At 32.5% G+C, this 101538-nt stretch carries 85 protein-coding genes (1 of these 85 running past the window's edge); 58 read left to right on the top strand and 27 right to left on the bottom strand.

Annotated features, from left to right (window positions below):
* Positions 1 to 231 precede the first annotated feature (231 nt).
* Positions 232 to 651: a DUF2141 domain-containing protein gene (locus Q0975_RS20195; RefSeq protein WP_299440013.1), complete on the top strand. Its 420-nt coding sequence runs from the start codon at positions 232 to 234 to the stop codon at positions 649 to 651.
* An 80-nt stretch (positions 652 to 731) separates the two neighbouring features.
* Here the strand turns inward: Q0975_RS20195 and Q0975_RS20190 are convergent, their stop codons facing one another.
* Positions 732 to 1034 (bottom strand): hypothetical protein, encoded by a 303-nt coding sequence (locus Q0975_RS20190; protein ID WP_299440012.1) that lies wholly within the window; start codon positions 1032 to 1034, stop codon positions 732 to 734.
* Positions 1035 to 1196: 162 nt separating this feature from the next.
* Between Q0975_RS20190 and Q0975_RS20185 the strand changes: the two genes are divergently transcribed.
* Positions 1197 to 2147 carry a LysR substrate-binding domain-containing protein gene (locus Q0975_RS20185; RefSeq protein WP_299440010.1) on the top strand — a complete coding sequence of 317 codons (951 nt, stop codon included), beginning with the start codon at positions 1197 to 1199 and terminating at the stop codon, positions 2145 to 2147.
* A gap of 17 nt (positions 2148 to 2164) precedes the next feature.
* Here Q0975_RS20185 and Q0975_RS20180 read toward each other — a convergent pair whose 3' ends face one another.
* The 3 genes from Q0975_RS20180 to Q0975_RS20170 form a co-directional block, all read right to left on the bottom strand.
* Positions 2165 to 2362, bottom strand: coding sequence for a hypothetical protein (locus tag Q0975_RS20180; RefSeq protein ID WP_027392192.1), 198 nt, complete (start codon positions 2360 to 2362; stop codon positions 2165 to 2167).
* A gap of 134 nt (positions 2363 to 2496) precedes the next feature.
* A complete protein-coding gene (locus Q0975_RS20175) occupies positions 2497 to 3297 on the bottom strand; it encodes a TIGR00266 family protein (RefSeq protein ID WP_299440008.1) in 801 nt (266 codons plus the stop codon).
* A 125-nt stretch (positions 3298 to 3422) separates the two neighbouring features.
* Entirely contained in the window at positions 3423 to 3878 is a 456-nt protein-coding gene (locus Q0975_RS20170; protein WP_299440006.1) for a DUF4442 domain-containing protein, read from the bottom strand.
* Between the two features lie 154 nt (positions 3879 to 4032).
* Here Q0975_RS20170 and Q0975_RS20165 point away from each other — a divergent pair, with 154 nt between their 5' ends.
* From Q0975_RS20165 to Q0975_RS20130, 8 genes are all read left to right on the top strand, one after another.
* The gene (locus Q0975_RS20165) at positions 4033 to 4485 is read left to right on the top strand and encodes a DUF4870 domain-containing protein (protein WP_299440004.1); all 453 of its coding nucleotides are present in this window, start codon (positions 4033 to 4035) and stop codon (positions 4483 to 4485) included.
* A 6-nt stretch (positions 4486 to 4491) separates the two neighbouring features.
* The gene (locus Q0975_RS20160) at positions 4492 to 5025 is read left to right on the top strand and encodes a hypothetical protein (RefSeq protein WP_299440002.1); all 534 of its coding nucleotides are present in this window, start codon (positions 4492 to 4494) and stop codon (positions 5023 to 5025) included.
* Positions 5026 to 5089: 64 nt separating this feature from the next.
* Entirely contained in the window at positions 5090 to 5431 is a 342-nt protein-coding gene (locus tag Q0975_RS20155) for a PadR family transcriptional regulator (protein WP_118457539.1), read from the top strand.
* The gene (locus Q0975_RS20150; RefSeq protein ID WP_299440000.1) at positions 5428 to 7248 is read left to right on the top strand and encodes a PspC domain-containing protein; all 1821 of its coding nucleotides are present in this window, start codon (positions 5428 to 5430) and stop codon (positions 7246 to 7248) included. The genes Q0975_RS20155 and Q0975_RS20150 overlap by 4 nt, the downstream gene beginning before the upstream one ends.
* Positions 7249 to 7293: 45 nt before the next feature.
* Positions 7294 to 8013, top strand: coding sequence for a head GIN domain-containing protein (locus tag Q0975_RS20145; protein ID WP_299439998.1), 720 nt, complete (start codon positions 7294 to 7296; stop codon positions 8011 to 8013).
* 231 nt (positions 8014 to 8244) lie between these two features.
* On the top strand, positions 8245 to 9030 hold the full coding sequence (locus Q0975_RS20140) for a DUF4440 domain-containing protein (RefSeq protein ID WP_299439997.1): 786 nt from the start codon (positions 8245 to 8247) through the stop codon (positions 9028 to 9030).
* 126 nt (positions 9031 to 9156) lie between these two features.
* Positions 9157 to 10383 (top strand): serine hydrolase domain-containing protein, encoded by a 1227-nt coding sequence (locus tag Q0975_RS20135; RefSeq protein ID WP_299439995.1) that lies wholly within the window; start codon positions 9157 to 9159, stop codon positions 10381 to 10383.
* Between the two features lie 254 nt (positions 10384 to 10637).
* On the top strand, positions 10638 to 11498 hold the full coding sequence (locus Q0975_RS20130; protein WP_299439993.1) for a DUF2807 domain-containing protein: 861 nt from the start codon (positions 10638 to 10640) through the stop codon (positions 11496 to 11498).
* Positions 11499 to 11583: 85 nt separating this feature from the next.
* Here Q0975_RS20130 and trxB read toward each other — a convergent pair whose 3' ends face one another.
* Positions 11584 to 12552, bottom strand: coding sequence for a thioredoxin-disulfide reductase (gene trxB / locus Q0975_RS20125; RefSeq protein ID WP_299439991.1), 969 nt, complete (start codon positions 12550 to 12552; stop codon positions 11584 to 11586).
* Positions 12553 to 12789: 237 nt separating this feature from the next.
* On the opposite strand from trxB, the gene Q0975_RS20120 reads away from it, so the two are divergent.
* The 15 genes from Q0975_RS20120 (at position 12790) to Q0975_RS20050 (ending at position 29345) form a co-directional block, all read left to right on the top strand.
* Positions 12790 to 14400: a tetratricopeptide repeat protein gene (locus Q0975_RS20120; RefSeq protein ID WP_299439989.1), complete on the top strand. Its 1611-nt coding sequence runs from the start codon at positions 12790 to 12792 to the stop codon at positions 14398 to 14400.
* 367 nt (positions 14401 to 14767) lie between these two features.
* Entirely contained in the window at positions 14768 to 15541 is a 774-nt protein-coding gene (locus tag Q0975_RS20115) for a sterol desaturase family protein (protein ID WP_299439987.1), read from the top strand.
* 216 nt (positions 15542 to 15757) lie between these two features.
* The gene (locus tag Q0975_RS20110) at positions 15758 to 16048 is read left to right on the top strand and encodes a hypothetical protein (protein WP_299439985.1); all 291 of its coding nucleotides are present in this window, start codon (positions 15758 to 15760) and stop codon (positions 16046 to 16048) included.
* Positions 16049 to 16079: 31 nt separating this feature from the next.
* Positions 16080 to 16397, top strand: a complete 318-nt coding sequence (locus Q0975_RS20105) for a YdhR family protein (RefSeq protein WP_299439983.1) — start codon at positions 16080 to 16082, stop codon at positions 16395 to 16397.
* 57 nt (positions 16398 to 16454) lie between these two features.
* A complete protein-coding gene (locus Q0975_RS20100) occupies positions 16455 to 17075 on the top strand; it encodes a trimeric intracellular cation channel family protein (protein WP_299439981.1) in 621 nt (206 codons plus the stop codon).
* A 113-nt stretch (positions 17076 to 17188) separates the two neighbouring features.
* A complete protein-coding gene (locus Q0975_RS20095) occupies positions 17189 to 17602 on the top strand; it encodes a hypothetical protein (protein ID WP_299439979.1) in 414 nt (137 codons plus the stop codon).
* Positions 17603 to 17750: 148 nt separating this feature from the next.
* On the top strand, positions 17751 to 18944 hold the full coding sequence (gene fabV / locus Q0975_RS20090; RefSeq protein WP_299439977.1) for an enoyl-ACP reductase FabV: 1194 nt from the start codon (positions 17751 to 17753) through the stop codon (positions 18942 to 18944).
* A 389-nt stretch (positions 18945 to 19333) separates the two neighbouring features.
* Positions 19334 to 20074: a LytTR family DNA-binding domain-containing protein gene (locus tag Q0975_RS20085; protein ID WP_299439975.1), complete on the top strand. Its 741-nt coding sequence runs from the start codon at positions 19334 to 19336 to the stop codon at positions 20072 to 20074.
* 144 nt (positions 20075 to 20218) lie between these two features.
* Positions 20219 to 22303, top strand: a complete 2085-nt coding sequence (locus Q0975_RS20080; protein WP_299439973.1) for a DUF2306 domain-containing protein — start codon at positions 20219 to 20221, stop codon at positions 22301 to 22303.
* A gap of 125 nt (positions 22304 to 22428) precedes the next feature.
* Positions 22429 to 23781, top strand: a complete 1353-nt coding sequence (locus tag Q0975_RS20075; RefSeq protein WP_299439971.1) for a hypothetical protein — start codon at positions 22429 to 22431, stop codon at positions 23779 to 23781.
* Between the two features lie 325 nt (positions 23782 to 24106).
* Positions 24107 to 24523 carry a DUF1801 domain-containing protein gene (locus tag Q0975_RS20070; protein ID WP_366889244.1) on the top strand — a complete coding sequence of 139 codons (417 nt, stop codon included), beginning with the start codon at positions 24107 to 24109 and terminating at the stop codon, positions 24521 to 24523.
* Between the two features lie 165 nt (positions 24524 to 24688).
* Positions 24689 to 25507: a helix-turn-helix transcriptional regulator gene (locus tag Q0975_RS20065; RefSeq protein WP_299439967.1), complete on the top strand. Its 819-nt coding sequence runs from the start codon at positions 24689 to 24691 to the stop codon at positions 25505 to 25507.
* Between the two features lie 69 nt (positions 25508 to 25576).
* A complete protein-coding gene (locus Q0975_RS20060) occupies positions 25577 to 26914 on the top strand; it encodes a DUF6624 domain-containing protein (RefSeq protein WP_299439965.1) in 1338 nt (445 codons plus the stop codon).
* Between the two features lie 205 nt (positions 26915 to 27119).
* The gene (locus Q0975_RS20055; protein WP_299439964.1) at positions 27120 to 27914 is read left to right on the top strand and encodes an AraC family transcriptional regulator; all 795 of its coding nucleotides are present in this window, start codon (positions 27120 to 27122) and stop codon (positions 27912 to 27914) included.
* A gap of 72 nt (positions 27915 to 27986) precedes the next feature.
* Complete coding sequence (locus Q0975_RS20050) at positions 27987 to 29345, top strand: S41 family peptidase (protein WP_299439962.1); 1359 nt, start codon at positions 27987 to 27989, stop codon at positions 29343 to 29345.
* 54 nt (positions 29346 to 29399) lie between these two features.
* Here Q0975_RS20050 and Q0975_RS20045 read toward each other — a convergent pair whose 3' ends face one another.
* Positions 29400 to 31706 (bottom strand): tetratricopeptide repeat protein, encoded by a 2307-nt coding sequence (locus Q0975_RS20045; protein ID WP_299439960.1) that lies wholly within the window; start codon positions 31704 to 31706, stop codon positions 29400 to 29402.
* 203 nt (positions 31707 to 31909) lie between these two features.
* On the opposite strand from Q0975_RS20045, the gene Q0975_RS20040 reads away from it, so the two are divergent.
* From Q0975_RS20040 to Q0975_RS19975, 14 genes are all read left to right on the top strand, one after another.
* A complete protein-coding gene (locus Q0975_RS20040) occupies positions 31910 to 32782 on the top strand; it encodes a transglutaminase-like domain-containing protein (protein ID WP_299439958.1) in 873 nt (290 codons plus the stop codon).
* Between the two features lie 12 nt (positions 32783 to 32794).
* Positions 32795 to 33196, top strand: a complete 402-nt coding sequence (locus Q0975_RS20035) for a VOC family protein (protein WP_299439956.1) — start codon at positions 32795 to 32797, stop codon at positions 33194 to 33196.
* The gene (locus Q0975_RS20030; RefSeq protein ID WP_299439954.1) at positions 33193 to 33723 is read left to right on the top strand and encodes a hypothetical protein; all 531 of its coding nucleotides are present in this window, start codon (positions 33193 to 33195) and stop codon (positions 33721 to 33723) included. The genes Q0975_RS20035 and Q0975_RS20030 overlap by 4 nt, the downstream gene beginning before the upstream one ends.
* Before the next feature lie 44 nt (positions 33724 to 33767).
* Positions 33768 to 34295 carry a hypothetical protein gene (locus Q0975_RS20025; RefSeq protein ID WP_299439952.1) on the top strand — a complete coding sequence of 176 codons (528 nt, stop codon included), beginning with the start codon at positions 33768 to 33770 and terminating at the stop codon, positions 34293 to 34295.
* 83 nt (positions 34296 to 34378) lie between these two features.
* Positions 34379 to 35227, top strand: a complete 849-nt coding sequence (locus Q0975_RS20020; protein WP_299439950.1) for a methylated-DNA--[protein]-cysteine S-methyltransferase — start codon at positions 34379 to 34381, stop codon at positions 35225 to 35227.
* A gap of 149 nt (positions 35228 to 35376) precedes the next feature.
* A complete protein-coding gene (locus Q0975_RS20015; protein ID WP_299439948.1) occupies positions 35377 to 37278 on the top strand; it encodes an OstA-like protein in 1902 nt (633 codons plus the stop codon).
* Between the two features lie 105 nt (positions 37279 to 37383).
* The gene (locus tag Q0975_RS20010) at positions 37384 to 38574 is read left to right on the top strand and encodes an aspartate aminotransferase family protein (RefSeq protein WP_299439946.1); all 1191 of its coding nucleotides are present in this window, start codon (positions 37384 to 37386) and stop codon (positions 38572 to 38574) included.
* Positions 38575 to 38902: 328 nt separating this feature from the next.
* The gene (locus tag Q0975_RS20005; protein ID WP_299439944.1) at positions 38903 to 40300 is read left to right on the top strand and encodes a tetratricopeptide repeat protein; all 1398 of its coding nucleotides are present in this window, start codon (positions 38903 to 38905) and stop codon (positions 40298 to 40300) included.
* 82 nt (positions 40301 to 40382) lie between these two features.
* Entirely contained in the window at positions 40383 to 41348 is a 966-nt protein-coding gene (locus Q0975_RS20000) for a DUF368 domain-containing protein (protein ID WP_299439942.1), read from the top strand.
* A 3-nt stretch (positions 41349 to 41351) separates the two neighbouring features.
* On the top strand, positions 41352 to 42380 hold the full coding sequence (locus tag Q0975_RS19995) for a DUF368 domain-containing protein (protein WP_299439940.1): 1029 nt from the start codon (positions 41352 to 41354) through the stop codon (positions 42378 to 42380).
* Complete coding sequence (locus Q0975_RS19990) at positions 42377 to 43105, top strand: shikimate dehydrogenase (RefSeq protein WP_299439938.1); 729 nt, start codon at positions 42377 to 42379, stop codon at positions 43103 to 43105. Before Q0975_RS19995 ends, Q0975_RS19990 begins: the two co-directional genes overlap by 4 nt.
* A gap of 138 nt (positions 43106 to 43243) precedes the next feature.
* The gene (locus Q0975_RS19985) at positions 43244 to 45430 is read left to right on the top strand and encodes a DUF349 domain-containing protein (protein WP_299439936.1); all 2187 of its coding nucleotides are present in this window, start codon (positions 43244 to 43246) and stop codon (positions 45428 to 45430) included.
* 16 nt (positions 45431 to 45446) lie between these two features.
* Positions 45447 to 46073: a class I SAM-dependent methyltransferase gene (locus Q0975_RS19980; protein WP_299439934.1), complete on the top strand. Its 627-nt coding sequence runs from the start codon at positions 45447 to 45449 to the stop codon at positions 46071 to 46073.
* Between the two features lie 271 nt (positions 46074 to 46344).
* The gene (locus tag Q0975_RS19975) at positions 46345 to 49794 is read left to right on the top strand and encodes a starch-binding protein (RefSeq protein WP_299439932.1); all 3450 of its coding nucleotides are present in this window, start codon (positions 46345 to 46347) and stop codon (positions 49792 to 49794) included.
* Positions 49795 to 50025: 231 nt separating this feature from the next.
* Here the strand turns inward: Q0975_RS19975 and Q0975_RS19970 are convergent, their stop codons facing one another.
* The 10 genes from Q0975_RS19970 to mazG all read right to left on the bottom strand — a co-directional run bounded on the left by Q0975_RS19970 (position 50026) and on the right by mazG (position 70569).
* Positions 50026 to 51387 carry a RagB/SusD family nutrient uptake outer membrane protein gene (locus Q0975_RS19970; protein ID WP_299439930.1) on the bottom strand — a complete coding sequence of 454 codons (1362 nt, stop codon included), beginning with the start codon at positions 51385 to 51387 and terminating at the stop codon, positions 50026 to 50028.
* A 13-nt stretch (positions 51388 to 51400) separates the two neighbouring features.
* Complete coding sequence (locus Q0975_RS19965; protein ID WP_299439928.1) at positions 51401 to 54409, bottom strand: TonB-dependent receptor; 3009 nt, start codon at positions 54407 to 54409, stop codon at positions 51401 to 51403.
* Positions 54410 to 54942: 533 nt separating this feature from the next.
* The gene (locus Q0975_RS19960) at positions 54943 to 55827 is read right to left on the bottom strand and encodes a hypothetical protein (RefSeq protein ID WP_299439926.1); all 885 of its coding nucleotides are present in this window, start codon (positions 55825 to 55827) and stop codon (positions 54943 to 54945) included.
* A gap of 77 nt (positions 55828 to 55904) precedes the next feature.
* A complete protein-coding gene (locus tag Q0975_RS19955; protein ID WP_299439924.1) occupies positions 55905 to 57605 on the bottom strand; it encodes a SusD/RagB family nutrient-binding outer membrane lipoprotein in 1701 nt (566 codons plus the stop codon).
* 11 nt (positions 57606 to 57616) lie between these two features.
* Entirely contained in the window at positions 57617 to 60763 is a 3147-nt protein-coding gene (locus Q0975_RS19950; RefSeq protein ID WP_299439922.1) for a SusC/RagA family TonB-linked outer membrane protein, read from the bottom strand.
* Between the two features lie 646 nt (positions 60764 to 61409).
* Positions 61410 to 62810 carry a RagB/SusD family nutrient uptake outer membrane protein gene (locus Q0975_RS19945; protein ID WP_299439920.1) on the bottom strand — a complete coding sequence of 467 codons (1401 nt, stop codon included), beginning with the start codon at positions 62808 to 62810 and terminating at the stop codon, positions 61410 to 61412.
* A gap of 24 nt (positions 62811 to 62834) precedes the next feature.
* A complete protein-coding gene (locus tag Q0975_RS19940; protein ID WP_299439918.1) occupies positions 62835 to 65858 on the bottom strand; it encodes a TonB-dependent receptor in 3024 nt (1007 codons plus the stop codon).
* A 262-nt stretch (positions 65859 to 66120) separates the two neighbouring features.
* Positions 66121 to 67638, bottom strand: a complete 1518-nt coding sequence (locus Q0975_RS19935) for a helix-turn-helix domain-containing protein (RefSeq protein WP_299439916.1) — start codon at positions 67636 to 67638, stop codon at positions 66121 to 66123.
* A 351-nt stretch (positions 67639 to 67989) separates the two neighbouring features.
* Positions 67990 to 69507, bottom strand: a complete 1518-nt coding sequence (locus Q0975_RS19930; protein ID WP_299439914.1) for a helix-turn-helix transcriptional regulator — start codon at positions 69505 to 69507, stop codon at positions 67990 to 67992.
* A 288-nt stretch (positions 69508 to 69795) separates the two neighbouring features.
* The gene (gene mazG / locus Q0975_RS19925; protein WP_299439912.1) at positions 69796 to 70569 is read right to left on the bottom strand and encodes a nucleoside triphosphate pyrophosphohydrolase; all 774 of its coding nucleotides are present in this window, start codon (positions 70567 to 70569) and stop codon (positions 69796 to 69798) included.
* Between the two features lie 120 nt (positions 70570 to 70689).
* Between mazG and Q0975_RS19920 the strand changes: the two genes are divergently transcribed.
* A complete protein-coding gene (locus Q0975_RS19920) occupies positions 70690 to 71985 on the top strand; it encodes a nucleotide disphospho-sugar-binding domain-containing protein (protein ID WP_299439910.1) in 1296 nt (431 codons plus the stop codon).
* On the opposite strand, the gene Q0975_RS19915 is transcribed toward Q0975_RS19920, so the two are convergent.
* From Q0975_RS19915 to Q0975_RS19900, 4 genes are all read right to left on the bottom strand, one after another.
* Complete coding sequence (locus Q0975_RS19915) at positions 71986 to 72930, bottom strand: nitronate monooxygenase (protein ID WP_299439908.1); 945 nt, start codon at positions 72928 to 72930, stop codon at positions 71986 to 71988.
* Positions 72930 to 74549, bottom strand: coding sequence for a S8 family serine peptidase (locus Q0975_RS19910; RefSeq protein WP_299439906.1), 1620 nt, complete (start codon positions 74547 to 74549; stop codon positions 72930 to 72932). The genes Q0975_RS19915 and Q0975_RS19910 overlap by 1 nt, the downstream gene beginning before the upstream one ends.
* Before the next feature lie 29 nt (positions 74550 to 74578).
* Positions 74579 to 75796, bottom strand: a complete 1218-nt coding sequence (gene mnmA, locus Q0975_RS19905) for a tRNA 2-thiouridine(34) synthase MnmA (protein ID WP_299440019.1) — start codon at positions 75794 to 75796, stop codon at positions 74579 to 74581.
* Positions 75797 to 75925: 129 nt separating this feature from the next.
* On the bottom strand, positions 75926 to 76612 hold the full coding sequence (locus tag Q0975_RS19900) for a hypothetical protein (RefSeq protein WP_299439904.1): 687 nt from the start codon (positions 76610 to 76612) through the stop codon (positions 75926 to 75928).
* 261 nt (positions 76613 to 76873) lie between these two features.
* Here Q0975_RS19900 and Q0975_RS19895 point away from each other — a divergent pair, with 261 nt between their 5' ends.
* Entirely contained in the window at positions 76874 to 77863 is a 990-nt protein-coding gene (locus Q0975_RS19895; protein ID WP_299439902.1) for a fasciclin domain-containing protein, read from the top strand.
* Positions 77864 to 77931: 68 nt separating this feature from the next.
* Here the strand turns inward: Q0975_RS19895 and yidC are convergent, their stop codons facing one another.
* From yidC to ruvX, 5 genes are all read right to left on the bottom strand, one after another.
* Positions 77932 to 79815, bottom strand: a complete 1884-nt coding sequence (yidC, locus tag Q0975_RS19890) for a membrane protein insertase YidC (RefSeq protein WP_299439900.1) — start codon at positions 79813 to 79815, stop codon at positions 77932 to 77934.
* Between the two features lie 87 nt (positions 79816 to 79902).
* The gene (locus tag Q0975_RS19885; RefSeq protein ID WP_299439898.1) at positions 79903 to 81546 is read right to left on the bottom strand and encodes a CTP synthase; all 1644 of its coding nucleotides are present in this window, start codon (positions 81544 to 81546) and stop codon (positions 79903 to 79905) included.
* Between the two features lie 207 nt (positions 81547 to 81753).
* Entirely contained in the window at positions 81754 to 82173 is a 420-nt protein-coding gene (locus Q0975_RS19880; protein ID WP_299439896.1) for a DUF5606 domain-containing protein, read from the bottom strand.
* 111 nt (positions 82174 to 82284) lie between these two features.
* Entirely contained in the window at positions 82285 to 82875 is a 591-nt protein-coding gene (def, locus tag Q0975_RS19875; RefSeq protein ID WP_299439894.1) for a peptide deformylase, read from the bottom strand.
* Between the two features lie 47 nt (positions 82876 to 82922).
* Complete coding sequence (ruvX, locus tag Q0975_RS19870; RefSeq protein ID WP_299439892.1) at positions 82923 to 83333, bottom strand: Holliday junction resolvase RuvX; 411 nt, start codon at positions 83331 to 83333, stop codon at positions 82923 to 82925.
* Between the two features lie 126 nt (positions 83334 to 83459).
* Between ruvX and Q0975_RS19865 the strand changes: the two genes are divergently transcribed.
* Complete coding sequence (locus Q0975_RS19865; protein ID WP_299211173.1) at positions 83460 to 84275, top strand: 2,3,4,5-tetrahydropyridine-2,6-dicarboxylate N-succinyltransferase; 816 nt, start codon at positions 83460 to 83462, stop codon at positions 84273 to 84275.
* Between the two features lie 72 nt (positions 84276 to 84347).
* Positions 84348 to 85412, top strand: a complete 1065-nt coding sequence (locus Q0975_RS19860) for a glycosyltransferase family 9 protein (RefSeq protein ID WP_299439890.1) — start codon at positions 84348 to 84350, stop codon at positions 85410 to 85412.
* Here the strand turns inward: Q0975_RS19860 and Q0975_RS19855 are convergent.
* Positions 85409 to 86230 (bottom strand): glycosyltransferase family 2 protein, encoded by an 822-nt coding sequence (locus Q0975_RS19855; protein WP_299439888.1) that lies wholly within the window; start codon positions 86228 to 86230, stop codon positions 85409 to 85411. The two genes, Q0975_RS19860 and Q0975_RS19855, sit on opposite strands and share 4 nt — an antisense overlap.
* A 70-nt stretch (positions 86231 to 86300) precedes the next feature.
* Here Q0975_RS19855 and Q0975_RS19850 point away from each other — a divergent pair, with 70 nt between their 5' ends.
* The 5 genes from Q0975_RS19850 (at position 86301) to Q0975_RS19830 (ending at position 92289) form a co-directional block, all read left to right on the top strand.
* Positions 86301 to 87062: a glycosyltransferase family 2 protein gene (locus Q0975_RS19850; protein ID WP_299439886.1), complete on the top strand. Its 762-nt coding sequence runs from the start codon at positions 86301 to 86303 to the stop codon at positions 87060 to 87062.
* 180 nt (positions 87063 to 87242) lie between these two features.
* The gene (locus Q0975_RS19845; protein WP_299439884.1) at positions 87243 to 89618 is read left to right on the top strand and encodes a TonB-dependent receptor; all 2376 of its coding nucleotides are present in this window, start codon (positions 87243 to 87245) and stop codon (positions 89616 to 89618) included.
* Between the two features lie 10 nt (positions 89619 to 89628).
* Positions 89629 to 90495, top strand: coding sequence for a DUF4249 domain-containing protein (locus Q0975_RS19840; protein ID WP_299439882.1), 867 nt, complete (start codon positions 89629 to 89631; stop codon positions 90493 to 90495).
* A gap of 10 nt (positions 90496 to 90505) precedes the next feature.
* On the top strand, positions 90506 to 91546 hold the full coding sequence (locus tag Q0975_RS19835) for a histidine kinase (RefSeq protein ID WP_299439880.1): 1041 nt from the start codon (positions 90506 to 90508) through the stop codon (positions 91544 to 91546).
* Positions 91543 to 92289 (top strand): LytTR family DNA-binding domain-containing protein, encoded by a 747-nt coding sequence (locus tag Q0975_RS19830; protein WP_299439878.1) that lies wholly within the window; start codon positions 91543 to 91545, stop codon positions 92287 to 92289. The genes Q0975_RS19835 and Q0975_RS19830 overlap by 4 nt, the downstream gene beginning before the upstream one ends.
* A 13-nt stretch (positions 92290 to 92302) precedes the next feature.
* Here Q0975_RS19830 and Q0975_RS19825 read toward each other — a convergent pair whose 3' ends face one another.
* Positions 92303 to 93079 (bottom strand): lipopolysaccharide kinase InaA family protein, encoded by a 777-nt coding sequence (locus Q0975_RS19825; RefSeq protein WP_299439876.1) that lies wholly within the window; start codon positions 93077 to 93079, stop codon positions 92303 to 92305.
* 246 nt (positions 93080 to 93325) lie between these two features.
* Between Q0975_RS19825 and Q0975_RS19820 the strand changes: the two genes are divergently transcribed.
* The 10 genes from Q0975_RS19820 to Q0975_RS19775 all read left to right on the top strand — a co-directional run.
* Positions 93326 to 94129, top strand: a complete 804-nt coding sequence (locus Q0975_RS19820; protein WP_299439874.1) for a glycosyltransferase family 2 protein — start codon at positions 93326 to 93328, stop codon at positions 94127 to 94129.
* A gap of 2 nt (positions 94130 to 94131) precedes the next feature.
* Entirely contained in the window at positions 94132 to 95061 is a 930-nt protein-coding gene (locus Q0975_RS19815) for a glycosyltransferase family 2 protein (RefSeq protein WP_299439872.1), read from the top strand.
* Positions 95058 to 96044: a glycosyltransferase gene (locus tag Q0975_RS19810; RefSeq protein ID WP_299439870.1), complete on the top strand. Its 987-nt coding sequence runs from the start codon at positions 95058 to 95060 to the stop codon at positions 96042 to 96044. Before Q0975_RS19815 ends, Q0975_RS19810 begins: the two co-directional genes overlap by 4 nt.
* Positions 96044 to 96613, top strand: coding sequence for an L-threonylcarbamoyladenylate synthase (locus Q0975_RS19805; protein ID WP_299439868.1), 570 nt, complete (start codon positions 96044 to 96046; stop codon positions 96611 to 96613). Before Q0975_RS19810 ends, Q0975_RS19805 begins: the two co-directional genes overlap by 1 nt.
* 8 nt (positions 96614 to 96621) lie before the next feature.
* On the top strand, positions 96622 to 98046 hold the full coding sequence (locus Q0975_RS19800) for an HD domain-containing protein (RefSeq protein ID WP_299439866.1): 1425 nt from the start codon (positions 96622 to 96624) through the stop codon (positions 98044 to 98046).
* A gap of 47 nt (positions 98047 to 98093) precedes the next feature.
* A complete protein-coding gene (locus tag Q0975_RS19795; RefSeq protein WP_299439864.1) occupies positions 98094 to 98450 on the top strand; it encodes a four helix bundle protein in 357 nt (118 codons plus the stop codon).
* A gap of 36 nt (positions 98451 to 98486) precedes the next feature.
* A complete protein-coding gene (locus tag Q0975_RS19790; protein ID WP_299439862.1) occupies positions 98487 to 99503 on the top strand; it encodes a COX15/CtaA family protein in 1017 nt (338 codons plus the stop codon).
* A 42-nt stretch (positions 99504 to 99545) separates the two neighbouring features.
* Positions 99546 to 100055, top strand: coding sequence for a hypothetical protein (locus Q0975_RS19785; RefSeq protein WP_299439860.1), 510 nt, complete (start codon positions 99546 to 99548; stop codon positions 100053 to 100055).
* 85 nt (positions 100056 to 100140) lie between these two features.
* The gene (locus tag Q0975_RS19780; protein ID WP_299439858.1) at positions 100141 to 101199 is read left to right on the top strand and encodes a nucleoid-associated protein; all 1059 of its coding nucleotides are present in this window, start codon (positions 100141 to 100143) and stop codon (positions 101197 to 101199) included.
* A 267-nt stretch (positions 101200 to 101466) separates the two neighbouring features.
* Positions 101467 to 101538, top strand: partial view of a hypothetical protein gene (locus Q0975_RS19775; RefSeq protein ID WP_299439856.1) — the 5' end (the start) only. 1668 nt of this gene lie beyond the right edge of the window; the window shows 72 of its 1740 coding nt (coding positions 1–72); the start codon lies at positions 101467 to 101469; its stop codon lies off the right edge, out of view.

Genomic DNA, 101538 nt, shown 5'->3' with positions numbered 1-101538 from the left:
TCACACACTCACACACTCACACACTCACACACTCACACACTCACACACTCACACACTCACACACTCACACACTCACACACTCACATACTCACATACTCACATACTCCCTTACTAAAACACATTTCATCCCACAAATTCTACAATTGGGTTAGATACTTTATAAAAACGCATACGTTTTTTAGATTTTTGAATCATCAAAACAGAATAATAAAAATCAAAAACTAAACTCTTATGAAAACTCTAGTATTATTTTTAGCAATGACAGCTGTAAATTTTATAACACAAGCGCAAGATACCAATGGGATTACCATCACTGTAACTGTACCAAATGTATCTAGTTCTGATGGAGCAGTTCTCTTTGGATTGTATAACGAAGCAACTTTTATGAAAGCAGCTCCTATTAAATCAGCAAAAGGTGAAATTGTAGACGGTGTGGCTAAAATTACATTTACAGATATCCCAGCTGGAGAATATGGAATCTCTTGTGTACACGATGCTAATAATAATGAAAGAATGGATTTTGAAGAAAACGGAATGCCAAAAGAAAGTTTTGGAGTATCCAATAATAATATGAGCTATGGACCACCAATGTGGAGTGATGCAAAATTCGAAGTGGGTACGGAAAATTTAAACATGGAAATACGATTATAACCAAGCAATATATTCATCAATCAAAAAAAAGGGTTTTACTTTATCAGTAAAACCCTTTTCTATATAATTATAATACCAAATTATAAATCATCACAATCAGTATCACTAGCTTCTTGTAGCGCTTGTTCCAAATCCGCATCATCAATAAAAGGACAACCATCCAACGATTCTAAATAAGAGATCGCGGCTTGCGTATAGGCTATACAATTTTCTCTACTCGGATCATTATTAAAATTTTCTAAAGCCTGACTATATGCTTCTACATCCCTAAACGAAATACAATCTCCAGTTAATTCGTCAATAACATCTTCTTCCGAACAAGAAATTAATAAAGCACTCATACTTAATCCCAATACTACAATAGACTTACTTACTATTTTCATTTTTTTGATTTTTAATTATTATAAGTTTTATTGTTTAGTGTTCTTAAAAGAAGAGGGGTTAACACTTTCTTAAAAAAAATCAATAGAAAAAATAAATTTTTAGCATATACTTAATAAGTTTTATCAATAGCTTTTCTATTTTTGGTATCCAAAAATGACAACATGACCATTACACAATTACGATATGTATTAGCGGTTGCTGAGCATCAAAACTTCACAAAAGCAGCAGAAAAAACTTTTGTTACGCAACCTACGCTGAGTATGCAAATTCAAAAGTTAGAGGAAGAGTTAGATATCCTGATTTTTGATCGTAGTAAGAAACCAATTGAACTTACTGAAGTGGGCAGAAAATTGGTACAGCAAGCTAGAAATATTGTTAATGAGAGTGAACGAATCCAAGATATAGTAGATCAGCAAAAAGGTTTTATAGGTGGTGAATTTAAACTAGGAGTTATTCCGACGGTAATGCCTACCCTACTACCTATGTTTTTAAATAATTTCATAAAGAAATATCCAAAAGTAAAACTAAAAATTGAAGAGCTTACTACCGAAGCTATTATCGAGCGTTTGCAAGATGGACATCTCGATGCCGCCATTGCTGCCACTCCTTTGCAAAATGAAAATATAAAAGAACGCGTATTATATTACGAACCCTTTGTTGGTTATATCCCTCCAAGTCATAGACTAAATCAAAAAGGTAAAATTGATATTTCAGATCTGGATATAGATGATATGCTATTACTAGAAGATGGACATTGTTTTAGAGATGGAATCGTAAACCTATGTAAAACACAAAAAAGCTATGATGATGATCATTTTCAATTAGAAAGTGGAAGTTTCGAAACTTTGGTTAAATTATCTAATGAAGGATTAGGAATGACCTTATTACCGTATTTGCATACGTTGGATATCAATGAAAAAGAGAAAAGAAATTTACATTATTTTAATGAACCCTCTCCTGCTAGAGAAGTAAGTCTTATATTTCATAAAAGTGAATTAAAAATGCAAATCATTGAAGCATTACACACTACAATTGCAGGAGTCATAAAAGGAGCGATTACTTTTCAGAACGTACAAATTATCAGCCCTTTACCAAAAATAAAAAGCGACTAAAAAGTCGCTTTTATTTTTTATGATTTTAAATAAATTAAACAAGGTTCTAACTCTGGTTTGTTTAGTGCTAAAGATTGAATCCAAAGTTTTAATTCTTCAATCTCATGAGGGAGTAATCTGTTTAGTGCTTTAATCACTTCCTTTGTAAATAGATTTACATCAAAACTAACTTTTTTTAGTACAGTTTTAGTGTAATCAAACATTGCTCTCGCCATAAATTAATAGGGGTTTAAAATGTTAGGTTTAAAACAAGTAGTTGTAGGATTATACTTACAGTTTTTTAAAGTTGTTATGTCTAATATAGTCAAATAAAACTAAAATATTACTCTTTAACCCTTATTTAACTTTATTAAAAATTATTATCGCCATCCAAAAGATCTCCCAAACCACCTAAAATACTACCTTCTCCTCTACTTTTACCTCCTGCTCTAGGAGCCAATGCTAAAACTCTATTTGCTAATCTACTAAAAGGCAAAGATTGTATATACACCACTCCTGGTCCTGTTAGATTTGCAAAAAATAATCCTTCTCCTCCAAAAATGGTATTTTTTATACCTCCTACAAACTCAATATCATAATTAACTCCCTTAGAGAAACCTATTATACACCCAGTATCTATCTTTAATTTCTCACCAAGCTTTAATTCTTTTCTTGCGGTGGTTCCACCTGCATGCACAAATGCCATTCCATCTCCCTCTAGTTTTTGCATGATAAACCCTTCTCCTCCAAACAAGCCTCTACCCAATTTTTTGGAAAACTCAATACCGATAGATACTCCCTTTGCTGCACAAAGAAAAGCATCTTTCTGACAAACAAACTTACCTCCATATTCCCTTAAATCGATAGGAATAATTTTTCCAGGATATGGAGAAGCAAAACTTACTTTCTTTTTTCCAATAACCTCGTTATAAAAAGCTGTCATAAATAAACTCTCTCCAGTAAGTAAACGTTTTCCGGCTCCAAAAACCTTTCCCATAAACCCTTGATCTTTCTGAGAGCCATCTCCAAAAATGGTATCCATCTTGATGCCATCATCCATCATCATAAAACTTCCCGCCTCAGCTATTACTCCTTCTTGAGGATCCAATTCTATTTCTACATATTGCATTTCTTCCCCATAAATGGTGTAGTCTATTTCGTGTGCTGTCATGATTTTACTATTTATTTTTATTGATTAATGAATATTTCAATATATAAGTAATAAGTTTTTTCAAAATGTTACATATTCATTTTTCGTAAACCAAATTTTTCAATGCTCCCAAAATCTAAAACTTGTTAACTTTTTAACTTAATAGTCCATTCAAAATTAAAAGTAGAAACCTCAATGCCTTCTTTATTAGTTCCTATAGATTTCATCCAGACCGTTTGCCCTTCTCCCGTTTCAATAGTTTTTTGAATGGCTTCTTTAATCAAATGTCCATCATTACATACGAACGTAATTCTACCTGTTGCTTTTTTAGTAAATGTGGCATTGTTATTTGCTACCAACATGGATATTTTCTTTCCACTTTCATGAATTTGACCGGATACCATTGCTCCTGTGCTCATTTCTGCAGCCATACCTTGCACTGCCCAAAACATAGAATTAAAAGGGTTTTGATTCATCCATCTGTGCTTAACACTTACTGTACAGCTAGATTCATTGACTTGTTTTACACGAACCCCACAAAGCCACGCAGAAGGTAACTTGAACATTGTAAAGGTGTTGATCTTTCCAGGAGTAATCTTCATAATATAATATTTAGTTGCCCTAAAGTATTGAAAAAGTATGGACATACAAAATAACATCAAATCATAAATTTATGTTAAAATATGGTACTATGTTTTGCATAATACCTTCTTTTAGCCATATATTTGTATAAGAAACTATTATATACTTTTAAAAATGTCCAATAACAACCACAAAAATATCGCAACGTTTATACACTTAGGGGTATTTACAAAATACTTTATTCCATTTGGGAATTTTATAGTTCCCATATTATTATGGACTACCAATAAGGATAAATCAGAGTTTATAGATAACCACGGTAAAGAAGCTATCAATTTTCAGTTGAGTGTACTGCTTTATACGATAATTTTAGGAATGATATCTGTTCCATTTTTTATGTTCAACATCCTTGGTGATGCATCTTTATTCGATGTTTTTAATCACAATGGGCTAGATATTAACTTTTCTACCGATGGAGGATTCAGAACATTAATAGGTGCTTCATTTGTAGGTGTACTAGCATTAATGGGGTTCTTTTTAGAAATCATTTTTATCATCACCGCAGCATTAAAAGGAAATAAAGGAGAATTATATAGATACCCGCTAACAATCAGATTCATAAAGTAATTTAGAATGAACTCATCAATCAACATAAAATACATTCTAATTACTGCCATAGCTGTGGTATCCTCCTTCTTTTTTCACGAGTTGGCTCACTTCATCACTGGGAAACTCTTAGGATACGAAATGGGAATGACACTTAATTCTGCATTCTTATTAGAAGGAGAATACCAATCAGCTTGGCACCAACAATTGGTTAGCGCTGCTGGACCACTATTTACAATGCTTCAGGCTTTTGTGATATTTTATTTCATCAAAAAAACGAATAATAAGTATTGGTATCCATTTTTATTCTTTGCATTTTACTCTAGAGTATTAGCAATGATTATATCAATTTTTAATCCTAATGATGAAGCTCGTATTAGTGCTTGGCTTGGACTTGGATATTGGATGCTACCATTATTAGTAGGTTTTACATTACTAATATTATTAATTAAAACATCAAAAGAACAGGGATACAATTTAAAATTTAACCTAATCAATTATCTTTTATCATCCGTCTTTATTGCTGGAGTTGTATTCTCGGATCAATATATATTTAAATAACATCATCAATCAATCATCAATCAATCAAAAAATGAACAGTTTAACTTTTTAAAAAACCAGTTTTATGAAGATCGAAAACACAAAAGCGCAAATGCGCAAAGGTGTTCTGGAATATTGCATACTTTCAATTCTTAGGGATGACGACGCTTATGTAGCAGAGATTTTAGGGACCCTTAAAGACGCAAAGATGCTAGTTGTAGAAGGCACAATATATCCTTTATTAACAAGGCTTAAGAATGCCGGATTGCTTAGTTATCGCTGGGAAGAATCTACATCAGGACCACCACGTAAATATTATGGACTTACGGAAACAGGAAAACTTTTTCTAAAAGAATTAAATACCACTTGGGACGAATTACAAAATGCGGTAACTATAGTTACTAAACAAAAAAAGAAACAAAAATGAACAAAACAGTCAATATAAATTTAGCAGGCATATTTTTTCACATCGATGAAGACGCTTATTTAAAGCTGCAGCGCTATATTCAGGCGATAAAACGTTCATTTACCGACTCCCAAGGTAGAGATGAAATTATCGCTGATATCGAAGCACGAATAGCAGAGCTTTTCAGTGAAAAAATAAAAGACGAAAGACAAGTAATCGGTACAAAAGAAGTAGATGAAGTAATCGAAGTTATGGGGCAACCCGAAGATTATCGATTAGATGAAGAGATTTTTGAAGACGAACCAAAATCTTCTTATCAAGGAACTCCAAAATCTAAACAATTATTTAGAGATACTTCTAATTCTTATGTAGGAGGTGTAAGTTCTGGATTAAGCCATTATCTTGGAATAGATCCTATTTGGTTAAGAATTGCATGGATTCTTTTTACGGTATTTTCTAGTGGAGCATTTATCCTTATCTATATCGCATTTTGGATTTTTGTACCGGAAGCAAAAAGTACAGCGGACTATTTAGCAATGAAAGGCGAAGCTGTAAACATTAGCAACATCGAAAAAAAAATCAAGGAAGGATTTAATGATGTTGCGGATAAGGTAAAAGATGTAGATTATCAAAAATACAGTGATAAAGTAAAAAGTGGTTCTACTAGTTTTTTCGATGCACTTGGAGATGTGTTATTAGTGGTATTGAAGATATTTGTAAAATTTATAGGAGTCTTACTTATTATTGTATCAGGAATCACTTTAATTAGCCTATTTATTAGTTTATTCACTGTCGGTACTTTCGGATTTATAGAAACTCCATTTACTGAATATATAGATGTTGTTAATCATCCTAATGTACCATTATGGCTAGTATCCTTACTTACAATGTTTGCTGTAGGTATTCCATTTTTCTTTTTATTCATTTTAGGTTTAAAAATTGTCATAAATAATCTAAAATCAATAGGTACTCCAGCTAAGCTAGCATTGCTTGCCGTTTGGATCATATCAATATTAGGACTAGCAATTGTAGGTATCCGTCAGGCTACTCAAGAAGCATATGATGCTGAAGTAATAGAAGATTCTAGAAACTTATATCTTCAATCTAGCGACACATTAAATATAAAAATGGTTGGAAATAGTAGATATGTAAGAAATCTATACCATAGAAATGATTTCAAAATAAAAAGAGATCAAAACGATAACAAGGTAATCGTAATTCAGGATATTGAAGTATTCATCAAAGAAAATAAAGAAGATTCTATTCCTAAAATCATGGTTAGAAAAAATGCTGAAGGAAGTAGTTACGATGAAGCTAAAGAAAGAGCAGCTGCTATTAAGTATGAGTATGATGTAAAAGGTAACTCCTTATTATTAAATGGATATGCAATCACCGATTACGCAAACAAATACAATGATCAGGAAATTGAAATCATAATTTCCATACCAGAAGGAATGACCATATTAGCTGATGATAATACATCCGGATATAACAACTCTTGGAAATACAATGATTATCTAACCATAGATGGTAAAGAAGAAAAATATCTAAAATTGATTGATGGTAAATTTATCTGCGAGGATTGTCCTAAAGATGAATGGCAATACAATGAATGGGAAGACAATGGAAATAATGATACAGACAGAGTAAAAATTAACATCAACTCTGATGATGATAATACAAATCTTAAAATTGATGAAGATGGAGTGCAAATCAAAATCAACTCTGATGATGAGGATGCGAATCTTAAAATCGATGAAGATGGAGTACAAATCAAGAGTGAAGAAGTAGATATAAAAATAGACGAGAACGGAATAAAAATCAAAACCGATAATTAATATCAATCAAAAAACGAACAGTTTAACAAATCAATAAACAATATTATGAGCACACTAATCAAAATTACAGCAGCATTATTCCTTACCGCTTTATCTTGTTCTTGCAATATAGCTTTTGACGGAATCCGAGGTGAAGGAGAAGTAATCCGAAAAGAAAAAACCATTAATGAAAACTTTGAAACCATTAAATCAAGTCGAGGCTTAGATGTAGTGCTAACCAATAAAAAAGATAGAAAAGTAATCATAGAAGCAAATGAAAACCTTCATCAGTATATAGAGGTATATGTAGAAGGAGAAACACTTTATATCACTGCTGATAAAAATATTTATCAGGCTGATGAAAAAACAGTCTATGTTTCATACAATAAATTAGGAAAAATATCTGCCACAAGCGGTTCCAGAGTTACCTCTCAAGGAGCAGTTGTTCAAAAGGACCTTGCAATTAGTGCTACAAGTGGTGCTAATATAAAACTTAAAGTAAAAGCAGAATCACTTACTACATCAGTAACCAGTGGTGCTATTATGAATTTATCAGGAAAAGTGAATAACCATAAAGCCAATGCAACAAGTGGAGCGAATATAAGAGCTGATGAGCTTTTAAGTCTTGTCTCAGTAGCAAAAGCAACCAGTGGATCACATATAAAAATTCATGCAAAAGATCAATTTACCGGAAAAGCAACCAGTGGAGCAGATGTAGTATACTACGGAGATCCTCAAAAAGTATCCGAAGATGATAATTCTGGAGGAAACGTAAGAAGAAACTAATCAACCATACACCTAACCAATAAATTCAACCAACCACTACCAACCAAAAATAGAACCACCTGAAAAGCTCCCATTGTTGACAGACAAATTATTTAGATATTATGCTTTTCGGGAGGTTCTTATGTATTAATTACCCTCTATTTATTGCCACCATCTTATGCTATAGATGGGTTATCAATCATATCAATATTCATCAATCTGTCTGATCAAGGCAAATCAAAAAATAAAAAAATGACATCAAAACTTCATGTTTTAATGGTATCCTTATGCATTACATTGTCTTTAGGATATAGTGCGCATGCGCAACAATCAGGAGCCCTAAAAGATCTTACAACGACCATCCTTACTTTAGATACTGAATTCTGGAAATCCTATAATAGCTGTGACATTAATAAATTCAGAACATTCTTTGTAGAAGATTTTGAGTTTTATCATGACAAAGGAGGTCTAACCGCTGGGCTTACTAAAATGATGTCTAGCGTAGAAAATGGATTGTGTAATCCAGAAAATCCAAGAGTACGCCGCGAGGTCGTAAAAGGAAGTGTAGCCGTATATCCTCTTAATAATTATGGAGCCATCATTACTGGAGAACACGTTTTTTATGTCTCCGAAAATGGTAAAAAAGAAAGGCTTGCCGAGATTGCAAAATTCACTCATGTTTGGCAACATAAAAATGAACAATGGAAAATGACCCGAGTATTAAGTTACGATCATAAGCCCGCTCCACAGAATACAGATAAAAAAGAAATTTCATTATCAGATGAAACTCTAAATCTATATATAGGTACCTATCAGGCACCACAAACAGGAACAGTTGTTGTCACCAAAAAAGACAACCATTTAGAAATAAATGCTGGCAAAATGCAGGCTTTTATTTATCCTCAAACCGAAACTTTATTTTTTCATAAACAAAGTCCGTTAACCTTCGAATTTACTAAAGGTGAAAAAGGAGTTATATCTAAAATGATCGTTCGTGAAAATGGACAAATTGCTGAAGAAGCTAAGAAAGTGAAATAAATACATTGCCAAAATGCAAATACCTAGTTAAGCCAAGAATACAAATTACTTGACACTAATATTATGGTAATAAAGAGGAAAATAAACAGAAAAATAAAAAAATATACGAAAAATACTTTTCTGACATTGATAATATTGTGTATTGGGTTTATTGTTTTCATTCTTAATGAGACAAAGGATGAAGTGAATGCTACTATGAATAATATTGATGGCAAATTACAAGCTTTCTACAATAAAAAAAAAATGGCGGGTTTTGCAGTGTCCGTCTTCAATACTGATAGTGTTATATATTCTAATGGTTTTGGTTATGCTGATATAAAGAACAATATTCCTTATACAACAAACACTATTCAATATATTGCCTCTATTTCAAAAACGACTATTGGTGTATCATTACTAAAAGCTCAGGAGTTGGGATTATTAAATATTGACGATCCAATTAACAAATATCTTCCATTCGAGGTTGTAAATCCGAAATTTCCTAATCATCCAATAACCATAAAACATTTAGCAACTCATACCTCTTCCATGGATTATAATGAAAAAGTTGTTGAATCTCTCTACATAAATGAACTAGAAAAGGATAAATCATTAGATAGGTTTATTAAAAATTATTTCGTTAATGGTAATTATGGAATGGTAAGTTTTACAAATCACAAACCTGGTGAAAATTGGAACTATTCGAATATTGGAGCTGGATTAGCAGCGTATATTATAGAATATACATCAGAAATGTCATTTTCAGATTTTACACATAAATACATCTTCGATCCTCTACATATGGAAAACACAAATTGGTTCGAAAAAGAATCAGATAGTAGTAATCTATCTAAGTACTATGTTCCTAAAAAAAACTCTACAATTGTTGAATTTAAAACCAGTGGTGTACAATTATATCCTGCTCGAGATATCATGACCAATATCAAAGATTTAACTACATACTGTCGGGCCATACTTTCAAAGGACCATAAAATATTATCTAATCATTCTTATGAAATAATGTTAAATCCAACGCTAAACTCTTCGGTAACTAATCAAGAAGTAGACAATAGTGGTTTATTTTGGATGATCGACAGAAATCAATACGGAATAACCTATCAATTAACAGGTCTAAATGGTGGTGATAATTGTATCAATACAATGATGTGGTTTGACCCAGTTAACAAACTAGGCTATATTTTTATCGGAAATACAGGTTCATCAAAATTAAATAAAGTCAATCATATTTGGATTTACAGAACATTAGTCAGCTTAGGTGATGATATTCTAATCAATAATCCAAAAAACACGTTTAGTGAAAAAGCAAAATATAAATGGCATAATTTATATAATCGAGTCAGAGGATTATTTTAAAAATAGATCAGTTACTAAAGAAGCTAAGAAAGTGAAATAACAATAATACCTCACCATTTTTTTACTTAACCGCTCTTTGCTAATGGTGAAGAAAGTAGCCTCTTTTTTTTAAGAGGCTATACTTTTTGGTATACATTTTGAAAACTAAAGGTATGTAACGATTTTTTCTAAAATCAGTCTTTTTATAAATAAATTTAACAACCAGATATACTTAAACACAAAAAACAGTGTTTAAAAAATAAAACCACATACAAATGAGAACACTTCTGTTATCACTATTTTCTATTTTCTTTTTAGGAAACATATATGCTCAGAAAGAAAAGATCAAAGGCAATAAAATTGTCATGACTGAAGAAAAAATCGTAGACGCTTTTCATACTATTGAATTATATGACAACTTCGAAGTCTCAATAGATGAAGACAGTGATCATATTATAAAGATTGAAGCAGATAGTAATCTCCAGGAGTTTATTGAAGTAGAAATACAGGATAGTATTTTAAAAATAAGAGGAACTAAATTTTTTCGGCGCGCCAAAGCCTTAAATATAAAGATCTCATGTGCTTCAGAATTAAAAAAAATAAGTACGTATGACAAGATAGATCTTAAATCATTATCTTCTATTAAATCCTCAGAATTAAGAATTGAAGCCAATGATAATTCAGAAGTATTTTTATCTATAGACACAGGTAAAGTAACAGGAATATCTAACGGAAAATCAACTCTCGAATTACATACAGACTCAGAAGAAGCTTTTTATCAGGTAAATGAAAATTCAGAATTAAAAGGAATCATAACCGCGGATAGTTTAAAAATAGATTTATATCAAAAAGGGTATGCAAAACTAGAAGGAAATGTTAAATCAATGTTGGTTAGAGCGGATGGTGATACTGATTTTTATGGAGAAAAATTAACTTCAACAAAAACATCAATCATCGCCGAAGGTTCCAGTGACTGTTATGTACTAACAAATGAAGAAATTACTATTGAAGCTAAAGATAAAACTGAAATCTATTTACTTGGAGAACCTAAAATTAATATGACGATGTTCTCCAATGAAGCTACGTTGTACAAGAAAAAGATAGATTATAGTCCTAGCAGACTTAAATTAAATTGAAAAGAAAACCTTATTTAGGAATAAAAAAGACCTGTTAGATTTAAAATCTAACAGGTCTAATAATAATTTCTATTTACTAAATGTATTAAGCAGAAACTTCTTCACTAGTTTCTACAGTAGCAAGATATCTTTCTGCGTCTAATGCTGCCATACAACCAGTACCAGCTGCAGTAACCGCTTGTCTATATTCTTTATCCTGAACATCACCTGATGCAAATACACCAGGAATATTTGTTTTGGTAGATTTACCTTCAGTAATAATGTATCCAGTATCATCCATATCAATCTGACCTTTAAAAATGTCAGTGTTAGGCTTATGTCCTATCGCAATAAATAAACCAGTAATAGAAATCTCAGATTTCTCCTTAGTCTGGTTATTTACCATACGTAAACCTTCTACTACCTGATCTCCTAGAACCTCATCTACTTCTGTATTATATAATACTTTAAGATTAGGCGTGTTATTCACACGATGTTGCATTGCTTTAGAAGCTCTCATATGATCTTTACGCACTAGCATGGTAACACTAGAACAGATATTAGATAAGTATGTAGCCTCTTCTGCTGCTGTATCTCCAGCTCCAACGATTGCTACGTCCTGACCTTTATAAAAGAATCCATCACAAACCGCACAGGCAGAAACTCCACCACCACGCAATTTCTGCTCACTTGGTAATCCTAAATATTTAGCGGTAGCACCTGTTGAAATAATCACGGATTCTGCTTCAATCTCTTTAGTATTATCTACAGTTACCTTATGGATCCCTCCTTTTTCTGTACTAAATTCTACAGAAGTGACCATCCCAATACGAACTTCCGTACCAAAACGTTCCGCTTGTTGCTGCAATTGTACCATCATTGTTGGACCATCTATTCCTTCAGGATATCCCGGAAAATTATCCACCTCTGTAGTTGTGGTTAACTGTCCTCCTGGTTCCATACCTGTATACATAATAGGTTTAAGGTCTGCTCTTGCTGCATATATTGCTGCAGTATATCCCGCAGGTCCTGAACCTATGATAAGGCATTTTATTCTTTCTATAGTATCTGACATAATCTTTTCGTTTTAACTGATGTAAAAGTAGCAATTTGAAGAGAAACCTTACATTAAAGTTATTAAGAATTGTTATACACTTATAGACATCTTAAATAAATACTAAAATGAAATACAATAAACGATAACCCCTATATATTTGTAAACAAATCAATTAAAACTGTGCGAAACCTTTTAGTTCTTATCTTAATAATCATCAGTTCAGGAATATATTCACAAAATGAAAAAGTGGATAGCTTGAAAATAGAACTAAACACACATACATCTCAAGATTCTAAAAAAGTTGATTTATTAAATGCTACAGGTTTCGAATACTGGATCATTGATCCTAATGAATCCCTAAAATATGGAAAAGAAGCATTAAAACTTTCCGAAAAACTAACATATGACACTGGTATTGCTGTTGCCAATCGAATTATAGGAGTAGCATACTGGGCACAAGGAAATCAGAATGATGCATTACTTTATCTAACTCAATCCCAAAAAAAATTTCAAAGTATAAAGGATCAAGAAGGTATTGCAAACACGATGCTAAATATAGGAATGGTGTATGCAGACCTCAAAGAATATGACAAAGCCTTGAAAAACTATACCAATGCGATCGATAATTTCACTGCATTAAATCTCTCGGGACGTATAGCTACTACTTTTACAAAAATAGGAACCATATATATTGAGAAAGGTAATCTTAACGATGCTAGAATATATATATCGGATGCTTTAAAGCTTCATACTAAGAATAATTTTCAATATGGAATTGCAGAAGCTCATAATCGATTAGGAATTCTGTATCTAAAAGAAAAGGAACTTTCACAAGCAAAATATCATATAGAAAGGTCTATTTCAGTTGGCAAAAAGATCGGTGATGAAGATGGAATGATCAGTAATCTTATTCAATATGGTAAATTACTGAGGTTAGAAAACAACTTTGACGCTGCTGAAATCCACCTTAATTTAGGGCTTAAAAGAGCCAAAAACAATAGCCTTAAAAAATATGAATTACTTGCATATGAAGAACTCAAAGAACTTCGAAAACTACAAGAAAAACCAGAAGAAGCGCTTGTTTTTTATGATCATTATTCAAAATTAAAAGATTCAATTTTTAATACAGAAAAATCTAAACAGATTGCCTATCTCGAATTTAAAAATCAACTAGAACAACAAGAAAAAGAGCTTCTGTTTCTACAAGAAAAAGAAAAAACAGATGCTTTAATTAAATGGAGTTTAACCTTAGGCATTCTGATTATATTGATAATCGGGTTTTTAATTCTTACCAACCTAAAACAACGATCCAAAAAAAATAGAGAACTATTAGAGAAAAGCAATGAACTTTTACAATCCAAAGAAGCCTTAAATCAGCAAGCCCTAGAAAATGCAAAACTCAAACAACATGAGCTACAACAACAACTAGAGTTTAAGAACAAGGAACTTACCTCCTATGCCATTAATTTTGTCCAAAAAAACGAGCTCTTACAAAATTTGCAGAGTACCGCTCAGCTAGCGAAAAAATCAACTTCAAAAGAAAAAGATAAGCTGATTGATAAATTAAGTAAAACCATTCGACAAAATTTAACTATCGACAAAGACTGGGAAGATTTTAAACGTTTTTTTGAAGAAGTACACGTGGATTTCTATTCCAAACTAAAATCCAAACACCCCGAATTGAGTGCTAATGATCTAAAAATTTGTTCACTGACGAGGCTTAATCTTAATATCAAAGAAACGGCAAGTATCCTTGGGATTTCTCCAGAAAGTGCTAAAACGGCACGTTATCGACTTCGCAAAAAGTTAGAATTACATCAAAATCAAGAGATTTTCACCTATTTATTAGCACTAGAAAGCGAATAGCATATCGTTTTTTCTCTTATTCTTAGATATTTGACAAAAATACATTCTTAAAACCTATCACGTTCAAGTTTCTGAAAATCAATAAATTAATAATTACTGTTTACTTATCGTCTACTTCTTTTTAGCAGAACGAGAACACCTGTCTACTCTTAATTCCAAATTGCTCACATACCGTATACCCTGTTTATTAGCAACAACCTATATGCTCCTATACTTTTGACTTCGGAAAACAAAACAAATTATTAATTCTTAAAACTGGGAAAATGTTGAAGAACAAAAAAAATGAAAACCTACCTACACTCAAAAGGTATTGGATACAAAGAAAAAATGAATTGAAGAATAGGTTACATCAAAACAGAATATGGTAATGAAAGAGTTATTTATGAATTTACCCAATATATTAGAAATAGTACTAGACCCAATATCACTTATAATTATAGGGATGTATATCACGCTAATGATATGGGAAGCAGTTGCTCCTGCTCGCCGATTACCAAAAGTAAAACACTGGAAACTAAAAGGAATGATCTCATTTGCTTTGTTCTTTTTACTTTCCTCCTATCTTCCTTTGATTTGGGACACCTATTTAATAGAATACCAAATTCTGGATCTTACAGGATTGGGGGTATTTGGTGGAGCCATTGTTGGATTTACACTCTATGAATTTGCGTTATACGCCTGGCATAGAACGATGCATGCGAGTGATTTCTTATGGAAAATATTCCACCAAATGCATCATAGTATAGAGCGCATGGATTCTTATAGCGCATTCTATTTTAGTCCAATGGACATGATAGGTTTCACATTCTTAGGCAGTTTTTGCTTTACCATTATTGCCGGGTTTGATCCAAAAGCAGTTGTTATTATCATTCTAATCACTAATTTCTTTGCTATCGTACAGCACTGTAATATTAAAACACCTCATTGGATTGGGTACCTAGTTCAACGACCAGAAGGCCACACGTATCATCATGGAAAAGGAGTCCACGCTTATAATTATGCTGATCTCTCTTTCATCGATATGTTATTTGGAACTTTTTACAATCCAAAACTACATCCCAAAGAATCGGGTTTTTATGCTGGAGGATCGCATAAGATTAAAGATATGTTGCTTTTCAGAGATATATCAAAAGAAAATTAAGTTGAGTTGTGATGAAATTGTTCAAGGTTTTTGCTGATTACAAAAACCTGAACAATTTCAATTAAAAATAAACCATGAACATACTAAGAAAAAATTATAGAAAATTTTGGGATCAATTTCTTAATGCAAGATCTCTATTTAGTGCGATTACGTATAGTCTACTATTATTTACCATTGTTTTTTTTTGCAGAATTAAGCACGGTAAAATGGTTATATATGGAAGTCTACAATGTAACATTGTTATATGTTATCATAAATATGATACTCTTTTCTAAAGATATTTTACATCCTAAATCAGATCTTCTTTTTTCAAATGAATTAATTGAGATTCTATTGATCCTCGCATTTGCAACCATACTTACTATTTCTTTATACCTATCCAAGGACAGTATAAATGCCTTAAAAACAAGCCATGTAATTATACAAACCAATGCAATCATTGTGATCATTATTTCACTGTTCATGTGGAAGAAAACACAATTAAACGCTCCATTAAATAAAACGTAAAACAAAATATTAAATCACCCAATAAATATTCATGTCAGAAAAAAAAGCAATAGTAAATGTTCAATTTAAATCAAATTTATCACCACAAAGATTACAGAAAATTTCTAGCAATCATCTGGATACGATGGCGAACGTAGAAGGACTAATTAAAAAATATTATTATATAAACCCAGAAACAAAAACTATCGGAGGAACATATCTTTTTGATAATATGAAGCTAGCAAGAGATTATCTTCGTTACTTTTTAATAAAAGGCATTGGCCTACGATATGGGATTATCCCAAATACTTTAAAAATGGAAACAGGAATTATACAAATTGAAATTGACGGGAGAAACGCTAAATATTAATCTAAAAAATTATAATTCGAATTAGATATCCTACATTTATCCCCAAAATAGAGAAAAATGACACTTTTCGACATATTGGATATTTTAGGAACTATTGCTTTCGCCATTTCAGGAGCATTGAGTGCTATGAATAGAAGGTTAGATCTTTTTGGAATCTTTATCATCGCTTTCGTAACTGCTATTGGTGGAGGAACTCTTAGAGATGTGCTTATTGGAGCAACACCTGTTTCATGGATGCACAATACTCTTAATATGTATTTGATTGGAGGAGTTGCAGGTCTATCCATAATCTTTAGAAATAAATTAGATTATTTAAAAAAATCCGTTTTCTTATTTGATACCATTGGATTAGGGATTTTCACGATTATAGGAGTAGAAGCTGGGATACAAACAAAGCTTGATCCTATTTTCTGTATAGCATTAGGTGCTATGACAGGATGTTTTGGAGGAGTAATTCGTGATATTTTATGTAATGAAATTCCTGTGATTTTCAGAAAAGAAATCTATGCGACAGCTTCCATAGCAGGTGGAATCTGTTTTATGATTTTATATTCATTAAAAGCACCTATCAATATCATATATATCACCACCACCTTATTGATTATTGTTATACGCTTACTAGTTGTAAAATTTCAAATTTCGTTGCCTTTATTTACAGTTAGAAATCAAAAAAACTGACAGTATTCCTTATCAATAATTAAATCATTATTATCTTACAAACGATTACTAATTCGAGAAATATCTTGGCGTTTTTGATCTAAAACTTATAACACATAGATAGGATTTAAATTATGAAAACACATCTAGATCTTAACGATTCAGAATTCGAGAAACAGTTTAGAACCGGCAACCTAGATCCTTCTTTATTTAATCATGAAGCACACCTAAGGTTAGCCTGGATTCATATTAACATATATGGATTAGAAACAGCTTGTGATACTATTTCTAATCAGATTTTGTCATATGTAAATCGGTTAGGAGCAACGGATAAATTTAATAAGACTCTTACTATTGCAGCGATTAAAATAGTTTATCACTTTTTGCAAAAGTCAAAGTCGGATACTTTTCAAGATTTTATAACTGAATTCCCAAGATTGAAATCTAATTTTAAGAAACTACTAGATGCTCATTATGGGTTCGATATATTTAATTCTGAAGAAGCCAAAACTCAATATTTAGAACCGGATTTATTACCATTTTCTTAATTAGTTCGATATGTATTTTTTGAAACTAAACTATTCGTTTTTGTGCGATGTTTATTGAATATTAAAATTTATCTAATAACCAGTTAATTTCTTTGGAAATAGATACTTTTTAGGCTATGTTCGTATACTCAGAAAAAGAAGTTGCACAATGATCATAGAACCTAGAACTCGCGGATTCATCTGCCTAACTGCACATCCTAAGGGATGCGAGCAAAATGTAATAAATCAAATCGATTATATAAAATCCAAAGGAACCATTGATGGCCCTAAAAAGGTTCTAGTTATTGGTGCATCTACTGGTTTTGGTTTAGCATCCAGAATTACCAATGCATTTGGTTCTGATGCTGCTACAATTGGCGTATTTTTAGAAAAACCTCCTAAACCCAATAGGCCGGCTTCTCCAGGATGGTATAACAGTGCCGCTTTTGAAACTCAGGCACACCAAGCTGGATTATACGCTAAAAGTATCAACGGAGATGCTTTTTCTAATGAAATTAAGCAACAAACCGTAGCACTTATTAAGAAAGACTTAGGGCAAGTAGATTTAATAATTTATAGTTTGGCTTCTCCTGTACGTGTACATCCAGAAACGGGAATAAAACACAAATCTGCTCTAAAACCAATTGGTGATTCATACACTAATAAAACAGTAGACTTTCATACAGGAAATATTTCTCAAATATCCATTGAACCAGCCACAGAAGAAGATATAGAAAATACGGTAACCGTAATGGGTGGAGAAGATTGGCAACTATGGATCGACGCATTACAAAAAGAAAATTTATTAGCTCCAGAAGTGAAGACAGTGGCCTACTCTTATATTGGTCCAAAACTAACGGAACCTGTATATAGAAAAGGAACCATTGGTCGGGCTAAAGATCATTTAGAAGCTACTGCTTTTAATATTACCGACACGCTTAAAAGCATAAACGGAAAAGCATATGTTTCTGTAAACAAAGCCTTAGTAACTCAAGCTAGTTCTGCAATCCCTGTAATCCCTTTATATATTTCTTTATTATACAAAATAATGAAAGAAAATAACGTTCATGAAGGATGTATAGAGCAAATGCAACGATTGTTTGCGGATAGATTGTACAATAACAATGAACTAGCAACTGATGATAAAGGTAGAATACGAGTGGATGATTGGGAAATGAGCGAAGATATACAGAGTAAAATAAAAGAGCTTTGGGACAACGCCACGACGGAAACGTTGTCAACCATTGGTGATTTAGAAGGCTACAGTACTGATTTTTTCAATCTATTTGGATTTAAAGTAAACGGTGTGGATTACAATCAGGATGTAAATGAAGTTGTAGCAATTCCTGGGTTGCAGGAATAAACATATTTCATAACAACGAGTTTCTTTTATCATACATTCAAGAAAAGGGATAGATTTTTTATTTTATTGGCTTACTGATACTGTTAACACAAACAACGGTCTCCTATTCAATGAAATCAAAAACTTTTGAACTGAAATAGCGTCTATATTCTTATGATCACTTTGATATTCATTTCGAAGTCAGTGGTATATCTCAATATACTCAAATGTTAAATATCGCATTACATACTATTAAATTACTATTTGTGTATTTCATACAAACCTTTAATTTTGTATCCATCATTACTAGTTATTCTGAATAAAATTAAAAGCTTACATAAAATACTGTAACATTCTCTAAAAGTATTTATCTATGTTTATAATAAAAAACAATTATTTATTTCAATAAAATGAATACCCTAAATCCATCCATCAAGCATCATACAATCATTGGAGGTCTCCTAAGTATTTGGGGATTTTTATTTGGTTTTTTCGCAAGACCATTTGAGCATGGCACCATGGATTTAGAAGTATGGATTTATGTGAGTGTCGGCTTTAGTATACTTATATTCCTGTCATATGCTGTGGTAATTTGGTATCAAAAAATCATCTATCAAAAACTATCAATATGGAACATTACCTTAGAAATCAGCACCTACATTCTGTTTTACTTAGTGTATTCTATTAGTACCTATATATACTACAAAAGTTCATTCGTTAAGGGGATTTATGACTTCTCTGAGTTTCTGATAAAAATCATCTTCAATATCTTTTTGATTATGACTCCATTGCTTTTTGCGGCCAGAAAGTATTCTCTCAAGTTAATTCCTTCAAAAAGCGATGACATTGTTATTAAAGGCGATAACAAACTTGATGTATTAAAAATTAAACAATCAGAACTTATTTGTATTTCTAATTCACAGAATTATGTCGAAATTTTCTTTCTGGAAAAAGATCAGCTTAAAACGAAGTTGATTCGTAGTTCGTTGAAAAAAATCCAATCGGATTTTGATTTTCTAATTCAGACACATCGTTCACATTTAATTAACCCTTCACATTTTAAATCCTGGAAAGATTCAAACACTGTTTCTCTTACTCAAGTAGAAATACCGGTTTCTAAAAATTATAAAAACAGCTTACTATCACTATAATTTTTGTACCTAAAACATACTCTTTCGTACCTAAACCTCTCATTTTAACCTAAAAAAACACGCTTTATACCTTAGTACTTCTGCCCTATCCAAAAAAGTGATCTTTCGTTTTATTTTGCGATATCAATCAAAAAACTAAATCAAATGAAAAAAATCGCCTGGATCCTTTTTGGAGGCTTATGCATCTTTTTTAGCTTCTACCCAGTAATGTACATTATGGCCGACGAACCTGTCGCATTATTACTATCAAAATCCGCAGAACTCTTACAAAGTAATTTCTATACAATCTCCTTTTATGCGCATATCACTTTTGGAGGAATTGCCCTTTTAATTGGATGGCTACAGTTTAGCAAAAAACTAAGAGCAAAATATTTAAACTTTCATAAAATCATTGGCAAAATCTATGTCGCATCTGTTCTTATCAGTGGACCTTTTGGATTCTATATTGCGCTGTTTGCATCTGGTGGACTATCTCCAAAACTTGGTTTCTCTATAGGTGCTGTAATTTGGACAATACTTACTTTCTTTGGATATTCAACTATTAGAGAAGGAAACGTAGAAGCTCATAAAAAATTAATGTTCTATAGTTATGCCGGCACCTTTGGAGCTGTAACCTTAAGACTTTGGTTGCCTATCCTTCTGCTAATCACAGAAAGTTTTACAACAGCATACGGTATTGTGGCATGGTTAAGCTGGTTGCCTAACTTAATGGTAGCATACCTAATAATTCATAAAAGAACCGTACTTATATCAATTTATAAAAAATATAAAGTCAAAAAAATTCTAATTGCTGTTATTACGATTGTGATTATAGCAATTCCGGTTTCTTATGCAAGTCCGCAAACTTGGTTTTATAAAAGCTCATTACAAGACGGTATATCTTTTCAAAAAACAAAATCTTTAAGTAATTCTAGTTTCACTGAAGAAAAACTAAATGAAACAGAAGCCTATATCAAAAATGAATCTCAAACAACTAGTATGGTCATTATTGAACAAGGTAAAATTGTTTATGAATATGGTGACATCTCAGAAATTAGCTATATCGCATCTTGCAGAAAAAGTGTCTTGGCAATATTGTATGGAAAATATGTTACTGATGGAACCATTAAACTAGACCAAACCATAGGTGATATAGGGATTGATGAAGATGATGGATTGTTATCCAAAGAAAAAAAGGCAACAATAAATCATATTATTACTTCTCGATCCGGAGTGTTTCATGTTCCAGCTAATGGTGGATATGATGAAAAGAATATAAAAGAACGAGGAAGTGAAAATCCTGGAGATTATTTTGTGTATAACAACTGGGATTTTAACGTAGCCGGATATATCCTTGAAAAGAAATCAGGAAACACTGTTTATGAAGAATTAGAACAACAATTAGCGATTCCGTTAGAGTTTCAGGATTGGAATATTGAAAACCAAAAGAGAACAGTTAATGAGGATAATTCTCGGTATTCTGCATATCACATGCATCTTTCTACGAGAGATATGGCAAAAATAGGGCAGTTAATGCTTCAAGAGGGGAATTGGAAAGGAAAACAACTAGTATCAAAGGATTGGATCAAAAAAATAACAACCACCATCACTTCTACTGACACCGTTTCTAAAAGATTAGAAAGAGACAAATCAAGTCCAGTTCAGGAATCATATGGATATATGTGGTGGTTGTATGAACGGTTTTATGACAACCCTGATTTCGAAGGAGCTTATACTGCTAGTGGCTATGGTGGGCAATTTATTACAGTAATTCCTAAAAGAAACATTGTTATTGCGCATAAAACTAACATGGATTTACTTACGTATGCTGGGATGTCGGAACGAAGTAAAACACCAAGCTGGCGCTATTGGTGGATGTTAAGAAACCTGATGCTTAACCGAACAAGTATTTCAGAATTAGCAGCAGAAAAATCAACGGATGAAATAATAGAATTCATTAAAACGGAGTACAATAAAGATTCTGAGTACGCCATTTCTGAACGCCTAATTAATGAATACGGACTAGAACTTACCGATAGCACTAAGTACACCGATGCCATAAAGTTCTTCGAATTAAACATGGAACTATACCCGCAAGGATATTATACACATCGAACTCTTGATTACTATGCGGATTGTTTATTGAAACTAGATCGAAAAAAAGAAGCCATTGAAGCATTAGAGGAATCAGTAAAACTAAACCCATGGAATTCAAAAACAAAAAAACTTCTTAATAAATTAAACAATTAATACTAGAATACTCGTATAATTATACGACGTAAATATATATAGTCAAACAAATAAGAATCCATACTTAAAAAAGTACAGGAAATATTACATACGTTAATCAAAAGATTAAAAACATATACTATAAAATGATCAAAAATCAAACCGCCATAAACTTAGTACACCTCACGGTTATAGTAGTACTAGTTATATGTAGTAGTTGTAAAAAACAACAAGCATCAATCAATAGTTCAGAAAAAACCAGACACGAAAAATGGGTTGAAGACATTGATTATTTTGAAGATGAATTTCTTAATAACGCAAAAACATATACAGAGGAATCAGAAGATTCTTGCAAAGCCATTCTAACCGATTTAAAAACAAAGATTGATAAATTATCTGACTTTCAAATTCATCTAGAGTTATCTAAATGTGTCGTTATGGCTAATAATGCACATACGACATTACCTCTTCCTTCAATGGATAAGATACCTGTGAGGTTTCACAGATTTTCTGATGGTATTTACATAGTTAAAACAGACAGTATATCTTCAAAATATTTAGGCTCAAAAGTTTTAAAAATAAATTCCACAGATGTTACGCAAGTTGAAAGAAGTCTTTTTCCTTATCTATCTGGTATTGATAGATGGCAAAAATTTAAAGCTCTTAACTTGATTACTGCCCCAAAAATTTTACACGAAATGGGAATCAGTAATAAAGATTCTTTAACACTAAGTCTGTTAAAAAACAATGACACTTTAGAAGTTAATTTTGGAGCACAAAAGATTAAAAACGACAGATATTGGTTTGAATCTTGGGCTAATTTATATCCTATTTCTACAAATGAGAATAGCTGGAGTTTTATTAAAAAAAATACAGAAACCTTACCCTTGTATTTAAAAAACGCTGAAGAAGGTGTTTTCTATTCCTTCAATGATGATGAAAAAACAGCTTATTTTCATATCAATAGTTTTTGGGATAAATGTCCCGATTTTAAAGGGAAAATTAATGATTTTGCCAACGTTTTAAAAACAAAAACCGATTACAACGTCGTTATTGATTTACGATTCTATACCGGTGGCAATTATGGTTTCGTGACTGATTTAGCAACAAAACCTCCTAAAATTATTAATGAAGATAAAAAGATATACCTTATCACAAGTAACAAAACATACTCCGCAGGGATAGTCACTGCTGCGCGTATAAAACATTATGCAAAAGATAAAATTGTCATTGTTGGGGAAGAAGTTGGCGATAGATTAAAATTTTGGGCAGAAAGTGTTCCTTGTACATTACCTAATTCTGGTATTACAATATATAACTCCCAAGAAGAGCATGATTGGAAAGACAATAGACGTAACATCTTTAGAACTCACTTTCCAAACTTTTTTCATGGAGTTGCTGCAAAAAATTTGAAAATAGATAAAGAAATAAAACTTAGCTTTAAAGATTATATGGATAATAAAGATCCAATAGTAGCGTGGATTATTAATCAAAACTAATAAAGTCTTAAAATCGAAACTTTACGTTAAGAAATTTGCTTCCAACTATAGCTATTCTTATGATTTTAAAGAGGAAGCTTTGGAATAAAATATGAAGTGTGAAACCTAATCTTTAATTTATGTAAACTATGTTCCTTTAACAAACAGTAGAAAAAAATGATAATCAAGTGCAAGTAATTTAAACTTGCGCTTTTTTAATATATTTATACTGTCCGAAAAGTTTGTTTCTTTATAACCAGCTACTTTTCATGCCCCTGCACTGTAATTATCAAACCACACAGCTAATAACAAAATAATTTTAAACAACATGGCCAAGAACAAAACAATGGAAACAGAAGTCGATGTCTTTGATTTTATTAAATCATATGTGGACAATGACCCAAAAAAAATGGACAGTCATAAATTAATTGAATTAATGAGTGAATGGTCTGGTTTTGCCCCTAAAATGTGGGGACCAACTATTATCGGTTTTGGAAGTTATCATTACAAATACACCAGTGGACACGAAGGAGATGCCCCTTTAATAGCTTTTTCACCGCGAAAGGCTCAGTTTTCACTTTATGTATACTCACAAACTGAAAAAAGTAAGCGTCTATTAGAGGGTTTTGGTAAATTCAAAATGGGAAAAGCGTGTATTTACATTAAAAAACTTTCTGATATAGAGATCACAATATTGGAAGAACTATGCATAGAAACAATTGCATATCTCAATGAGCACCACGAATGTGCATGTAGAAATTAAAAACGAGCTCTTAATAACATTATCATCGATTAAGTAAATAGTAAAATTTGAATTAATACATAGGGATAGATTAAGTATCAAAAAAAACGCATTATATAACAAAATATGCTTGTAATTTCGATCATCAAGGTTTGTTATCTTTAACGTTTCGCATAGCTACAAAAAATGAACAGCAATACGCATATAAATGTTTCCCTTAAAAAAGGAGATTATTTGGCTCCAAAATATCAAACCTGTGATTATGGGAACTTGTTAATAGGATTAACCGAATATAATACACCCTTAGAAACAGGAATATGGCATTTTCATGAGAACCCAATGATCAGTTTTGTTTTATATGGAAGTAATATCGAATTTAGAAAAGGAAAAGTTGTAACAAGAAATGCGGGTTCAACGAATTTTTACAACTCACATGAAATACATAAAAATATCTACAAAAGTTTTCCATCTAAACATATTAGTATAGAATTAGAACAAAAATTTCTTAAACAGTATAATTATAAAGAATCGGAAATTGAATATGCTATTCAGCAAAATCAAAACACGCCAATAACGTTTATAAATTTAATGAGTGAATTGGAACATAGTGATTCTCAATCTTCCTCTACAGTTGAAATGTTGTTTCTTGAATTCATGGAAAAATCTTTTAATCTAAAAAACATAAATAAATTTCCATATTGGATGAAAACAGTAGAAGAACTCTTAAATGATCGATGGAATGAAAACATAAGCCTTACAGAATTAGCGCATCTTTGTAATATCCACCCTACAACAATTTCTAAAAACTTCAGGAAATATTTTCAATATACATATGGAGAATATACGAGACGACTTAAAGTAATCGGCTCTCTTAATTATTTGCGTTCTTCCCAATATTCCATTACTGAAATAGCATATTTATGTGGTTTTTCAGATCATAGCCATTTTACTAGAGTCTTTAAATCAATTATAGGATATCTTCCTAAAGATTATAGTAAAGTTTAAAAACGCCAATTTCATTCTATTTTAGTTTATCGACGAATTGTTTCTTTGTATTCAAATATCTTATTCAGTATGTATCAACAAAGAACACAGCAAATATTATTGTACTTAAGTTTTTGTTTAACTATAGTAATCATCGGGTGCACCAATAACAAAAAAAGTGAAATCCAGCAAAAAATTAGTGAAACAAGCGAAAACACTAACAAGAAATGGGTTAATCTCATGATCCAAGGCTTTCAGGAATTTAATCAAAATCGCAGTATAATTGCCGCGGATAAAATATACGAAGCAACGGAATTGATGCCTAAGAAGAACTTAGAAAATTACATATTGGCTGCAATGATCTATACGGCTAACAATAAAAATAAAAAAGCATTACTTTCTATTGAAAGTGCTACAGATAATGGCTTTAAAGATTCTGAATTACTTAATTCTATTCCCGAATTTTCATCTTTACAAAAGGATCTAAAATGGAAAAGTATTTTAGAAAAAATAAAATTGAAAAATGAAGAACATCTAAAATCTATTCAAAACCCTGAAGTTTTAAAAGAGCTAAAAGTAATGTATCGTAAAGATCAAGAGGAGTTACAAAAATATGAAGAAAGTATTAGTACTTTGGATAGCAACGCTACAGCACAAGAATATCGTGATCTATTTAAAAAAGTAGAAAACAGATGGGAGATAAATAGAAGTAAGTTAGATAGTATTGTAAATATCCATGGTTGGCCAGGATATAAACTAGTAGGAGAATACGGAGCTAAACTAGCTTGGGCAATCCCACAACATCACCCTGATGTTTTTTACAAAGAAACTTGTTTATCATTAATTGAACAATCACTTCTAAAGAATGATACAGACCCAAACTATTATGCTGAACTAAATGATAGAATTGCTAGAGAAACTTGGCAAAAACAAACTTATGGCGCAAGCATGAAAGAAACTACTCCTTATCCAATACAAGATCCTGAAAATGTAAACAAAAGACGCTATGAATTAGGGCTTCCAGAGCCTATTGAAGTTCAAGCAATTTACCATGGCATTATATACAATGTACCTTCCAAATTAGAAGCTCAAAAGAAATTACGAAATACATATGAAAATGCTCAGACAGATTATAAAAAGTTTGAACATTTTGTAGGATTAAAAACAATAGATTCTGCTCACATATATTTATCTAAAGCAATTGGAGCTCACGGAGATATAAGCAATGAACAACTTTTTCAGGCTTCTATAAAACTTATTTCATTAAACAATGAAATCTCTTACCAGAAGAGCTTAAGAATTCTAAAAGTTCTTATCTGGAGAAAATGGGATAATCGAAATCAAATAGTCAATAATAAAGAACTTTCCTATTTACATGCGCATAAGGAGTGGAGAACTATTAAAGAACTACTAGAAAAAAGTAAATAATTAGGACTACTATACACCATAAAACATATAAACTATACGTATTTGTATTAAATCATCAAGTCATCATATATTTTTAAACTTTACAGAAAATAGATCTAAGAAAATTCATCATTAAGTTGTTAAAAGAACATCTATTTAGGAAAATAAAAATAGGTTTGAATAGTTTTCTATATTTTAGAGAATTCAAATTAGCAAGATACGCAAGATGATAGTCCTAAATAAAGGAGAATATACCGGAGATATTATATATAGTGCTCAAGTAGAAGGCAGTACTATTACTAATACACTCTATTCAGAAAACAAAAACAATCCTGAGTGGCACTATCATGAGAATCTTCATATTTGTTTTGTTTTTGAAGGAGGAAAGGCAGAAACCAAACATCAAACTATATATAGTAAAAAAGAAGGGAGCCTATTTTTTTATCATTCAGAAGAGCGACATAAATGGATCTCTCCATTACCCGTTTCAAAAAGTGCAAATATAGAAATTGAACGTTCCTTCCTTCTAGAATATGGGCTCACAGAAGAAGATATAAAAAAAGCAATTCTGACCAATGTGAATGCCAAAGCTTTGATCTTAAAAATGCAAAAAGAACTGCTTTATGAAGATCAATATGATTACCTGCATCTTCAGACGTTGTTACTCGAATTAGTTTCATACCAAAAACAAAAAATCAACACCTATCAACCTATGTGGGCAAAACAGCTTAATCAATTACTACATGATAGTTGGAATGAGACAATATCCCTACAAGAAATTGCACTACAAGTTGGAGCTCATCCTGTAACCATCTCAAAAAATTTCAGAAAATACTTTCATTGTAATTTAGGGGAATATCGACGAAAGCTAAAAATCAAAAAAAGTATTGATCTAATCAAAAATACCTCTCTATCCCTTTCTGAAATTGCGTTTTATTGCGGTTTTACTGACCAAAGTCATTTTATTAGAAACTTTAAACAACTTACAGGATTCTTACCTAAAGATTACAGAAGGTTTTAAGAAATAGGCTAATTACATTCTATTTTTGATGCATAAGTACGAGTACTTTTACACCATCAAAAAACAAATTTTATGAACATCAATCCGATAAAAAAAACGATTAAATCTTTACCCTTATTATTTACCACATTAGCAATTCTTCTAACATCAATTAAAGTATCAGCTCAACAAGACAATATAAAACCTGTACATGCAGAAGAACTAAACACTATTGTAGATTCTATTTCGACAATCGTAAAACGGTATTACATAGAACCAGCAATAGCTAAGCAGATTGTAAATCGTATCCATGTCAAAAATAAGAATGGACACTATTCCGGTATAACGAATCCACAAGTATTATCTGATTCACTTAGTGAAGATCTAAGAGCAATTAATGGAGATTTACATATGGATATGATATATAGATCTCCCAGAGAAATCTCCACTAATGATTCTCCATCTATACAAGTAAATAAGACAGGCATCTGGACCAATTATGGGTTAAACGAAATTAAAGTATTAGATGGAAATATAGGATACCTAAAGGTTAAACACTTTACGCGACACCAATATCTAGACAGCATAAAACCAATCATAACAACTGCTATCGAATCCTTAAAACATGCGGATGCACTTATTGTAGATGTCCGAGACAATGGAGGTGGTTTTGAAGAAATGGTTGCCTATTACATCAGTTATTTTTTTGATAGTAAGACTCCAATCCATCTTTCAGATTATCGATGTACATTACACAACCATACATATGGGGTTTCTACCGATCCTAATGTATTAGGAACCAAATTGCCAGATACCAAATTATATGTATTGGTTAATGCTAATACGGGATCCGCTGCAGAATCATTTGCTTATATGCTTAAACATCTGGATAGAGCAACTATCATTGGAGAGACAACCGCCGGAGCTGGTAATGGTGCATCAATTCACAAGATAAATGATCGATTTACAGTACAAGTATCTAGTGAAGAAACCATCAATGCGATAACCAAAACTAGTTTTGAAAAAACCGGAGTTATTCCGCATATATCAGCGACTAGCGTGCAAGCTTTCTCTGTGGGATATAAACTAGCGTTAGAATATGCAAAAGAAAACAACAAAAGAAATATACATCCTTCAAATTACGATCATTTAATTGATTTTATTGCTATTCCAAAAAACAATAGATCTATAGATCAAAAAGTCTATTCTAAATACCTAGGCAGCTATAAAGGAGGAAATATACATATCACTATTACCTTAGAAAATAACATTTTGTATGGGCAAATGAGAGCTAAAGGAGGTAAAATGGAATTAACACTATTAGAAAACCACACCTTTAAAGTAGGCGATATCAAAGAAAGAATTCAATTTGTATTAGACAAAAATGGAGATGTCGTTCAACTTATAGGGATTGATTCTCCAATGGAACTCACAAAAGTTCTAAATAAATAATCAAACAAAAAACCAGTATGCGCAGCGAATAAAGTCGACTAAATCATCTATAATTTATAAAACATTTAATCGTTGCGCTAACTCATTAGCTCTTTGTAATGGAATGAAATTATCGTCGGCATTAGACCAAAACTGCAAAGCTATGTTCAAATATTTTTTAGCAGCATTTGCATCTTCTTTTTCTAGAAGAGCTGCCATTTGATAATAATATATTGCATCATCATCTTTTTGATCAATCGCAGTTTGCAATATTTCTTTAACTTTTTCTATGTTACCTATTTTGTTATATACACTAGCTAAAAAATATTTCTCAAAAAACATTCCTTTAATTCTACCATCATCTTCCTTAAGAATTTTAGAACAAGTATCATAATCTTGAGATTGATATGCTACGATCAAGTCAAAATACTTATTATACCCTTCCCCATATGATTTGTAATGTTCATTGCAGTCTGCAAATTTCTCCTTATCCATTTGGGAATCAAAACCTCTTTGTATTGCACTTGAAGCTGCTTGGCAAGCATATCGAGAAACACTTTCTGGAGAATACTTTGCTATATTTTCTAATAGATCTGGTATTTTTTCTGAGTTCCCAATGGATTGATACATATCAGCTTTTGCTGTAAAAGTGGACGAAATCACTCTGTTTACCGGAGTTCTTCTAACTTCATACTTTTCTACTGTATCTAAAATACTAAGTGCTTTTTCTATTTGACCAGACATACGTAAAAAGTGCATCTTTAAGGAAAAAAATCTCAGGCTATCCGTAAGTGTAGTTGCTTGTTCTATACCTTGTTCTACTCTTTCTGTTGCTTTAACAATATCCAAATCTCGGTAATCCAAATAAGCAAGTCGTCTCTGTATATCTGTATTAAGAGGGTCTATTGTTTCTTCCTCTAGTAATATTTCTCTAGCTTCTTTTAACTTACCCTGACGTTCATAGATTGTTGCATACTTTACTTTGTCCTGATCTCTATCAGGAAATTCTTTAATAAATCTATCTAAAGTTTTTACAGCTTCATCATATTCTTCATTCTCCAATTGTAAACTGTACATGGTTAGCAATCCTTTTTCTAAGTTACCATGGGCTATAGCTTCCTGAATCAATTCCTTTGCGCGATCAATACCATATTTTGATTTATATAAGGAAAGTAACCGGTTATAAGGCAAGAAATCATATGGATACATTTTTCTATGTAATTCTTGAAGTTTTAAATAAGCATCCATATTATTAGTAATCGCGTACAGTATTCCTTTTGCTCCGAACTGCATTCGTTCCGGTAATGATGCCGCATATTTAATAGATTTTTTTATATAGAGAATAGCTTCATCTCTATTACCCAATCCATATAAAACATCTCCCACATAATAATGACACTGCGAACAAGTTGGATCCAATTCAACAGCTTTCTTTGTTATGCTCAATACTTCATTCAGTCCTGCGGGATTTTTGTAATATGCTATTCGAGATAAGGTAAAGTTCTTAAGAGCTTCTTGATCACTAGTAATTAAAGTTGAAGCTGGAAGACTAATTTCGTTTTCCGCATCCTTTAGTGCATTTGGTATATCAGCTAAAATTTGTTCTTTGATCTTATCAATAGCAGCATAAGGATCTTCATCTTCAGCTTTTATATTAATAATACTTTTAGCATCTTTAGTATTATAAACATTACCCTTAAATATAAACTTGTTTCCTTCTTTCGTATAAGAAATCCTACTAAAATAATCATTCCGTGATTTTTGAGCTATCTCTCTTTGCATCCCCACATTAGGAACTGTAAAAGAAGTAAGTCCTACAACATCATAAAAACTATTCAAGGAATACGCAGAATAAGCATAAAATTCTGGACGTTGGTCTAAGTTAAATTGCAGTAAATTAGAAAAAGCAACTCCCCACCAATCTTGCTCTGTATCACCTGTTAGATTTTCAAACTGAAAACATGCAATAGTTTTTACTTTATGCAGTGATGGAACTACTGCCCTTACTTCGTTCCCTTCTTCGTCAGTTAGCTCAACAACTTCGCTTTGGGCAATGGCTTCCCCATTAAATAATAAAGCTCCTAATAATAAAGCAATACTTATATTTCCAATGACTAATAATTTTGGCCATTTTAAGGTTCTAGACTTTGATGATGGATTTAGTTGACCACTAAAATATGCTATTATTGCAATAGCCGGTATTAGAGCGAGCCATACCAAGAAATATTTATCTACCCAAAATTCGCTTAAATTATAACGATTTGTAATAAATTCCACAAATTGCAAAAGACCAAAACCCAATGCAAAATAAGTACCTAGATATTGAGGAACCTTTCGTTCCCACAAATCTTTTATTAAAGTTTTTTTAGTTTCTGTAGTCATATGATTTTGCCAAAGTTACAAAGATACATTAGAAAGAAAATTATTCTACTACCATTATGGCTATTTTGTTAAAGCAGCCCGTAATTACATAAAGAATACGGTAATCCCTATATCCGGCAAAAAAATACTAATTAGAAATCAAAATATATTAATACATTGCCAAACACATGTATGCATTCGTTTTATATACTTAGCGATTTACCATGAAAAAACTAAATATCCTTTTGATTACATTCATAATACTAAACTCCTGTGCTAGTAATAAAAATCCGAGTAACAAAATAGTTGCTGTAACGTTTGATACAGTGTCCAAAGATGAATCACTCTGTAATTTAATTTTTCCAAACCCAGAAACCAATCAGAAACTACTAGACTTAAAGAAAGAATACAAGATAGATAACCTGATTAGCAGTGAAAACTCGGATCTACAAAAATCATTGATTTTACTAAATTGGACTAATAGTAGATGGAAACATGATGGAAATAACAGACCAAAAAATGCTGACGCAATAAATATTCTAAAAGAAGCAGAAAAAGGAGAAAAGTTTAGATGTGTAGAGTATGGCATTGTTTTATCTGCAACTTTAAATGCTATCGGTATCCCTACCAGAACATTAGGCATCAAAACCAAGGATGTAGAAACCACGAAATATGGAACAGGTCATGTAGTATCAGAAGCTTATATTCCTGAACTCAAAAAATGGATTTTTATGGATGGGCAAATTAATTGTATCCCTTTCCTGGATGAAGTTCCTCTAAATGCTGTAGAATACAAAAAAGCAATTATTGCAAATAAAGAACGAATCGTATTAAGAAATATACACGGTAACTTTGATAAAAAAGTGGCATTAGCTAAAATCAATTGGGTAGCTAAATATTTATTCTATTTTGATGTTAGCTTCGATTCTTCTGAAAAAAAAACCAGTTGTAATGAAAAGAGCCGTTTAATGTTAGTCCCTATTAATGAAAAGAACCCTACCGTTTTTCAAATCGAAGACAAAATGGATCATTTAATATATACTCATAATATCAAGGATTTTTATAAAAAACCTACAATACTTTATTCGGCCATCTAATAGTACTTATCTATGAATTTATTAAGTCTTAAAACTGTAATAAGAACAAAAGATTATGATGCTTCAAAAAAGTTTTATTGCCAAATCCTTAACTTAGATCTTGTCGAAGAATATAATAGTGAAAATAGAGGATGTATTCTTAGGGTTGGTGATAAGGACACCAATGCTTTTTTAGAAATTTCAGAAATACCTAAAGGCCATTACTATTATCACACCTCCTTCGATGAGTACGTCGAAAATGATAAAATAGATATCCAAATAAAAACAAACGATATAGATCAATGGGCAGAACATCTTAATGAAAAATGGGAAGTCAAAGGTCCGATTGATCGTCCTTGGGGTGCTCAATACCTATATCTAAGAGATCCTGATGGGTTACAAATTATTATATACCAAGAAAAACCAAAACCTTGAAAAACTATATAACAGTAATCTTATTCTGTTTCCTTGCTATTACAACGATACAGGCGCAAGAATCTAAAACAAACTATATCGAAAAAGTAACATCCTTAGATAGTACATTGGAGACCTTATACAGTGTGATTTCTGGTGAAAAAGGAGAAGAAAGAAATTGGGAGTTATTTAAATTTCTATTTAAGCCTGAAGCAAAATTAATACCTTCAGGAAAAAATAGACAAGGAACTTTTGGCGTACGTTATTTATCTCCTGATGAATACATAAAAAGTTCAGGGAAATGGCTCGTGGAGAATGGTTTTTTTGAAAAAGAAATCCATAGAATTACTAATACTTTTGGCAATATCACTCAGGTTTTCAGTACTTATGAATCTTTTAAAAGCAAAACGGATACAAAACCGTTTATGAGAGGTATTAATAGTATTCAACTTCTTAATGATGGAAAAAGATGGTGGGTTATTAATATTTATTGGACTCAGGAAACAGAAGAGAATCCAATTCCAAAAGAATATTTACCAAAGAAATAAGTTACTCTATACATATCTAAGAATAATCCTAACCTTTAGATCTTATGAAAGTATTGATTAAGCGAAAACCTGCTTTGATTACTATACGATTGATAACATTCTTTATCTTATGTGCAATCAATAATGGTTTTTCTCAAAATCCAAAGCACGTTGAGCAAAAAATCAGAGATTCTATAAACAATGAATTTGTTAAAAACTACGGTAACTGTTCTTTTATCAGTAAAAATGGAGTAACGAATTTTAATGGAAAAACTGAATTTTGGAAAATATGTGAATTGCAAAACGAAAACAGAATCATTCAAATAGAATCCCATTCAGAATCTACTTATTTTCAGGAAATTTATTTTGAAAAGAAAGGTAAGCTTCTCTATGCAAAAGAAACTCAAAATTACACTCCTATTAATAGTTTTGAGCAAATACGATGGAACTGCGAATTTTATGTGCAAAACAATAAGGTGATCACTATAATGTCTCACGGACATGGAAAAACCGAAGATGAAGAATGGAATGAAAATATGATTATAGAAATGTATACTAAAAGAATCGCCGAAATAGAAAAAATTCAGCTATAACAACAGACAGAGTGATGTATAACTTACTAGAAAACCGCAATAATCGGATTGATTAAAAAAGGTGTTTTCTATATTTTTGGATTATGGAAAACAACTATCATTTTGAAATTGTACAACAAGCTATTCAGTACATTACCAACAATTACCAAAGGCAACCTAATCTTGATGAAATTGCTGAATCTGTGCATCTTAGTAAGTTCCATTTCCAAAGAATATTTCAGGAATGGGCAGGTGTTAGTCCCAAACAATTTTTACAATTTATTACAACACAACACGCTAAAAAAAGTCTTTCTGAAGGTAGATCTACATTAGAAACTGCCTATAATGTAGGATTATCAGGAAACGGAAGATTACACGATCTTTTTATAAAACTGGAAGCTTGTACTCCAGGAGAATTTCAGAAAAGAGGAAAAGGAATACTAATACGATACGATGTTATATCATCTCCCTTCGGAAATGTATTAATTGCAGAAACCACTATTGGAATTTGCAAGCTAGCATTCATTGAAGAAACATCGAATCCTTTAGTAACATTACAATCAGAATATCCTGAGGCAAACCTAGTTCAGGAATTAGGCAACTATGGTACTCAGGTGATGCATTATTTCAAAAATTGGAAAACCCCTGATGAGCAAATTGTACTGGATTTAAAAGGAACTCCTTTTCAACTAAACGTATGGAAAGCCCTTCTTACGATCCCATCTTCGCAATTGTTAGCATATAATGATATTGCTTCTTTAATTAACAAACCAAATGCGCAAAGAGCTGTTGGAACTGCTATCGGTAAAAACCCTATTGCTTATCTTATTCCCTGTCATCGTGTGATAAAACAAACTGGACATTTGGGTAATTATCGATGGGGAAGCAATAGAAAAACAGCTATTATCGGGTATGAAAACATTAAATTGAGTGATAAACAGACTGCACAATAACAGCTTATAGATTTTACGTGCAAAAATGCAACAAAACCAAATTACTTAAGTATTTATCTATGAACTTATACGTAAGGGATTTTATTTTAAGTAAACCCTCACAATCATTACATACAATTTTCGTTATTTTGCAGACAAATATTAGATACTTGAAAAATACATTTTTCTATATAGTTTTTATCTTATTTTTTTCTACCATCACATTTGCTCAAGAAGGTAAAAAAATTAAGGTTCAATCTGACCGTACGATTAAAAATGAAAAACGATTTCCTGGAGCAACGATTCTGGCCAAAGTAAACAAACAAGTTTATATAGAGCATGAAGGTATTGAGATCTGGTGTGACCAAGCGATTCATTATGGAGAAGATAAGTTTATTAAGGCTCTTGGTAATGTAAAAATGAAACAAGGGGATACGCTAACTATGACCAGTGCCTATGCAGAATACAATGGTAACAGTAAATTTGCTTATGCTAGGGAAAAAGTACTTTTAGAAACTCCATCTAATACATTAACAACCGACACCTTGTTTTTTGATCGTTTACGCCAGCAAGCGTATTATCGTAGCGGAGGAACTGTAAGAGATTCTTCTAATACTCTGACGAGTATAATAGGAAGGTACTTTATGGATAGAAAACAATATTCATTTAATACAAAAGTAAAAATCGTTAATCCAGAAAATACTGTTGACTCTGATCGTTTAGATTATTATACAGATAATGGTCACGCATATCTTTATGGACCATCGACAGTAAAAGGAGAAGAAAGCACATTGTATTGCGAACGTGGTTTTTATGATACTAAAGTAAAAACTGGATATGCCATAAAAAATGCACGAATCGATTATGATAATCGTACAGTTTATGGGGATAGTATATTCTATAATAGTGCTATTCAATTTGCATCAGCAACCAATAACATCAAGGTACTAGATACTGCTAACAATTCGGTTATTACAGGTCATTATGCCGAAGTCTTTAAAGATAAAGATTCTGTATTTATTACTAAAAGAGCATTAGCTGCTACTTTGCAAGAGAAGGATTCTATCTATATTCATAGTGATACGCTAATGGTTACAGGAAAACCAGAACGCAGAATTATGAATGGTTTTTATGATGTTAGGATTTTTAAAAGTAATATGAGCGGTAAAAGTGATTCTATTAATGTAGATCAAACCACGGGATATACTAAGATGGTAGGAAAACCTATAATCTGGGCACAAAGAAATCAGATGACTGGAGATACAATCAAAATTATTTCTAACACAGAGACGGAGAAACTTGATTCTCTTATGGTATATCAAAATGCCTTTTTAGTTCAAGAAGACACACTAAAAGCTGGATATAATCAGGTAAAAGGTCAGACTTTATACGGGCTGTTTAAAGACAATGAAATTTATCAGGTAGATATTGACAAAAATACCGAGACTATCTTTTATCAGAGAGAAAGTGAAGGCGAATTGAAATTGATCGGTATCAACAAAGTATTGTCCAGTTCTATTAAGCTTTTATTGGAGCAACGAGAAATTGTAGATGTATATTACTACCAGAATGTAGATGGAACATTGTATCGAGAAATGGATCTACCAGAAAATGCTAGAGAACTCTCCGGTTTTAAATGGCGCGGAGATGAACAAATAGTTAGTAAAAAGGATCTTTTTAGAGGAGAATCACCTCCTAAATTGACTAAAATAACAGGAATACCGCTACCCATAGAAGATGATGACTTCTTCGATGAAGAAACCATAAAACGTCTCGAAGATAATAAATCTGAAGGCTCACGCATGTTAGAGCAAAAATTAGAAGATGCAGAACTAAAGGAAACAAACGAAGAACTTGATTCTATACCGAAGGTAAAACAAAAAACTAAAGAAAATCTAGAATTAAAACCTAAAAAGAAAAAAGATACAACCTCTAAAAAGAAAACATCTAATAATACTGCCTTTGTAGATCCTGATCTCAATCGCACTGCAAAACAGCGAGATAGTATTACCGTGACAACCCTAAAAAACGAAAAAATCGTGGATAGTATTAAAAAGAAAAAATCACAGTGAAAATAATTTGGTAATTATCCACTACAGCCTTTTAATATATTCTATGATACCGCTTCTTAAATAAACATAGTAAAACTCCAATTTGATTGACTTAACTTTGCTAAAGTGAAAAAGGATTTCTTTACATATCAGGCTCAGACCACACCACATCCTTTAGCTATGGAAATTTCTCATGCAGAAGGAAGTTATATCTTTTCTACTGATAACAAAAAGTATCTTGATTTCGTAGCAGGAGTTTCCGCTTGTAGTCTTGGGCATAAACATCCAAGAGTTGTAAACGCTGTAAAAGAACAACTAGATAAATATCTACATGTAATGGTATATGGAGAATACATCCAAAAACCAGCTGTAGAACTCACAAAACTTTTGGCATCACTCCTACCTGATCCTTTAGAAAAAACATATCTTACTAACTCGGGAACCGAAGCAATCGAAGGTTCACTTAAATTAGCTAGAAGAGTTACTGGAAGAAGTCAAATCATCGCTGCTAAATACGCGTATCATGGCAACACAATGGGATCTATGAGTGTTATGGGATATGAAGAAAGAAAACAAGCTTTCAGACCATTAATTCCGGATGTATCCTTTATAACATTTAACAAAGAAGAAGATCTACAATTCATTACAGAGAAAACAGCTGGTGTAATCCTCGAAACCATACAAGGCGGAGCAGGATTTATTGAACCAAAAAATGATTATTTAAAAAAAGTTAGGAAACGTTGTGACAAAGTAGGTGCTGTACTTATTTTAGATGAAATACAGCCCGGATTTGGACGTACAGGAAAATTATTCGGATTTCAGAATTATGAAATGACTCCCGATATTGTCGTTATGGGTAAAGGAATGGGAGGTGGATTACCCGTTGGCGCTTTTACAGCTTCCTCTAAGATGATGGATCAACTACAAGACAACCCTAAACTTGGTCATATTACTACATTTGGAGGTAATCCGGTAATTGCGGCTGCCTCTTTGGCAACATTACAGGAAATTACCGAAGGTGACTTAATGGCAGCAACTCTAAAAAAAGAAAAACTGTTCAGATCACTACTCGTACATCCATTAATAAAAGAAATCAGAGGTATTGGGTTAATGTTAGCTTTTATAACTCCTTCTGCAGAAATCACAAATGAAATTGTTTTAAGATGTCAAGACAAAGGATTAATCCTTTTTTGGTTACTTTTTGAACCAAAAGCAGTACGTATTACACCTCCTTTGACGATTTCTGAAGAAGAAATCAAAGAAGGATGTCAGATCATTATGGATGTACTACACGAGATTGAAGCTATAAAAACCTGAATAATCATAGTGATTAATTCATCTAAAACCCTTACCTTTAGTAGACTATCTTACCATATCACACATTCAATAGTATTTCACGGCTTATAATATTACAAAATGCTAATCCATTAATTATTAATGGTACACATTTTGTTAATTAGTTTGTTAAAAACAATTGATTTCTGAAGTAGTATCATGCTATTTCATTTGTAATTTTAATACAGAGGAAATCAATAATGCTAAAATAAATTAAGTAATGGTGTTTTGTACGACTCTTGCTTGTTGGGGAAAACAAAATAGGTATACAGCACATTTATGATTTACAGAGCATCTTTAATCAACGTGTATGAAATTTAACCACGACGAATTCGAAGAAAATAATTTCTCAATTACTCGATACGAGTCTATGTTGAGATCTAATGATGTAAAGTTTTTTGATTCTGATGAGTTCGAATCTATTATTCATCACTATTTGGAAAACGGAAAAATAGCTAAAGCAAAAAAGGCAATTTCTTTAGGACTTTCCCAGCATCCATCTTCTGTAAATTTAAAACTACTGCAAGTCGAAATTCTTGTTTTTGAAGATCGTTTAGATAAAGCTAATAATCTTCTAGTTCAGCTTCATGCTTTAGAACCTGAAAATGAAGAAATATACATCCAAAAAGCGAATATTCTTTCTAAGCAGAATGATCATATAAAAGCGATTGAATTATTGAGCACAGCGCTACAGTATACAGCGGATGAAGCTGATGTCTACTCCCTGATCGGAATGGAATATCTTTTTATGGATGATTTCGAAAATGCAAAAGTAAACTTCATGAGATGTCTCGAAAGTGATAATCAAGATTACTCTGCGTTATATAATATTATATATTGTTTTGACTTCTTAGAACAACACGAAGAGGCTATTACATATCTCAATATGTTTTTGGACAAGAATCCATATTGCGAAGTTGCCTGGCATCAGGTAGGTAAACAATATTTTGACCTTAAAGATTACAAAAAGGCCTTAGCCGCTTTTGATTTTGCAATCATCAGTGATGAATATTTTATCGGAGCCTATCTAGAAAAAGGAAAAGTATTAGAAAAACTAAAACGCTATAACGAAGCGATAGAAAATTATCGAATCACATTAGAACTAGATGACCCCACTTCTTTTGCTTTATTAAGAATAGGAAAATGTTTTGAAAAATTGGGTAGCGATGATCTGGCTATTCAACATTTCTCTAAAACCGTTCATGAAGATCCATTATTGGATAAAGGTTGGATTGCAATTACGGATTTCTATATGCGGAAACGCAACTATCAAAAAGCATTATACTACACTAATAAGGCAATAAGTATTGATGCCGAAAATGTATTGTATTGGAAACGTTATGCTAAAATCAATAACAGATTAGCTTTCTTTGAAGAAGCAGAACGTGGATACAGAAAAGCTTTAGAATTAGGTAACTATGAACTAGAAACCTGGCTTAATCGATCTGATATCTTAAAATTTATTGGAGAATCGGATGCAGCCATTCAAAATATGAATCAGGCTATAGAATTTTATCCAGAAAATGCAGAAGTTCAATATAGACTAGCAGGATTACACTACGAAAAACAAGAATACGACAAAGGAGAGTTCCATCTTAGAAAAGCACTCGCCTTAGATATAGAATATACAATTGTTTTGGAAGAGTTATTCGAACCAATATTTAATCTTACATTGGTTCAAAATATCATTTCCGAATATAAAGCGTAGTAATATTTCCTAAAAATAACAGCATACTTTAAATCAAAAAATACATACATTTGTTTGTATAACAATTGCTAAACTAAAAAGAATGCAACGAAGTCTTAAGGACTACTTAGTAATTTCTCTAAAAGGAATTGCTATGGGAGCTGCGGATGTTGTTCCTGGTGTTTCAGGAGGAACTATAGCTTTCATCTCAGGAATATACGAAGAACTCATTTCTACAATTAACGCCTTAGATCTTAATTTTTTCAAAGAATGGAAAAACGAGGGATTTGGCAATGCCTGGAAAAAATATAATCTTTCGTTTTTGTTAGCGCTGTTTATGGGCATAGCGATAAGTATTCTTTCTCTAGCTAAAATAATTAAATGGCTTTTGCATAACGAACCACTATTACTCTGGTCGTTTTTCTTTGGATTAGTACTAGCAAGTATCCTGTATATTGGTAAACAAATAACTTCCTGGAATCTCAAAGTTTTTCTTAGTATAATTATAGCAGCTGTCATTTCATATTTTGTGACTATCGCAGAACCAATGGCATCGCCAGAAAGCCTTTGGTATTTACTTTTTTGCGGTTTTATTGCAATTATCGCAATGATTTTACCAGGTGTTTCAGGAGCATTCATTTTATTAATTCTAGGAGCTTATGAAACCTTTATTGGTATTCTTAATCAATTTAGAGAAGGGTTAACAACCATGAATTTTGAGATGATATGGCAAGCTTTTTATAAAATTCTAATTATTGCTATTGGGGCTATTGCTGGTCTAAAATTATTTTCTAAAGTATTAAATTGGATGTTCAGTAAACATAAAAATATCACTTTAGCTTTACTTACAGGTTTTATGATCGGATCTCTTAATAAGCTATGGCCTTGGAAAAAAGTAGTATCCTGGAGAACAAATTCTGAAGGTGCGCAAGTTCCTTTTATAGAAAAAAGCATATTACCTACAAATTTTGATGGAGACCCTAGAATCATTTGGGTACTACTTTTTGTGTCTGTTGGTTTTCTATTAATTCTTATATTAGAGCGTCTCGCAACAAGAAAAGATAATTAATATATGGCAGAAAACATCAGAACGTTTAGCGATAAGTTTTTTTTAGTCATTAAAGGTTTGGCTATGGGAGCAGCTAATAAAGTGCCTGGTGTATCTGGAGGTGTTGTTGCATTCGTTGCTGGTTTTTACGAAGAATTCATCTATTCCTTACAGAAAGTAAACCTTAAAGCATTTAAACTCCTTATCAACTTTAGATTTAAGAGTTTTTGGCAATATATAAATGGTCGTTTTTTAGCACTATTAATCTTAGGAATGCTAATCAGCTATTTTAGTGTTTCCAAAATCCTGGATTTCCTGATTATCCATTATGAATTATATGTTTGGGCTGCTTTTTTTGGTATGATCATAGGCTCTATATATTACATAGTAAAAGATTTTGATGACTGGAGCAGACGTAATATTTGCTTTATTATTATAGGAACAATAGTAGGAATAAGTATCAGTTTATTAGAACCCGCTAGAGAAAATGATAATTTATTTTTTGTGTTTTTCTGCGGTATCGTTGGTGTTTCTGGCATGACATTACCTGGATTATCTGGTTCATTTATCCTTATACTCTTTGGAAATTATGTATTATTATTAGTAGATGCTGTGAATGCCTTATATGATACTATTGCAGACCTAGTCCAATGGGATTTATCTTTTATGGAAAACGCTAAAAGAATACGATTGCTTAAAGTCCTTGTTGTATTCAGTCTAGGCTCTATTACCGGCTTAGTAACATTATCACATTTTTTAGGTTATGTATTGAAGCATTATAAAAATGCAACCTTTGCTGCTATTATTGGCTTTATTACAGGATCTCTCGGTGTTGTTTGGCCTTGGAAATATAAAATGTATAAACAAAATGAGTTAGGAGAAATTTTAATTGACGCGCAAGGTAATCCTATTCTTGACAATTATGATCGTTATCTCCCTGATCTAACATTAGCACCAACATACATAGCATTCTTTTTTATATTAGTTGGTATTGCCATTGTTTTATGGTTAGAATGGTATGGCGAAAGAACTTTAAAAACCAAACCAAAATGAACATATTCGGATTACTGGGAAGAGATATAGGTTATTCTTTTTCCAGAAACTTCTTCTCTAATAAATTCCAAAAAGAACAACTAAATTGCCAGTATCAGAATTTTGATCTTGAAAGAATAGAGGAACTAAAAACTATCGTACAAAGTACGGATATAAAGGGAATGAATGTAACGATCCCTTATAAAGAAGAGGTTATTCCATATCTAGATACATTAGATCCTGTTGCCAAAGAAATTGGGGCAGTGAATGTAATTAAGTTTGAAAATGATGGTACGTTAAAAGGTTATAATAGTGATTACTACGGTTTTACAGAATCTCTAAAACCACTGCTTAATAAAACAATTAAAAAAGCACTAATTCTAGGAACCGGCGGAGCATCAAAAGCGATCGCTTATGCATTAAATAAGTTAAATATTGAATACGTCTTTGTTTCTCGAAATCCTGATTTTAAAGAATTTAGTTACCATGATCTCGATGAGGATATCGTAAAAAACTATAAGCTAATTATTAATTGCACTCCTTTAGGCACCCATCCAAATACAGAAAATCATCCTGATATTCCATATGAATACCTAAGTGACAATCATGTTTTGTATGATCTTATCTATAATCCAGAAGAAACTACCTTTATGAAAAAAGGAAAGCAAAAAGGGGCTACAACATCTAATGGATTGAATATGCTAATTTTACAAGCAGAGAAATCTTGGGAAATCTGGAATTTATAATATTCTTTTTAAGACATAAAATTACACAAAGGATCTTACTTAAGTAATTCCTAAAACCTTCCTTTTGCTTTGAGTTTATATAAGATGTTAGTATCTTAGTCAATCCTTAACCTCAGACAAACAAAAACATTTTATATAATGTCCACACACGATAACCTGCCTAAGGCAGATGGAAATAAAGAGAATAAGATAAAATCTATAGAGGAAACATCAGAAAATTCTATTTCTGAAATTCCTGAATCTAATTCTGTACCACAAGAATCTAAGGATAGTACACCTGAAGAAAACGCTAACTTAGAAGAAACTGTGAAGGACAGCATTCCTGCTGAAGAATCTGCTGCTAATGAAAATGCACCAAATATTGAGGTAGAAAAAGAAACTACTATAACCGCTGAAGAGCCTGATAATGAGATTCAAAATGAGGACGCTTCTGAGGTAAAAGAATCTATTGATGAAAGTAATCTCTCTGAAGAATCAACTGACAAACCAGATTCGCCAAATATTGAAGAAGAGAAAACAACTACAGATGTTGATAATGAGGTTATAAATGAAATGGATGAAGCTGTCGCTAAAGATAGTGAGGATGAAAGCAAATTAGAACGTCATGATATCGAAAAGAAAGATTATCATGCAATGAGTAAAGATGAACTCATATCTGAATTACGTCATTTGATAAAAAGTGAGAAAACACAGGCGATCAAAGAACACGTAGAAGAAATAAAGACGGAGTTTAATGCCAAATTCAATGAAGAAGTAGAACAGAAAAAAGATGAATTCTTAGCGGATGGTGGAGATATTATTGACTTCTATTACTCTACTCCTCTTAAAAAAGAATTTAATTCTGTTTACTTTGATTACAAAGAAAAAAGAAACGCTTACTATCAAAACCTTAAAAAAGATCTTCAGGCAAATCTGCAGAAGAGATTAGATATCATTGAAGAATTAAAAGGACTATTAAATGTAGAAGAGAACATAAACACTACATACAATCACTTTAAAGAAATTAAAGAAAGATGGCATAATGCTGGACCAATTCCTAGAGACAAATACAATACAGTTTGGAACACATACCACCATCACACAGAAAATTTTTATGATTTTCTGCATCTAAACAGAGATTTTAGAGATCTTGATTTTAAACATAATCTAGAACAGAAACTTAAAATTATTGAACGTGCTACAGAATTAGCTCAGGAAACGGACGTAAATAGAGCATTTAGGGAGTTGCAAATTCTTCATAAAATGTGGAAAGAAGATTTGGGACCTGTTGCCAAAGAATATAGAGAACCTATCTGGGAAAAATTTAGTGCGCTAACCAAGCAGATTCATGAAAATCGTCAACAGTTTTTTAAAGTGCAGGACAAGGTTTATGAAAAAAACCTGGAAGTAAAACAAGAAATCATTGCCAAAATTATTGAAGTTGCTTCTGAACACCCTAAGAATCATGGAGGTTGGCAACAAAAAATAAAAGATATAGAAGCCTTAAGAGAAGAGTTTTTTAAAGCTGGAAAAGTACCTTCTAATGCTAACGAAGACACTTGGAGTCAGTTTAAAGGCGCCGTAAGAGATTTTAATAGGAATAAAAATGCCTTCTATAAGAGTCTTAAAAAAGATCAGTTCGAAAATCTGAATAAGAAAATGGAACTCATCAAAATTGCTGAAGATAATAAGGATAGTGATGATTTTTCTGTCACCACTCCTTTAATGAAAAAAATTCAAGCTGATTGGAAAAAAATTGGTCACGTACCTCGTAAGGATAGTGATCGAATCTGGAAAAGATTCAAAGATGCTTGTAACTCTTATTTTGATCGTATTCATGCCGAGAAAAATGAAGCTAATAAAGAAGAAGTTGTAGCTTACGAGAAAAAATTAGCACATATCGAAGCATTAAAAGAGCTAAAGTTAACCGGTGATACTAAAAATGATCTTGACACTATTAAAGAAAATATTAGTACTTGGAAAGCCATAGGTAGAGTACCTTATAAAAAACGTAATATCGATTCTGATTATAACAAAGTCTTGGATGGTTTTTTTGAACAACTAAACCTTAGTCGACAAGAAACAGAAATGATCAAGTACGAAAACAAACTTAACTCCTTAGCTAGTCAATCTGATGATCGAGCACTTAGAAACGAACAAAATTTCATTCGTAAAAAGATTGAAGAGGTTCATAATGAAATTCGACAGCTAGAAAATAATCTGCAATTCTTCAAACATGCGGATGATAATAATCCATTAGTAATTGAAGTACGTAAAAACATAGGAAAGCATAAGGAAAGTCTTCAGGTCTGGAAGAATAAATTAAAGAAAATCAAAGAACTATAACATACCTATTACTTATATGGATTGTGCTCTTTGTGGTTCTGGAACTACAGAATTTTCCGTTATAAAAAAAAGAGCTTACCACCATTGCTCTAATTGTGATGGTATTTCGTTGCATCCAACTTATTTTCTTTCTAATGATAAAGAAAGAAAAAGATATGAAACACATAACAATGATATTACAGATTTGGGGTATCAAAATTTTGTATCTCCGATAGTTAACGCAATAGTAAAAAATTATGGTGAAAACCATCAAGGATTAGATTTTGGTAGTGGTAGCGCTCCTGTTATCACTACAATGTTAAGAAATCTAGGATATGTGATTCATACATACGATCCATTTTTTGATCCAAATTCAAAAGCATTACATAGAACATATGACTATATAGCCTGCTGCGAAGTAATGGAACACTTTTATCACCCTAATAAAGAATTCAAATTATTACATTCATTATTGCGCGAAAATGGAAGCTTATACTGTAAGACATATCTTTACGACACTTCAATCGATTTTAATTCTTGGTGGTACAAGAATGATGCTACTCATGTATTCTTTTACTCTAAAAACACATTGAATTGGATTAAGGATCACTATGGCTTCAGTGAAGTAATTATATCCAAAAAACTCATCATCTTTAGAAAATAGTTTCTGTAATACATTCGCTAAGAATTCGGATCTATCACTACTCTAAAAAACTACTAAACAAAATGTTATCAACACGAAAACGTTTGAGTAACTAAGCTATCGCTTTAGTGAATAATTATTACCCTAAATTGCTTATTCATCTTATTTGTTATTAAAAAAATAAGATTGTATTAATAATTTATAAATTTTTATTCGAATATGACAACTTAGACACTAACTTCTTAGAGAAGGAAAAAAAATCACACAAGACACAATTCAAACACTAAAATTCATGAAAAACTCATTACCTAAACTCCTAGGCATACTTTGTCTATGGAGTCTATTACTAAATTCCTATATAGTAACTGCACAAACAGATTTCAGAGAAGAAACCATTTATTTTTTAATGACCACTCGTTTCTTTGATGGAGATTCTAGCAATAACGCTCCTACAGAATGGTCATCTTACAACCCTGATCCTGAAATCAATCCAACCATTACTGATTCTGATGATGTAACCTGGAAAGGAGATTTTAAAGGATTAATTCAAAAACTAGATTATATAAAAGATCTCGGTTTTACAGCAATTTGGATTACACCCATAGTACATAATCGTAGTCCTTTAGATTACCACGGATATCACGCTTGGGATTTCACTAAGGTTGATCCACGTTTAGAGTCTCCTGGAGCTACATTTCAAGATTTAATTAACGAAATCCATGCACGTGATATGAAAATTGTATTGGATGTAGTTACGAATCATGCGGGTCGCTTTGGAATAAAGGATGTAGCCGAAATAAAATACAATACAGATCCAACCAAACCCTGGTTTGCACCAGACAATCCCAATTGGGAATATGATGGTTTAACTCCTAATCCAGACGATGGATTAATATGGAGTAGAGCGAATTTAGCAAAAATGCCTCCTCCTTATAATCAAGATTTATCTCAGCATAATTTTCCAGGGAAAGAAAGTTATGTCGATACTTCTGATCCGGATTGGTATCATCATTCTGGAAACGGTTTCGCACAAGGTTTTGACGATGTAGAAAATTTGCAAAACCGAGCATTAGCAGGTGATACTCCAGATCTCAATACAGAAAGTCAAGTTGTTAGAGATTATCTTGTTAATGCATATGCTACTTATATCAATATGGGAGTAGATGCCTTCCGTTGGGATACAGTAAAACATATGAGTAGAGAGGATATTATTTATTTCTATGATGCCTTTAAAGCCATAAACCCTGATTTATTTATTTTTGGAGAAGTAGCTCAAAAACGTCATGAATTGCATCCTGTAGAGGAAACCAACCCTCATTATTATACCTGGAGAGGAGCTGTTAATAATTCTGCACCTTTAGATCTTGCAGTAATAGATTTCTTTGGAGAAGCTACTTTTCATGGTACATTTGAGGAAGGACAATCTTTTCCTACTGTAAAAGCTGCTGCCAGATATGATAATTTATATAGTGATCCTTCGACACTGGTAACCTGGTTGGATAATCATGATTTCGGTCCTAATAATGATTGGAATCGACGTTATGGAGGGTCTGATGAAAACTTGGCAGCGTGTATGAATTTCATGTTCACTTGGAGAGGAATTCCAACGGTATATTATGGAACGGAAATGCGATTTAAAGCTGGTGAGTTTAATGATATCCATGACGCATCAGGGATTGAAAAATCCATCAATGAAACCGGAAGAGCCTATTATGGGGATGTTATGGATCAAGCTCCAAACCACAGAATATACCAACATATAAAAAAACTGAATGCAATCAGAAAAGCAGTTCCCGCTTTACAAAAAGGAAGTTGGGACTGGAAAGAGGCTCCTGGAAATGCCGTTTCTTATCGCAGAGTGCATCAAGGTAGTGAAGTTGCTGTAGGACTAGCCAAAGACGGAAATGCATCCTTTAGTATTTCAGGAATGACCAATGGATTATATAGAGATGCCGTAACTGGCCGTGAAATTGCAGCGCAAAATGGTGTATTAAACTTTACGGTAACATCTGGATCTGCCGGAATTTATGTATTGAATGGACCGGGTCTTATTGGCGGCTGTGGAGGAGGATTCTTTGAGAACTGTGTTAATGGTCCAAGCAATCCTGTTGTAATTATTAATCCAAACACCACAAGTTCAGAAAATCCAATCCAAGTTACTATGGAAGGTGTTGGTGGTGCTGGAGCCCCTTACAGTATTTACTATACTATGGATGGATCTAACCCAAGTACTTCCAGCTCTCAATATACTAGTTCATTTACTATCACAGAATCTATTACTATCAAAGCAATTGCTTTTGATAAAGATGGCACTGCATCTGATATAGTTACGAAAAACTATCAAATCGGTCCAATAGAAGGCTTACATATTTATTTCAAAAAACCATCTTCTTGGTCACAAGTTAATGTGCATTACTGGGATGAATCACCTGATGTTTTACCACCTAGTAATTGGCCCGGACCTCAAATGAGTCAGATTGATAACTCTGAATGGTATGAATATATTTTTGAAGGAGTTCAAAGCACAAATCTACTTTTTAATGATAATGGCGGTGCTAAAACAGATGACTTAACCAGAAATAGAGATGGATGGTATGATAATGGAACTTGGTATGATACTGATCCAAGAAATACAGAAAACACTCCTCCTACACTATCTATGTCTCCAGAAGGCGGATCTTTTACAGAAGGAGAAACTGTAACCGTATCCTTAAGTGCAACTGATAATTCTCCTCAAGGAATTGAAATTTATTATACGCTTAATGGAAATGAGCCCAATACTTCCTCTATTAGATATACCTCATCAATAGCTATTACATCAGATACTACTATAAAAGCTATTGCATATGACGCAGAAGGATTATCGTCAGAAGTGATTAGTGGCCCATTCACTTTTTCTACAGCAACTAATTCCATGACAATTTATTACAAAGGAACGTTGACCAATCCTAATATCTATTATTGGAATACTACTCCGGTTGAAATCACTACTGCTTGGCCTGGAAATAACATGACGGATATGGGTAATGGTTGGTTTTCATTTACTATTAATACGGTTAATTGTGCCAATCTAATCTTTAGTAACAATGGAAATAACCAAACTGCAGATCTTCAAAGATGCGGTGATGGATGGTATTATAACGGAGTTTGGTACGATACTAATCCTGAGGAAAATCAAAATCAAGATCTCACAGTTTATTTTAAATCTGATTCTTACACATCTCCTGTCATTTATTTTTGGAATACTACTCCATCAGGGTTAACAACTTCCTGGCCAGGAGAATCTATGGAAATTGATACAAATGGTTGGTATCGATATACCTTATCTAATACCTCTTGTGCTAATATCATCTTTAGTAACAATGGAGCTTCGCAAACATCTGATCTTAATAGATGTCAAGAGGGATGGTATTATAATGGCACTTGGTACGATCAAAAGCCTGACACTGTCAGGTCAGATGATACTATTTCGGAAGAAGAAATTTCTGATAAAAGTATTAAGGTATTCCCTAACCCTATAACAGAGAACTCTGTATTACAATTATACATTACAAAAGCCACGAGCGATCTTAGAATTGAGCTTATTAATGTTTATGGAGCATCCCAAATTATCGTTAATAAAAAGGTTAACTCAGGAGCGCATCAATATGAATTAGGAGAAAGATCATTGGCAAGTGGAATTTATTTCTGTAAAATCACTATCGATGGTAAATCCTCTACAAGAAAAATCCTGAAGCAATAGGATATAGTATCAGAAAACATTCATGAAAAACATAATTCCCCGCTTGAAAATGATATTCAAGCGGGGAATTTTTTTGGGTATGAAAAGGATGTGTGATAAAACCCTACATTGTTTTCAATAGATTAAAACTGCCTGAAAAAATCTCTTAATATGATTATATTCATTCCACTCTACAAGATGAAATCTAATCCCATTCCAGGCAGTTTAAGAAAAGTATAAAAAACTCAACAATTAATTTCCGTAACCTGGATTTTGCATCAAATTAGGATTTGCATCTCGTTCTCTCTGAGGAACTGGCATCACTAAAAAATCATCATCATAATTCAATGTTCCAACAGTACCTTGCAATCGTTTTATATCATGCAATGCAAAACCTTCGAATGCAAGTTCTCTTTTACGCTCGTCAATTATATCCTGCAAAGTAATTGCACCAAGGGCTGCGGCATTGGATCTTCCTCTAAGCGCATTAATTTCTACTAATGGGTCTAGTCCAGTAGTTGTCGTTAACCTAAAATTCGCTTCTGCTCTAATTAAATGCATTTCTGCAATACGTAAAAAAGGAATATTAGCAAATTGAGATTGCCATTTTGTTGTAGCCGTACCTCCTGAGGTATTATAGAAAAACTGAGATCTTTCATCATTAACATCATCAAAAATATCGAAAAACGATCCGTTTATAGAAACATCTGGATTACCAGATCTGCCTCCAAAATCGCTTCCTGCCCAGAAAGTATTCATTTCATTCACACCATCCTGACTAGTAATCTGCCACGCAAAAATATCTTCACTAGAATTTCCATCATTATTAAACGCTCCGCCATACGTCGCTGTTAATGAATGACCACTATTTTGTAATACATCATCTGCAGCATCTCTGGCTCCGGCATAATTACCTTGCTGTAAATAAACTCTCGCCAAAAGTGCTTGAGCAGCGTATTTATCCGCAAATATGCCATTAGCATCAGGTAATAAATTATTCGCATCCTGGAGATCAGCAACCACCTGAGTATATACCTCTTCTACAGTATTTCTAGAAGGAGATGTAATATCATTTGGATTTAATACCGCATCAAGTACAATCGGAGCTGCAAGTTGAGCATTTCCGCCTGTAGCTTCATAGGATTGACCAAATAATCGTGCAAGATCAAAATATGCTAAAGCTCGAAGAAATTTAGCTTCTCCTTCTACTCTATCACGTTCAGTTTGATCTTCAAACACATCTAGGTTTGCCAAAACTATATTTGCCTGATTATTAACCTCGTATGCATTTAACCAATAATCTCTCACAAATGTGTTATCAGGAACCAATTGTTTCTCTACTAATTGAGCTGGTTGTTCAAAAGTTCCATTCCAGGAAAGATCTGTGTCGTTTGCTAACAGTTCTGATGCTAAATTTATTTGTCCTCCATAGGATACAATCTGTGCGGCTTCATCATAAATACCTGTCAATATGTTCTGCACATTTGCTGGATTAGATACTGCTACCTCTGGCAATAAACTTTGTTCAGGTTCTAATTCCAGATTATCTTCACATCCGACAATTGAAACTGCTATCAAAAGTAATGTCAGTATTATATAATTTAATGTTTTCATATCAATGTGTTTTTTAAAAATCAATATTTATACCTAAAGTGTATGTCTTAGCTGGAGGAGCTGAATAAAAAGTTTCACCAACTTGGATATTCGAATCTCCATTAAAATCTGCCGTAGACTCTGGATCATAACCATCGTAATCTGTAAACGTTAATAGATTAAACCCTGTAAAATAAATCCTTACTCGCTCCATATAGAACTTTTTGGTTACATCCTTTGGTATCGTATATCCCAAGGTTAGATTTCTTAATCTAATAAAATCTGAATCTTGCAGATATCGGGTAGAAGCCTGCTGACCATTGGTACTAAATAATCGAGCTTGAGGCACATCAGTGATGTCACCAGGTTGTTGCCATCTTCTTAATTGATCTGTTGTTTGATTATCAAAAAATCTCGCATTTCCTGACTGGAATCGTCCTCCATTGTTATATATGGAAGCTCCCCACTCTCCCTGAAAAGTAAAGGAGAAATCAATCCCTTTATAAGTAACATTGTTTGTTAATCCGGCAATAAAATCAGGATATGGACTGCCTGCAATAATTCTATCAGCTTCATTAAAATTATTGGTAGTGCTTCTATCGATAGTACCATCTGCATTGACTGTATTTCTTATAAACAAAGCATCTCCATTGGCTGGATCAGCTCCAGCAAATTCTACTACATAAAAGGATGAAACAGTTTCTCCTTCTCTTACAATATTTCTTCCTGCAATAATATCTCCTCCAGGAAGTTTTGTAACTTCATTATCAATAGTAGAAAAGTTTAGCGATGTACTCCAACTTCCATCCTGAGAAACAATATTCTTTGTATTTATGATAAATTCAAATCCTGTGTTTTTCATTTCTCCTACGTTTCTGGTAATATTAGGAAATCCTGAAGTACCTGGAACTGGTTCATTTAATAACAGATCCTCTGTATCCTTAACATAATAATCTATTTCTCCAGAAATTCTATTATTTAGGAAACCAAAATCTAGTCCCACATCTACTTGAGTAGTTCTTTCCCACTTAAGTGCTGGGTTTCCTAGCTGAGTCGGAGCTAATCCTGCTCTTTGGTTATAAGGTGATCCTTGGAATAAACTTAAACTAGCAAAGTTTCCAATACCAGCATTACCCGTAATCCCCCAACTTCCTCTTAGTTTTAATAGTGAAACTACTGCTGAATTATTAAGAAAAGATTCCTCTGAAATAATCCATCCAGCGGAAGCGGCTGGAAACCATCCGAATCGATTCTCTTCACCAAATCGTGATGAACCATCATATCGCAAACTTGCTTTTAATAAATATTTATCAGCTATAGAAAGCGTAGCTCTACCAAAATAAGAAAGGAAATTAAATCGGGTACGACTAGATCCTCCTGCAACAATCTCTGCTGCACTGTTTAATGTTTGTAGATCATCCGATGGAAAACCTTGTCCTTGATTAAACTGTGCTCTTCTGAAACTATCTTCATAACTCATCCCTAACGTTCCTTCTAAATCAAAAACATCATTAAACACCTTATTATACGTAAAGTAGTTATTAAGGTTATATTTTTCTGTTTGAACCGTATTAGTAGTTCCAAACCCACCTACTGAAGCTGATTCTGTTAAGCTTCCAGAAAATCGTTCTGCTACCTGTGACAAGAGATCATATCCTATTTCTGATCTAAAATTCAGTTCAGGTAAAATCTGATATTCCGCATATACATTTGCTAAAATTCTCCAAATATTTGTTTTAAAATTTCCATTAAACTCTTCGGTTAAAAAGTTATAGTATTCTGTTGTATTATTATTAGGAGTAACTCCATCAGCTAAATATGCCGGCGATAATGGTGTTTGCGCAATCGCTTGAAGTGGTGTTGCAAAAGCATTATCGTTAGAAATCCTATCAATTATAGATTTAGAAATACTCGAATTTGTTCCTACTCTAAATTTCTCCGAAAGATTATGATCAATATTTGTTCTAAAAGAATATCTTTCTAATTGATTTCCTCTTACGATACCATCAGTATTGTTATAAGCGGTAGACATAAAGAATCTTGTCTTTTCACTTCCTCCAGAAACGGATACTCCGAAATCTTGTACTGATCCATCTACTAAAGCTAATTCCTGCCAATCGGTATCCACTTCTCCGGTTCTCCAATCCAAACCATTTGCATAAAAATCGAACTGTCCTTCGATCCCTGCCTGACTAATACCAACATTCAACGCTGATTCCGTTATCAATTCGACATACTGATCTGCATTTAGCCAATCCCTTGTATTAGTGGCACTACTAACACCATAAGAAGAATTAAGAGATACTTTTGTTTTTCCACGTTTTCCCTGCTTTGTGGTAATAATGATTACTCCATTAGTACCTCTTGCTCCATAAATCGCTGCCGAAGATGCATCTTTAAGAATATCTATAGATTCTATATCATTAGGATTTAACGCAATAAGAGGATTGATAGGAGAATCATTAATAGATTCATCTGCATTGGTAATAGGAATTCCATCTACCACATATAGAGGTTCCTGAGATGATGATATCGTAGAGATTCCCCGAACCCTCACTTTTATACCACCTTCTACTTTACCATTCAATTGTGTTACCTGTACACCAGCGGCTTTTCCCGTCAATGTACTTTGCACACTTGGTGTAGGAATTTCGTTAATTTGATCCGAAGATATAGAAGCAATATTTGCTGTAATTTTTCTTCTGGATTGCGTACCAAATCCTACTACTACAACTTCTTCTAGAGAACTCACATCCTCTTCGAGAATTACATCTATTTCATTTTGATTCGATACATTTATTTCCTTTGTAATAAAACCAAGATAAGAGTACATAATAATTTCTCCATCTGCCGCTTCAATTGTGTATACTCCATCAAAGTCACTTTGTGTTCCCCTATTTGTGTCTTTGATAATAATATTCACTCCTGGCAATGGTAATCCCTTACTGTCTGTAACAGTTCCCGAGATTGGTCTTTGTTGGGCTAGTGCTATACTTGATATAAAAAATACCAGTACAAACAATTTGTAACGATTTACTTTCATAAATAAAATTTTTCAAGATTTATACTCCAATAGTTAGTCACAACATAAAAGGAGGGCAAGAGTATATTGAAGGCTAACTCAATAATAACATCACCAATAAGAATAAACTACACGATTTTTATCGGTAATCCCTTGCCCCATTCTTTTTATAATTGCTTTATAAAGGAAGCTATAGAAACCAAAAAGGTGGGTAAACCTGATCAAGGTTTACCTTTACCGATAAAAATTTACTTTTTATTAGTGGAAAAGGGTTATTTGGGGAATTTTACTACTTTTAAGCTTTAAGATTGTATATACACAACTAATACCCCTATAAGCTTGGATAAAGATTCAGATATGGATTCAGGTAAGGGTTATATTTCATTTTTTCTATTAATTTCTAATCATAACCAACTTAAATAGTATACAAAAAGACAAGACATCGTCCATAAAGACGATGTCTTGATTAAATAATAAAACTAAAACATTTTATAACCTATAAACAAATCATCTATAAAACATTCTCGATTTACTATTGAACTTGATATTATTTATTACTGCTTAACCCAAACTGATGTTCCTACTAAAAAACCACTGGATATATTTACATTCCAATTTTTGGTTACTGGATCTACTATGCCTTCAAACACAATATTATCCCCACAACAATCTGGAGCTGAGCCGCTTAATTCATTACAAATATCAGTGATATTACCTCCAGATGCATCACCACATATAGCAAAAGGTCCGCAAAATAAACCATCATACATTCCTCCTGAAAAATCAGATAATGCGTATGATCCTCCACCATTATCTGTAACGGTTACTGTATACTCATAATCTGTAATTGGTGCCACACCACAACATCCTGATGCAGTACTGGTTACCAAATATGTACCTCCTAAATCAGAAGGACAGGTTACCGGATAGTTTATAACTGACGCAAATAAAACAGTAGTTTGAATATTACTTCCTGTATTACTAGTACCATCCTCATTTACAATATTAAGTACCGTACCATCTGGCATTGTAAATCGTGTAGTTATAGTTAAAATATCTCCTAATTTAATATCGTCATTGCTATTAAGTTCTGTAAAAGCAGCTAAAATATCATTGGTATTCAGACTATAGTTTTGAGGTAAGGTTGCTCCACTAAACAGCGTTGCATTATATACGGGGCCAGCTGCTGTTCTATATATTCCTACCACATCCGTAGAAGCTGGAGTTCCTTGCGCAACTTCTGCACTAAATTCAAGATTTACCGGGTCTCCATCTTCAATCTTAAAAAGATCAATGAAAGCTTCTCCTGTTGCTAATTTTTGCATATTAGGAACAACACCATCATTTAATGGAATGAAAGATTCACCTCCATCATTTTGGCATGAGTTTCCTAGCATTGCAATTGTTAATATACATGCTATTATTTTTATTTTTTTCATCTGTTAAAATTTAGAGTTTATCAATTGTCAGACTTATTTACCAATACATATGTTGGCTCATTTCAAAATCTCATTTATTAGTTATCCCAAAATATTTTATAAGTCGTCGCATTTTTTTGACCTGGTGCATTTTGATTAAGGTTTAACTCTCTCTGAGGCCAGAATAAAGAAACCTGAAAATCATTATTCAGAACCGTTAAATTATCAACCAAAGGAAATCCATCACCATTATTTAACTGGTACTCTGGAGAAGGTCCATTAGGATCTGCTAAAACTGGATACCCCGTTCTTCTATAATCAGTATACTGATCCATAGGATCTCCAAATGTTGCTACCCATTTTTGAGTCATTATGATCTCCAGCTGCTTATCTATACTCGCGGCTGCAAATTCTGTGTCTACGTTATCCATAAATGTGGTTACCGCTGCAGATCCTGCTAATACAGGCACGGTTTGAGACGTACCCGTTCCTGTTACTACCTGATCCACCTTAGCAAAACTCGCTGTCATAGCTTCTCTTAATTTTGCTCCTGCATCACCTGTCATTAAACCAACTTGCATTAACTCAGCTTGTATATATAAAAACTCATCGTATGTAAGAATTCGTTTAGGCGCTACACCTGTTCCACTATTGATGGTTCTAGCAAATCCAGCGCCATCATCATATCGTCCTCCACAAGGGAAAATTCCAGGAAAAGTAGCATCATTTTGTACGGCTCCATCTCTATCAGGTCCTATACTACCAAATCGAATACTAAAAAACCCTGTTGAAGCATCCCAATAATCTGCATTAGGATCACCTGTTACCATATCTCCTTGGTCTCTTGGAAACTGTCCCGGTAATAATTGATTCACAAAATAATATGGTAATCTTGGGTCTGGATTAGTTGTATGGATGTTAGGATTTACTCCTCGTAAAATCTCATAAAACCAAGGACTTGCATATTTTGTTACTTGAGCCCCACCATACGCATCTAAAAAGAGTCGGTTACGTTCATCTGAAGGTGCTTGCGCAGCGCTATGGTTAAATTGAAAGTCATCCGCATTAGAAGTCATAAAATTATCTTCAGCCACTAAAGCGTTAAAGTCAGCTTGATTAAATAATGGAGATAGTCTTATTTGATTATATAACTTTAATTTAAGTGTATTTGCAAATTTCACCCATTGAGCCGTAGAACCTCCATAAAATAAATCATCTGTAGTAGGAGCTATACCTACCCCACTCTGAACATTAACTTTTCCTGAATCTATTAAATCCAATACAGCTTGATAGATTACTTGTTGATCATCAAAAACTGGACTCACAGTACCTGTCTCTAATAAAGTTGCTTCAGAAAAAGGAACATCTCCCCAAAGATCAACTGCAACGGACATCAAATATGCCTTAAGTATTTCTGCAGTACCTATATAAATCAGATCACCACTTTCTGTGGCTTGAGAAATTAATGTTTCTATATCTGTTAATCCTAGATAGACATTATTCCAATCATTATTCATTAAAATATTATCTGCCTTCGCGCCATACTGATCTTGCTCTTCTCTGGCAGTAAATTGGTGTGTATACACCTGAAGTATATCTGCGCTAAAGAATTGAAAATCTGCAACAGATCCAATATTTACTTCAATACCAGTTAGTAACTGGTTTAGAGGTGCAACGGTAGGATTATCAGTATCCGTATCCACATCTAAATAGTCACTGCAGCTCAACACAAGAAGTGAGAAAAAGAGCGCAATAAAAAATTTAGTTTTACGAAATGTATTTTTTATTATGTTTTTCATCGTCATTTTTTTTAAAAGGATAAATTAAGTTTAAAGCCGTATCGTTTTGATGTTGGGGCAGCTGAAACCTCAATACCTTGAATTCTTCCGGAACCAAAACTGGTTACTTCTGGATCAAAATTTGTGTATTTAGGAACATTAGGAGCAAAATACCATAGGTTGTTACCTAATAGACTTAAGCTGATTTTTCCAAATGGTGTAGATTTCAACAATTTAGCGGGAAAGTCATAACTTAAGCTTAATTCTCTTAATCTATAAACAGTACCATCATATACAAAACCTTCATCTACGGTATTAATTCCGAAAGTGTTACCTCCTGCAGGTGAGAAGTATAATTCATTTGTATCAATCTGTGTAGTATTCGGAATTTGATTTCCATTAGCATCTAGAATAGGATTTCCTTGATTATCACCATAGAAACCAGGAATAATAAATGTTCTTTCTCTATCTTCAGTATCTCGGGTAACTCCTCTTCCTAATAATGCATTGATACTTGTAGATCGGATATCTCCTCCTTCTCTCCAGTCAATCTGAGCACCGAAAGTTAAATTCTTATACTTGAAGGTGTTTATAAAACCAACTTTGAAATCAGGATTCGGATCTCCTACAATACCATTTTCTAAATCCTGAACAATTCCTCCTCCTGATTGATTAATAAGGAAGTTTCCTTGATCATCTCTCGCAAATCTAGATCCAAAAAATACTCCGAATGGCTCGCCAACTATTGCATGGGCCACTTGATTAGGATCTAATTGAATTCTATCTAATCCGTCTACTAATTCAGTGACTTCATTTTCATTCTTAGTGAATGTTGTGAAAATTTCCCACTTAAAATTATCTGTTCTAACCGGAATAAGAGTTAACCCTATTTCTACACCCGTATTCTGCATCTCACCAATATTAGTAACCAATGTGGTAAAACCACTTGTTGATGGAACACTAACAGGAGAAATTAAATCAGTAGTTGTTTTCTTATACCAACTAAAATCTAAAACGGCTCTAGCATTAAAAAACTCTAAGTCCACTCCAAATTCAATCTCATCGGTAAATTCTGGAGTAAGTTCTTGATCTCCTAGAGTAACATTGTTGTTTATAACTGGAATACCACTAAAAGGATTACCTATAGCAAATGTTCTATTCAGAGATTCGGCAGCAACATCGTTACCTACTGAAGCATAACCTGCCCTTAATTTACCAAATGTTAGCACTTTGCTATCCAAATTAAAAGCATCCGTGAATATTAATGATAAACTGGCTGAAGGATAGAAATAAGACTGATTATTCTTTGGTAATGAAGAACTCCAATCATTTCTTCCCGTAGCATTTAGAAATAGATATTCTTTAAAAGATAAACTTAGATCTCCAAATACACCCACATTTCTTGATCTGGTAAAACTATCCAATAAATTGGACTGATTAATAGTGTTCGCTATATTAAATATATTAGGAGATATAAAGTTAGTCCCTTGATATGCACTACGCTGAGTTGTATTTTGTAATACATTATTCCCAACAATAGCAGTTAAATTAATATCTTCTGTTAAATCATAATTAAAGTTTACTAATAAAGTAGATTCTAAATCTTCATTAATAAAATCATCCGTTGTTATTGATCCTAGCCCATTATTAGCTCTAGATCCAATATCTCGAATTTGCTTTCTCCTTAAGTTATATCTGTTAAATCCTACTCTGTAAGCTACAGAAATATTATCATTAAAATCATACCCTAAATTCACATTAGTCACGATTCTATTCGTATCCGTAAGAATCTGATCGTGTTTCCAAGACCATAATGGGTGATCATACCCATTATTAGGAGTTACAGAAGCTCCTGTTACCGGATTCTCAAAAGGTAAGTCAAAGTTCCAGGTTCTTCCTAACCATAAGGTTCTTGCAAAAGAAGATGCTGACCCTGCAAATTGGTTTTCACCAAAAAAACCTCCTACCTGATCAGTTTCCGAATAAGTTAAAGAAGCTCCTACCTTAATACCGTTAGCAAGTTTAAAATTACCTCCGGCAATAATTGATGTTCTATCATATGTATTAAATGGTATATATCCATCTTGATCTAAATCAGAAATAGTAACATTGAAGTTTCCATCTTCTCCATTATAACCAAGGCTAATTGAATTATCAAGAACTCTTCCTGTTTTGAATAAGTTTTTGACATTATCTGGTTGTGCTTCATAAGGAACGGTAGGTCCTATTTCCGGAAATGCAGCCAACACATTAGGCCAAGTTGGTATAGTAGCTAATGAATCAAATCTTGGTCCCCAAGAACCATTAGCATTTAAATAACTAAAATTCACACCATTACCATAAGTATTTTGATACTCTGGTAAATTTGCAATATTTTCAAAATAAGTTCCAGAAGATAGTGAAACAGTCAGTTTATTATTAGTTGATCCTCCTGTTGATCCTGCTTTAGTAGTAATTACGATAACTCCTCCTGTAGCTCTAGAACCATAAAGTGCTGCTGCTGCTGTACTTTTTAGAACTGTAATAGAAGCTATACTATTTGGATCTAAAGAAGATAACCCTGACTCATACCCTCCTCCTCCAGTAGTTTGACTAGCGGTTGTTACCTGTGAATTATCGTAAGCAATACCATCAACAATAATAAGCGGTTGACTAGCTGCTCCTAACGTAGTAGCACCTCGTATATTAATTTGGTTGGAAGCTCCTGCAACCCCTGTCGATAGATTAACATTCACTCCAGGTACTTTACCCGTTAAAGATCGTATTAAATCTGGTTCGGAATTTTCCAGAACTTTATCTGGTTTAACAGTACTCACCGCATATCCCAGTTTTTTTGAGTTTCTTTGAATACCAAAAGCAGTTACCACTACTTCTTCTAGTTGAGCGGCATCTTGCACTAAAGCTATACTAATTGTATTACTATCAGCTACTATTATTTCTTGAGTTGTAAATCCCAAATAACTAAAAACCAATATAGCTCCACGATTTGCCGAGATCGTATAATTGCCGTCAAAATCAGTTTGAGTTCCGTTCGTTGTATTCTTAACTACAATATTCACTCCTGGTAATGGTACTCCTAAGTCGTCCGCTACCGTTCCGGAAATTGTTTTTTGTTGTGCTAATGAAATGCTTGATAAAAAAAAAGCAAGCACCAGCAACTTGTATTGATGTCCTTTCATAGATTAGAATTTTTCAATAATTACTTTATTAGAGATAGTGTAATCATAAAAGGATGGCAAGAATATCTTGATGGCTAACTCAAATATTACATTTCATAAAACTTGAACAAAGTCTATATAGAAATTGCCCATCCTCTTTATGATTACCCTGTAAAAGAAATAATAGAAAACATAAAGCTGGGTAACCCTTATCAAGGTTTACCTTTACCGAATAAACTTTACTTCTTCCGAAGAAAGCTTACTTAAAACCTTAAGAGAATTAGGCTACGAGCTATTTAACCTATATGAGTAGGGTAATCTTATTTCACTTTTTAGAAAGACTTATTCAAGAAATTTTACAACTTTTTACAAAAAAAAACACCGAATTATATAGAATTAAGTAGTTATCATATAAGAAGTGTCTTATTTAGTCCTTTATATCATTATCCTTAATGAAAAGATAATACTTCAAATGAAGTATTATCTTGCACCAAAATAGTATTAGGATTAATATTTGTAACAACTGTTCCAGTTCCATCATATAAACATTATTACAATATGCTTTCGAAATTTAACCACTTACGAAAAAGATAAGTCTTGAAGTATGAGAATAAAAAAAGGCCTACTTTTCAGTAGGCCTTTACTTTTATATAATATTTTATTGTAATTAGTAACCAGGGTTTTGATCAATAAATGGAGATAAATCCCTAACTGTTTGAGGTATAGGAAATATAGTTTTGTCCATTCCTGGTGCTGATACAGCTTCATTTGGTTGGCCAGGTCTTCTCAAACTCAAGTTATTTCTCAAAAGATCCATTCGTCTTTGTCCTTCAAAAGCCAACTCTTTTCTGCGCTCATTTAAAATAATATCTAAATCAACACTAGTTAAATCAGCTAATCCAGCTCTGTTTCTAAGAATATTAATGTCATCAAGCGGTGTGGCACCTATAGATGAGCCTCCTCTAAAATTAGCTTCTGCTCTGGTTAGATACATTTCAGTAATTCTCATCACAGGAGCATCATCTGAATTATTAGCATCCTCAGGAAATTTATCAGTAAATATTCTATCCACACCTTCAGCACCTGGTCCTGTCTGAGTCGTAAACCTTAGATCTCCAGCTTCTTCTGCAAATGTATCTAACAAATTTTGGGAGAAAGGAACATCACCTCTACCTCCATTCACGGGATTACTTAATCCAGAAAAACCTTGTCCACTATCCTGACCATTAACTGCGTCATTTAATAGCGTAAATATATGTTCTGTTGCATCAGGTGAATCATAGAACGAATAATCTGTGGCTAATGTATAAAAAGGATCGTTGATTACATCGTTTGCAAAATTTGCAGCTTCATCCCAACGTTCTTCGTATAGATATAATTTTGCTAAAAATGCTCTGCAAGCTCCAGGATTAGCTAATATTCTAGTATTATCTGCCAAATCTGGAATAATAGCTAAGAACTCGGATTCTACAAAATCATATACTTCGCCTAAAGTTGCTCTGGGCAATTCTAAACCTCGTTCTGATGTTGTTACAAGAGGAACACTTAAATTAGCTCTACCTGCTCCAGCTTGTAAAGGTTGTCCAAAAACCGTAGATATATTAAAATATACTAGGGCTCTTAGAAATCTAGCTTCTGCTATAGCCTGCGCACGTTGTTCTTCTGTAAAGTTTACATCATCAATTAAAGGAACATTATCAATAACTAGATTTGCAGCTCCGATAACTTCGTAATTATCATCCCAGATACCAAAAATTGAAGTATTAGCAGCCAATGTTGCGTAAGCACTTACTTGTTCAAATGTTGAAAATGTACCTATAAAATCTACATTATCGGCTTGCCATTCTGTCATAAATTGCAGCGTACCGTTCAATACATCATCCTGTTGTGCTCTATTATATATCCCTGTCACAGCTCCTAAAGCTAAAGGACCATTTGAAAACACGACTTCAGAAGCTGTTTCATCTTCAGGTAATAATTCTATTTTATCTTCGCAAGAAGTTGTTAGTATTACTAATAAAAGTACTAGTACACTAAATTTATTGTTTTTATTTATATTCGTTTTCATACGTGTGTATTATCGTTAAACTATTTAGAAAGAAAGATTAATTCCAAAAGTATATGTTGATGCTTGCGGTAAAGTAAAGAAATCTTGGCCTGCCGCATCATTACCATCAGCACCATTGGACAATTCAGGATCATATCCATCTAATCCATCACTTTTAAAGGTCAATAGATTTGTAGCCGTAGCATATAATCTTACTTTATTAATAAAAATTTTCTCTAAATGTTGCTGAGAAAGTGTGTAAGATAAAGTCACATTTTTTAATCTTACGAAAGACCCATCCTCGAGTTGTGCACTTGAGCTTTGATTAAAAGTATTTATGGTTGGACTATCAGGACTTGGTATAAAAGCTTGATCTCCAGGTTGCTGCCATATATTTAAAACTCTATCTGATTTATTAAACCCGCTTATTGGGTTTTCAGTAAATTCTCTAGAAGTTAGTAATACATCATTACCAATAGAAAAATTGAATAATGTATTTAATGACCAGTTTTTATATGTAAATACATTACTAAATCCTCCGATTACATCGGGATTTGCTTGACCTACTATACGTCTATCGGCAGCTACTGGAGTTGTCGTTGGATTGCCGTCAGCACCTAACCATTCTGCATCACCTGTCTGAGGGTTAACTCCTATATATGGTATTAAATACCAAGAATTTGCAGAGAAACCTTCTATAGCTCTCTGTCCTGAAAATGCTAGAGATCCACCCGTACGTTCAACAAATCTATTTCCAAGCTCATCTACGCTCGATCCTTCAGGGAGATTTGTTACTTCATTTTCATTAATTCCAAGATTTAAACTTGAAGTCCATTTAAGGCCGTCGTTTGCACCATTCAAAATCACAGCATCTATAGTTACATCAAAACCAGTGTTTTCTAATTCTCCTATGTTTCGGTTTACTCCATTAAGTCCATTGTTAAATGTTGGATCTACAGGAACAAATAAAATTAAATCGTCTGTCACGTTTTTATAATATTCTACATTAAAACTTAACCTTCTATTGAAAAAAGAAGCGGTTAACCCAATATCCCGAGTTGTAGTACTTTCCCATTGTAAATCAGGATTTGGTAATCTGAAAGGTGTAAGTCCAGGCTCACCATTATAATTATTTCCTTCAAAAGTCCCTAAGGATGCGAAATTACCAATACGATCATTTCCAGTCGTACCATAACTTGCATTTAGTTTTAGTCCTTGAACCCAGTCTACATTCTGCATAAACGCTTCATCAGATATATTCCATCCTACTGCTGCTGACCAGAATGTTCCAAATCTATTATTGGCACCAAATCTAGAAGAACCATCTCTTCTTATGGAGCCTTCAAGAATATATCTACCATCTGCATAATCATATGACGCTCTACCTAAATAAGATACTAGTCTATTTGCATCACCGCTTGAAGAGGTAAGAGGAAATGTTGAAGCCGACTCGACATTTTGTTGTGCATCGGATAAAAATCCTGTACCTGATACTTGAACATTCCTAAATTGATTGTCCTCAAAGGAGTATCCTGCCAAAAGACTTAAATTGTGTGCATCACCAAAAGTTTTATTATACGATAATAAACTGTTAAGAATATATCTATTTTGTTGAAACACAGAATTGGCTGCTGATCCGTCTTCAACTAATAGGTCAACATTTCTTGTTTGATTTTCCGTAAACGTTCTATCAATTCCTATATCTTGTTTAAAACCTAAACCATCTATTAGAGAAGATAAATTGAAATCTAAAGAACCATTTCCAACAATACGGGTGGTCGTAGCTAAGTTAAGATTTAATGCTTCTTGAGCTATCACATTACCTCCACCAACATTGCCAGTTGTAGTAAAATTGCCTTGATCATCAAATGGTACCACATCTGGTCGTTGCAGTAAAGCAATGGTATATGGTGAAGCAAAACTATTTTCATTAGGGACTCTATCAAATCGATTATTTGATATACTAGCATTTAAGGTCGCTGTTAACCAATCAGTGGCTTTAACCTGTATATTAGATCTAAAGCTAGTTCTCTCAAGGTTATCACCTATTCTTATACCTTCTTGATCTTCACGTGTAGCTCCGATAAAATAGTTTGTGTTTTCATTACCTCCTCTTATACTAAAATTATAGGACTGGCTTACAGCGGTTCTCAAAATAGCATCTAATGCATCAAACTCCCCTCCTGCGCTAGTTAGTGGATTTGCTGATACTGCAGAACCATTTCTTACGAGTGTTGTGAAGTCAATGTATTGCTGAGCATTTAATAAATTTGGTGTATCGGTTATTCTAGCAAACGAAGTGTTTACATCTATGTCAACCGTCACTTTTCCATTTTTATTTCCACGTTTGGTAGTAATTAATACAACCCCATTCCCTCCACGAGAACCATACAACGCTGCAGCTGCTGCCGATTTTAGAACAGATATGCTCTCAATATCATTTGGATTTATATTAGCCAAAGGATTAATACCTGCTCCAGAACCTTGATTAAAAGTGGTAAAACTGTCTCCTAGAGTTACTCCATCAACAACGAACAACGGTCTAGTATTACTTCCTATAGAACTAGTACCCCTGATATTAATTGTAGGAGCAGAGCCCAGACCTCCAGAGCTAGAAAACACCTGAACCCCAGATGCTTGCCCTTGCAATATATTCTGGGGAGAATCTGCAATAATATCTGCAATATCAGCATTTGAAACTGTACTAATACTGGTTACTAATTTCTTTTTAGCCTGCGATCCATAAGCAACTACCACAACTTCCTCTAACTCCGCTGCTGAAGCTTCTAGTTGCACATTGATAGTGTCTGAATCACCTACTGCGATGTCTTTGTTAGTAAAACCTACATAGCTGAAGGTTAAAACAGCTCCTCTTGGCGCATTAATCGTATAATTACCATCGAAATCCGTTTGGGTTCCATTATTAGTGTTTTTCACTAATACATTAACACCAGGCAATGGTAAACCACTATCATCGGTAACATTACCTGTGATTGTTTTTTGTTGAGCAAATGCAATGCTAGATATCAAAAACATGAACATTAGCAATTTGTAATGATGTACTCTCATAAATAATTTTTTTCTAGATTATATTATCAAATAGCTTTTGTATAATCATAAGAAGGAAGGCTAGAATAAAATGAAGGCTAACTCAATATATTTTATAAAACTCGAACAAGAACAAAGTACAAAGTACAGGTAGAATAATGTAATCATATTCTACCCTCCCTTCTTTATGATTATCGAGTTAAAGAAACACACGGAGAGGCTTATAGAGGGTATACCCTACATAAGTTTACCTAAAAAATTATATAATTTAACGGTTAAAAAATCAAGCAACGAGGGATTTCACGTATTCGGATGGAGTGATGTGATTATATTTCTTAAAAGACCTATTAAATGTTACTTTATTATTAAAGCCAACTGCATAAGCAACTTCAATTATATTGACATTTTTAGATTTTTCTTTCTTTAAAATTTCTTTTGCTTCCCGAATCCGATAGGTATTAATTAATTCAAAAAAATTAAGATTAAAGTGTTCGTTTATAATTTGAGAAGCATTATTACGAGTAGTATCTAAATAATCTGCGAGTTTTTGAAGGGTGATATCATTTTGAAGATAAATTTTTTCCTGATCAAGAAGCTCCAATAATTTTTCTTTCAATTCTATTGATAAACCTTGGGTGAGGTTTGATTTCCGATATTTGCTAAATTTTATTTTAGTTTTATCTTTTAGTTGTTTTAAATTATCTACAGTATTTAAACGAGAATAAGCAGTATAACTTATATACAATACCAAAAGAGACATAGAAATAATCTGCAAATAAAATAAAAAGCCTCTTATAATAGATTGATTTATAAGGCCCGCATAAATGGTGTAAGAAACAATATAAATAGTACAAAAGATTACTATATTCCGTAACCAATTGCGTTCTTTTTTGGCTAAACTTTTATCATTTCGAATTGAAGTAAAATACATTATTATGATCAAAGTTATGTATCCTATTAACGATATCAATTTAAAAATCACGATTGTACTTAAGTATGGTCTCTCATTATTTAGTATCATTCTTAATTTTTCCTCTGGAGGTAAAGAATAAATCGGAATTAGAATAATCAGAAAAATGACCGTTGGTAATAAATGAAATATATCCAATAACTTAAATTGATACTTTGAAGCTACCCTTTTAAAATAAAAATAAATAAGAGGTCCATACAAAAAGGAAAATGACGCCGATAAATATAATGTATGAGGTAAGTAATATTCATAATTAGTAAGTAATATACTAACACGAATAATAAAAAAAGAATGGATTAACAAAAAAGTACTTATCAAGAAATTTGCGACCTTATCGAGTCCTTTTCTTAAATTCAACATGGTATATATAAAAACACCTATGAACCCTACATATAAACAAAACAAAGACCAAAAACTTATTTTTTTAAGGTATTTATCTGATAACGCCTGGTAGGCTTTAGAATAGCTTATTTCTTTAAAATAGCTATGCCCAATAAAATTAACATCTAGACTTTTTCTTATATATTTCTCTATATACTCACAAGCGAGTTCTGGTTGATTTAATTTAGTATAGGCAAACGCCATTTTCTTGTAAACCAGTGACGAATCAATAGTTCCAATTTTTAATGCTTTTTTACATTCCGAAATGACCATAAGATATTGCTCATTCTGAAAATTATCTTCCGCAGAATAAAACAAACTATCAATCTTTGGCTTATTATTCTTCGAACCTAATCCTTCTTCTTGTGAAGCATTAACAGATAAAGAAATTAAAAAAAGTAAAGCCCTAAATAGTAATCCTATGGTAATGTTTAATTGAGTTAGCCACATAATTAAGTTAAACAAATACCTAATCCAGCAATTTACGATATGTTTTTATTTTCTATCAAAACCACTTCTTTACAATTAGCATAATATTTCACCATTATATCAATTTCATGACAATCAAATTATCTCAAAAACAAAACCATAAAACCCAAACAACCAGATACTTAATTAAAATAAACACAACCTAATATCACGAAAATTAATTGTATTTCTCAACGTATAAATCTTAACATAAGCTATATGTTAATTAACAAAACTTATAGTTTATCCCATTTTATTCACAAAAGCTTATGTTAATATTATGTGAGAAAATACGTTTGTAGTTTTCAGAAAGGAAATAAGTTTAGCCAAAGATTAGGCTACGAAAGATTTAACGTATTCTGATGGAGTAATCTGATTGTACTTCTTAAAAGATTTATTAAAAGTAACTTTATTATTAAAACCTACTTCATAGGCAATATCAATAATATTAAAGTTCTTATGTTTTTCTGCTTTTAGTAGTTCTTTTGCTTCTTCAATTCTATACTTATTAATCAATTCAAAAAAGTTTAGATTAAAATGTTCATTTATAATCTGAGAAGTATTATGTCTTGTAGTGTCCAAATATTGCGCTAATTTCTGAAGGGTAATATTGTTTTGTTTATAAACTTTCTTTTCATCCAGAAGGTATCGCAACTTCTCTTTTAACTCTAGCGATAAACTTTCGGTAAGACCAGATTTCTTATACTTATCAATTTCAGGTAGTATATTATTTTTAATCAACCTTAAAGTCCCAAAAACGCTAGGTTGAACAAAAGCGGTATAGCTCACATATAAAACCAGTAAGGCCATGGATACAATCTGAATATAAAATAAAAAGCCGCTAAAAACATGTTTTACGATCAGTATTGCATATATCCCATAGGAAATTATATACACCGAACAAAAAACAACAATATTTCTCTGCCAGTTAAATACTATCTTGGAAAAGTATTTATTGATTTTAATAGAATTTAAATACATTTTTATAACTAAACCTCCATAGATCAATAAGGATATCAATTTAGAAATTGATACTAGATTTACATAAGGTCTTTCTTCATTTAGTATTATTCTTAATTTTTCACTTGAAGGAAGGTTATAAATTGGAAACATTAATATGAATAATAAAATGGTTGGTATCAAATGCAACAAATCCAAACGTTGAAACCTATAATTTATAGTAACCCTTTTGAAATAAAAATAAATAAGTGGTCCATATAGAAATGAAAACAATGTGGACATATACAATATATGAGGCAAATAATACTGATAGTTAGAAAAATATAAACCTATATGAATTATAAAAACTGAATGTATCAATATGAAGGCACTCATCAGTAGATTGGCTACTTTATCCGACTTTTCTCTAAAATTTAAAACAATCGATATAAAAAAACCTATAAATGCAACATAAAAGCAGAAAATAGACCATAGTCCAACTTGTTTGAGGTACTTATCTACTAATAATTGATAGGATTCGGAGTCACTAATTACATCAAAATAACTGTGCCGCACAAAAGAAGGATCGAGATTTGCAATCACATATTTATTTATGTATTCACTCGCAAGGTCTGGTTGATTATTCTTAGCATAAGAAAATGCTAACTTTTTAAATATAGCTATAGAATCACTGGATTTTGCTTCTAAAGCCATTTCATAATTTTTTATAGCCAGAGCATACCGGCTATTGTCATAATATTTCTTTGCAGAAATTATGACATCATTAAGATCGGTGCCCTTATTACTTATATTATTTATTTTATCGGATTTACTATATAATGATGATGAAATAAATAAGAAAATAAAAGCACTAAATAATGAATTTAATATTATTTTTTTTGAGTTAGCCACACAATTATTACTAAATAATTATACTTCCTAATTTACAACAACTTTTTCTTAATTTTCTCACAACAATGGATTTCCCGATAATATCTTACCTAAAAAACCAGTAAAATCAAGGTGTTTCAGATGGTAAATATTTTTAAAAAAATATGGTATAACCGTAAAAACCTTGCGAAAACTAAACAATCTACAATCATTAAACATGAAAAAAAACAAAAAATAGCTTATAACAAGTATTTTAACAATAATTTTTATGTTAAAATGAAACCTAAAAATGTATGGTATGGTATTACACTATAACTTCTTAGCTTCTTCCCAAAACACATCCATTTCCGCAAGCGTCATATCCTTCAAACTCTTACTTTTTTCTTTTGCTTTTTGTTCCAAATATTGAAATCGTTTTATAAATTTCTTATTAGTGCGTTCTAATGCATCTTCAGGATTAACATTTAAAAATCGTGCATAATTGATCATAGAGAACAATACATCCCCAAATTCGGATTCTATCTTATCAGTATCTTCCTTCTTAATTTCGTGCTGTAATTCTGCCAATTCTTCTTCTAACTTTTCGAATACTTGTTGAGGTTCTTCCCAATCAAATCCAACTCCTGCAACCTTGTCTTGTATCCTACTAGCCTTTACTAAAGCTGGTAAAGATTTTGGGACTCCTTCCAGGACACTATTTTTACCTTCTTTTAATTTTAAGTTTTCCCAGTTTCGTTTTACTTCTTCTTCGTCAGCAACCTCTACATCGCCATAAATATGCGGATGACGACTTATAAGTTTTTCACATATCTCATTAGCTACATCGGCGATATCAAAATCTTCCGTTTCACTTCCTATTTTAGCATAAAAAACAATATGTAATAGCAAATCTCCAAGCTCTTTCTTTACCTCATCAAGATCATTATCCAAAATAGCATCACCTAGTTCATACGTTTCCTCAATAGTAAGATGCCGAAGTGATTGTAATGTTTGCTTTTTATCCCAAGGGCATTGCTCTCGCAATTCATCCATTATGGTAAGTAATCGATCAAATGCCTTTAATTGATTCTCTCTAGAATTCATAGCTATAATTTTGTTTCAAAAATAAGGATAATATGATGCCCCCTATAATTAGATTATAAAAGTAATTTTTATCAAAAAAAGTATAGCTTTGAGGTTTCTTTAAAACAATATACATTCTATATGTCTCCTATAAAAATTCTTTTTGCCTGTATTCCTGCGGACGGACATTTTAACCCAATGACGCAATTAGCTATGCATCTCAAAGAGAAAGGACACGATGTAAGATGGTATACCGGCAAAACTTATAAAGACAAACTAAAGCAAATGGGGATTCCATACATGTCTTTCGAAAAAGCTAAAGAAATTAAAATTTCAGAATTGAATCAAGCTTATCCCGAACGTAAAAAATTAAAAGGAATATCACATATCAAATTTGACATTATTAACTTATTCATAAATCGAATGAAAGATTATTATGAAGATGTTAAGAAATTACATCAATATTTCCCTTTTGATATTTTAGTCTTTGACAATACTTTTCCGGGAACTATAGTAAAAGATAAGCTAAACATTCCAGTTGTTGGTATAGGCGTTGTTCCGTTAGCGCTATCGGCAGCAGATATCCCTCAATATGGTTTAGGGCATCAGCCAGCTACTAATTTCTTAGGTAAACGAAAACAAAACTTCATAAAGTTAATGGCAGAAAAATTGATATTTAGAGAAACAAAAGAAGCATATAATCAATTATTAGAAAGCCTTAATCTACCTAGTGAGAATCATAATATTTTTGACATTGCTCCATTAAATTCTTCTGTTTTTTTACAAAATGGTATCCCCGAAATGGATTACCCTAGACACTTTACTCCTAAATCGATAAAATATGTTGGGGCATTAGATACTTGGTCCAATAGCAAAAAGAAAGAACATAAAGATTGGAAAAACATTTTGAATTTATCTAAAAAGATTATTCTAGTATCTCAAGGAACGGTGGAAAAAAATAACAGAAAACTTATAATACCAACATTAGAGGCATTTAAAGACTCTGATTATATCATTTTGGTTACAACTGGATATAACGACACCGAAAACTTAAGAAAATTATATCCTCAAAAAAACATTCATATTGAAGATTTCATTTCCTATAATTCTGTAATGCCATTAACAGATATCTTCATTACTAATGGTGGATATGGAAGTTGCATGATTAGCCTTAAACATGGAGTACCAATGATTACTGCTGGAATTAACGAGGGTAAAAATGAAATTTGTGCTCGTATTGACTATTGTAGTTTAGGGATAGATTTAAAAACTGAAAGACCAAGAGCTATTTCTTTACAAAATGCTGTAAACGAAATATTGAATTCCGAGATATTCTATAACAAGGTAAAAAAAGTACAGAAAGAACTAAATTCCTATGACACATTAAATATTTGTGAAAAATACATTATGAACCTTTTATCTCCAGAGAATAATTAATCAGAACTTAACTTCACTCATCCTTAGTCTGGTGATATTAAAATCAGTCACTAAATCTTCTACTATTTTTGAAACAGGTTTGATATCGTGAATCAATCCAGATACCTGTCCAATTTCTAATTCACCTTCTACCAGATCACCTTCAAACATTCCTCGTTTTGCACGAGCGCGACCAAGAAGGGTTTTAAGTTCTTCTATAGATGGGCTTTTAGTATATAGTTCGGCTACATCCTGGTAAAATTTATTCTTCAGCATTCGTACTGGAGCTAACTCTTTTAGAGTAAGGTGTGTATCACCTTCTTTAGCATCCACAACCATTTTTTTAAAATTCATATGAGAAGAAGCCTCTTCACTTGCTACAAATCTACTACCTATCTGAACTCCATCAGCTCCTAATCCCATAACCGCAAACATCGATTCGCCTGTGGCAATACCGCCAGCAGCGATTAGCGGTATATCTATTTTCTCTTTAACTATAGGTATTAACGCCAAAGTAGTTGTTTCGTCTCTTCCATTATGTCCACCAGCTTCAAAACCTTCTGCAACTACAGCATCCACACCTGCATCCTGAGCTTTTAGCGCAAATTTCAGGCTACTAACCACATGAACCACGGTAATTCCTTTTTCTTTAAGATAATGCGTGTACGTTTTAGGGTTTCCTGCTGATGTAAAAACGATCTTTACTCCTTCCTCAATAATAATTTCAATAATCTCTTGAAGATTAGGATATAGCATGGGAACATTAACACCAAAAGGTTTATCTGTTGCTTTTTTACATTTCTGAATATGTTCTCTTAGCACATCCGGATACATCGATCCTGCTCCTATGAGCCCTAAACCACCTGAATTACTGACTGCACTTGCAAGTTTCCATCCACTTGCCCAAATCATCCCACCTTGAATGATAGGATATTGAATTTTAAAAAGCTCTTTGACTTTATTCATTAGTATTTTGATATCTTCAATGTATAACGTGAAGTATCTGAAATCAACTCTACAAGGTATAAGCCATTTGACAAATCGTTTAGAGAAATATAGTTTACATTTTCTAAGCTTTCAGATTTCACCATTTTTCCTTCAGTTGTAAAAATCCGAATTTTAAGTGATTCTTTAGTAATTAAATCAAAAAATAATCTATCATGTACAGGATTTGGATACACTCTAAAATCTTCTATTGAATTTTCATCTATAGATAAATTTTCGAGTATTGTCTTAAAATTAGGAATTCCATATCCCAGTTGGATAGTTGGGTTATTATATAAAGATGCAGATTCTCTAACCAATTGCATAATCTCTGCATTAGTCATGGAAGGAAAAGCTTGCCATAAACAAGCCACTGCTCCAGCCATAATTGGAGAACTGAAAGACGTACCACTACTTGTTGACACTACATTATTAGATAGAATGACTGCCGCTCCAAGCCCTTTAGCCACAACATCCGGTTTCACCCTATTATCAGCAGTAGGTCCTCTGGAACTAAAGGATGCATAATTCCCGATGCTATTAACCGCTCCAACAGTTAATGTTCCTAGAGCATCACCAGGAGCTGTAATTATTCCCCAACTACTATTTCCCGAATTTCCTGCAGAAGTGACCAGTAACATTCCTTTTTCGAAAGCCATATTCGCTCCTCTGGAAATAAATGCTGTTTGTCCATCCATATCAGACGTACTGTATTCATAAGCCGGATTATCAAAACCATTAGAATACCCTAAAGAAGTGTTGATCACCTGTACTCCTAAACTATCTGCTCGTTCTACAGCTTCTACCCATAATGCTTCTTCTTTTGGTCCTTCTGTAGCCGCATCTTCTGTTATAAATAAATAATACTTAGCATCTGGAGCGGTCCCCACAAATTGTCCATCGATAAAGCCTGCAATATCACTAAATGTTTGAGTTCCGTGAGAGCTTCCAGAAAAAGCAAACTCATTATCATCTCTCCTTACAAAATCATAACCATCTAATAATCTGCCTTCATCTCTAATACGCTTAAATCCATCAATAGTATTCACTCCCGGAAAACCAGAATCCATTACAGCAATAGTCATTCCTGTTCCGGTGAAATCTTGCTCATGAAGATAATTAGCATTTAACTGCTGGATTTGTTGCGCTGCACTCCCATAATTAAATGTAGTTTTTACAGCGAACTTATTATTATTTTTAGGAGTAAGGTCTTTTTTATGAATTATTGATTTTCTGATATCCAAAGAGTTATCTGCATAATCGATACTGTCAACAAAACCTAAACTCAACAGATTAGCAATATCTGTTTGACTACCTCTAACATAGACACAATTAAACCATTTAGATTTTGCTAATACTGTTACTCCTGTAGCGTTTTTAATCTGAGTTACGTATGCTTCATTAACAGGAACATCTTTTTCATCAATCACAACATTATGAAGATTTTTTCGATCAATAGCTTCTTGAGTAAGAATGGATATTGGATTAGCGATAGCGGATGCAACATCTTCCTTATCAACAAAATACACCCAGGCATCTTCAGTTTGAGCAATTCCCATTTGTGTGACAAAAAAAAACAATAGAATAATTCTCTTTCTCATTATATAGGCATTTAAGTAGCCCCCACAAGTTACGAAATTACTCCAGACCCTACTAATTCATCATTTAGATACCAAGCAACAAACTGACCTTCTGTGATTGCACTCTGAGGATTTTCGAAAACTACATATAAACCAGAATCTATTTGATATAAAGTCGCCTTTTCTAAAGATTGTCTGTATCGTATTCTAGCCATAACATTTAATTCTTCATCAACATGAAGCTTTAGATCCGAACGCACCCAGTGTAATTCTTCGTTGCTAATAAAAAGTGCTTTTCTATATAAGCCAGGATGATTTTTACCTTGCCCCGTATAGATTACATTCGTTTCTACATTCGTTTCAATAACAAATAAAGGTTCAGGTGTTCCTCCAACTCCCAGACCTTTCCTTTGGCCTTTTGTAAAATAATGTGCTCCTTGATGCTTTCCTACTACTTTGCCATCATTAACATCATATCTATATTTCGAAGAAAGGAATTCTAATTCCTGTTTTTTGGAATTAAAATCCGGGATGCTCTTTTTATACATCTCTTCTGTAGATGGAATTTCAATAATATCTCCTTGTATAGGTTTCAATTTTTGCTGAAGAAACTCTGGTAATCTTACTTTTCCAATAAAACATAATCCTTGAGAATCTTTCTTATCTGCGGTTACAAGATCTTGCTCTTTAGCTATCTCTCTAACTTCTGGTTTTAATAACTCTCCAACAGGAAAAAGCGTTTTTGCTAGTTGATCCTGTGATAACTGACACAAAAAATATGATTGATCTTTGTTAGGATCTTTTCCTGCCAAAAGACGATGTATTTCTTTGCCTTCTTTAACAACAGTATCTTTTCGGCAATAATGCCCGGTAGCAACATAATCTGCTCCTAACGATAATGCTATTTTTAAGAATACATCAAACTTGATTTCACGATTACACAAAACATCAGGATTAGGAGTCCTTCCTCTTTCATACTCATTAAACATATAATCAACGATACGTTCTTTATATTCTTCACTCAGATCCACTGTTTGAAATGGAATTCCTAATTTTTCTGCAACTAATAATGCATCATTACTATCATCTAACCAAGGACATTCATCTGAGATAGTTACAGAATCATCATGCCAATTTTTCATAAAAAGACCTATTACTTCATACCCTTGTTCTTTTAATAGGTATGCTGCTACACTAGAATCCACTCCACCCGATAAACCTACAATAACTCTTTTCATTATTACTATTTTGTATACATAATTCTCTATTATAAAATTAAAAAGAGAAAAACGATATGACTTCTATTTTCAAATTATTTGCAAAAATAACAAATAAAAAAAGCAATGCATATGCATTGCTTTAAGGTTTTTTCTATGTGCCAATTCTAAAAATTGATACTACATACCTCCTTTTCCTAAAGGAAATCGTTTTTGTTCCAATAATTTACCATTTTCATAATAATTCCAAACTCCATTTTTACGGTCTCTCTTGTAATCACCTTCTATTCTAACTTTACCATTAGCATCATAATATTTAGTAATACCATGCAACTGATCATCCTCATACGTGAATTCCTTCATAATTATACCTTTCTCGGAATACACAATACGTTTACCTTGTTTTTCACCTTCTACGTACATTATCTTTTCGGTTAGTTGACCATTTTCAAAATACGTTTTTTGTTCTCCATGAAGTTTTCCTGATTTATACTCTTCGGTCATCATTATTTTAGAAGAACCTTTATGGTAATAGGTCCATAAACCTATCCTTTCTTTACCAATCATATTTCCTGCACTAATAACTTTTCCTTTCGAGGTAAAATATTTTACGCTAACGCTATCAGTCTTATTAGAGAATACTTTTATTGCAGTCGGTGATTTTCCACTATTAGATTTATAGAACTTAAACTCACCCACTTCTTTTCCGTGATCAAAAGTTCCTTCGTACCGAATCTGATTACTATTTTCATATTTCTTCTGCCATTTTCCATGACGTTTACCATCAGCATCAAAAGCATTAAACTCTTGAGCATTTCCGATTATGGTGCTGCAAACAAAAACGAAAAACAAAAATCTATTTTGCATGGTTCAATTTATTTTTTTTCTAGATAATCTAATAATCCAAAAAGTATACCAATATTCAGTAAAAATACTGTCAAAAGAAAATTTCAAATCATTTTTATCAAAAAAAATCCTACAAAAAATTTATTAAAATTTCCAAAAAAATAATTAAGCTATACTAAAAACTAGCATTGTTAACTTTTGTTTAACGAATTATTAAAAATATATAAATTCTATACAACGTTAGCTTAGCTGAACAAATTATAACTTTTAAAACTCAAAAACATGAAAATTATTTCAAAAATCACCAACGCTGTAATTATTGCGGCATTAGTACTGGGTGTTTCATCCTGTGGTAGCGATGACGATGGAAACATTATTATTCCGACTGATAACATAGTAATTACGGCCACAGCAGATACTGACTTATCATTATTGGTAGCTGCTCTTGCTGCTGCTGATGGAGATTTAGTATCGGTTCTTAGCGGAACCGGACCTTTTACCGTATTAGCTCCAACAGATACAGCAATGCAAGCTTATCTTACTGCTAATAATTATGCAGATATCGCTGCCATTCCAACAGATGAATTACAACAATTGTTATTAAATCATGTAATTCCTGGAGAAGTTAATTCTACAACGCTTACTAATAATGGAGCGGGTTATACAGAAACTTCATCTACTGCTGGTCCTGGTGGAACTACAATCAGTATGTACTACAATACCACGAGTGGAGTGGTTTTTAACGGCGTAGCCACTGTTACAACTCCTGATGTTGCAGCATCAAACGGTATCATACATAAAATAGATGCTGTAATTGGGTTACCTGACGTAACTACTTTTGCTACTGCAGATCCTAATTTCTCTAGACTTGTAGAAGGATTAACAGCATACAGTTTTGATTATGTTACCACATTGCAAGGAGATGGTCCTTTTACGGTATTTGCTCCTAATAACGCAGCTTTTGATGCTTTACTAGCAACTAACACGGATTGGAATACTCCTGCCGATATTGAGGAGAGCACTTTAGAGTCTGCTTTAAACCTTCATGTTATTCCTAGTGAAAATACTAGAGAAGCTGATTTAACCGACGGCAGTGTTATTACACTATCGGGACTAATTAATGTTGATGCAACTGCAAAAACTGTTAATGATGGAGCAGATCCTGCAAATGTTGGTACAATAGTTACCTCTGATGTACAAGCTACTAACGGAGTAATACATATGATAGATGGAGTTTTATTAACTCCTGTCGTTATTATTTCAGGAAGATAAAATAAACTAAAAATAGAAAGCCCCGTTTACAAATTGTAAACGGGGCTTTCTTATTTTATATATATCTACTATTTTTTACCTTTTTGTTGTTCTGCTTGTTCCATTAATTCCTTCATCTTCTTCTGGAACTTACCTTGTTTTTTAGGTTTTTTCTTATTCTCCTGAATCTTAGCGTGAATTTTATCTTCATCAATAATTACGTTTTTAATTACCAACATAATACCGATTGTAATCAAGTTAGAAATAAAATAATACAATGATAATCCACTTGCATAATTATTAAAGAAAACTAGCATCATCAATGGAGATAAATACATAATAAACTTCATATTAGGCATTCCAGGTTGCTGCTGTTGCATAGTTTGTCCTGTAGTCATCATCATATAAATAAATATGGCTATAGAAGCTAAAATTGGAAACAAACTAATGTGATCACCATAAAATGGAATCTCAAATGGTAATTGAGCTATTGTATCATAACTAGATAAATCATCCGCCCACAAGAAACTCTTCTGTCTCAGATCAAAGGCACTAGGGAAGAAATTAAACAGCGCATAAAAAACAGGAATCTGCATAAATGCCGGTAAACAACCACTCATCGGACTAGCACCTGCCTTACTGTATAAGGCCATGGTTTCCTGCTGTTTTTTCATAGCATTGTCCTTATATTTTTCCGTAATCTCAGCGATTTCAGGCTTTAATATTTTCATTTTAGCCTGAGAAACATACGACTTATATGTAACTGGCGATAAAACAATACGAACAATTACTGTCATAACAACAATTGCTATCCCATACGGAAGGAATCCACTTAGAAATGCAAAAAATGGAATAAATATATATCTGTTTATCACTCCAAATATACCCCATCCTAGTGGTACAATTTCATCTAAATTACGATCATAAGCACTTAAAATCTTATAATCAGTTGGACCATAATACCAATCCATATCATAATTCAACTCTCCTCCTTGAAGTTCCAAAGGCACAGATGCAGCAAACTCCTTTGTTACTTTTATATCTTTATCATCTAACTCACTAGTATTAGCAACGTTTTTAGATGCAAGTGTAGCCGTTTTAAATGGAGTATCTGTTAATAAAACAGATGTGAAGAAATGTTGTTTAAACCCAATCCAGTTTACTTGTTCTTCTTGATCTTCATCAAATTCTCCTTGTCCAGTATACCCATCTTTATCTCCTCCTTCATATTCATAGTGAATATCTGTATAACGGTTTTCATAAGAAGCACTCTTAGCTTGTCTGATTGCTTGTAATTTCCAATCTAAGTTAATCTGTTGACCACTATTAAAAACTTGTTGCAATCCTTGAGACTTAATAGAGAATTCTAGCATATAATCATTAGGCTTCAATTCATATCTATATTCTAAGAATTTAGATTCAGATACTTTCCATTTCATGGATAAGACCGTATTGTCTCCATTTTTGGTAACCGTTGGCTCAAAAAATAAATCTCTAGTATTTAAAATTCTATTATCTGTAGTTCCAAAATTAAGATTGAAAGAAGCATTTTTACCATCTTTAATTAAATATAAAGGAACAGAATCATATGTTTTGAAGTTTTTAAGTAACGCTTCTTCAATATATCCTCCTCGGTTATTAATTTTTAAGCTTAAGACTTCGTTTTCTATTTTTGTAACGTGGTCTTTTGCAGAAGGTAGACTTGCAGAGTATGCAGCAACTCCCAATTTAGATTGTGCGGCTACCATTGCCAAAGAATCTTTTGGATCTACAGTAATCGCTTCGCTTTTTGTAACAAAATCTGTTGTCTTAACTTCATCTTCTTTCTGTTCCGTTTCTGCCTGCTCTTGCTTTGCTTTTTCTGCTTCAATCTCTTCTGGTGTAGGTTTATTAATGTAAAACATCCACGCAAAAATTCCAAATATCAGTACAAATCCAATTACTGTATTAAGGTCAAATTTCTTTTCTTCCATTGATATGTGTATAAAAAAACCAAGATCTGGTTATCCCAAAGGTTTTTTAAAATTATTTACTTTTTTTATTGTCAATTATCTAGCCAGTTAGGATCCTTGTGCCACTTTGGCATCTTTATCACAATTAGAATATTCTACGGCTGCTTTTACAAAAGCTACAAAAAGTGGATGAGGATTGGCTACCGTACTTTTATATTCTGGGTGATACTGTACACCTACGAACCAAGGATGATCAGGAATTTCAACAATTTCTACTAATCCAGTTTTTGGATTGATTCCTGTAGTTCTAAGTCCAGCTTTTTCTAATTGTTCTTTGTACTGATCATTGTATTCATAACGATGACGATGACGCTCAGCTATTAAAGACTCACCATAAGCTTCGGATACTTTACTAGCATCCATTAACTCACAATCCCAGGCTCCTAATCTCATAGTACCTCCCATATCAGTGATATTCTTTTGCTCTTCCATTAAGCTAATAACTGGATTCGCAGTATTTTCATCAACTTCTACAGAACAGGCGTCTTTCAAACCTAAAACATTACGCGAATATTCTATCACAGCCATCTGCATTCCTAAGCAAATACCGAAAAATGGTAGTTTATTTTCTCTTGCATATTGTACCGCTTTAATCTTCCCTTCGATACCTCTTTCTCCAAATCCAGGAGCTACCAATATACCATCTAAGTGCGCAATTTTACCCGCAATAGTTTCATTATCGATATACTCCGAATGAATACTCTCGATATTCACCTTCACCTCATTTTCCGCACCAGCATGTATAAAAGCTTCCAAAATAGATTTATAAGAATCTTGCAGTTCTACATATTTCCCAATAAGACCTATTGTTACCTCACACTTAGGGTTTTTATGTCGTTGTAGAAAATCATTCCACTTATCTAAATTCGGAACATTATCATCTCTAAGTACCAATTGTTTTAACACGACAGCATCCAACCCTTCTTCCAACATTAAATTAGGCACATCATAGATTGTAGATGCATCAATAGATTCTATAACTGCCTCTTGTCTTACATTACAAAACAAAGCTAGTTTTTTACGAAGATCTTCTGACAATTCATGTTCTGTTCTACACACCAAAATATCTGCTTTTATACCGCTTTCCATTAACGTTTTTACACTATGCTGCGTTGGCTTGGTCTTTAATTCTCCAGCAGCAGATAGATATGGTATTAGTGTAAGATGGATCACTAGTGCATTTGTATCTCCTAATTCCCATTTTAACTGACGAACAGCTTCGATATAAGGTAAAGATTCTATATCACCAACCGTTCCTCCGATCTCTGTAATTACAATATCGTAATCACCACTTTTTCCGAGAATCTGAATTCTTTCTTTAATCTCATTTGTAATATGCGGCACCACTTGAACCGTTTTTCCTAGAAATTCGCCACGACGTTCTTTTTCGATAACGCTTTGGTAAATTCTACCGGTAGTTACATTATTAGCCTGCGATGTAGGTGTATTCAGAAAACGTTCATAATGTCCAAGGTCAAGATCAGTCTCTGCTCCATCATCAGTCACATAGCATTCCCCATGCTCATAAGGGTTTAATGTTCCCGGATCAACATTAATATAAGGATCCAGTTTCTGAATCGTAACTCTATATCCTCTTGCCTGAAGCAATTTTGCCAAAGAAGCTGCTATAATTCCTTTTCCTAATGAAGAAGATACGCCTCCGGTTACAAAAACATATTTGGTATTAGCCATGTAAACTTAACTATTTGTTCGGTTGTGTTTAAATTTTGCGCAAAAATACGAAGAAGTACCCAAACAGTGTATTGAAAATAAGGCAATATTTGTATAACTTATTCATAATCCCTTAACAGTATAAAAAACTGATAATGAATTCTTAAACTCTAAACAAAAAATCCCGCCTCAATAAGACAGGATTTTCGATTATTAAAAAAATACTTTTTATTCTTCTTCGTCGGATGTTACCTCTTCTGGTTCTTCAAAATCAGTAATTCCTTTAGATTGTAAAATATTATACCATTGTATTACTTTTTTCATATCGCTAACATACACTCTGTCTTCATCGTAATCAGGCAATACTTCACTAAAATAAGCTTCTAATTTATTCTTAGATTCTTTATGGCTAATAGCTTTCTCACCATTTTCTTTTTCCTGGATTCTTTTAAATATTTCTCTTAAAGGAACTTCCTCTGTAAAAGTATATATTGCAATTTCACTAAGAATACTCACATTGTTTTGAATACTAACGGATAATTTTTTACCATCTGCTAATGATTCTGCAACAAATCCACTACGGGTTTGTGCTTTTAATTCGTATAAACCTGGTTTTCCAGAAATCGATAATATTTTATCTAAGCTCATATATTTCTTTTCAAGGTTGGCAAATATCAACAGTTCATTTTAAAAAATCAAACATTAACCAACATAAATTATTACATAATTCTTACTATAAAAATGTATTGCGAATATTTTTTAACGTCCTTTTTTAGCTAAAGGAAACCTCATTCGATAGTCAGCATCAATCTTACCTTTAGAAATATTAGTAAGTTTCCCTTTAATTAAACGTTTTTTAAGGCTGGATAGTTTATCTGTAAACAAAACTCCTTCGATATGATCATATTCGTGCTGGATAACTCTTGCTGCAAGACCACTATACGTTTCTGTATATTCTACAAAGTTCTCATCAAAATAGTTAATTTTGATTGTTTCTTTTCTAAAAACATCTTCTCTAACTTCCGGGATACTTAGACATCCTTCAGTAAAAGCCCATTCTTCACCAGTTTCCTCAATGATTGTAGCATTTATAAAGACTTTTTTAAATCCTTTTAACACTTCTCTTTCTTCTTCAGAAAGTTCTTCATCATCCGAAAAAGGCTCAGTATCCACCAAAAACAATCGTATCGGAAGTCCAATCTGTGGAGCAGCCAATCCAACACCATGAGCATTATACATGGTCTCAAACATGTTTTCTAGTAATTCTGAAAGCTTAGGATACTCTTTATTAATTTCCTTTGCTTTTTTCTTCAATACTGGATCACCGTATGCAACAATTGGTATAATCATATGATAAGTATTCTATATTTTCTATTCTTTATTGTTATTGAATTTCCTTATAAATTATAAAGATAATCCTGAAGTATAATCGTAGCACTAATCTGATCTACTAATGCTTTATCCCTTCGTTTCTTTTTAGATATTCCACTGGCGATCATAGTATCAAAAGCCATTTTAGACGTAAATCGCTCATCAATCCTTTTTACAGGAATATCGGGCAATAGTTTTGCTAGTTTTTCTAAAAACGGTTTGATCAACTTTTCGCTCTCTGAAGCTTCTCCATGCAAACGTTTTGGCTCACCAACTACAAATAATTCTACTTCTTCTTCAGTCACATAGTTTTTCAACCAACTTAATAGTTCTTTAGTATCTACTGTGGTTAATCCAGAAGCTATGATCTTGGATTCGTCTGTAACTGCAATCCCACATCGCTTTCCTCCATAATCTATTGCCAAAATCCTTGCCATAATTTATTTTGTGCAAAAGTATAACATTATTATAAAATAGTACGAATTATTAAGAGTATCCTAAAATATCCAATGAGGGTATGATTTTCCGATGAAGCTGTTATCTTTACCAAAATTTTTTAATAAATGAACCAACTAAAAGAAACCATAGAAAAAGCTTGGGATAATCGAGAGCTTTTAAAAGAATCAAGTACTCAGGATGCTATCAGAAAAGTTGTAGACTTACTAGATGCTGGAGAACTTCGTGTAGCAGAACCAATAGAAGGTGGATGGCAAGTAAACGAATGGGTAAAAAAAGGAGTTGTACTTTATTTCCCAATCCAAAAAATGGAAACATTAGAAGCTGGTATTTTTGAATACCACGATAAGATTCCATTAAAAAAAGGATATAAGGCAAAAGGAATTCGAGTGGTTCCTAATGCAGTTGCGCGTCACGGAGCATATATTTCTCCTGGAACCATCTTAATGCCTAGTTATGTTAATATCGGTGCATACGTTGATGAAGGCACCATGGTAGATACATGGGCAACAGTAGGTAGTTGTGCACAAATCGGTAAAAATGTTCACCTTAGCGGTGGTGTTGGAATTGGTGGCGTTTTAGAACCATTACAAGCTGCTCCTGTTATCATTGAAGACAATGCTTTTATCGGATCCAGATGTATTGTGGTAGAAGGTGTTCGTGTAGAAACTGAAGCGGTACTTGGAGCTAATGTAGTATTAACAGCTTCTACTAAAATTATTGATGTTACTGGTGACACTCCTGTAGAAAGAAAGGGAGTTGTACCTGCAAGATCAGTGGTTATCCCTGGTAGTTACACAAAGAAGTTTGCTGCTGGTGATTACAATGTTCCTTGTGCATTAATCATAGGGAAACGTAAAGAGAGCACCAATAAAAAAACCTCGCTTAACGATGCACTTAGAGAGCACGATGTAGCTGTTTAATTATAAATAAAACATATTTGTGAGCTTGTCTAAAAAAAGACAAGCTCATTCTTTTAATCAATAGCTTGGCAAATGAAAATATTAGTCATTCAACAAAAAATGATCGGTGATGTGCTTACAAGCACTATCATTTGCGAAGCACTAGCAAAAGAATATCCTGATGCCACGATTGACTATTTAGTAAACTCTAATACAAAGCCTGTAATTCTTGAAAATCCATTTTTCAATAATGTTATAGAGTTTAAAAATGAATATCGCGATAGTAAGAAAGCGTTCTATTTTTTTTTAAAGGAAATTAAAAAATCAAAATACGATCTGGTTATCGATGCTTATGGAAAATTAGAAAGTAACCTCATCTCTTATTTTTCTAAAGCTCCAAAGAAAATATCCTTTTATAAATGGTATACCCAATTTCTCTACTCTAAAGTAATTCACAGAAAGCCCGAACCTATTACTAATGCTTCTATAGCAATTGAAAATAGGTTGAGATTGGTATATTCTGAAGAGAAAATTGCTACTCATATTATTCAGCCAAAAATATTCTTAACTGAAGAGGAAAAAAACACCTCTAAATCATATCTACAAGACAATGGAATTACCTCAGAAACACCTCTTATAATGATTAGTGTTTTGGGTAGTGAAATGAGAAAAACATTACCTTTTGACTATATGGCCAAGGTAATTGATGAAATTGTAGCCACTTCCTCTGGTAATATTCTATTTAATTATATTCCGAGTCAAGAAAAAGATGCTAAGGCTATTTATGACTTGACAACAAAAAACACACAGAAACATATTCACTTTAATGTATTCGGAAAAAGTTTGCGTGAATTTATAGCAATACTCTCTCATTGTAATGTTTTAATTGGAAATGAAGGTGGAGCAGTTAATATGGCTAAAGCTTTAGACAAACCGACCTTTACGATTTTCTCACCATGGATTATTAAAAAAGATTGGAATATGTTTGAAGATGGCACTAAACACGACTCAGTTCATCTTTATGATACCAAACCTGAGTTATATGGAGATAAGACTCCAAAAGAGATGAAACACAAAGCACTGGAATTATATAAAAATCTTTCTTCAGAATTAATTATTCCAAAACTTAGATCATATCTTCAAAACCTTAAGTTTTAATCTTTTTCGATTCCAAAAGGAGTTCTGATTACATTCTCTTGTTTCGTGATTTTTCTAATAGCTTTATTTCTGGTAATCATCCCTGGTTGCACATATCCTCTTTCATGATATAAATGTAAACAAATTGCACTATAACGTATTTGTTTTGCTTTAATCCCAAGATTAAATAAACGCTCGCCTATTTCTCTATCCTCTCCTCCATATTGCATCCGTTCATCAAAACCATTAACCAATAAAACGTCTTTTTTCCAACCTGAAACATTCATACCATCCCAAGTAGCTTTAGTCGGAGTTATAAAATTAAGAAAACGTTCTTTCCATCCTGTGGCAGTTAATTTGTTTAACTTAAATGAAGACTCCAGCCCTTGATCTATTAACCAATTAGCATCAAAACATTCTTGATTCTTTATATGTTTTTCAGTAATTAATTCTGAAATATGCTTTGGTAACTTAAAATATCCTCCTGACAAAAACCAACCAGGTTTCCTCATTCGTAAATGGGTTTCAATAAAATCTTCTTTGGGAATACAATCCCCATCAGTAAATAATAAATAATCTGAATTTGCAACCCCAATAGCTTTGTTTAAAATCACTGTCTTTCTGAATCCTTGATCCTCGTGCCAAATGTGTTGTAAAGAATAATTAGACGTTTTAGAAAATGATGAAACTAATTTCTTAGTATCTTCTGTTGAACCATCATCCGCAACTATTACCTGAAAGTTACTGATACTCTGACACTCATATCCGAATAATACTTTTTGCAACCATTCGGGTTGGTTGTAAGTACTTATGATTACTGTTATTTCTGGTGATTGCATTGCCGTAAAAATAACTATTTTTGCAAGATACCTTTATAAATAAGGCATCAATCAATCTTAAAATACGCGAATGGTTAAACTATCTGCTGTTATCATTACTTACAACGAAGAAAAGAAAATAGAGCGATGTCTTTCATCTTTAGCAGGTGTTGTAGATGAAATTGTAATAGTAGACTCTTTTTCTACAGATAGGACAGAAGAAATATGTAAGCAATTTGATGTCAAATTTATAAAGCAACAATTTTTAGGGTATATAGAACAAAAGAACTTTGCTATTACACAAGCTTCCTATGATCATATCATATCTTTAGATGGTGATGAAGCTTTATCTTGCGAACTTCAGAATTCTTTGATTAAACTAAAATCTAATTGGGTTCATGATGGATATTATATGAATAGATATAATAATTTTTGTGGCCAGTGGATAAAACACTCCGATTGGTATCCAGATAAAAAACTGAGAGCTTTTATTAAAGGGAAAGGTGAATGGAAAGGAATTAATCCACACGATTCTTTTAAATTGACCAATCCAAAAGCTTCTTCAAAATTATCAGGTGATATATTGCACTGGAACTACGCTTCCTATCAAGAGTTTAACCTTAAAACTGATAAGTTTTCTACAATATCTGCTCAATCATACTATAAGTTGGGTAAAAAAGCTCCAATCTGGAAAATTATTCTCAATCCGACTTGGGCTTTTTTTAAAGCTTATTTTCTAAGATTTGGATTTCTAGATGGATTTAATGGCTTTGTTATATGTATACAAACCGCCAATATTACTTTTTTAAAGTACTCTAAACTCAGAGAATTAATTAAGCAAAATAGTAACTAAACACACTACCTTTCAACAGATTACTCATAGGTGAATTCTAGTTAACCTCTATTATTAAAACATTTGTTCGTTTGAAAAAATAATGGTTTATCGGTTTTTTTCAAGGCTTATCCTAATTTCTAAAATTCAGCAAAGCTCCTCCTATAGTTTTGAATAAAAATTATTTAAAACTGTATTCGTATGACTAAAAGATTTGTATACCTGCTCTTTTTATATGCACTTGGAACATTTGGACAAGAACAACTTACTATAAGTGGATATATAAAAGATATTGGCTCTGGAGAGAAATTACTGGGAGTTAATATTATTATTGATGATTCTATAGGAACCACAACAAATGATTATGGTTTTTATTCTATAAACATTGAGAAAGGAACTCATCAAATAGAAATCAGTTATTTAGGATATAGCACTATTCGTAAAGAAATTCTAATTACGAAGAATCAAAAAATAGATTTTGATTTATCAGAAGAATTAGCCCAATTGGACGAGATTATTATCTCATCTAACAACACAAGAAAAAAAATAGAATCTACGGAAATGAGTGTTATATCATTACAAGGAGAAACTATAAAAAAAATGCCCGCCATTCTTGGTGAGCCTGATATTCTAAAATCATTACAATTGCTACCTGGAGTTTCTAGTGTAAACGAAGCTTCATCTGGCTTTAATGTAAGAGGTGGCTCTGTAGATCAAAACCTAATACTACTTGACGAAGCTACTATTTACAATGCTTCACATTTATTCGGCTTCTTCTCTGTATTCAATTCTGATGCTATAAAAAATGCAAAATTATACAAAGGAGGAATTCCGTCTACGTATGGTGGAAGATTGTCTTCTGTACTCGACATAAAACAAAAAGAAGGAAATACTAAAAAATTTGGAGGAAATATTGGAATAGGACTTATTTCTGCAAAAGCATTAATAGAAGGCCCCATTCTAAAAGGTGATAAAGAAGAAGCTTCTGGAAGCTATATGCTAGCAGGTAGAAGATCATACATAGATCTATTTTCATTCCTTTTAGAAGATTTCAAGGACAGTTCTCTGTTTTTTTATGACTTCAACCTAAAAGCAAACTATGATCTAAATAAAAACAATCGATTATTTCTTTCCGGATATTTCGGGAGAGACACATTTGAACTTGATGGATTATTAGGTACAACCTGGGGAAACTCCTCTGGAACCTTACGATGGACAAGTGTTATAAATGAAAAGTTATTTCTACAAACTTCTGCTATTTTTAGTAATTATGAATACAATCTAGACAATCTAAGAACTGGTTCAGAATTTAGATGGAAATCTAGTATCACCAACTACAACCTAAAACCAAAACTATCTTGGTACATTAATAATAATAACACACTGAAAACAGGAATTGATATGACTTACTATCAATTTAAACCTGGAAAAATATCTTCTCTAAATGGATCTAGTATTAATGAAGAAGAGTTTAGTGACAAGTTTGGTTTAGAAAATGGGGTTTATGTAGATTTAAAACAAAAATTATCAGATAAACTTAGTGTTCAATACGGATTACGATGGTCTAATTTTTTTAGACTAGGAGCTCAAGAAATACGCGAATATGAAACAGGGACTCCATTAACCTATAATTCTGAACAGAATATTTATGAAGAAAATGAAGTGACAGGAACAACACAATACGGCTCTGGAGATAATATAAAATCATTTAATGGATTAGAACCTAGAGCGTCTGCCAGGTATTTATTAAATGATTCAAATTCTTTTAAGATAAGTTACAACAGAATGTATCAATATTTGCATTTAATCTCTAACACTACCTCTCCTACTCCTCTAGATGTTTGGTCTCCAAGTGGTTCATATATAAAACCCCAATATTCAGATCAATTAGCACTAGGATACTTTAGATCATTTAATGATGGTAAATATGATCTGAGTCTGGAAACATATTATAAGAAATTGAGTGATGTGACAGATTTTATTGATGGAGCGGATCTAATATTTACAGAAGAAATAGAAACTCAGATAGCGCAAGGAGAAGGAAGAGCATATGGGTTAGAAGTACAACTAAATAAGAATGAAGGTAGACTTACTGGTTGGTTAAGCTATACACTTGCTAAATCAGAAACTAGAGTTCTGGGGATTAACAATAATGAATATTATCCATCTAATAGTGATCAATTACATGAGCTAAACCTTGTTGGGTTTTATAAACTTAATAAAAGATGGGATTTTGGAGCAAACTTTGTTTTTGGTTCAGGAAGACCAGTAACCTATCCTACTGGAAGGTATGAGCAAAATGGATTAGTAGTTGCTGATTACGACAATAGAAATGGCAATCGATTACCAGCCTATCACAGATTAGACATATCGGCTACATTAAATCCAAAAAAAGGTAAAAATGGTAAATGGGTATTCAGTCTGGTAAATGTATACAATAGACAAAATGCAGCCTCTATTTACTTTAATGAAATTGGAGAAGTCGGTGACACAGATATAGCTACTGGAATGACTCAAGCAACCAAACTATCATTCTTTGGCATTGTACCAAGTATATCTTATGAATTCAAATTTTAAAAAACATCAAATGAAAAATATATTTATAGCATCCGCAATAATTATCTCATTACTTTTCATATCCTGTGAGACAGACGTGACTAATGACATAACCTTAAATGAAAGTACTCCGAGATTAGTTATCAATGGTGGATTAGAAAGAAATACTGTTAGCCCTCTAGCTACTCAGAGTATACAACTGACTACTACTGCCTCATTTTTATCTACAGAAGAATTACCGTCCGTAGACGATGCATCTGTCATTGTAACAAGCAACACAGATTCTTGGACATTTACTCATACATCTAATGGAATTTACGAAAACTCGGATATCACTCCTGAAATTGGAAACACTTACACCATCACTATAAACTGGAATGAAGAAACTTATGAAGGATCAGATTCTATTAGTGAAGTACCTCGATTTGATAATTTCTATTTTGAATTTGAAGAAGAAACAATTGCCACTGATGCTGGGTATTTCGTTAAGTTTGACACGACTGACCCAATTAATGTTTCTAACTTTTATCATTATAGACTTTTTAGAAATGATGAGTTTATAATTGTTCCAGACCCAGGAAACAGTGAAGTTTTGATTGTATCGGATGAATTCTTTGATGGTCGACAGCGTATCGGTGTAAATCCAAATGACGAGGTGCCTTTTGAAATTGGTGATGTTGCTACAGCACAACAATTATCAATCTCAGAAGCCTATTTTGATTTCTTGAATGAACTATTTATACAAACAGGAAATCTGGGAAATCCAATAATTGGTAACCCTCCACCAGCTTCAATACGAGGAAATTTAATAAATTTAAGCAATCCGAACAATAGGGCATTAGGATACTTTTATACTGTAGATATTGAAGAAGACACTATAACAATTACAGAAAACTAAAACCAACACATTGAAAACTAACAGAATCTATTTTTATTTATTCATTATTCTTCTGTTTAATGCTTTTCATTTAATCAGTGAAATATATACTGATAATCTACAAGAGGGTATTTCTGAAACATTAGTATTATTACCCGTTAGTTTTATTTTTACCCTTATTATTTTTTGGTCCAGAGTCCATTTAAAAAAGAATATCGCTCCCAAAATGGTTGATGCAGAAAATAGATCTCAATTTTTAAGCTTTTGGACTGTAGCAATTATTGTTAAAGCAGTTGTATTGACCTTTTTAATTAAAGGAATATCCTATAATTTTTTCAATAATGAAGATGATATTGATGAGACTTTTTTTGATTTAGCTTTTTGGTCTATTTTATTAATTAATTTTGCAATTATCGCTTTCGTTTACTTTGTTGAAATTTTCTTGGAATCTCAACAAGAAAAACAAGATATCAAAATCAAACTCACGCAGTATCAAAGTGAAAAATCCATAGCCCAATACCTAGCCCTAAAGAAGCAATTAAACCCTCATTTTTTATTCAATAGTTTTAATAGCCTCTCTGGACTAATAAGTATTGATACTAAAAAAGCAGAACATTTTTTACAAGAACTATCTAATATCTATCGTTATAACTTAACACAAAGCGAAGAAGTTGTTGTACCCTTAAAAAAAGAACTAGAGCTTATTAATTCTTATATGTCTTTACAGAAAATTCGGTTTGGAGAAAGTATTGTTTTTCAAAATGATATTGAAGAAACTAAATTACATCTTTTGTTACCTCCTATGACTTTAGAGTTACTTTTCGAAAATGCGATCAAACATAATAGTATTGACATCAATAAGCCTTTAAAAATAACTATTACTGTTGAAAACCTAAATCTTAAAGTCGTTAATAATTTCCAACCAAAAAATAATGATTATGAAAAATCATTGGGTATTGGGCAAAAAAACCTAATCAATCAGTACAAAATGTTACACTCTGACGCCCCTGTTTTCAACCTACTAAACAGCAACTACATAGCCTCTATCCCACTTATTCAACCCGAAATATGACCAGAGCGATTATTATAGAAGATGAAAGCATCGCAGCAATTAGATTACAAAATTTGATTCAGGAAGTCAATAATCAAATAATGATTGTTAAGGTTCTTACATCTATACATGAATCAATACAGTATTTATCTACAGAAAGCCCTGATCTAATTTTTCTTGATATCAATTTATCAGATGGATACTCTTTCGAAATCTTCAAAATACTAGAAATCAATACCCCAATAATTTTTACCACAGCATATTCTGAATATGCAATTAAAGCATTCGAACAGAATAGCATCGATTATTTATTGAAACCCGTTGGAAAAGACGCATTATCAAAAAGTATAGATAAATTTTTTGGCCTTAATAAAAATAAATTACCTGAATATAAAGACCTATTTCTTCATAATGGCAAAGAATACAAAAAAAGGTTTTTAGTAAAAATGAACAACAGTCTAAAGACCATTGAAATTGATCAAATTGCATATTTTTACACTGAAGAAAAACTAACCTTCGTCCAACTTTGGAATGGTAAAAAAACTCCTATAGATTTTTCTTTAAAAAAATTAGAACAAGAATTAGATCCTTCTAATTACTTTAGAATTAACAGAAAATACATTATTCATTTAAAATCGATTGGAGATATGTACTACACGTCTAAATCAAGAATAAAGATATCATTGAATCCTGATACTTCAGAAAGCAACATTTTTGTTGCGATAGAAAAAATAGGGAAATTTAAAAAATGGCTTTCATTATAATTTCTTATACCTACTAATCTCTGTATTTCTTTTTCCAGAAAAAGATCTTTCGTTTTAGTTTGCGTTTACCATGATATCGGTTCTGAAATTCTTGAGTGTATTGCCACATCAATCTAAAGATTTCAGATTCATTTTCACTAGTACATTTTGCATATTCATTACTCATCACTCTAATCATAGATTCATGAATGGTTAAACGAGCAAAGTTTTTTATTCTAGTCTCAAAACTCATTTCGCCAAACTCCATCCGATTTAGATCTACAAGAGAAAATTCGTAACCATCCTCAGTTCTCTCAATTAAAGTGTTACCTGGTGAATGGTCTAAAAAATTAATCCCACTCTTGTGCAACTCAAACGTAAATCTAGTAAAAGCTCTAAGAATTTCTTCATGATCTTCTATTCCAAAATCCGTAGTTAATTCTCTATAAGTAAGATCACATTCCACCAATTCACTCACATAGAAACTTTTTTTAAACAAAAACGGTGTAGTTCTCACCTCAAATGCAATTGGAAAAGGTGTTTTAATTCCAGCCTCCAATAATTTATTAGCGTACATAAAGGATCGCTCCGCTTTAGATTTTCTAAAAAAACGATATGCAACTTGATTAATTACATTAGGAATCTTAAATGATTTTATGGTATACTTCTTATCGTTTAGAGTGATTATCTTAATGACATTACGCTCAGCATCCCCTAATATCTCAGTATATTCTTCAAAATTATCAATAGCATTCTTTATATCAGAAGCTAACAACTTCTTAGAATCATGTACTACAAATCTGTTTGGCATATTAAACGATAGTCTTTTAATTAAAAGAATCCTTCCTTTTGAATTAGTAAAAACAAAAACAGATCCTGTTCTGCAACGGGATTAGTTCACTTACCATTGTCAATTTCCACTTCGGAAATTTGCAAAAAAGGAGTATCACTAAAAATAATGAGCAAAGGTAGGTATTTTAAGATTTTTAAAAGGAAAGCAGTTCTGTAAAATTGTTTTAACAGAAATCCGTTACTTTGCAAAACAAACATTCTAAAAATGGCGAAGTATCCTACTTGTTCTTTGGTAACACCAACTTATAATTGGCCTGAGGCTTTAGAACTATTACTTTTAAGCATAAAAAACCAGACTCATCCTCCGGACGAAGTCATTATAGCGGATGATGGATCTAGAGAAGAAACCGCGACGTTAATTAAACGTATGCAAAAAGATTTTCCGGTACCACTACACCACGTTTGGCATGAAGACAACAAAAATCAGAAACCTGCCATCATGAACAAAGCGATTGCTAGCGCTAAATTCGAATATATTGTAGAAATCGATGGTGATATTATTATGCATAAAGATTTCGTAAAAGATCATCTTTCTCTAGCTGAGAAAGGAGTTTTTCTATATGGGAGTCGCGTAAATATACAAGAAGACTATTTAGACATACTGTTCGAAAAAAAGCAAACACATTTTAACTTTTTTTCTAAAGGGATAAAAAAACGAGGACGTACGCTTCGTATTCCTTTTCTAGCTAACAGTTATAAAACCGAAGACAAACGCTCTTCTAAGCTAAGAGGATGTAACATGTCTTTTTGGAGAGAAGATTTTCTGAAAGTTAATGGCTTTAATGAATCGCTGACTGGTTGGGGGATTGACGATAGTGAAATGATTCAGCGTTTAATCAATATAGGAATTAAAGGAAAAAGATTAAAATTTAAAGGAATTGTATACCACATTTATCATAAAGAACAAGATAAAAGTCATATCCATGTAAACGAAATAATAGAGAAAGAAACTACAGAAAAAAAAATTACCTATATCGAAAAAGGAGTAGATCAATATTTAAAGAACTAATTATGTTTGATATATCGGTTATTATCATCAATTACAATTCTGAGGAATATACTATCAATTGTATAAAATCGCTCTTAGAACATACTTCTGACCAATTATCTTGTCAATATATTGTAGTTGATAATGGTTCTGAAAAAGAGAGTTACAAAGCGGTGAACACATACATTGAATCTATCAAAAATAATACTTCAATAGAATTGATTCGAAGTAATATCAATACTGGGTTTGGTAGCGGAAATATGATAGGCGTACAAAAAGCAACTGGAAAGCACCTCGCCTTTGTAAACAATGACACTATCCTAGAAAGTGATTGTCTTTCTTCTCTAAAAAACTTTATGGATAACCATCCAAATGTTGGTGTTTGTGGTCCTCAAGCGTTTACAGAAGATAAGAAAATTTTGCCTACTATAGATCATTTTGCATCTTTAGGAAGGGAGATTTTTGGAAGAAAATTTCTTGAAAAATTAAACTCTAAAAAATATCCAAAACGCAAAAGACTTTATACAGAGCCACAACAAGGGCAATTTATTGCTGGAAGTTTTATGTTTTTTAGAGCTGAAGATTTTAATATTGTTGGCGGTTTTGACACCAATATCTTTTTGTATTATGAAGAAACAGACATTTGTAAACGTCTAGCAAAAATCAATAAATCTGCGTATTTAGTTCCGGAAGCTACATTTATACATTACCATGGAGCAAGCACGGAAAAATCTGTAGCAATTAAAACAGAATTAAAAATCTCCTTAATGTATATCATTAAAAAACATTATGGCATCATTCCGTTTTACATATTATTAACTTATTTGCAGATTAGATACTTCTTTAGTAGTATCGTAAAACCAAAGTATTGGCCTTTGTTTTATACTTTATTTCTGCAAGCTCCCCTTACAAGGTCATTAAAGCATAAACAAAAAATCAATCCAATTGTATGAAAATATTGATTGTAGATAATTCAGGGATCATTCCAGCTGTGAATTATGGCGGTATTGAACGCGTGATTTGGGGACTTGGAAAAGAATTGAATAAACTAGGTCACGAAGTAGTTTATCTTGTTAGGCCTGGATCTCAATGCAATTTTGCAGAAGTATTAACACTTAATCCTGACCAAGATTTAAATTCGCAAATACCAGATGATATTGATATTGCACATTTTAGTCATACTCCTCTTTATGAAGTTAATAAGCCTGTTATTATTACGATGCATACCAATCCTCCCAAAGAGGAAGTTTTAAATAAAAACACAGTCTTTATCTCTAAGAATCATGCAAAACGCTATGGGTCATCCACATATGTTTATAATGGCTTAGATTGGGACGACTATCCTGATCCTGTTTTAGATAAGGAAAGAAAGTATCTTCACTTTTTAGGAAAAGCTGCTTGGAAAATAAAAAATGTATTTGGTGCAGCTAAAATAGCACTCGAATCGGGAAACAAATTACACATTTTGGGAGGTGAAAAATGGAATTTCCGAAACTTCAAAAGAGGTTTTAAATACATTTTTAATCCAAAGATTATATTCCGAGGTATGGTGAACAACAATGTCAAAATGGACATTATTCAGTATTCCAAAGGACTTGTTTTCCCTGTAAAATGGCACGAACCTTTTGGGTTAGCTATTACAGAGAGTATGTACGCAGGTTGTGCCGTTTTTGGAACTAAAAATGGTTCTTTACCAGAACTAATTACTTCTGAAGTTGGTTTTACAAGCGATAGTTCTGAGGAAATTTCGAAAGCGATTAAAGAGTTTGATTACAATCCAAAACGCTGTCATGAATATGCAGTAAAGTATTTCAATTCAAAAGTAATGACAGAATCTTATGTTAAGCTATATAAAAAAGTGCTTAATGGTGAAACTTTAAACCCTGAAGTTCCACAATTTATTGATGAAGAAAATATAATTCCAAAATTCAACTAATGGAAGATTACAGAGAAGAAGTAGAAAAAACAATAGCCGTACTTAAAAGAGGTGGCCTTATACTGTACCCAACAGATACAGTTTGGGGAATAGGATGTGACGCCACAAATCCTGGCGCTATTGATAAAATATATGCCCTAAAACAACGAGCAGAAAGTAAATCCTTGATTTGCTTAGTAAGTGATTTTAAAATGCTTCAGCAATATGTAGAAGAAGTTCCAGAAGTAGCTTACGATATCTTAAAATACGCTAAAAAAGCAACTACTATAATTTATGATAGACCTTTGAGAGTTGCAGAAAATCTAATAGCAGAAGACAATACTTTAGGAATTAGAGTAGCTCGTGATCCTTTTTGCAGTAAATTACTTCGAAAGTTCAAAAGACCAATAGTTTCTACTTCCGCTAATATTAGTGGAAAATCCACTCCTCGAAACTTAAAAGAAATAAGCAAAGAGATTTTGGAAGGCGTAGACTATGTTGTAAATTTGCCGTTGAAAAACAAAGACGCTAAGCCTTCCTCTATCATCAAAATAGGAGGCGATAGTACAGTGAAAATTATCAGGAAGTAAATTGATACATGTCGGAAGCTAAGAATTACAAAGAAGCATTACAACATTCTGTTTTTAATACCATAACCAAAGCGGCAGCAAATCTCCAATTAGAAAGCTATGTCATTGGAGGTTTTGTAAGAGATTTTATATTGCAAAGAGGTACTGCAAAGGATATTGATATTGTGGCAATTGGTAGTGGAATTAAATTGGCAGAAGAGGTTTCTAAGTTGCTTCCGAGCAATCCAAAAGTTCAGATATTTAAGACCTATGGAACGGCAATGTTAAATGCCGATGATATCGAAGTAGAGTTTGTGGGTGCTAGAAAAGAGTCTTATCGAGAAGACAGCAGAAATCCAATTGTCGAAAATGGTACATTGCAAGATGATCAAAATCGAAGAGATTTTACTATCAATGCATTAGCGTTGGACCTTTCTGAAGATAACTTTGGTAACATCTTAGATCCTTTTGATGGGCTTGAAGACATAAGATCCAAAATTATCCGTACACCTTTAGATCCAGATATTACATACTCAGATGATCCTCTTAGAATGATGCGCGCCATTCGTTTTGCTACGCAATTGAATTTTAAAATTGAAGATACATCTCTAAAAGCAATTACTAAAAACAAAGATCGTATTAAGATCATTACCAAAGAACGTATTGTTGATGAACTTAATAAAATTATGCTTAGTAAAAAACCATCCGTAGGTTTTGTACTATTAGAAAAAACAGGCTTATTGCCATATATATTACCTGAATTAGTAGCTTTAAAAGGTATTGATGAAGTAGAAGGTCAGAAGCATAAAGATAATTTTTATCATACACTAGAAGTCGTTGATAACATCTCTGAGAATACAGATGATCTATGGTTGCGATGGGCAGCATTATTACATGATATTGGCAAAGCTCCTACCAAACGATTTAGTAAAAAAGTAGGATGGACATTTCACGGTCATGAATTCGTAGGCTCTAAAATGGTCTTCAAACTATTTAAACGTTTAAAAATGCCTTTGAATGACAAAATGAAATTTGTACAGAAAATGGTATTAATGAGTTCTAGACCTATTGTTATTGCTTCTGATGTTACAGATTCTGCGGTAAGAAGGTTAGTGTTTGATGCAGGTGATTATATCGAAGAGTTAATGACACTTTGTGAAGCAGATATTACAACAAAAAATCCAAAACGTTTTAAGAAATATCACAATAATTTTAAGATTGTACGCCAGAAAATGGTAGAGGTAGAAGAACGTGATCATATTCGTAATTTCCAACCTCCTGTAAGTGGAGAAGAAATCATGAAAGCTTTTAATATCAAACCTTCACGCGAAATTGGAATCATTAAAGAAGCTATTAAAGAAGCTATTCTGGAAGGAGAAATATCCAATGAGCATGAAGTTGCCTATCAGTTTATGATCAGGAAAGGTGAAGAATTAGGTTTAAAGAGTGACTAAGACACTAAGTATCTAAGTTTTTGAAGTATTAATGATTTAATAATATAATGGGCACATTCAGAGACTTAATGATTTGGCAAAAATCAATTGAATTAGTTACGCAGATATATTCAGAAACAAACAGATTCCCAAAAGAAGAACAATATGGGCTAACTTCTCAAATCAGAAGATCTTCTATTTCAATACCAAGTAATATCGCTGAAGGATACGGAAGAACTGGTAAAAATGACTATTTGCGGTTTTTAAATATTGCTATCAGTTCACTTTTTGAATTACAGACTCAACTCGAAATAAGTAAAAACCTCAATTTCCTTAAGAAAGAGAACTTTGATATTCTCTTTGAAAATACTCGCGAAATTGAACGTATGCTTGCTAGTTACATTAGGAAAATTAAAACTTCTTAGATTCTTGCATACTATTAAACTTAGACACTAATGCATATGAAACAAAACAATAAAAAAGTAATTTACTGGCTGTTAACTGGATGTTTTCTCATTTTTATTATGGTTGTAATAGGTGGTATTACTCGACTTACTCATTCTGGCTTGTCTATTTCCAATTATAAATTAATTTCAGGGACCCTGCCTCCTATGAATGATACAGAATGGAATACTGCTTTTGAACTGTATAAACAATATCCTGAATACCAAAAAATTAATAATCAATTTACTATAGAGGATTTTAAAGACATTTACTTCTGGGAATGGTTACATCGTGTCATCGGAAGATTTATAGGGATTGTGTTTATTATACCTTTTGTCTATTTTTTAATTAAAAAGCAGCTAACCAAGTCGACCATAAGAAAATCTATTATATTAATGTTTTTAGGCGGTTTTCAAGGCTTTTTAGGCTGGTTTATGGTAAAAAGTGGATTGATAGACAGACCTGACGTCAGTCATTACAGACTTGCTATGCATCTTACTGCTGCCTTCATAACGTTTGCTTATACGTTGTGGGTAGCGCTGGATCTTATGTATCCAAATAAAAAACCTGTAAACCGTAAGTTCCGAAATCTAATCCGATGGACCTTAGGAATATTATTGATTCAAATTATATATGGTGCCTTTGTAGCCGGTTTAGATGCTGGTTTTTTACATAATCATTGGCCACTAATGAATGATGGACAATTGATACACGAATCAGTATATATTGAACAATCTCCGTTAATCAAGAATTTTATTGAAGGAAAAAGTGGGGTACAATTTATACATCGATATCTAGCATATATTGTAGTAGGCCTTATTGTATTAATTTGGTATCGAAGTAAACAAATTGAAACGAATCTTATTCAGAAAAAATCACTAAATATATTATTAATCATCGTAGGGATTCAGTTTCTGCTAGGTGTTTTCACTTTACTGTATAGAGTACCAATAACATTAGGAATATTACACCAAGTTGTTGCATTTTTATTATTAGGCGCAATTACTTTTTCATTACATCGTTTTACCAAATAACAATTGATTTGTAGTATCTTTGCCAATCCAAATTAATGAAGAATGATTTACCGTTTCAGAATTATCCTGGATACAGAGGAAGATGTGTTTAGAGATATCGAAATCGAACAAGATGCTACTTTAGAGCAATTTCATGATGTCATTAACCAATCCTTCGGATTTGACGGTATGGAAATGGCTTCTTTTTATACTAGCGATGAGCAATGGACTCAAGGAGAAGAAATATCTCTTTTTGACATGAGTGATGGCAATCAGCCTGTAAGACTAATGAATGAAACATCTCTTATTGATGTTGTACATGAAGTATCTCCTAGATTAATTTACATTTATGATTTCCTAAGCATGTGGACCTTCTTAGTAGAACTCGCAGAAATTGCGGAATATGAAAACGGAAGAGAGTATCCAAGTGTTATGTTTGTGCATGGTCAAATACCAGACAATGCTCCTGATAAAGAATTTAAAGCAGATAATCTAGACGAAGATAGTGAAGAAGATGATTTCCTAGATCTTGATGACTATGATGAATTAGGATTTGATGAAAACTGGAATTAGGTTAAAAAGAATCAAAGATTCGTAATAACCTTTGAAGCATAAATTGTTAGATTCTCTGAAACTTTACAACTTTTAAACAAAAAAAATGATCAACTTATATAGCACTCAAATAGAATCCCTTTCGATTCATAGAATTGGAAATAAAAGCAGAAATGAAAATATATTTCTTTCTGATTCTCCTTATGCGCTTAATGATGAGTTAACAGCTTTATTAAAAGAATACTTCTTTAAACCTTTTAGAGAAAAGGAAGAAAACTATTTCCAGTTTGCAAATGAAGTTGATGTAGAATTTAATCCGTTATATAAGATTGTTACCGAAATTTTTGACAATCCATCTTCTGCACATGAGAAATCCAAAAGAATAACTTCTTTGCTATATGAACAATCACAGCATCCACATATTAAGAGTGGTGAAGTATATATCACCTACTTAGAAAACCTTACGATTGATAACGAAAAAGTTTCTGCATTAGGGATTTTTAAATCAGAATTAAAATATGATTTCCTTCAGTTTGAAGAAAGAGGAACCGATTTAGAATTATTACATCAACAAGGAGTTAATCTTAACAAACTTGATAAAGGTTGCTTAATTTTTAATTATAAAAAAGAAGAAGGATATAAAATTCTTTCTGTAGATTCCAATAAATATGACACCAAATATTGGTTAGAACATTTCTTAGGAGTAGAAGCTTTTGAAGATGATAATTTCTACACGAAAAAATACATGAAATTCTGTCAGGATTTTGCTAAAGATGTGGTCCTACCTGCAGAAGATAAAAAAGAAGAAGTGATGTTTATGAACCGAGCTGTAAATCACTTTGCAAAGAACGATACATTTGAAGAATCTGCTTTTTTAAACGAAGTAATTGATAATCCAGATCTTATTCCTGAATTTAAACATTACAAAACAGAAAAGGCACCAAAATACCATATAGAAGATCTTACTGAGTTCCCTATAGCCAATACCGCGGTATCAGCAGCAAGAAAAAAGATAAAAAACACGATTAATCTAGACACAAATATTCAGATTAAAATGGATTTTATCAACCCAGAATCCGCAGAGAAATTTGTAGAAAAAGGCTGGGACGAAGAAAAACAGATGTACTATTACCTGGTATACTTTAATAAAGAGCAGAAGGATTAATTATAATTTAGTCTAAAAACATAAAAGTCTAAGGTACAAATTACATTATAAAAATTTGAATCTTGGACTTTCTACATCTAACACCTAACTTTTGACTTCAGATATCTTCCCTCCTTTTACCTTCAAAAAAAACACTTTATTCTCGACCGAAAAAAAGTAACAAAGTCATGGTAACAATTGGTAACCTAAAGACACTTATTAAAAAGCATTATAAATTTTTGAAGCGTTTTTTTGTATGCTCCAAATAAGAACTAACTAAACAAAATCATGAAAAAGACATTATTAATACTAACACTTTCACTTTTCTTTATTCAAGCTAATTCACAGAATGTGGATTTA

Origin of the sequence: uncultured Aquimarina sp. (assembly GCF_947500065.1) — a bacterium.
Lineage (GTDB): Bacteria > Bacteroidota > Bacteroidia > Flavobacteriales > Flavobacteriaceae > Aquimarina.
This window is presented reverse-complemented; position numbering and strand designations above follow the sequence as displayed.

Coding starts and splice junctions, on each gene's coding strand:
- Q0975_RS20195 (WP_299440013.1), top strand. CDS start 232: ATGAAAACTCTAGTATTATTTTTAGCAATGACAGCTGTAAATTTTATA.
- Q0975_RS20190 (WP_299440012.1), bottom strand. CDS start 1,034: ATGAAAATAGTAAGTAAGTCTATTGTAGTATTGGGATTAAGTATGAGT.
- Q0975_RS20185 (WP_299440010.1), top strand. CDS start 1,197: ATGACCATTACACAATTACGATATGTATTAGCGGTTGCTGAGCATCAA.
- Q0975_RS20180 (WP_027392192.1), bottom strand. CDS start 2,362: ATGGCGAGAGCAATGTTTGATTACACTAAAACTGTACTAAAAAAAGTT.
- Q0975_RS20175 (WP_299440008.1), bottom strand. CDS start 3,297: ATGACAGCACACGAAATAGACTACACCATTTATGGGGAAGAAATGCAA.
- Q0975_RS20170 (WP_299440006.1), bottom strand. CDS start 3,878: ATGAAGATTACTCCTGGAAAGATCAACACCTTTACAATGTTCAAGTTA.
- Q0975_RS20165 (WP_299440004.1), top strand. CDS start 4,033: ATGTCCAATAACAACCACAAAAATATCGCAACGTTTATACACTTAGGG.
- Q0975_RS20160 (WP_299440002.1), top strand. CDS start 4,492: ATGAACTCATCAATCAACATAAAATACATTCTAATTACTGCCATAGCT.
- Q0975_RS20155 (WP_118457539.1), top strand. CDS start 5,090: ATGAAGATCGAAAACACAAAAGCGCAAATGCGCAAAGGTGTTCTGGAA.
- Q0975_RS20150 (WP_299440000.1), top strand. CDS start 5,428: ATGAACAAAACAGTCAATATAAATTTAGCAGGCATATTTTTTCACATC.
- Q0975_RS20145 (WP_299439998.1), top strand. CDS start 7,294: ATGAGCACACTAATCAAAATTACAGCAGCATTATTCCTTACCGCTTTA.
- Q0975_RS20140 (WP_299439997.1), top strand. CDS start 8,245: ATGACATCAAAACTTCATGTTTTAATGGTATCCTTATGCATTACATTG.
- Q0975_RS20130 (WP_299439993.1), top strand. CDS start 10,638: ATGAGAACACTTCTGTTATCACTATTTTCTATTTTCTTTTTAGGAAAC.
- trxB (WP_299439991.1), bottom strand. CDS start 12,552: ATGTCAGATACTATAGAAAGAATAAAATGCCTTATCATAGGTTCAGGA.
- Q0975_RS20115 (WP_299439987.1), top strand. CDS start 14,768: ATGAAAGAGTTATTTATGAATTTACCCAATATATTAGAAATAGTACTA.
- Q0975_RS20110 (WP_299439985.1), top strand. CDS start 15,758: ATGGAAGTCTACAATGTAACATTGTTATATGTTATCATAAATATGATA.
- Q0975_RS20105 (WP_299439983.1), top strand. CDS start 16,080: ATGTCAGAAAAAAAAGCAATAGTAAATGTTCAATTTAAATCAAATTTA.
- Q0975_RS20100 (WP_299439981.1), top strand. CDS start 16,455: ATGACACTTTTCGACATATTGGATATTTTAGGAACTATTGCTTTCGCC.
- Q0975_RS20095 (WP_299439979.1), top strand. CDS start 17,189: ATGAAAACACATCTAGATCTTAACGATTCAGAATTCGAGAAACAGTTT.
- fabV (WP_299439977.1), top strand. CDS start 17,751: ATGATCATAGAACCTAGAACTCGCGGATTCATCTGCCTAACTGCACAT.
- Q0975_RS20085 (WP_299439975.1), top strand. CDS start 19,334: ATGAATACCCTAAATCCATCCATCAAGCATCATACAATCATTGGAGGT.
- Q0975_RS20080 (WP_299439973.1), top strand. CDS start 20,219: ATGAAAAAAATCGCCTGGATCCTTTTTGGAGGCTTATGCATCTTTTTT.
- Q0975_RS20075 (WP_299439971.1), top strand. CDS start 22,429: ATGATCAAAAATCAAACCGCCATAAACTTAGTACACCTCACGGTTATA.
- Q0975_RS20070 (WP_366889244.1), top strand. CDS start 24,107: ATGGAAACAGAAGTCGATGTCTTTGATTTTATTAAATCATATGTGGAC.
- Q0975_RS20065 (WP_299439967.1), top strand. CDS start 24,689: ATGAACAGCAATACGCATATAAATGTTTCCCTTAAAAAAGGAGATTAT.
- Q0975_RS20060 (WP_299439965.1), top strand. CDS start 25,577: ATGTATCAACAAAGAACACAGCAAATATTATTGTACTTAAGTTTTTGT.
- Q0975_RS20055 (WP_299439964.1), top strand. CDS start 27,120: ATGATAGTCCTAAATAAAGGAGAATATACCGGAGATATTATATATAGT.
- Q0975_RS20050 (WP_299439962.1), top strand. CDS start 27,987: ATGAACATCAATCCGATAAAAAAAACGATTAAATCTTTACCCTTATTA.
- Q0975_RS20045 (WP_299439960.1), bottom strand. CDS start 31,706: ATGACTACAGAAACTAAAAAAACTTTAATAAAAGATTTGTGGGAACGA.
- Q0975_RS20040 (WP_299439958.1), top strand. CDS start 31,910: ATGAAAAAACTAAATATCCTTTTGATTACATTCATAATACTAAACTCC.
- Q0975_RS20035 (WP_299439956.1), top strand. CDS start 32,795: ATGAATTTATTAAGTCTTAAAACTGTAATAAGAACAAAAGATTATGAT.
- Q0975_RS20025 (WP_299439952.1), top strand. CDS start 33,768: ATGAAAGTATTGATTAAGCGAAAACCTGCTTTGATTACTATACGATTG.
- Q0975_RS20020 (WP_299439950.1), top strand. CDS start 34,379: ATGGAAAACAACTATCATTTTGAAATTGTACAACAAGCTATTCAGTAC.
- Q0975_RS20005 (WP_299439944.1), top strand. CDS start 38,903: ATGAAATTTAACCACGACGAATTCGAAGAAAATAATTTCTCAATTACT.
- Q0975_RS20000 (WP_299439942.1), top strand. CDS start 40,383: ATGCAACGAAGTCTTAAGGACTACTTAGTAATTTCTCTAAAAGGAATT.
- Q0975_RS19995 (WP_299439940.1), top strand. CDS start 41,352: ATGGCAGAAAACATCAGAACGTTTAGCGATAAGTTTTTTTTAGTCATT.
- Q0975_RS19990 (WP_299439938.1), top strand. CDS start 42,377: ATGAACATATTCGGATTACTGGGAAGAGATATAGGTTATTCTTTTTCC.
- Q0975_RS19985 (WP_299439936.1), top strand. CDS start 43,244: ATGTCCACACACGATAACCTGCCTAAGGCAGATGGAAATAAAGAGAAT.
- Q0975_RS19980 (WP_299439934.1), top strand. CDS start 45,447: ATGGATTGTGCTCTTTGTGGTTCTGGAACTACAGAATTTTCCGTTATA.
- Q0975_RS19975 (WP_299439932.1), top strand. CDS start 46,345: ATGAAAAACTCATTACCTAAACTCCTAGGCATACTTTGTCTATGGAGT.
- Q0975_RS19970 (WP_299439930.1), bottom strand. CDS start 51,387: ATGAAAACATTAAATTATATAATACTGACATTACTTTTGATAGCAGTT.
- Q0975_RS19965 (WP_299439928.1), bottom strand. CDS start 54,409: ATGAAAGTAAATCGTTACAAATTGTTTGTACTGGTATTTTTTATATCA.
- Q0975_RS19960 (WP_299439926.1), bottom strand. CDS start 55,827: ATGAAAAAAATAAAAATAATAGCATGTATATTAACAATTGCAATGCTA.
- Q0975_RS19955 (WP_299439924.1), bottom strand. CDS start 57,605: ATGAAAAACATAATAAAAAATACATTTCGTAAAACTAAATTTTTTATT.
- Q0975_RS19950 (WP_299439922.1), bottom strand. CDS start 60,763: ATGAAAGGACATCAATACAAGTTGCTGGTGCTTGCTTTTTTTTTATCA.
- Q0975_RS19945 (WP_299439920.1), bottom strand. CDS start 62,810: ATGAAAACGAATATAAATAAAAACAATAAATTTAGTGTACTAGTACTT.
- Q0975_RS19940 (WP_299439918.1), bottom strand. CDS start 65,858: ATGAGAGTACATCATTACAAATTGCTAATGTTCATGTTTTTGATATCT.
- Q0975_RS19935 (WP_299439916.1), bottom strand. CDS start 67,638: ATGTGGCTAACTCAATTAAACATTACCATAGGATTACTATTTAGGGCT.
- mazG (WP_299439912.1), bottom strand. CDS start 70,569: ATGAATTCTAGAGAGAATCAATTAAAGGCATTTGATCGATTACTTACC.
- Q0975_RS19920 (WP_299439910.1), top strand. CDS start 70,690: ATGTCTCCTATAAAAATTCTTTTTGCCTGTATTCCTGCGGACGGACAT.
- Q0975_RS19915 (WP_299439908.1), bottom strand. CDS start 72,930: ATGAATAAAGTCAAAGAGCTTTTTAAAATTCAATATCCTATCATTCAA.
- Q0975_RS19910 (WP_299439906.1), bottom strand. CDS start 74,549: ATGAGAAAGAGAATTATTCTATTGTTTTTTTTTGTCACACAAATGGGA.
- Q0975_RS19900 (WP_299439904.1), bottom strand. CDS start 76,612: ATGCAAAATAGATTTTTGTTTTTCGTTTTTGTTTGCAGCACCATAATC.
- Q0975_RS19895 (WP_299439902.1), top strand. CDS start 76,874: ATGAAAATTATTTCAAAAATCACCAACGCTGTAATTATTGCGGCATTA.
- yidC (WP_299439900.1), bottom strand. CDS start 79,815: ATGGAAGAAAAGAAATTTGACCTTAATACAGTAATTGGATTTGTACTG.
- Q0975_RS19885 (WP_299439898.1), bottom strand. CDS start 81,546: ATGGCTAATACCAAATATGTTTTTGTAACCGGAGGCGTATCTTCTTCA.
- Q0975_RS19880 (WP_299439896.1), bottom strand. CDS start 82,173: ATGAGCTTAGATAAAATATTATCGATTTCTGGAAAACCAGGTTTATAC.
- def (WP_299439894.1), bottom strand. CDS start 82,875: ATGATTATACCAATTGTTGCATACGGTGATCCAGTATTGAAGAAAAAA.
- ruvX (WP_299439892.1), bottom strand. CDS start 83,333: ATGGCAAGGATTTTGGCAATAGATTATGGAGGAAAGCGATGTGGGATT.
- Q0975_RS19865 (WP_299211173.1), top strand. CDS start 83,460: ATGAACCAACTAAAAGAAACCATAGAAAAAGCTTGGGATAATCGAGAG.
- Q0975_RS19860 (WP_299439890.1), top strand. CDS start 84,348: ATGAAAATATTAGTCATTCAACAAAAAATGATCGGTGATGTGCTTACA.
- Q0975_RS19855 (WP_299439888.1), bottom strand. CDS start 86,230: ATGCAATCACCAGAAATAACAGTAATCATAAGTACTTACAACCAACCC.
- Q0975_RS19850 (WP_299439886.1), top strand. CDS start 86,301: ATGGTTAAACTATCTGCTGTTATCATTACTTACAACGAAGAAAAGAAA.
- Q0975_RS19845 (WP_299439884.1), top strand. CDS start 87,243: ATGACTAAAAGATTTGTATACCTGCTCTTTTTATATGCACTTGGAACA.
- Q0975_RS19840 (WP_299439882.1), top strand. CDS start 89,629: ATGAAAAATATATTTATAGCATCCGCAATAATTATCTCATTACTTTTC.
- Q0975_RS19830 (WP_299439878.1), top strand. CDS start 91,543: ATGACCAGAGCGATTATTATAGAAGATGAAAGCATCGCAGCAATTAGA.
- Q0975_RS19825 (WP_299439876.1), bottom strand. CDS start 93,079: ATGCCAAACAGATTTGTAGTACATGATTCTAAGAAGTTGTTAGCTTCT.
- Q0975_RS19820 (WP_299439874.1), top strand. CDS start 93,326: ATGGCGAAGTATCCTACTTGTTCTTTGGTAACACCAACTTATAATTGG.
- Q0975_RS19815 (WP_299439872.1), top strand. CDS start 94,132: ATGTTTGATATATCGGTTATTATCATCAATTACAATTCTGAGGAATAT.
- Q0975_RS19810 (WP_299439870.1), top strand. CDS start 95,058: ATGAAAATATTGATTGTAGATAATTCAGGGATCATTCCAGCTGTGAAT.
- Q0975_RS19805 (WP_299439868.1), top strand. CDS start 96,044: ATGGAAGATTACAGAGAAGAAGTAGAAAAAACAATAGCCGTACTTAAA.
- Q0975_RS19800 (WP_299439866.1), top strand. CDS start 96,622: ATGTCGGAAGCTAAGAATTACAAAGAAGCATTACAACATTCTGTTTTT.
- Q0975_RS19795 (WP_299439864.1), top strand. CDS start 98,094: ATGGGCACATTCAGAGACTTAATGATTTGGCAAAAATCAATTGAATTA.
- Q0975_RS19790 (WP_299439862.1), top strand. CDS start 98,487: ATGAAACAAAACAATAAAAAAGTAATTTACTGGCTGTTAACTGGATGT.
- Q0975_RS19785 (WP_299439860.1), top strand. CDS start 99,546: ATGATTTACCGTTTCAGAATTATCCTGGATACAGAGGAAGATGTGTTT.
- Q0975_RS19780 (WP_299439858.1), top strand. CDS start 100,141: ATGATCAACTTATATAGCACTCAAATAGAATCCCTTTCGATTCATAGA.